Here is an 81,526-nt window from a genome sequence, read left to right as displayed (position 1 = left end):
TCATACCAAACAATATTTGTAGCTGGGCTAACGTCTATAGTGGCAAAAGTCGGTGCATTTACCAAACAGAATTCCTGAGCTGTATCTGTAATCACTGGTGTTCCAGGATCAGTTACGCTTATGGCAATGGCTAATCTAACATTACTCTCACAAGTAGTTGTCGGATCTTTGATTGCAGCATAATAAGTACCCGTTGTAAGCGCAGTTGTGGATGGAATCAAGTTTCCTCCTGTCAACGCATCATACCAAACTATATTCGCAGCAACGGCTGGACTTACGTCTATAGTGGCAAAAGTTGGTGCATTTACCAAACAGAATTCCTGGGCTGTATCTGTAATCACTGGTGTTCCAGGATCAGTTACACTAATGGCAATAGCTAATCTAACATTACTCTCGCAAGTAGTTGTCGGATCTTTGATTGCTGCATAATAAGTACCAGTGGTAAGAGCTGTTGTAGATGGAATCAAGTTTCCTCCTGTCATCGCATCATACCAAACGATATTGGCAGCAACGGCTGGACTTACGTCAATAGTGGCAAAAGTTGGCGCGTTAATCAAACAGAATTCCTGAGTTGTATCTGTAATCACTGGTGTTCCAGGATCAGTTACGCTTATGGCAATAGCTAATCTAACATTACTCTCACAAGTAGTTGTCGGATCTTTGATTGCAGCATAATAAGTACCTGTAGTAAGCGCTGTTGTGGATGGAATCAAGTTTCCACCAGTTAAGGCATCATACCAAACAATATTTGTAGCTGGGCTAACATCTATAGTGGCAAAAGTCGGTGCATTTACCAAACAGAATTCCTGCGCTGTATCTGTAATTACTGGTGTTCCAGGATCAGTCACACTGATAGTGATAGCTAATCTAACATTACTCTCACAAGTAGTTGTCGGATCTTTGATTGCAGCATAATAAGTACCAGTGGTAAGAGCTGTTGTAGATGGAATCAAGTTTCCTCCTGTCAAGGCATCATACCAAACAATATTCGCAGCAACAGCTGGACTAACGTCGATAGTGGCAAAAGTCGGTGCATTTACCAAACAGAATTCCTGAGTTGTATCTGTAATCACTGGTGTTCCAGGATCGGTTACACTGATAGTGATAGCTAATCTTACTGCGCTTTCACAATTGGTAACTGGATCTTTTATCGCAGCATAATAAGTACCTGTTGTAAGTGCTGTTGTGGATGGAATCAAGTTTCCTCCTGTCAACGCATCATACCAAACTATATTCACAGCAACGGCTGGACTTACGTCAATAGTTGCGAAAGTCGGAGCGTTAATCAAACAGAATTCCTGAGCAGTATCTGTAATTACTGGTGTTCCAGGATCGGTTATAATTACAGTAGCCGTTTGAAGTGTACCTGCAATATTTTCACAAGTTGTATCGCTTGATACTCCCACATAATATGAAATAGGACTCATAGCAAGTGTAATTCCAGTTGCTGTTAAAACACCTGAAGAACTAATCGCATAAGTTACTCCACCAATAGTTGATCCATTTGCAATAGGTTGTGTTTTATTGCTATCTAAGTACCAATAAAATATTGGATTTGTTAATAAACTTGCTGTTGGTGTTAATGTTACAGGCAAATCATGACAAATTGATACATCAGAAACTGAAAGATCATTTTGATCTGAAGGTCTTAATATTGTGAACGTAATTTGTTTTCTATCTGCTTCTGCAGTTTCACAATAATTATCTCCACTAACGCCTACAAAATAAGTATATGTTCCCGGGATCAAACCATTCACAATTAATTGATTGGTTGTTTCACCAGCAATTAATTGACTTGTTGTTCCATTAAAACTATACCAGTGATAAACCGGATTCGTTATAACGGGAGTTCCTGTTAAAACAGTTGCTAAAGTAACAGTTCCTGTTGGAGCACAAATTGTAGTTGCTGTACCTCCATTTAGAGTAATATTACCCAAAGCATTAACTGGGCTTGTCGCTCTTACTTCAATAGTTACTTCTCCTCTGGCAAAAGTTTCACAACCATAACGAACTGGCTGTACGTAGTACTTATAGATTCCTGCCGCTAATGTACTTGGAACTGTATAAGTAGCACCATTTGCTACAACTGAGCCTCCGGTTGGTGAATCATACCAGGTATATGTAGAACAGGCATCTGCCGGAATCTGAAGCGTGACAGGTGTTCCCGGACAAACTGTTACTTTATTATTAATATCACTGCCTATGATTTTAGTATTACCTACACGTTCAACAGTATGAACTCTAAGGAATTCTAAAACTCCGGCAACCCCTCCAAAACGAATTCTAACACGATCGTAAGGATCTGGTTGAGAAGATACAAGTACCATAGACATTGTATTTCCAGGTAGTAATCTTATGCTTAAAAATGTACTTGTATTTTGAATAGGAGCACCAACTGCAACATTACCTAAATAACGTTGAATAGTAAATCCTGTCAATAAATTTACATCTAATAAAACACCTGGTTTTGAAACCACTATTCTTAATGTATCACTTGCAATAGCTGGTGTTTTAAACGCAACTGTCAAATCGGCTGCTGCCAAAGCTCCAACTCCGCTATACATTGTTGCAAAAGTTGTAATATCATTATCAGCGACATTCCAGGCATTACTAACACCTACTGTGGCTGTTAATGCTCCTATCGGAAGGCCTAAATCTGTTGCACCATAATAAACATCCTGAATGTCTCCAGGTGTACAAGTAACTGTTGGTACTGATTTATTATAATAAGCATCAAATACTTTTGTACTTTGGGCGACACTTAAAAGGGAAGCTGACTGAATTCTTACTCCATTATAATCTTTTGGTCCCGTACCATCAGCCGGAACAAAAGTATACTCGAAACTATTATCGCCAGATAGTAAATTCAATAATGACCCCGAAACAGATTGTAAGGGTCCAATATCAACACCATTCATAGTTCCAACTACAGATAAGTTTTGTCCTACTGCAACTGCGCTATATTCAGATCCTAATTTAATAGTTACCGGAGTTCCTTTTACAATATTTGCTGGCCATGTCAAAGTTTGCCATGTAGTACCAACTCCTAGAAGCCCTAACCCTGTTACAATTGTTGAATAAGTTTGAGGATTTCCGTCAACAGCATTTGCTCCATTAATTACTCCTCCTGTTAGAATTGAACCCTGAGTTTGGGTATTAGCATAAACTCTTTCTGTTAATGATTGGCAGGTACTAGGATTTATAACATTTATAGAAACAGTTCCTGTTCTTGAACAATTCGCATTAGAAGCAACTACTGTATACGTGTAAATTCCGGGAGTATTTAAAACACCTGTTGTAAACGGTGGCCCTGTTAATGCATTTCCTTGTGGATCAAACCATGCCAATGTCCCATCTGATGTTGCATTTAATGCTACTGTAGACCCAACATTTACTGATATTGAAGGTGTTACAACCAAACTTGGCAACGGGTTAATAGTAACCGTTACTGGTAGTATAGCTGATGAACATGTTACTCCGTTACCCTGAGCCTGAATTGAATAAATACCACTTGTATTTATATTTGCTGCAGCATTTGCAGGTAAAATATTATTTGATGGATCGTAAAAAGTATATGTTGTGTTTCCTGTTGTATCAAAACCTGTAATTGCATTTGCTAAATTTACAGTTCCACAACCTACCAAAGGTGTAGCAATTACTACTAATGGTGTAACTGTTGGAAAATTAACCGTTACTTGTTTTAGAGTATTGATATCATTTTCGCAAGTAGCAGCATTAGTCACAGAAACATAATAATTATAAGGCGCTCCTGAAGCGATAAGACCACTTATAGTTAATGCTCCTGTTGTAGCATCTTTAGAGAATGTTACTCCCGGCTGTGCTACAACTGTAGATCCTGTAATAATTTCCTGTGTTTTATTTTGATTCGTGTAATATTTGAATTGTGCTCCCACTAAAGGTGAAGTTGGAGATAATACAATTCCTCCAGCACAAGAAGCTTCTTGCGGACTTGTTATTGTTACATCCGCAGCAGTTGCAAATGGAGCTACAGTAACCGTTACAGGCTGGCGAACACTATTGATACAAGTACCTCCACGTGTTGCTTCTAAATAATAAGTTGTAGTAGCTGTTAAATTTGGAGTAGTATAAGATGCTGTAGGCGAAAGTTGAATTCCTGCACTCGCAGCATCATACCAGCTAAATGTTTCCCCTGCCACAGTTGAACTTGCTGCTAAAGTAGCCGTTTGTCCATTACAAATTGGCGTTGTAGCACCTGTAACAGTAGCATTTTTAAATCTGTATGAAGCTCCGTAAATATCTAAACTTGTTGCTACAGTAGCTACACCACCTAATCTAACTTCAACGGCAGTAAAAGGTCCTGCTGCTACGAAGCTAGCTTTTAAACGTGTAGAAGATAATAATTGAATATCAATTAATGCTCCAATATTAGTCTGATCAGCATTTGGTGTTATTCCATTATAACTTCTTAAGCTAATGTAAGAAAGAGCTGTTACATTTATAATTCCAGCAGGAATTCCTAATTCAACATCTATAATGTCGCCGGCTTGTCCAGAAGTAGAAAATGTAAGCGTTTGTTGTATATAATCATTTACTAAACCAGCAATAACTGAAAGATTTGCCGCTGTTGCCGAATTAGCATCGATAGAATTTCCTTCATTAGCTGAAGTACATAATAAACATCCAGTCAGTCCTCCTTTTGTAGTTGTCTGAGCATTTACCTGTAAACAAGTACTTATAGTATTACTTATTATTACATTAATCGGTGTTCTTGCACTACTAATACAACCTGAAGTAATATTTCTGGCAGTAACATAATACGTTTGGTTTGCTGTTAAAACCGGCGTTGTATATGTAGCTGTAGCTGTTCCGGATGCTAACACTGTTCCTCCAGTTGGTACACTATACCAATCAAATGTAACATTAGAGTCAGGGCTTGATACTTGCAAAGCTGCAGTTTGTCCTGATTGAATAATTACATTCGACGAAGCTGCAATTGGTGCTGCAGGTAGCGGATTAACTGTTACGGTAACAGGAGTTCGAGTCGCACTTGAGCAACTTCCAATCCCTGCTTCAACATAATACGTTGTGTTGACAGTTAAATTTGGTGTTGCAAAAGAATTTCCTGTAAATAATAAATTTCCGGCTGAAGCTGCATCATACCAAGTATATACAGTACCAGCAGCGGGTGTATCTATATTTAATGTAGTTGTCTGACCACTACAAATTGTTGTACCTCCTGCAGCAATAACCGGAGCTATCGGATTATCAATTGAAATTAATACCGGAAAACGCTCGCTATTAACACAACCATTTCTTGCTATCTCTATATAATAAGTAGTTGATGTCGTTAAAACTGGTGTTGTATAAGAAGCAGTACTAGCAAGCGATATACCTCCAGTTGCGACATTATACCAATTAATAGTTTCACCAACTGCAGTATTTGCGACTAAAGTAGTAGTTTGTCCACTGCAAATAGTTGTATTTCCTGTTACCGTAGGTGCTTTATATCTGTAAGTTGCCTGATAAATATCTACACTGGTTAAAAGAGTTGCTAAACCACCTAATCGAATCTCAACCCGATCAAAATTAGCTCCTGCAACCACACTAGCTCTAAAGCGATTACCAGATAATAATTGTAAAGTTATTAGCGGATTACTAACTGCTATTCTATCATTATTATAAGTTGCTCCATTATAGGTTGCTAAAGTAACGGCTCCTAATAATTGAAGATCTGTAATTCCGCCTGGTAATTCTAATTCTACATCAACAATATCTCCTGCTTTACCAGGATTATTAAATTGTAAGGTTTGTTGAATCCATCCGTTTATTAAACCAACCGGAACTGTTAATCTTGCTGCTGTCGCAGGATTTCCGTCAACAGAATTATTTGGATTTGTGCTACTACATAGCAAACACAAACCGTTTTGAAGTGTTTGTTGACTACCCGCTTCCAGACAACCTCCTAATGCCGATGGTATAACTGTAACTGTTACAGGAACTCTTGTTGCACTTACACAGTTTCCTGCTGCACTTTGAGCTTCAACATAAAAAGTTTTTGTAGCCGTTAAAATCGGTGTTGTATAAGTTGTTGTATTTATAGCAAGAGCTGTTCCGCCCGATGCGACATCATACCAATTTAACGTAACGCCTGCCTGAGAAGTTTCTGCATTTAATGTTGCATTTTGCCCTGATTGAATCGTAACACTTTGTGTCAGAACCGTTGGAGCTGTCGGAACAGCATTCGAAATTACATCTACCTGAGTTCTTGCAGGACTTAAACAGCTTCCTATTACTGCCTCAACATAAAAACTTGTAGTACCTAAAGGAACAGTTGGAGAATAAGTATCACCAGATGCCAATACTGGTCCTCCTGTTGACCCACTATACCAATTATAAGTAGTTCCCGGTATTGGATTGATTACTGACAATGTGGTTTGCTGAGTTGAACCACTGGAACAAATTGCTGTTCCAGATGTACTAATCGCTGGTGCGACAGGATTTGATACATTAATAACAACTGGTACACGCTCATTTCCTTCACAACCCGCTGCTCTCGTAACACCTATATAATAAGTTGTATTTGCAGTTAAAACCGGAGTTGTATACGAATTTGTAGTAGCTAAAGCTGTAGTTGAAGTGGGTGAACTATACCAAGCCACAGTAGTTCCGGCTGCCGGAGTTGCAGTTAATGTAGTTGCATTTCCTGAACAAATTGTTTGATTTAAACCTCCGGTTACTGTAGGAGCAGCAAATTCTAAACGAACATCATAAATTCTTAAATCAGTCAGCACACTTACAAGTCCGCCTAACTGTATTTGAACCTGGTTCGTATCACCTGTTAGAGTATATCTTAATACTCCAATTGTATTTCCTGGTAATAATGCCAGATTAAGCAAAGGATTATTTATCGCTACTGCTGATCCGGAATTCGTACCATTAAGTTTAGGCTGAATTGTACCTGAAGATAATAAGGATAGATTAAGTAAACCAGCACCACTACCTACATACAAAACAATTTGATCGCCTGCCTTTGCCGTTTGGTTAAGAACCAACGTTTCCTGAGCAGAACATAATACGCCGACGACTGTACTCAGCGTTGCAAATGTCGTTAAGCCTGCATCATTATCGTAGGCTGCTGTGGGATTATTTACACTTGTACCAATGCAGATACCAGAAACACTGTTCGTATTTGATATTGGTCTACAAAAGGTTTGTGCAAAATTTTTATTGCACAAAAGCAATAAAAACACCAAACTCAATAATCTCTTTTTTAAAATGAGATCATAAAAAGTAAATTTTTTTTTCATAATTTGGAAGATTAGAAAATGGACAATAAAATACCTGTTGCGATAAGCACGTGTGCTTAGGCAATTTTAAAAAACGTTAATAATCAGCTACTTAAAATGAAATTTAAAATACTAGTCGACTGTTATTTTAAACTACATTTCATTAAAAAAATATTGCGTATACAGAAGTACACAAAGACCATCTCTTATTCCTATGGAATAAAAAATGCCTCAAAACTTTTGTGGAATACTGATACAGATCAGCGTTCCAAATAAATAGAATGATTTGCTAGAAGGTTTAGCTTTCGGAAAGAAAATTTATGTCTAAAGTAGAATTTGGGAATTCTATTAAATAAAGAGTATGCTTCAATTTCAATAAAATGTTGATTAGACAATTTATTTTTATTTAGAAAATTTATGCCTTTCTAAATCTGAAACACTATTTAATGAGAAAGTATTTATCACAAAAAAATACGACAATACTTTTTAAGAACAAAGCCACCAACTGGGGTTTGTAAATAAAAAGCTGACGTAATATTGGCTTTTTTGAAAAATGTGTATAATTAAATTAAAATTTGCTTTTTGTATAACCTTAATTTTATCCACAAGAATAAAAAATAAAGCTAAAATAATTTGAAGACCTAATGTAAACTTAATGAGGAGAGTAAATGTCAATTCCATAAGCAAATTAATTAAGTTATTTTAAAAGAAATTTTAAACTATAGTGCAATAAAAATTTTACTAAATTTTCTTCTTTAAGAAAGAACAAATTGGATCTAATAAAATGTGTTTTTTTCAAAACATTTTGTTTAACCTTTCTTTTATTAAAATTAGTTAAAATGAAAATATAAAACAAGAATAAAATTCTTATTTATTTCATTTTAAAAAAAGACAAAATGTTAATAAAATGCTAATTGCATCAGAAAAATCAATGCCTTAGAGTAAAAAACAAGTGTTATAATAATCACAAAAAAAATTAATTTATTTTGAGTAAATTCTAAAAAAGAAGGTTTAAACCTACAAAAACAACTAGGCAATCGATTAAAAAAGGCTTAAACAAACCTTTTTAATGATATAAACTAATGAATATGAGATAATAAGGCGATTTATTTCGTTATTCAAAAAAAATGCGTAGAAATACCTGGTAAAAAAAATATAAAAGTTTAAACAAAAGTTAAAAAATAAAAAAAAGGCGAACAATTTAACATTTATTGTTCGCCTTTATCGAAGTCTATTTATTTCTTAATTTATTTTATGATTCCAAAATAGTATTAATTTGTTTGAATAATTGTCCATCACTTAAAAAAGCACCCTGTTGAATCAATTCAAAAATAGAAGCATTTCTATCCTCTGTAAACACTTTTTTACCAACTTTCATTTCAATCGTTTCTGTAAACATATTATCACTTAACCATTGCAAACCTTCTTTCGTTAGAAAATCAGTTTCAGGAACCAATGATTTTAAAACTATTGATTGTACATATGTCTCAAAACACTGAAATAAGAAAATATGATTTTTAGAAAAATGCTCTAAAAATTCGGCTCTTGACAAAACACCTTCCCAAATCAAATCCGAAAAAACATCCAATTCCTGTTCAGCTACTTCTGGTTTATTTATTTTTAAAGAATCCCACTCCGCTTTATCAATAGCCTGTGTCGCTAAAAAGCTGGCAAATTCTGCATGCAATTCATCAAATTGCTCTTTTGTAAGTCTTGCGTATTTCATTTATTTTTCTTTGTTTAAACATCTTAAAAAGAGCTCAAATGTTTTTCATTTTTACATAAAAAAGCCCTCGCAAATGCGAGGGCAAATTTACAACTTTTTTTACTTTCCTAAAAAATGTATCTGATACCAAATTGCATTTGCCATCTTGACGTTAAACTGGCGTCATAACTAAACGTTTTAGTTGGGGTATTATTAAAAGTATAGGTTGGGGTATTCCCTGCAACAGTTACTCCAATTGGCTGGACACTGGTTGGAACCTGAACAACTCCCCAATCTGAATTTATCAAATTTCCAAAATTCAAAATATCGATACTAAATTGAATTGTATTCTTTTTTTCAGAAGCAGATGAAACTCTAAAATTATAATCCTGCAACAGTTTTAAATCACATCTTCCTCTCCATGGAGATATTGCGCCATAACGTTCCGCATATTGCCCTCTTCTGTCTTTCATATATTTATCCTGAGCTATAAATTTATCGAATGCCTCGGCCTGACCAGCTCCACTAAAAGTCATCTGACCAATTTCTGCAGTGGTAGGTATATATATTAAATCATTTACAGAGGAACCGTCTCCATTAATATCTCCTCCATACGTATAATTAAAACGTCCTCCCTGAGCATATTCCAGAAATGTCGAAACCGTTGTTGCCCATTTGTCATTTCCATATTTCCATTTTTTAGAAGCAACTCCAATAAAACGATGATTATCTCCGTATTTAGAATTTGATAATACATCATTATTTACATTTCCAAGTGCTGGATTAAAAGCAAAGGCATCTCCTGTAATTTCAGCTTCAATTGAGTTTACATCTTTTGATTTCAAATAATTGTAAGCAACACTTGCATACAAACCATTTTCAAAAGTTTTTTGCAATTTAACAGTTGCATTAAAAGCACTTCCTTTATCTGAATTAGTCATTACATAAGCATTATTAGCTCCGTGATCTGCCGCAACATAAATTGCTCTGTTATCTACACCTTCCAAAGTTCCTGTAGGATCCTTTAATCCCCAGTTCTGAACATGTACGGCATTGATATCTTTATTATAAGACAAATCTAATGTTACAATATAATTACTTTCAAATCGATGATCAAACCCTAAACTTGTTCTCCAAACCTGAGGCCATTTATAATCCGGATCCATGATTTGCAAGAAACTGTCATCAGCTCCACTTACCTGATTTCCTAACCATACAAAAGGAATTCTTCCTGTAAAAATTCCAGAACCTCCTCGAAGCTGAGAAGTTGCATCGCCTTTAACATCCCAGTTAAAACCAATTCTTGGCGACCATAAAATTCGATCACTTGGTAAATCTGTTGATATTAATTTAACTGCCTGACCCGTTTGAGGATCATAATAATCTATGCTGTTATCTCTTCCTGCACCTCCATTATCTGTGTCTATATATTTCTGAATCAAATCAGCCGTATTAAAATACAATGGTTTATCGATTCGTAAACCCAGAGCCAATTTAAAATCATCATTTAGACTTATATCATCTTGTGCATAAAATGCTAATTGACCTACGTTTAGCTCGGCGAGTTTCCAACCACCATCAGATCCAACTTCAAATTGACTTTTTGTATTAAATGTATCTTGTGCATATTGAAGATTTTGAGCAATAATACTTGTAGCATAGGGCTGCGCAGCATCGTTTAAGAAATCCTGAGTGGTAAAATAAGGAGTAAAGAAAGTTCCGGCATAACCATTAGGGTTACCAAAATTATCATAACCGGCTAAATTGAAAGAATTTTTAAACCCAAATTTTTCGAAAGAAGTTCCAAAAGTGAACACATGTTTTCCAACGGTATAAGTCAAATTATCCGTAATCTGAATCACTTTCTGGTCTAAAGTATTGTTGATTGAAAAAGGTTCATGACCTGCAATAATATAATTAGAACCTGCTCCATCCTGAATATTAATTACAGGAGCTGGGACTGAAAATGGAACACGATAATCATTAAAATGAGAATATCCAGCTTGCAGTTTGTTCGAAACTTTTTCACTGAATTTAGAATTCAACTCCGCTAAAAAAGAGCTTAAATTGTTATTGATTTGATATCCTGAATTTCTAAACTGTAATATTGAAGCATTTGGACCTCTAAAACCAAGAGCTGTTGGATGCGCCGGTTTATCTTTTGAAGCATCCAGAAAATTATAAATAACTGCTAATTTATGATTATCATTGATATTCCAGTCTACCTTTATAATTCCTTTATTAGAGTTAGATTCATGTATAAATCCCTGATAAGCACCAGTATCATATCCCAAGGCTGCTAATGCATTTGATACAGCAATTAAATCAGATTCCATAACTCTTGATTCATTAATTCCGGTTACGCCATCGTTATTATTAGCAACAAAATTTGATCCTAAATCACTTCGTTTGTCAATTTCAAAGTTTCCAAAAATGAATAATTTGTCTTTAACAATTGGTGCACCTAAACTAAATCCAGCCTGAGTTTGTTCCAGAGTTGGTACAAATATTTTTTCACCTTTAATTTTACTTCCAGTCAAATCCTGATTTCTATAAAATGCATAAGCTGTACCATGAAATTCATTCGTTCCAGATTTTGTAACGGCATTTACAGAAGCTCCCGTAAAACCTGATAATGTTACATCATAAGGTGCGGTCGCAACCTGAATTTGCTCAATTGCATCCAATGAAATTGGCTGAGCACCAGTTTGACCACCCGGAGTTGCAGCATCTAAACCAAATGGATTATTAAACACAGCACCATTTAAAGAGTAATTATTGTACTGATCATTTCTTCCTCCAAAAGAACCACCACTTGCTGTTGGTTCTAAACGGGTAAAATCTTCAGCTGATCTTGAAATTGTAGGCAAAGCCGTTAATTCCCTTCTACCGATGGTAGTTTCAGCGCCGGTTTTTCCGCTTTTAAAAACTTTATCTTTAGAAACAATTTTAACTTCTTCCAATGCCTGACTAGCATCTGCTAAGATTACATCAATATTAAAAGGTTTACCTAAATCAAGATAAATATCATCATATTCCTGATTTTGAAAACCTACAAAACTGACAACAATTTTGTACGGACCTCCAATTCTCATATTTAAAATACTAAACCTACCATCTTCATTGGAAACAGCTGAATATTTACCTCCTGTTGGAGTATGAACTGCTAAGATACTTGCGCCTGGCAATAGCTCATTAGTTGAACTTTTCACAATACCCTTAATACTCGAAGTCGTCGTTTGCCCTGTGGCCACGGTTAAGGCCAGCAAACCTAACAATAATGCAAAGATTTTTTTCATTTTCCTGATTTTGAGTGAGTTATTACTTTCAAAATTAGGCAAAAAAAAACCACTCCTAAGAGTGGTTTTCATATTTTATTAACAAGAAGTTAACAAAATGTTATTTTTCAGCGATAATCTCGTATGGTAAATCAACGATAACATCTCTGTGTAAACGGATGCTAGCAGAATATTTTCCAGTACGTTTTACGATACCACTAGTAATGAATTTTCTATCAATAGCGTTACCTGATTTCTCTAAAGCTTCAGCAATGTCGATGTTTGTGATAGAACCAAAAAGTTTCTCTCCACCAGCTTTTGCAGTAAGTTTAATTTCAAGAGCTTTTAAAGTTTCAGCTAATGCTTTAGCATCAGCAACAACTTTAGCTTCTTTATGTGCTCTTTGTTTTAGGTTTTCAGCTAAAACTTTTTTAGCAGAAGGAGTTGCCAATGCAGCAAAACCTTGAGGAATTAAAAAGTTACGACCGTAACCAGGTTTTACAGATACTACATCATCTTTAAATCCTAGGTTTTGTACGTCTTGTTTTAAAATAAGTTCCATGTTGTTGTCCTTATATTTTAGAAGTTAGGTTCTGCTTTAACAGAAACCAGCGACTAGAGTTTTTAATTATTTTAATAAATCGGCCACGTATGGCATTAAAGCTAAGTGACGAGCTCTTTTTACAGCTACAGAAACTTTTCTTTGGTATTTTAATGAAGTTCCAGTTAAACGACGAGGAAGAATTTTTCCTTGCTCATTAACGAATTTCAATAAGAAATCAGCATCTTTATAATCGATATATTTGATTCCTGATTTTTTGAAACGACAGTACTTTTTAGTTTTGTTAGTTTCAATGTTTAAAGGCGTTAAATATCTGATATCTCCGTCTTTTTTTCCTTTTGCAGATTGCTCTATTGTAGACATAATAATTAAGCTTTAGTAGATTTTAATTTGGCTCTTCTTCTTTCAGCCCATGAAATAGCATGTTTGTCTAAACTTACAGTTAAGAAACGCATAACTCTTTCGTCACGTCTAAATTCAGTTTCAAAAGCAATTAGAACTTCTCCAGCTACTTTGAATTCGAATAAATGGTAAAAACCACTTTTTTTGTTTTGGATTTCGTAAGCCATTTTTTTCAGACCCCAATCCTCTTTCGATACCATTTCAGCTCCTCTACTAGTAAGAAATTCTTCAAATTTCGTTACTGTTTCCTTCACCTGAACCTCAGATAAAACGGGATTTAAAATGAAAACAGTTTCATAATGATTCATAAATACAATATTTATTTGTTAAAATTGGGTGCAAAAGTAACCATTATTTTTAAATAACCAACACTTTTTTTGCTTTATTCGTTGTAACGTAAAAAATAAGGCTTAAGTTTAGTTTTTTTCCTAGAAAAATAATACATTTACTACTGCTATCCTGAATTTATTCTAAATTTAAATGTTATGAAACTAAACTGTGTTGTTGTAGATGATAGTTCTATACAGAGGACAATTATTGCAAAATTAGTTAATAATCACCCAGGTTTGCACTTAATCGGGGACTTTTCTAACGCAATAGAAGCAAAAAGCTGTATCTCTTTAAATAATATCGATCTAATATTTCTAGATATTGAAATGCCTGTTATTAATGGTTTTGACTTCCTGGACGGACTAAAATCGAAACCTCAAATTATATTTATAACCTCTAAGGCTGAATACGCATTAAAAGCTTTTGATTACGATGCTACTGATTATCTTCAAAAACCTATTGCCGTTGACCGTTTCAATGCTTCAGTAAAAAGAGCAATCGACATGCATCTGCTTAAAAAAGAGGTAAAAGAAGAAGAAGGCGAACATATATTTATTAAAAGTAATCTTAAAAAGCTTAAAATTTTCACGTCTAAAATTAAATGGATTGAAGCTTTTGGAGATTACGTAAGAGTAGTCACAGAAGACGACAGCAACTTAGTTCTTTCGACAATGAAATCTTTTGAAAATGATTTATCAAAAGACAAATTCATTCGCGTACACAAGTCCTATATTATTAATATAGATAAAGTAGAACGTTTCAATAGTAAATTTGCCGAAATTGGAATCACGAAAATTCCGTTAAGCCGAAACAAAAAAGAAGATTTAGTTAAAGCATTGTCAACTTCGTCGTAATTTAGTAAAAATCGACGTTAGCAATAACCTTTATAGCTCTGTACTGAGCAACAGCCTCAAAACTATTCAGCATTTTCTGAATAGTTTTTTTTGTGTTTGCTAAATGCAGGTTTTGCGGAATCTTAATTAAAATAGTTCTGATATATTCATTTCTGATTCTGCTGATTGCAGGCTCTTCCGGTCCTAAAACCGGCATTTGTAAATTCTGACTCAAAACCTGGTACAGCCACATCGATCCTTCTTTTAATTTATCGAAATCCCTGTGTTTTAAAGTCAGCTTTATAATTCTGAAATAAGGCGGGTATTTATAGATTTGTCGATCATATAATTGTTCCTTATACATACCTATATAATTATGTGTCGTAACCTGCTGGATTGTATTATGATTTGGATTATAGGTTTGAATCACTACTTTTCCTTGTTTTTCTGATCTTCCGGCTCTTCCGGCAACTTGTGTCATCATCTGAAAACTGCGTTCAAAAGCTCTAAAATCAGGATGATGCAACATATTATCAGCATTCATAATTCCGACCAGACTTACATTATCAAAATCTAAACCTTTGGCCAGCATTTGTGTACCAACTAAAATATCAATTTCTCTATTTTTAAAAGTGTCTATGATTTTCTCAAAACCAAATTTCCCACGCGTAGTATCCTGATCCATTCTTCCGGTTTTCGCTTTCGGAAAAAGAGAAATCAATTCCTGTTCAATTTGTTCTGTTCCGAAACCTTTCGTAGTCAAATCTATACTTGAACAACTATGACAATGCGTTGGTTTTGCAATCGAATATCCACAATAATGGCATCTCAATTGATTTTTATGTTTATGAAAAGTCAAACTTACATCGCATTGCTGACAATGCGGAACATGGCCACAAGTCATACATTCTATTATAGGAGAATATCCTCTTCTGTTTTGAAACAAAATAACCTGTTCGCCCAAAGACAAAGCCTCTGCAATTTCTTCAATTAAAAGATCACTAAAATGGCCCGTCATTCTTTTTCTGAAATGTTTATCTTTCAAATCAACCAAAACAACTTCCGGCATTCGAACATTATTATAACGTTCTGTAATCGTAACTAAACCAAATTTTTCAATTTGCGTGTTAAAATACGTTTCAATACTTGGTGTTGCAGATCCTAAAAGCACTTTGGCATTATGAAAACCTGCCAAAACAATTGCTGAATCTCTGGCATGATATCTAGGTGCCGGATCTGTTTGCTTGAAAGTCTGCTCGTGCTCTTCGTCAACAATCAACAATCCGAGATTATTAAACGGTAAAAACAAAGCCGACCTCGCTCCTATTACAATTTGAGCTTTATCTGAATTTTCCAGCGTTTGTCTCCAAACTTCTACTCTTTCGTTGTTGCTGTATTTAGAATGAAAAACAGCGACCTTATCTCCAAAATGAAGTCGCAAACGCGAAACCAACTGTGTTGTCAAAGCAATTTCAGGTAATAAATACAAAACTTGTTTTCCTGTTTCTAAATACTCCTCAATTAACTTTATATATATTTCAGTTTTTCCACTTGATGTAACACCGTGAAGCAAACAAACTTCTTTTTCTAATAAACTATTTTTAATTTCATTGAAAGCAATTTCCTGTGCATCGCTTAATTGCAATTGTTTTTCAGAAGCTTTTCCATCAAAAGAAACCCGATCATGTTGCAGATAATATTCTTCGAAAATTTCTTTCTCTATCAATGCTTTTACAACAGTTGAAGTCGAATTTGAAGCTTCAGTCAATTTCTTAACCGTAATAGGTTTCTTTTCCGAAGCGCTAATTTGAAAATAAGCCAGAACAATTTCTTTTTGTTTATTAGCGCTTTTCAGCACTTCTAACAATTCATTTAGACCACTATCTGATTCGTATTTAGTATATAGCTTTACATATCGAACCAATTTTGGCTTGTAATTTTCTTTGACCTCCTCTTCTAATACAATGATATCTTTTGCTAATAATTTTTGAAGAATCGGCAGAATATTCTTTTTATTTAAAATGGATGCAATTTCCTGAACTTTAAGTGAACTTTGATGTTGTAAAGCTTCATAAACCAAAAACTCTTCATCAGAAAGTTCAGAATCATTTACTACAACACCTGTTTTATACGAAATTATGGTTTCACTTTCTAACAATAACCCAGTTGGAAAAGCGCCACGATATACATCACCAATACCACACATATAATAGTTTGCTACCCAAAGCCAGTGTTTAATCTGAGTTTCTGTCGCAATTGGCCTTTCGTCTAATATTTGATGAATTTCTTTGGCATCATACAAACTTGGTTCATTCTGATGCATATCAATTACCAAAGCCGTATAAATTTTACTTTTACCAAAAGGTACCGCCACCCGCATTCCTTGTTTTATAAAATGGAATTCAGCCTCAGAAACACGATAAGTAAAGGTTTTAGCTAAGGAAAGTGGTAAAATAACTTCGACAAAAAACATGTGATTTTTTTATAAGATTGAGAGAATTACTTTTTATTTGAAATTTTTTCAGCATTATATTCCTGCACCAATTTCAAAGTATGTTTTAAAGATGTCAGATCTTTCCAATCATCGTGACCGGTTATAATATATTTTGGGCTTTTAAATTTAGATTGCGCTTTTTTAATTGATTTTTCCCATTCCTTAACATCTGCATCACCCAAATATCCTAAATCTTTTGCTTCTGCGCTCTTAATAAAACAACCTCCGTAAAGTACTTTTTCTTTATTAAACCAAACTACAATATTGTCCGGCGCATGTCCCTTTCCTGGATAATAAACCTGAAACGTATGTTGTCCAACTGTAAATGTAGTATCATTTGGAATTACAAATTCAGCTCTTTTTTCGTTTTTCTTCTTAAGGATTTGGTCCGTTGCTTTTATAGTGTACGTTTTAATTCCTTTTTGTCTGTAAAAACCCAATCCTCCCGCACGGTCATCGTGCGAGTGAGTTGCAAAACACATAATAACCTCTTTATTATGTTTTGCTTTTATGGTATCTAACAAAGGCTGAAATTGTGTTTGATCCCAAGGAGCATCAAACAAAACAACACCTTTATCTGTAACAAGATATAAGGCATTGGCAGAAATCAAAGTTCCTTTGTAATCATGAAATGTTTTATAAACATAAAAGTCACCCGTAAGATGACTTATTTGTAATGGCGAATTCTTAGATTGTCCAAAACTATTGGATAGTATTGCTAAGAATAAAATTATCGAAGCTAATTTTCGCATATTTCTTTTATTTCACTCGTGTCCAATATTGTGTTCTTCCCATGATAGAAATCCCAACATAACCGCGAAGTTTTAATTTATCAGCTGATTCTAATTCAATATAACATTTGTATTTTTTACCATTTGTAGGATCTAAAATAGTTCCTCCGTTATATTCAGAACCATCTTTTTTAAGTCCGTTAATGATAACCATACCTAAAATTGGTTTGTTTTTTTCTGCACCTTCACATTTAGCACACACATCTTTTTTATGATCGGCACGAAGTATTTCTACAACTTTACCGTATATTTTTCCTGATTTTTCGTAAACCTCTACTACTGATTTTGCTTCGCCAGTTTCATCATCAATTGTTTTCCACTTTCCAATAACACTTTGAGCCTGAGTACTCAAAGCAAAGAAAAAAACACCAATCGTTAACATCCAATTTTTCATATTATTTATTTTTTTTTTGTTTTAATTTTCTGATAGAAGCGTTCAATTCGAACCCTAAAAGCAGAATCATACAGTTAATCCAAATGTAGAACATTAGAATTAATAATGTCCCAATTGAACCATAAAGTTCGTTATATTTTGAGAATTTTATAACCCAAATCCCAAAAAAGAACGAAGATATAACAATTAAGACCGTTGTAAAAACAGATCCAATGCTAATAAAAGGCACTTTATTATACTGTTTTGTACCATAACGTAATAATATTGAAGATGTTATCAAAATCATTAAAATAACGAACAAATATCGCCCTAAAATAATAAGCGGAATACGATCACTCAGCACATCCTGAATGATTGTTTTTTGGATAAATACCTCAAAAACGACAATTGTGGCCACCGTCACGAATAAAATAATAGTCATAACAAGCGAAATAGCCAACGCTACCAAATATTGACTAAAAAAACCACGCTTATCAAAAACATGTTTTGAAGATTCAAAACCACTCAAAATTCCGTTAATACCATTTGCCATCAAAAAAATCGAAAGCAAAAATCCTGAAGAAAGTAATCCGGAATGACTATTATTTAAAATATCACTAATGATTTTGCTAATCGCATCATAGGTATTTGGTGGAACTCCCTGTTGCACAAACTGAAGAAAATCATCCTGAAATCCCTCAATTGGAATAAACGGAATTAAGTTCAAAATAAATAGTGCAAAAGGAAACAAAGCCATAAAAAAGCTAAAAGAAACTGCACTCGCATGATACGAAAAAGCCCCTTCAAGAATTCCAAGTACATACATTTCAAGCAAATCGTACAATGAGAACCCTTCAAGCCATGGAAATTTTATTCTCTTAAAAAGACGAGCAACAGAACGTACAACCGGCACTTTTTCAATCCGATCTTCAATTTCTTGAGACATATATTTTTAGATTTTTAGACTTCTTAGACTGTTAGACTTCTTAGATTTTTGGATTAACCGATTTGCTTTAAATTACAAACTCATAACTTATAACTCATAACTTCTTAAAAAGCTTTCAAGCTCAAATCCATATTATAAATCGAATGTGTCAATGCTCCCGACGAAATATAATTTACACCACAAAGACCGTATTCGCGAATCGTTTTTTCGTTGATATTTCCAGATGATTCTGTCTGGCATTTTTTACCAATTAAAGCCACTGCTTTTTTAGTATCTTCATAATTAAAATTGTCAATCAGGATTCTGTGAACGCCATCGCTTAACAAAATTTCACGAATTTCATCTAAATTTCTGGCTTCAACAATGATCTTTAAATCCAGATTATTGGCTTTCAGATAATCTTTTGTTTTTTTTATGGCAAGCGTAATTCCGCCCGCAAAATCAATATGATTGTCTTTCAGCATTATCATATCATACAAAGCATAACGATGATTTTCGCCGCCACCAATTTTTACAGCCCATTTTTCGGCCACTCTAAAATTAGGCGTTGTTTTGCGTGTATCTAATATTTTAGCGCCGGTTCCTTCTAAAAGTTGCATTAATTGACTAGTTTTTGTTGCGATCGCAGACATGCGTTGCATGGTATTCAAAACCACTCGTTCCGACTTTAGAATTGATTGTGAACTTCCTGAAACTTCAAAAACTATATCTCCATATTCTACATGTGTTCCGTCTTCTATAAAAGTTTTCACTTTTAATTTTGGATCAACAAACTCAAAAATCATTTTCGCCAATGCAACACCGGCAATAATTCCCTGATCTTTTACCAATAATTTAGCTTGTCCGTGCGCAGTGTCAGGAATACACGCCAATGAACTATAATCTCCCGGACCTACATCTTCTCGAATGGCATTGCTAATCAATAGTTGTAATTCGGTTTGAAATTGTGCTTCGCTAATCATTTTTTCTAAATTTTATAAGATGCTAAAGTAGGACTTATTTTGGGGATTTGAAAGTTCATTTAAAACGAAAAATCAATTAACGTCTTAATTATCTCTTTTTTTTACCATTAAGATATTAAGAAAATTTAAGCTTTTCACTTTAATAAAAGTTAAACTCTTAATGGATTAAATATTTTTATTTTTTGTTCGCAACTAATTAATAACATTAAATATCTTTGAAGTTCATTCAAATAAAATCATGGGATTAATTAAAGATATTTACTCTGTTTCTTTTTACGAAAAATTTAGTCAGGCTGTCGCCGAAGTGCATCCAACTTTCGACAAACAAAAATTTATTGAAGCCATTTATAAAGGAGATTTTGCTCAAAAAGAATGGAAAGAAAGAATGAAACACACTACAGTTGTATTTCATCAGTTTATGCCTCAAAATTTTGCTGAAGCAGTTACTTTAATTGATAAAATAATCGAAAATCTAAGGAAAAATAATTTTGCAGATAGCAATTTGGCTTTTATATTTTTTGCTGATTATATCGAAATGTACGGTTTAGATGATTTTAAAACTTCGGCGAAAGCCTTTGTTTCCATCACACAATTTATTAGTTGCGAATTTGCTGTTCGTCCTTTTATTTTAAAATATAAAGAACAAATGATCGGCGAAATGGTAAAATGGTCATTACACGAAAATCATCATGTTCGAAGATTAGCCAGCGAAGGAAGCCGACCAAGATTACCGTGGGCAATGGCGATTCCGTTTCTTAAAAAAGATCCAACTTCAATTCTTCCAATTTTAGAAAACCTAAAAAACGATCCTTCAGAATATGTCCGCCGAAGCGTTGCCAATAACTTAAATGATATTGTAAAAGACAATCCTGAAATTGTATTGGAAATTGCTAAAAAATGGCGTGGTCTAAGCAAAGAAACAGACGCCATTATTAAACACGGTTGTCGTACTTTATTAAAACAAGGACATCCAGAAATTCTGAGTCATTATGGATTGGAAAGCACTAATATTGAGCTTTCTAATTTTGAAATCAAAACACCAAAAGTAAAAATTGGAGATTATTTACAGTTTCAATTTCATTTAAATAATAAAAATGACGATGCAAAAACAATACGTTTAGAATATGCTGTTCATTATAAAAAAGCAAAAGGACATTTGGCGAAAAAAGTCTTTAAAATTAGTGAGAAAGTTTATTATCCAAATCAATTAATAAAAGTTGATAGAAATCAATCTTTCAAAATAATTACAACGAGAGTTTTTCATACGGGAATTCATCAATTGTCAATTATTATTAACGGAACAGAAAGTGAGGTTTTGGAATTTGAATTGATAAATTAAATGTAACGAATTCCCCTATTTTTTTGTCATTCCGAGGAACGAGGAATCTCACTCGGGATTCGACAAAGATTGGCGCTTTACATTGCAGAGTTTCTAGTGTGATTCCTCGTTCCTCGGAATGACAAACAGGACTGCTTAAAAAGAAGCATTTGAATTATTCGACATTTTCCTTACTTTTATAGATAATACAAAAAACAACTTTTCTTAATCTAAATTAAGTTACAGACTCCTATCACAACTGTAATTTTGTTTTCAAATCAAATCAAAATAACCATGTCAAATATCAGTTTAATTATCGAAGAACGTGCTGCCAATATTGGCAATTTTATGGTGGGCCGTTTATTGCCTTTCCGTGAAAAAAGAGCCGTTGGACCCTTTGTATTTATAGATCATATGGGACCTGCTCATTTAAGTGATCATGAAAATATGGATGTTCCTCCGCATCCGCATATCGGACTTTCAACTTTGACTTTTTTGTTTGAAGGAAGCATTATGCATCGTGATAGTTTAGGAACCGAATTAGAAATAAAACCGGGCGCAGTAAACTGGATGACGGCCGGAAAAGGAATTGTACATTCTGAAAGAACGCCGGAATATTTAAGACATTCTGATAAAATGCTTCATGGTTTGCAAATTTGGGTTGCCTTACCAAAAGAATTAGAACAAATGGATCCGAATTTTGCGCATGTTGAAGCAGATGACATTCCACAATGGGAAACAGATGGTATTTCGTATAAACTAATTGCAGGAGAAGCTTTTGGTAAAAAATCTCCAGTTCCAGTTTATAGTCCATTATATTTTATTGAAATTAAAAGTACTGAGGCAAAAAAAATCAACATTGGCAAAGATTTATTCGGCGAAAGCGGATTATATATTTTAGAAGGAAGTATTAAAAGTGGCGAACATATTTACGATCCAAAACAAATTCTGATTACCAATGACAGCACTTTATGTGAGTTTGAAATAGCAGAAAACAGTACCGTTTATATTTTTGGCGGACAGCCGTTTCCTGAAGAACATTTTATCTTTTGGAATTTTGTTTCTTCGGATAAAAATCTACTTGAAAAAGCCAAAAAAGACTGGACAGAACAAACTTTCCCGAAAGTTCCCGGCGAAACCGAATTTGTGCCTTTACCTGAACCAAGAATCAAATAAAAATATGGATACGATCTCAGCAAAAATAGATACACGTTTGTATCGAACGGAAATAAAATCAGCAAGCGACAATGTTTTAATTTCTGACGAACCGCAGGAATTGGGCGGGAAAAATTTAGGATTAAATCCGACGGAACTTCTGGCCGCATCGTTAGCTTCGTGTACTGTAATTACTTTGCGAATGTATATCAATCGAAAACAATGGAACGTATCAGAAATAAATGTCAAAATTGATTTTGAACGAGATTCTGAACGAAGTGTTTCCGTATTCACAAGAAAAATCGAAGTAATTGGAGAAGTTGATGAAACACAAAGACAACGTTTAGAAACCATTGCCAACAGCTGTCCCATTCATAAAACGCTTACACATTCAATAGAAATTAAAACCACACTAATATAACAACTTATCATGGAAATAAATCAAATCAACGATACAAGAAAAGGCTATTTTGAAGCTGTAGAAGACGGAAAAGAAGCTGGAAAAATGACATACACCTGGGCTGGAGATTCAAAATTCATTATTGATCACACAGAAGTTAACGAAGAATTCAACGGAAAAGGTGTTGGTAAAAAACTGGTAATGAAAGCCGTAGAATATGCCAAAAATAATAACCTGAAAATTATTCCACTTTGTCCTTTTGCAAAAAGTGTTTTTGATAAAACGGAGGATATTCGTGATGTACTTTTTTCTTGAGGTTCAAAGTTGCAAAGAAACAAAGGTTCAGAGGGTTTCTCTTTAAACTTAATAATTTTTAATACTGAGACGCACTTTTGTGCGTCTTTTTTATTTTTTATAATTCTCATTTCTTTAAAACTTTGTCCCTTTGCCTCTCTGAACCTTTGCCCATTTAAAAACAAAGTTTTTAAATCTCCTCGAAAAGCCTTACATTTGCATGTAATTTAAACTTAGAGTATGACAAGGATAATTACGCTTTTCTGTATTTTTATAGCACAAATCGGCTTTTCTCAAACTGCTGAAAGTTATTTAGAAAAAATCAGAAACAATGAAGCTCTCTTAACAGCTTTTTTTCAACAAATGCCAAAAGGAGGCGATTTACACCACCATTTTTCAGGATCAATTTACGCAGAACCGCTTTTGGAAAGAGCCATTTCCGAAAACTTTTATTTGAATTTAGAAACCATGGCGGTTTCGAAAACCAAACCTGAAAAAGGAAATTGGGAAAGCTTCTCCTCTCTTAAAGAAAAAGGAAAATTAGATTATTTCCAACAACAAATTATGCAGACCTGGTCAGCTAAAGATTATAACGGTTCTGTTCCTTCTGATGATTTATTTTTTGATTCTTTTATGAAATTCGAACCAACTATTGCAGGTCATTTTGCAGAAGGAATGCTCGAATTAAAAAAACGCGCTATTGCTGAAAATGTAAGTTATATTGAAACACAATTATCTACGATTCCGTGTGATATGAATGTTTCAGATTTATCTGATTTCAATTCAAAATTGCGTCAGGTTTCAGTTCAAAAAGATGAAAAAGCAGTCTTAAAACTTTTAGACGAATTGTATAAATCTATTCAGAAAAAAGATGCTGAAAAATATGCTGAAGATTTCAATACTAATTTCTTAGCAAAACTTCACAAAGATCTAAAAATGGATGATGAGCGTTTTACCATGCGCTATCAGAATTTTGTATTGCGTTTTATGGAGCCTGTTGATTTATTCAAAAATCTGGTTATTGCTTTTATTTCTTCTAACGAAAGCAAACTTACTGCGGGCGTAAACATTGTTTCTCCGGAACATGGAGAAAATTCTATGAAAGATTACTGGCTTCATATGGTAATGTTTAAATACTGTCACTCAAAATTTCCTGACGTAAAATACACGCTTCACGCTGGCGAATTGACTTTAGGTTTGGTTCAGCCGGAAGATTTAACGTGGCATATTAACGATGCTATTTATGTTGCGGGTGCTAATAGAATTGGTCACGGAGTTGATATTGCTTACGAAGCAAGTTCATATGATTTATTGAAATATATGTCTAAAAATAACATTCCGATCGAAATCAATTTAGTGAGTAACGAATTCATTTTGAAAGTAAAAGAAAACAGACATCCGTTTACGCTTTATAAAGAATTTAATGTGCCGATTGTAATCAGTACTGATGATGCGGGAATTTTAAGAAGCAATATGACAGAACAATATGTTTTATTAGCCAAAAGATATCAGGATGTTTCGTACGCGACAATAAAACAATATGTTTACAACAGTATTAATTACAGTTTTATCCAGGACGAATCGGTTAAAAAACAATTGATTAAAGATTTAGATAATCGTTTTAAAACTTTTGAAACGAAGTTTTCTAAAAACTAATCTGTGCGAAAATTGCACGCAGATTTAAGCTGATTAACGCAGATTTTTTATTCTAAAACATTAAAATAAATCTGTTTAAATCTGCATGAAAAAAATATTTTTATTATGACTTTAGAAGCAGTATATCTTTTTATAAAACCAGAATTAGTATCAAAATTTGAAGCTGATTTTGCGAAAGCAAGTCAATATATTTCGTCAATTGATGGTTATTTAGGACATCGTTTAGAGAAATGTCTTGAAGTCGAAAATAAATATCTTTTGTTGGTTGATTGGAATACATTAGAAGATCACACAATAGGTTTTAGAACTTCTGAAGCGTATTTAGAATGGAAAAAGATTTTGCATCATTATTACGAACCGTTTCCTGTTGTGGAACATTTTGAAACGGTTTTTGAAAATAAAAAATAAACATGAACATCAAACTCATCGCCATTGGCAAGACCGATAATAAATCGCTTCAGACTTTGATTGACGATTATACTAAACGTTTGTCGTTTTATATCAAATTTGATTTGGAGATTATTCCCGATATCAAAAACGTAAAAAACTTGTCTGAAAGTCAGCAGAAGGAAAAAGAAGGCGAATTGATTCTGTCAAAACTTTCTCCAACCGATCAATTGATCTTATTGGATGAAAACGGAAAAAACTTCTCCAGCGTTGGTTTCTCTGAAGAATTACAAAAGAAAATGAATTCCGGAATCAAAACGCTGGTTTTCGTAATTGGCGGTCCTTATGGATTCTCTGATACAGTTTACAGCAAAGCGCAGGGGAAAATTTCGCTTTCGCTGATGACATTTTCGCATCAAATGGTTCGTTTGTTTTTTATAGAACAATTGTATCGCGGGTTTACGATTTTAAGGAATGAACCTTATCATCATCAATAAAAGTTTAATCGTTTATTTGTTGAATTGTTTAATCGTAGATTCTAGAAAACAAACTCTTCGTCTTCGTTTATAAAAACAAACGGAATCTTTTTATCAATAATTGTCTGCACATTAGTTTTACATTCAATATAATCTCCGTAGCTCATATTTTTATCATATGAAAACGTAATTTGAGTTTTTGGATTTATAATCAAACTATCTAAAAATGGCTTTAAATTATTTTTAGGAAAATCATACTTTTTTCTTCCGCTGTATTGTATCATTCCGTTCTTTTTAAAATACAACTGACTTCTATTGTTTGCAATTTCCATTTTATAATACACTTTCGTGAAAGGCAAAAAGGCTAAATTCTTCCCGACTGAATCTGCGTACGAATAATAATTTTCAGCTTTTTCATTTTTATGAGCGCTGTCTGCTCGCTTTTTATCCTGCAATTTCATTACTTCCGGAATTACCAATTTTAAAGGCAAACGTTTATCAATATTGAAAATCCAATTGGTTGAGATAATGCTGTTTTTTCGGTTCACTTCTGCAATGGTGTCTTTTCCTTCTGTTTTGAAAAAGATATAAATTGGCGAATGATCCTGAATATCTTTTACAATTGTTACGTTTGATTTTGGGAGTAAAACATCTTTTTTTTCTCCACAAGAGAAAAGAAAGAGGGCAATAATTAGAGCAAAGTATTTCATTTTTATTTGTTTTTAAAACACAAAGTATGTCATTTCGACGAAGGAGAAATCACACTAGTAATTCTCCAAAGAGAATCGCCAATCTTTGTCGAGCTTCGAGTGTGATTTCTCCTTCGTCGAAATGACAAAATCAAGCGAATATTTCTATTATAAACTCAATTTATTATATAAAGCCACACATTCCACCGCTTCTTTCACATCATGAATACGCAAAATTTTAGCGCCTTTAGTCAAAGCAACTGTATTTAGAAACGTTGTTCCATTTAAAGCTTCTTGCGGTGTAATATCAAGTGTTTTATAAATCATAGATTTTCTCGAAATCCCTGCTAAAACTGGTAATTCCAAAAGATTAAAAAGTTCCATTTTTTGCATGATTTCATAATTCTGATCAGTAGTTTTGGCAAAACCGAAACCTGGATCTAAAATCAAATCGTTGATTCCTAAACTTCTTGCCTTTTTTACTTTTTCAGAAAAATAGAAAAGCATTTCTTTTATAATATCATCATAATCTGTCAAACTTTGCATGGTTTGCGGATTACCGCGCATGTGCATCATAATGTATGGAACGTTATATTTTGCAATAACATCAAACATTTTATCGTCAAGTTCTCCAGCCGAAATATCGTTTATAATCGCTGCACCGCTTTCTATACTTGCTTTTGCAACTTCGGCTCTAAAGGTGTCAATTGATAATAAAGTTTCTGGAAAATGTTTTAAAATCAATTCTATTGCAGGAACCATTCGGTCAATTTCTTCTTGTTCCGAAACAAATTCGGCACTTGGTTTGCTCGAATACGCACCAATATCTATAAATGTTGCACCTTCAGAAAGCATTTTATCGACTTGTGAAATAATTTCGCCTTCGTTTTTATATTTACCTCCGTCAAAGAAAGAATTTGGCGTAACATTCAAAATCCCCATTACTTTAGGAATCGATAAATCTATAAGTTCGCCTTTGCAGTTAATCAACATTTTGTTTCAAGTTTTATTTGTTTCAGGTTTCAAGTTATCTGCCATTAACACTTTGTTTAGAAAAAACTTGAAACAAAGAAAACCTTAAACTTGAAACTCTTTAATTTAATCCTTATTTTTGGAAAAATTTAAGCAAATATACAGCAATAAATGAAGAATACTTCCCTTGAATTTGATAATGTAATTACGGTTTGCCGCACCTTATTTATCAATAAAATGAAAGATTACGGCAGTGCGTGGAGAATTTTAAGACTTCCGTCATTGACCGACCAAATTTTCATAAAAGCACAACGAATCAGAAGTTTACAGGAAAATGATGTCCGTAAAGTTGATGAAGATGAAAAAGGAGAATTTATCGGAATCATCAATTATTCTATCATGGCTTTAATTCAGTTAGAATTGGGCGTTGTGGATCAGCCTGATCTTGACGTAGAAAAAGCAACGGAACTATATGATGCTAAAGTTAAACTCACAAAAGACTTAATGGAAGCCAAAAATCATGATTATGGAGAAGCTTGGCGTGATATGCGTGTGAGTTCTTTGACAGATTTGATTCTACAAAAACTGCTTCGCGTTAAGCAAATTGAAGATAACAAAGGCGCAACTTTAGTTTCCGAAGGAATCGATGCAAATTATCAGGATATGATTAATTACGCAGTTTTTGCTCTGATTTTAAACCCAATTACTAAATAAAATTGCAAATCTTAAATTCCAATACTAAGCTTGGAATTTGGAATTTCAATATTTAAATATTTGTTATGAAAAACATCATTACTCAATTTTCCCGATTATTTGTCGGTGTTTTATTTATCATTTCCGGATTAATCAAACTGAATGATCCTGTTGGTTTCTCTTATAAATTGGCCGAATATTTTAGCGAGCCGGTTTTCAATATGCCTTTTTTAGAGCCATTAGCTTTAGGATTAGCTATCTTTTTAGTGATTTTAGAAGTCGTTTTAGGAGTAATGCTATTGGTTGGTTATAAAACAAAAACCACGATTTTGGCTTTATTGCTTTTAATCGTTTTCTTTACCTTCCTTACCTTCTATTCGGCTTATTTTGATGTGGTAAAAGATTGTGGCTGTTTTGGTGATGCTTTACATTTAACACCTTGGCAATCGTTCACAAAAGATGTAGTATTACTTTTCTTTATCCTGATTTTATTCTTCAATCAGAAATTAATAAAACCATTATTTTCAACTCCGCAAACCAATTTTGCTGTTTACGTAAGTGTTGTTTTGTGTGCTTTTATGGCTGTTTGGGTTTTGAATCACAATCCGATAAAAGATTTCCGTCCTTACAAAGTAGGAACTAATATTGAGAAAGGAATGGAAATTCCGGAAGGCGCACCGAAATCTGTCGTTGAAATGACTTTTATCTATAAAGTAAATGGTGTTGAGAAAGAATTTGGTGAGAAAGATTTAGCAAATATTCCGGCCGGTGCTACTTTCGTAGACAGAAAAGACAAAGTGATTACGGAAGGTTATGTTCCGCCAATTCACGATTTCACCATGACAAAAGACGATTCTGACTATAAAGAAGAACTTTTAAAAGAACCTAAATTATTGATTTTTGTCACCTACGATTTGGCTTTATCTGAGCCGGCGGGAATGAAAAAATTAGAAGCTTTAAATAAAGAAGCACAGGCGAAAGGTTACAAAGTTATCGCTATGACAGCTTCAGGAGCTGAAGAAATTGCAAAAGCTAAAAAAGAATACGGCTTAAATGTTGATTTTTATTTCTGTGATGCTACAGCTTTAAAAACAATTGAAAGAGCAAATCCAAGCATTGTTGTTTTACATAAAGGTACAATTGTTCAAAAAGTACATTATAATGATATTGATGATTTGAAATTATCAGATGTTGCATATGGTATATAATAAATACTATTATTTTCTTCGAAAAAGCTACAATTAAAAATTGTAGCTTTTTTTGTTGAGATCTGACGTTTTTTTTTGCCTCCAAATGCTCAAACAATAAAAAAAACGTTAAAATTTTTACTTCATTAAAAAATGAATCCCATTTTTTTTCATTTTTCAGACGAACTATTACGTTTTCAAAAGCGTTTTTATAACCCAAATTTCAAGTTTTGTTACAAAATAAACGACTCTTCAAATTTTGTTAATCTCCATTTGGCATTCAATTTGTTTGTTTAACTTTGTTGAGAACCTTAATTTATGAAATTGCTCTGATTTGAATTTGCAGATTCAGTTCAGAAAAGACAATTCATAATATTTTTAAACCCAATTATAATATGAAACAAATAGCGCTAGTTGTTATTGCATTGATTACATTTTCATGTTCTCAGGCACAAAAAACAAGTTTTTCTAAAGAAGCTTTGTCTGAAAAATTATTAACCGTTGATGGAGGTCAGACTTCTTTCAAAAACATTTTAAAAAAATACAAAGGTAAAACTTTGGTAATCGAAGTTTGGGCTTCATGGTGTGGCGATTGTGTAAAAGCAATGCCAAAAGTAAAAGAATTACAAGCCAACAATCCTGACGTTTCTTATTTATTCCTTTCTGCTGATAAAACGGCTGAAAAATGGAAAATCGGAATTGAAAAACACGAATTAAAAGGTGATCATTTTATGATGAATGATGGTATGAAAGGTGTTTTTGGAAAAGCTATTGATTTAGACTGGATTCCGAGATACATCATCATCGACAAAACAGGAAAAATCGTTTTATACCGTGCTATTGAAACTGATTTTGATAAAATCAACGAAACCCTGAAAAGTTTAAAACAAGTATAAATAGCTTTCACAAATTACCACAAAACAAAAAAAAGAATAATAAAAACTACCAAAATGAGAAAAAAGATTGTTGCAGGAAACTGGAAAATGCATAAAAACGCAGGACAAACTGAAGAATTATTAAGCGAATTAATCACAAAAATACCAGCACAAACTACTGCTCAGGTAATTGTTGCCCCAACGTTTGTAAACTTACAGGCTGCAGTTGCAAAAGTAAAAAACACAACTATTGGAGTTTCTGCTCAAAACGTTCACCAGGCTGAAGGTGGTGCTTTTACAGGAGAAATTTCTGCAGATATGTTAACTAGTATTGGCGTAAATACTGTAATTCTTGGTCACTCTGAGCGTAGAGCTATTTTTCATGAAACAGACGCATTAATCGCAAGCAAAGTTGATACAGCTTTGAAACATGATATGACAGTAATTTTCTGTTTTGGAGAAGAATTGAAAGATCGTCAATCGGGAAATCATTTCAATATTGTAGAAAATCAATTGCGTGACGGATTATTTCATATTGCAAAAGAATCTTGGGCAAATGTTGTTTTAGCTTATGAGCCAGTTTGGGCAATTGGAACTGGAGAAACTGCTTCACCAGAACAAGCTCAGGAAATGCACGAATTCATTAGAGAAGTAGTACGTAAAGCATTTGGAGCTGACATCGCTGACGAAGTTTCTATTTTATACGGTGGTTCTGTAAAGCCAGACAACGCAAAAGAAATTTTCTCAAAACCAGACGTAGACGGTGGTTTAATTGGTGGAGCTGCTTTAAAGGCAGATGATTTCTTAGCAATTGTAACTGCAATCTAAATTTAGATTTTAGATTTTGAAATCTCACTTATATAAAAAGCGTTCGCTGGTGCGAACGCTTTTTTTGTGCCTTATTTATTTTTAAATTAACAATGTTCTCCCAGATTTATAAGCAACTTCTGCTTTCTATTGTTACCTTTGCAAAAAAATTATTTATGTCAAATATATATTTAGGATATCATTTTAAAATTGAGCCGAAAGAACCAGGATCAGAAATTTTAATTGCTGAATTAGGCGAAAAAGCGTTTGAAACTTTTACAGAAACAGATAACGGAATTTCAGCTTATGTGAAGAAAGATTTATGGGATGAAAACATTCTGGATGATATTTATATTTTACAATCAGAAGAATTTAAAATTGAATATACCATTGAAGAAATCGATCAGGTAAACTGGAACGAAGAATGGGAAAAGAATTTTGAAGCGATCGACGTTGATGGAAAATGTCATGTTCGTGCTCCTTTTCATCCAAAAACGGATGCCGAATTTGATATCGTAATTGAACCAAAAATGAGTTTCGGAACGGGCCATCACGAAACAACACACATGATGATTCAGCATTTATTAGAAATGGATGTTAAAGGCCTTAAAACATTAGACATGGGTTGCGGAACTGCAATTTTAGCCATTTTAGCTGAAATGAAAGGTGCTCAGCCAATTGATGCTATTGATATTGATAATTGGTGTTATTTGAATTCAATCGAAAATGCAGAACGCAATAATTGCAAACATATTACCGTTTATGAAGGCGATGCAGCTTTATTGAAAGGTAAAAAATACGATTTTATTATCGCCAACATCAACCGAAATATCTTATTGAATGATATGCAAAGTTATGTTGATTGTTTAAACCCAAAAGGAATTATCTTATTTAGCGGTTTTTATGAAGAAGACATTCCGTTTATCGATGCTTCATGCACGGAAAAAGGATTGACATATGTTAAAAAATTTCAAAGAAACAACTGGGTTTCATTAAAATACGTAAATTAGTTTTAGTAATTACAACAGTACAAAAACCTAAAAACATGAGTACTAAAGAAAAAGTAAGAGAAAGAGTTCGTGAAAAAGAAGCAGTTGGTTTCAATAACGAAATCATTGTTTATAATGACGATGTAAACACTTTTGACCACGTAATTGACACTTTAATGCGTGTTTGCAGTCACACGGCAGAACAAGCAGAACAATGTTCCTTAATTGTACATTACAACGGAAAATGCACCGTAAAAACCGGGCCAATAGACAAGTTAAAACCGCAATGTACACAACTTTTGGAAGCAGGGCTTAGCGCCGAAATTGTTTAATTCCGAATAATTTAAAAAATGTTATAAAATATTCTATATTTGAATATTTTATAACATTTTTTTATGGAAGAATACGGAAAGATATTAATTATTGCTACGCCTATTTTTTTGGTTTTAATTATAATTGAAAAAATCTACGGTCTCTATAAAAAAGAAGACACCGCGCCTTTAATAGATAGTGTATCGAGCATCAGTTCTGGAATTACTAATTCTGTGAAGGATGTTTTGGGTTTAAGTCTGACTTTTATATCATACGAATGGCTTGTTTCTAATATAGCTATTTATCATCTTCAAGCTAATGTTCTCTCTTACTGCATTGCTTTTTTTGTCATCGATTTTTATGGTTATTGGAGTCATCGACTGGCACATCAGATTAATTTCTTTTGGAACAAACATGCCATTCATCACAGCAGCGAGGAGTTTAATTTGGCCTGTGCCTTACGCCAGCCTATTGCTAGTTTGGCTAATTTATTTACCTTTTTATTGATTCCGGCCGCATTGTTAGGTGTTCCGGCTTCTGTAATTGCTATTACCTTGCCACTTCATTTATTTTTGCAATTTTGGTACCACACAAAGCACATCAAAAAAATGGGCTTTCTTGAAAATATTTTGGTAACTCCTTCGCATCATCGCGTACATCACGCTATAAACCCGGAATATCTAGATAAAAACCATTCGCAGATTTTTATTTTTTGGGATAAACTTTTTGGTACTTTTCAAGCCGAAATGGATGATGTTCCGCCTGTTTTCGGAATCACAAGACCAGCACATACGTGGAATCCAATCAAGATTAATTTTCAACATCTTACCTTATTAATTCAGGACGCCTGGCGTGCAGAAAATTGGAAAGACAAATTTACAATTTGGTTTAAACCAACAGGATGGCGTCCGGAAAATTTTGAAGAAAAATATCCCGTACACAAAATTGAGAATGTTTATGATTTCGAAAAATATGGAACACAAAACTCTCAAAAACTAATTTACTGGTCCGTAGCGCAAGTCTTAATTACGCTTTTGTTAGTAACCTATCTGTTTGATAATATTGCTAAAATTGGTTTACCAAATATCTTTATTTATGGTTTTTTTATTCTGGTGACCATTTACAGTTATAGCGAATTAATGGATAAAAGCAAATATGCCATCTATTGGGAGGCATTACGTTTTTTGGTTGCTATTGCGATTATATCCTATTACGGAGATTGGTTTGGCTTAAACCAGGTTTTCCCTGCCTCAAATTATATTATTTTAAGTTATTTAAGCTTATCTTTTTTAGCTTCTGTCTATTTTATTACCAAAGACTTTAAAACCGCACCAAATCAATTACTAAATTCATAACCCCATTATGAGAAACGCTACCATCTTTAAAATCTACGTCGCATTTAGCCTACTCTATCTGCTTATTTTACTTTTAGGATATGAAAGTCTGGATTTATTTTTAAAACCCGCACTAATTCCAATTTTAGGCTTTGGAGTATATTTATATCGAAAGTTCCCCACTAAAAATGCACTTTTATTAGCTTTACTATTTACATGGATTGGAGATGTTATTTTACTTTTTGCGGATATTGCCGAAATATACTTTATTCTTGGCCTTGTTTCTTTCTTAACCGCACATATTATTTATTGTGTTCTTTTCAATAATCAAATAAAAACAAAAGCTTCAAAAAACAGGATTATTTTCGGAATTGGAAGTTTTATAATTGCGCTCTATTTAATCGGAATGCTTTCTGTTTTATTACCTTCTTTGGGCGATTTAAAAATACCCGTTATTGTATATGCGAGTGTTATTTCGATTATGCTTTTATTTGCTTTTAACGGGTTTTTAGTTTGGAAGAATCCCGGGAATAAATTCATTTTTGTTGGTGCAATTGTGTTTGTTATTTCAGATAGCATTTTAGCTGTCAATAAATTTTATACACCAATCGAGAAAAGCTCTTTTTTTATTATGTTAACGTATCTTGTGGCACAATATCTGATTGTAATTGGTATATTGAAACTAAATCCTAAGAAAGTAGAATAGCACACTGATTTTACTGATGAAACAGATTTATAGTGATTGTTTTTAATCTTTAAATTAGTATTTTTATCTGTGACAAGACATTTTTACTTTTGCATACCAATATCATTAAACCATGAAAAAAATAACTTTTTTTATCATTTTACTCCTTACAGTAACTTCTTGCGTGAGCACAAAATCGACTTTGAAAAATGTAGATGACAATGCTCCCGACCTGATTTTGAAAAAAGATAATACATTCACAATTACACTTTTCAGTAAAGACAAAAAATATGGTTACGATCCTGATTATCCTGTAAATATTTTTTATCAGTCTACCCGAAATGAAACTTTAAACGAAACTCGTTTTTTAAATGCATTAGCAGGACCAAACGGAGAAAAAATAACGTATAAGCGTGTAGAAACCTGTTGCCCTTTTCCGACCAAAAGAAGTGATATGGGTGCCGGATTCCTAAATGTATACGAATTAAGCTGGCAAGGACAAAAGAAACCTGTTACGCTTTATTTGAATGTCTACGAAAAAGGAATTTTGATGGTTCCGATGGGATTGAGTTTGAAGAAGGAGTAATTTTTAAAATTAATAAATGGAAAAACTTGTTTACGATATAAAAATACTACCAGATGATATTTCTGATGCTAAAGACCTTACTAAGAAAACTAATAAAGTTTCATTAAAATATGAATTGTCATTTTTAGCTCTTTTAGGAATCTCTTCCGTCATTTTTGGCTTTAAATTATACTATCTTCTTTTTATTTTATCTTTAAGTATATTAATTCCAATAGCACTTAAAATCTATAATAAATGGGCGTTTAAAAAAAATAAAAGCTATGATAAAAAGCTTTCTGCACTCGCTTACCAAGATGATTATTTTCAAATAAATTTAGACCATGAAAAAATCACATATGGAAAAGCAATAATTTATTATAAAGACATTCTGAGTATTATTGAGAATCAAAATATTTATTTATTCCTTTCTCCCGATTCAAAATTTATTGACAGACGAGTTTTTTTAATAATTCCTAAAAGAGATATAACTAATCCAGAATTTGAAAATTTTATTTCAAAAATGCAATTAGATCAACTTCGTTCAAAATCAAAAACTAGATAATAAATCACAAAAAGATAAGTATTAATTGATTTAATTTGAATGTAAATATGTTACCGAAATTATAAGACAACTAAGTTGTTGTGTGGTAAACGTATTGAAGTCACTTACTTTGAAAATCCTCCAAAAATAAGTTAAATTCTTCTTCTACTTATTTAAAAGCTTTAATTTTGGTTACATGGAAGTACTTTCCAAAAATTAAAAAAATTAAAATGGAACAATCAAAAAATCAATATAAAATTGAAGCACCAAGTTTCAATTTACAGCAATATTTAGACAGAATCAAATTTTCAGATGAAATTGAATTAAATATTGAAGGCATTACAAAATTAATGCGCAGCCAATTATTCAGTGTTCCTTTTGAAAACATTGACGTTCAAGCCGGTAAGGTTATATCTTTAAACGGTGATGATATTGTAAATCAAATTGTGAAATTAAATCGAGGTGGTTATTGCTACCAGATTAATGGTTTATTTTCATTGGTTTTGCAGGAAATCGGGCTTCCGCATTATTATGTTGCAGCGCGCCCTTTGGTAAATCCCGGACAAAATGCTAAAACACATTTGGGTATTATTGCAACAATTGAAAATGAAGAATATCTAATTGATTTAGGTTTTGGAGGAAACAGCATTAGAAAACCTTTAAAACTGAGTGAAATTGGTACTGATATTCTGCATGATTCTGATACTTTTACTTTGATTAAAACGGAAGATGATGACTATTTACTGCAAATACTGATCGGACAAGAATGGACTAATTTATATTCGTTTGATTTGACTCCACAAAGATGGATCGATTTTAAACCTGCTAATTATTATAATTACTCGCATCCGGATTCGGTTTTTACGCAAAAATTAATTGTGGTGCTACAAAATCCGTTGGGCAAAAAAATATTATCTAAAAATTCCTTAAAATCAGTGACAAACGGGATTAGCGAAATTATTTCTTTTGAAGATGATGAATTAGAAAATATTTTGGAATCAGAATTCAGTTTGAAAGTACAATCTTAGAACTTTACAATTCAAAACTTCTTATAAACTCATAATTCCAATAAAGCTCTAGCCTTGATAGAAGTGGAAATCCTTTTTTGAGAAAGCCTATTTTTTATGGTTTTTGCAGAGCGACCAACGGAAGCTCCTGCAAAGACCAATAAAAAAAGGATTTGGAGAAAAAGATTGCAGCGGATAGCAGGATCAGCTTCTTAAAAAAAACTTAAATCTTCATGTGCTATTCATAAATCATAACTACCTTTGCACTGTCAAAAAATCATATTATGAACATACAACATATTCCACAAATTAAGCATACTGATAGTGGGAATTTCTTTTTATTGGCGGGGCCTTGCGCTATCGAAGGAGAAGAAATGGCACTAAGAATTGCTGAAAAATTAGTTGGTATTACCGACAAACTTCAGATTCCTTATGTATTTAAAGGATCTTTCAAAAAAGCCAATCGTTCCAGAATTGATAGTTTTTCGGGAATTGGTGACGAAAAAGCATTAAAAATTTTAAGAAAGGTATCAGAGACTTTTCACGTTCCAACTGTAACAGATATTCACACTAATGAAGATGCTGATATGGCTGCGCAATATGTTGATGTATTGCAAATTCCGGCTTTTCTGGTGCGCCAAACTGATCTTGTTGTTGCTGCGGCTAACACAGGAAAAGTAGTAAACCTGAAAAAAGGACAATTTATGAGTCCGGAAAGCATGAAACATGCTGTTCAAAAAGTATTAGACTGTCATAACGAGAATGTTATGGTTACAGATCGTGGTACTATGTTTGGTTACCAGGATATGATTGTTGATTTTAGAGGAATTCCTACTATGCAACAATATGCAAGTACTGTTTTGGATGTTACGCATTCATTACAACAGCCAAACCAAACTGCCGGCGTTACGGGCGGAAGACCTGATATGATTGAAACTGTTGCCAAAGCGGGTATTGCTGTGGGTGTTGACGGTATTTTTATCGAAACTCATTTTGACCCTGCTAATGCAAAAAGCGATGGTGCTAATATGCTTCATTTAGACTATTTCGAAGGTTTAATGACCAAATTGGTTGCTATCAGAAAAACAGTTAACTCATTCTAAATTTTAATACACGCTCATTGAAAACAAATATTTTATTTTTCTTTCTGATGTGTTTTTCATTAAACACTTTTGCTCAGCAAGAAATCACAGTAGAAAAATACACAGCACATAATAAAGGTAAATTCTTCGTTTCATGGGGAGGAAACAGAGACAGTTACACTAAATCTGATGTGAATTTCAGAGGAAAAGATTACAATTTTACGATTGCTGATATGAAGGCTCATGATAAACCAAAAGGATATCATATTGATTATCTGAATCCGGCAAACATGACGATTCCGCAAACTAATTTTAGAATGGGATATTTCTTTAACGATCATTACAGCGTTTCTATTGGCTGGGATCACATGAAATATGTAATGACTCAGAATCAGACTGCAAACGTTACTGGTTCTATTAATTTACCTGCTGATCAAGCTGGATCTATTTACAACGGAGTTTATAATAATACACCTGTAGATATGTCTCAAGGTGGTGCTCAGGAAGGTGGTTATGGGAAAAATGGTGATCCGCAAAATGGTACTGCTTTTTTAATGTACGAACATACAGATGGGTTAAACTATGTTAATACTGAGGTTTCCAGACATGACGATATTTCGAAATGGTTTGGTTTGCCAAATACAGATAAAGTTCAGATTAACTTAACTGAAGGTTTAGGAGCTGGAGTTTTGTACCCAAAAACAAATACAACTTTATTAGGAAAAGAACGTCATGATGATTTTCATATTTCTGGATTTGGTGTATCTGCAAAAGCGGGAATCAACTTTACTTTCTTCAAGTATTTTTACTTGCAAGGAGAGTTAAAAGGTGGTTATATCGATATGAAAGATATTAGAACAACAATCAGCAATGAAGATAAAGCAACGCAACATTTCATGTTTTTAGAGAGAATTATTGCGGTTGGAGGAATTTTCAGAGTTTAAAAAGAGTTTTTTCTAAAGTATAAAAATAGTTATCATTATTGGTAACTATTTTTTTTTGACCTTTATTTGTTGTTGCAAATTTAGATAAGAATGAAAAAATCAAAATATTTATTTCCCATAGTTACTTTTTTAATCAGTTTTGGATGTGCTTTGTTTGTAGCAATGAAAGTTTTTCCGAACAATCCTTTTTCTAAATCCAAAACAGAAAATATTGATCCTAATAAAATTCATGATGGAGACATTATTTTTCAAACATCAGAATCAAAACAATGTGAAGCAGTAAGAATTGCAACAAACTCTAAATTTTCTCATTGTGGAATTATTTTATTTGTTAATGGCGGAGAATTTGTTTTAGAAGCTGTACAGCCTGTAAAAATAACGCCTCTCGAAGAATGGATCGCTCATGGAAAAGATCATAAATATGTTGTTAAGAGGCTAAAAAATGCTGATAAAATCCTTAATGAGGAAACTCTTGATAAAATGAAGGCTTATGGCAAACAATTTCTAGGAAAGGAATATGATGCTTATTTTGAATGGACGGATAACCGAATTTACTGTTCTGAATTAATCTGGAAGATTTATAAAAATGGAGCCGGCATTGAATTATCAAAACTGAAGCAATTGAAAGATTTTAATTTAACTGATGAAAGAGTTCAGAAAATAATAAAGGAAAGATATGGAAATGATATTCCGCTCGACGAGAAAGTCGTTGCACCTTCTGATCTTGTTGATTCTGAATTATTAAAAACTGTAATTGATACTTATTAAATTTTACAAAATCAGATCTAATAAAAAAGCTGCAAGTAAAAACACTTGCAGCTTTTTTATATTATAGAATTATATATTAGTTTGCTGTTGGAAGAACAATTCCGCTTTGATCAATTAAATAAATTAATGACGTCATGGTAGCTGCTCCAAGTTCTAACTCTCTTTTGTTGATTGCATCAAATTTATCATTTGCTGCGTGATGATAATCAAAATAACGTTGTGAATCTGGTTGTAATCCTGCTTTAACTATTGTTTTAGAAGTTAAATGCTCAATATCTGATCCTGCATGTCCTTTTATAAAACTGTGAATGTAATATGGCTCAAAAAGAGGTGCAAATCCTTGAATTTTCTTAAGATTTGCATCATCAGCTTCAATAGAAAATCCTCTTGGTGTAAATCCGCCTGAATCACTTTCTAAAGCAAAAATATGATTCTCGTTCTTTTGTTTAGCAACTTCTTCATATTTAGCGCCACCTTTTCCACCGTTCTCTTCATTCATAAATAATACGACACGAATTGTATTTTTCGGTTTGTAATTTAAATTTTTAAGAATACGAACTACTTCCATACTTTGCACTACTCCTGCTCCATCATCGTGAGAACCATCAGCTAAATCCCAAGAATCTAAGTGACCACCAACTACCATAATATTTTCGGGAGTTACAGTACCTGTTAATTCTCCAATTACATTATGAGATAATACATCTGGCAATGTCTCACAAGATTGTTTGAAATAGAACTTAAGCGCTGGATTGTTTTTTAATAATTTACTCAACAATTCTGCTCCATTTGTACTGATTGCAGCAGCAGGAATGTATTGCGCTTTTGGCAAATCGCCATAACTTTGCGCTCCAGCATGAGGAAAATCATCTAAACGTAAATTCAAAGAACGAACGATTGTTCCAACTGCTCCTAATTTAGCCGCTTCTTGTGCTCCGCTGCGTCTTTGGTCTCCTGCACCTGAATAAGCTTCAAAAGTGCCGATGTTTTCAGGATTCATTGGTCTGTTGAAAAACACAATTTTGCCTTTTACCTTATCTCCCAGCGCTTTTAATTCATTGATACCTTGTACTTCAATAACCTCAGCAGTAATTCCGGTTTTTGGAGTTGCAACTGATCCGCCTAAAGCACAAATTGGTACTACGGTTTTCGTTTTATTATCTAAAATAAAAGCAGTTTCTTTTTCGCCACGAACCCAATGAGGTACCATAACTTCCTGAAGATATACTTTATCAAGCCCTAAAGTTTCTAACTGAGATTTTGTGTATTGTATTGCTGCTGCTGCACTTGGAGAACCTGATAAACGGCTTCCAATATCATTAGATAAATACTCTAGCCAAGTGTAACATTTTGCCTCGGTTAAAGCTTTTTTATAGAATAATTTGATGTTTTTTTCATCATTTGACTGTGCAAAAGACGTCAATCCGTTTATAACTAAAACAGTTAAAAGAATCGTTTTTTTCATAGGTTATATTGCGTTTTTGGGTTGTTGCACAAAGGAACAAAATTCTTTAGACCTGCCACAGATTTCATTACAACTTTTATCAAATTATTTTACCTCGATTAACTTGTTTTGTATCCCAATTCCATTTTCATTAAAAGCTTCAATAGTAAAATAATATTTTGTGCTTTTATCTAAACCTCTAAAATCATATGAATCTTCATTATACATCATAATACTGTTGTATAATTTATCCGGACTTATTCCGTAATAAATGTTATAACCTACTGCATCTGGTTGTTTTTTCCAGGTAATTATTGCATTTCGGGAATCTTTTGCATTTCTGGCAACTTTAAAACCAGAAACTGTTTTTGGTTTTGCTGTTAATCCATTTCCAAAAACTCTAAAATCTGAAACTGCAAACAATCCTGAAGCATTATGAATGTTTACCATTTTGATGTAACGTGCCTTAATTGATTTTGATAGCTCAACATAATCATGCGGAACGTCTTTTGCATTTTGAGATTTATCTACTACTAATGACCAGTTTTGGGCATCATCAGACATGAAGATTTTATATTGATAATAAATATCCATTGCCTTGTTGTACTGCGTGGCTTTATGATCAGCATAATTGATTTGTAATGCATTTATCTCCATTGATCTCCCTAAGTCGAGTTGCAGCCATTCGCCAGGTGCATCTGTTTTTGCTGACCAATAGGTTTGAATGTTTTCATCCGTTAAATTTTCAGCACCATAACAGAATTTCTCGTAAACTTTTTTACCGCCGTTATCCATTCTGTGCGTCTCTACTTCCATACATTCTTCAGAAGAAGAAACTGTCACTGGTTTTTTGTAAGAAAGCAACATCCATCCGGAAGACGCTCCTTTTTCCTGATTTCTCTGACTAGTTGGTAATACGATCGGAAAATCACCATAAGCCGTAATCGAATACATAACATCATCTTTATCGAATCCTGCCGGAAACATGTCTATACGACGCTCAAAACGATCTTTAATAGATATTTTGCAAGTTCCGGTGTTCCAGTAATTCCCGTAGTTATCAGCAAAAGTATTTCCGTGACCAGCTCCAATTACAAATCCACCAGGTTTATAAGACATTGGATTGTGTTTTTGATAGGTAAAAGGTCCCAGCGGATTATCTCCCACATGAACACCATTGGCATAACCTTTAAATTCTGTAGCTGGCGCACCATATTGCATGTAATATTTACCGTTATGTTTGGTCATCCATGCACCTTCAATAAAATTTCCCCATGGTGCAGGTTCCATATCATTATTCGGTCCGAATCGCTCCCAGCCGTGAGCTGAAGGATCTAAAATAGCAACTTCTTTAATTTGTCCATACGGACGCTGAATGTCCTCTACTTCAGTTGCTTTGTATAATTTTTCATAATCGGCTTGATTTCCTTTTGGAAGCCAGGTATTATAGTCAACTTCTGTACCAACAAGAGGCAGTTTTCCGCTTGAACCATAATACATATATACTTTTTTATCATCATCCTGAAAAATGGCAGGATCCCATGTTGGCAACATTGCTTTATCAACATGTCTTAGCCATTGTCCTGATTTTGGGTCAGCTGTTTTCCAGATTGGATGATCTCTTTTCCATGTTGAACCTACATAAAATAAAGTATCATTTACAACCCATGCTGCTGGTGCGCATTGATCGTCATCTCCGGGTTTTCTTTGAAAACTTCCGTAAACAAATTTCCAATCTGACATGTCTTTACTCCAAAAGAATCCAGCCTGATTTGTAGCGAATAAATAATATTCATTTTTATAGGTAATAATTACCGGATCTGCACTGGAACGACGGGATTCTGGAATTCCATTGTGATTTTGAGTTGTATAATTATAGCCAATATTAATTGGATTACAATAAGTCGTTGCCGGTTTATTCGGATCAAACCATTCTGTTTTTTGCGCAAAAAGATTGCCATTGAAAATCATCAAAAACAATAGAATCGGCAAAGTAAATTGAGATACTTTTTTCATAGTTTCATTTTATTTGGAAAGCTTAAAGATTATTTTTTCTTCTTTACTCTTTCTTTTAATAGTTCAGGTTCATTTGTAGTTATATAATTGAATTTATGATCAATAATCCAATCCATATCAGAAGCTTCATTAACTGTCCAGGCATTTAGAATAATATGATTTTCTTTTGCTTCTTTAATCCATTCCGGATGTTTTTTAAAGACAGAGAAATGATAATCAACACCCGAAATCTTATCTAATTTTACTTCTTTTGGAGATTTATTCCCTTCCAGATATTGTAAAACTGTTTTCTGATCAATTTGCCTAATTTGTTTTAAAATTTCGTAATCAAAACTAATGTAACAGGTAATTTTATCTGCTTTCAGTTTCTTGATCGTTTTAACCGTTTTCAAAGCAGTTTCTTTTCCTCTTTCTTTACTTATCTCTGAAGGTTTAACTTCACAAACCAAAAGAGTGTGTTTATTATTTTTTTTGCCTTCTGTAATGTACTCGTGTAATGTTGGTAACTTCTCTCCGTTTGAAAGTTTGAACTTTATTAAATCTTCATAATTTGTCTCTTCGATAAGCAATTTGTTGTAATGTGCATCGTGATTGATTATAAGTGAGTCATCGGCTGTTCTCCAAACATCAAATTCAGAACCAGGGAGTTTTAAATCAATTGCATGCCTCAAAGAAGCGATAGAATTTTCAGGAAGATTATTCTTTTTCCATGCGCCTCGATGTGCGACAATAGCATTTTTTTCTACTCCACAAGAATGAAAAATAATAGCCATTATCAATAAAAGTAATGCTCGAAATATGTTAGAAATTTTCATTATTTTAAAAATTTTGTCATTGTTAAAAAAAGTTCTTTTATGAAAAAGCCCTTCGTTAACCAGACGAAGGGCTAATTACTAATTTAACAAACCAACTATTTAGTTAACTCAAAACTAACTTTCTTGTCGGCAGCCGAGTTTCCTCCAACGAAAACATCAAACTGTCCAGGTTCTGCTACGAATTGTAAATCAGAATTATAAAATTTTAAATCTTCAACCGTGATATCAAATGTCACAGTTTGTTTTTCACCTTTTTTAAGTGTTATTTTTTGGAAATTTTTCAATTCTCTAACTGGTCTTGTTACTGAACCTACTAAATCTCTGATATACAATTGAACGGTTTCTTTTCCGTCATAATTTCCTGTATTGGTAACATCAACAGTAACTTTTAATTTTCCTCCAGCATTCATCTTATCAGATGAAATCTTTAGGTTTGAATAATCAAAGTTGGTATAACTCAATCCGAAACCAAATGGAAATAAAGGCTCATTTCTTTCATCTAAATAATTAGATCTGAATTTTTCGAATTTACCTTCCGTATTTGCAAGTGGTCTTCCTGTATTTTTGTGTGCGTAATAAATCGGCACTTGCCCAACGCTTCTTGGAAAAGTCGTAGTTAATTTTCCAGAAGGATTCACATCACCAAATAAAACATCTGCAATTGCATAACCCGCTTCGGTACCTACAAACCAAGCATTCAATATAGCAGGAACAGTTTCATTTTCTTCTTTTAATACTAACGGACGACCGTCAAACAAAACTAAAACCACTGGTTTTCCTGTTTTTAATAAGGCATTCAATAAGTCTTTTTGTGCCTGTGGAATTTCTAAATTGGTACGGCTGCTAGATTCTCCGCTCATTTCTGCAGATTCTCCAAGTGCTGCAACAATTACATCTGATTGGTTTGCTACTTTTAAAGCTTCTGCTAATAATTCTTCTTTAGAACGACCATCGCGATGTAAGGTTTTACCAAACATTGTTGCGTTAGTTTCAAAAGTTTCATCGTAATCTAAATTGCTCCCTTTTGCATAAAGTACTTTTGTAGAAGGTCCGGCTACTTCTTTGATTCCAGCCAATAATGAAATCGCATTTTCCATTCTGGTAGCCACACTCCAGGTTCCCGGCATGTTTTCTTTAGCATCAGCCAATGGTCCGATTAATGCAATTGTTCCTGATTTTTTAAGAGGCAACACCTGATTTTGATTTTTTAACAAAACCAGCGACTGCGCTGCAATCTGACGGGCTTCTTTTCTACTTGCAGAAGTAAAAATTTCTGTTTTAGCTCTTTTTTCATCGCAATATTTATATGGATCGTGGAATAATCCTAAATCATATTTTGCTTCTAAAATAAGTTTAACAGCATTATCAATTTGCTCGATAGTTACTTTTTTCTCGTCTAATGATTTTTTCAATGTAGTTAAGAAACCTTCACCAACCATATCCATTTCAACACCTGCATTTAAAGATAAAGCCGAAACGGCTTGTAAATCTCCCATTCCGTGCTCAATCATTTCGTTAATTCCTGTAAAATCAGTTACTACGAAACCTTTAAATCCCCATTGTTTTCTTAAAACATCTGTCATTAACCATTTATTTCCTGTTGCAGGAATTCCATCCACTTCATTAAAAGATGCCATTACAGAACCTACGCCTGCATCAACAGCTGCTTTGTAAGGAGGGAAATAATCGTTGAACATTTTAATATGACTCATATCCACAGTATTGTAATCACGTCCTGCTTCTGGTGCTCCATATAAAGCGAAGTGTTTTACACAAGCCATAATCGAATTATTTTTCGAAAGATCATGTTGCTGATACCCGTTTACCATTGCTTTTGCAATTTGGCTTCCTAAGTATGGATCTTCACCAGAACCTTCAGAAATTCTTCCCCAACGTGGATCACGAGAAATATCTACCATTGGAGAAAATGTCCAGTTGATGCCATCAGCACTTGCTTCCTGAGCAGCAATCTGTGCACTTCTTTCTATCAAATTCATATCCCAGGTACAAGATAATCCTAACGGAATTGGGAATGTTGTTTCGTAACCGTGAATAACATCCATACCAAAAATCAATGGAATTTTTAAACGGCTTTTTTCAACAGCTATTTTTTGTACTTCTTTAATTTTTTGAACAGATTTAATATTGAATAAACCACCTACTTTACCTTCAGCAATTTTTTTAGCCACATCAGAACTGTTTGCTTGTCCTGTCGTAATATCTCCAGAAGTTGGTAAATTAAGCTGACCTAATTTTTCGTCTAAAGTCATTTTTGACAAAAGCTCAGCTACAAACTCTGATTTTGGTTTAATTGTTACTGTGTTTTTAGTGTTCTTTTTTTGAGCATAACCCAAAACAGTACATCCTAAAAAAAGTAAGACTAATTTGTTTTTCATTCTATTCTATTTATTTGTTCGTATTGTTTTAATATTCCAGTATTTAGCTTAATACTAAATCCCGTACTTTCCAGACTTAAATCCAAGTTTTACCAAACCTTGTTTTACTTCAGGAGCATTCATAAATAATTTCCATAATAATCCTGAGCGATAATTTTCGATCATAACCACTTCCGGTCCCTGATCAATTGCCAAATATCTTTTTGCCGTCCAATTGTTTTGTAAACTTACTGCATCATAAAATCCGGCTTTGCCCCAGGTTTCCTTTTTATGATTCTCATATAAATTTCGAATAACAGCCATAGATTCTTTTGGTGTATATACAATTGAACTAATTGCTGCTGTTGGCGAAATAACACCTTTATCATTACTTGGCATATGTGCATCATACCCTACTGAACCATCAGGATTTCTAGAATAGGAAGCTGTTAATCCCCAATAATCAGCTCCGTAACCATTAAACTTCTTTGGATTTTCGACACAATATTGATAGTCAATTTTTACCTGATTTGAATTTAGATCCCAATAATTCGCATATTTATCGCTTAATTGATTCGGATCTAAGCCTAAATAAGAATAATGTGCCCAAAATAAAGGTCCGCCGAATTCCTCGGCTCCATTGTGTTTTAAAATTAGAGGCAAATTATATTTGGTTTTAGAAGAAGCAATTCCACCACCTCTGGCCCAACCTTCATGATATACTTTTGCTTCAATTGTATGCGTTGGCGAAGATGCAGCCATAACATAAGTAATCAAACATTCATTGTAACCCTGCAAAGGAAAATTCATTTGCCAGTCGTAAGTTGGCGACCAATGCCAATACAATACATTTTTATTATTGGTAAACCAATTCCAGTCTACACCTTTCCAAAGTTCATCGTATTTTTTAGCTACTGCTTTTTCTTTTTCAGAACCTATTTTTAAATATTCGCGAACTGTAATCATTCCTGCCACTAAAAAAGAAGTTTCAACTAAATCTCCTCCATTATCTTTCATTCCGAATGGTTTTACTTTTCCTGTGTTTCCATCCATCCAATGTGGCCAAGCACCATGAAAACGATCAGCTTTTGCAAGAAAATCAGCAATTTTATTTAGTCTTTCAACACCTTCCTCTTTGGTCACATAACCGCGTGACATACCTGAAACAAGAGCCATTAATCCAAAACCAGAGCCTCCTGTTGTAACAATATGAGCATCATTTTCAGGATAATTCCCATCAGGATGAAAACGTTCTCTCGCTAGGCCAGAATTTGGTTCAGCATAATCCCAGAAATAAGCAAAAGTTTGTTTTTCTACAGTATTCAAAAGTTGATCATCTGTCAATTGCTTCTCAGAAGTGTTTTCGACAGCAACCTCTTTTGATTTATTTTCTTGTTTACCACAACCAAAAAGAGTGATAATACTAAGTAAGATTGATAATCTAATCATTGCAAAATTTTAAAAAATTAAATTTTAAAAATCACTCCCTTCAAAAGAAGAGAGTGATTTTGAAGTTTTAAATTAATAACCTCCAGGGTTTTGTTGGGAAAGTGTTCCCGCTTCTCTTAAAAATGAAGTTGGAATAGGCCATAATTCATGTTTTCCAACGACAAAAGTTTTTCCATCTGCTGCCATAGCTGCTGCAGCTTGTCCAGTTCTAACAAGGTCAAACCATCTGTCATGCTCAAAAGCTAGTTCTAATCTTCTTTCTTTCCAGATTGCTTTTCTAATATCAGCTTGAGAAGTAAAAGGAGTATTACCTAAATTTGCTCTTTTACGAATTTGATTTACTAAAGGAATAGCAGCTGACGTTTGCCCTAATTCATTCAAAGCTTCCGCTTTCATTAATAAAACTTCTGCATATCTTAAATATCTAAGATTTGTATCCGTAAATTCCTGATTATAAAAAGATGATGAATAAGCTTTATAATTGTATCTTGGATTCGCTACAGTTGATGGTATTTCTCTACCATCGTATAAAACTGAACCACTGAAAATAATGGTTGCAGCTCTTCTTACATCGCCTGCTTCATAAGCATTAGCTAAACCTTCAGTTGGTGTATTGAAACCCCATCCCCATCCTCCGGCACCACGTGGCGCTTGAGAAACTGAATAATTTCCTATTCCAAATCCAGGGCTTGAAGTTCCTCCAATTCCATCAATCTCAAAAATAGATTCCGGTCCAAATTCTCCTTCTTTTTTAAATTGTGCAGCATAATCTGCTACTAAACTGTATCCTGTTACTTTATCACAATTGTCAATAACATTTTGCCATTTTTTCTGATATAGATTTACTTTTGCTAACAAAGCATAAGCAGAACCTTTAGAAACACGTGTTTTATCTTTTGCCCCATAAGTTGATCTGTCAGGTAAATTTGCTATAGCATCGTTTAAATCTTTTTCTATAAAGGCGTAAACTTCTGCTGGTGTTTTACGAGTTAACTGCATGATTCTGTCTTCTTCTGAAACCGGAAGAGGCACATGATCTACAATAGGAACTCCGCCGTATCCTTTTACCAATGTAAAATACATAAAGGCTCTTAAAAATTTAGCCTCACCTTCTAATCTTACTTTTAAGGCAGGTGTTACCTTATCCAACTTAGGGAAAATATCCAAAGCCTGATTACAACGATTTATTCCTGCATAATTAGCATTCCACGTAGATTGAAATGATGGAGTTGAAGCATTATAAGTTAAGGCATCAATAAGATCTTTATCACCACCCGCATCTCCTGGATCTGAACCTTTATCAGCATCGTCTGAAATAATACTTGAAACTGCATTCCAACCGAAAGAAGACATATCCCAACCTAAAAACTGATTGTAAATTGCTGTTACAAAACCGTTAGCTCCTTCGTCATTATTTACCAACTCTACATCAGCGGGAATGGATTCTGTAGGGTTTACATTTAAGAAATCATCTGAACAACCGGAAAGAAATAATCCAGAAAGCACAAATATTGATATATATAATCTTTTCATAATATTAAAATTTTAAATTAGCGCCTATAACAAATGACCTCAATGCCGGGTAAGCATCTAACTCAACCCCCTGAGTGCCTTCAACAAGTTTACCATCACTTGTAACATCTGGTGAGAATCCTGAGAATTTTTGAGAAATAAACGGATTAATTGCGTTTACATAAATTCGGCAAAAGCTAATAAACTGATCGTCTTTAAGAGGAAGTTTATATCCTAAAGTAATGTTATTGATTCTAAAGAAATCTGCAGACTCCAAATAATAAGTTGAAGCGAAAGGAGTTAAATTAGAAGGTGCAGGATTCGAAGCTGTTGTATTAGTTGGTGTCCAGAAATCACGAGCAGCTGAAGCTTCTATGTTTTCACCTCCAAAGCGTTGTGCTTTTTTACCATTGTACACTTTTGCTCCTCCTGTTCCGTAACCATCAACAGAAAAATCAATGTTTTTGTAATTCAATCCTAAAGAAACTCCATAATTAGAAGTTGGTAAAAGAGAGCCTACGTATTTTTTGTCATTAAGTTCATCTAACCCTGATTGAGCAACTTTAGAACCGTCTGCTTTATAATACAACATTTGTCCATTTGCCGGGTCAACACCTGCGTATTCATACATATAAAAACTACCTAAAGGCTGCCCTATTGAAGTATTGTCCAGAATTTTGGTGTTTTGACCATTTCCTAAACTTCCTCCAATAACTGGATTTAACTGAACATTTTTAAGGCTGGTAAGTTCATTTTTATTATGAGAAAAGTTTCCTCCAACCCAATAACTTAAATTATCATTTATTTTATCATCCCAACGCAATGCAATTTCATATCCTTTATTAGATACTTCCCCAACATGGGCAGGTGTTTGTAATGTAATTCCTGAAGATGAATATGGTTTAACATTCAAAATTGTATTGGTTGTCTTTTTGTCATACAAATCAAAAGATCCTTTTAATCTGTTGTTCAATACTTCAAAATCAAAACCTCCTGAAAGCTCCTCAACAATTTCCCAAGATAAATTAGGATCTACCTGAGAATTAATTGTTGTACCTGAACCAAGACTCGGATAATCTAAGCCAGAAGTAAATACCTGAGTATTAAGTGGTACATTTTGATTTCCTAATCTACCCCATGATCCTCTAATCTTTAATAAATTAATTGGCTCTACATTACTTAAAAAACTTTCTTTAGATATAATCCATCCTAAACCAACAGATGGAAATGTCCCCCAACGTTTGTCTTCAGCAAATTGTGATGATCCGTCGCGTCTTACAGTACCCGTAACCAAATATCTATCTAATAATTTGTATTGAAAACGTGCAAAATAAGAGGCTAATCTTCTTTGATTCAAAGCCTCATCTTTATAACCTGTAACTCCACTTGCAACATTAATATCTTTTAAAGACCAATAGCTAGAATTTGGATTGACATTTTTTCTATCGATAGTTAATTTCTCTCTGGTACCTTGTACATTAGCCTCAATACCTGCTGTAACTTCAACATCATGAATTTCTGCAAAAACTTTATTATAAGTTAAATAGTTAGATAAATTCCAATTGAAATATTCGTCTCTACCTCTTGTCAAAGTATTTACATTCAAATCTGCAGGGTACTTTGATTCTACACGAGTAGGGTCTGCTGATAACCAAAGTCCACGATTATCAACATAATTATACTGATTGTAAGTAAAATATTCTCCGTTAAACTGTGAGGTAAACTTTAAAGATTTAATAATATCCCAATCTAATTTTAAACCTCCTTGCAAAATAACACTTTCTTGCTGCTCATTTGTATAATCTAACTGAGCTACAGGATTACCAACATTATTAAAAGATGCTCCTGTTTCGGCCACAACTCCATTTGAAACAAATGGTACACCATATTTTCCATCAGCATAACGTACAGGAACTAGTGGAGATTGTCTGTAAGCATTAGTGAATGCACTCAAAGGCATTGGTGTATTCTTTATAGTACTTACACTAAAATTTTGGCTTATTCTAACTTTTTCAGAAAGCTTAAACTCGTTGTTGTTTCTGATAGTAGTTCTTCCATAATCAGATCCGTTCAGAATTCCTTTTTCTTCATAATTTCCAACACTAAAAAAGTATTTTACATTTTCTGAAGATCCCGAAATCGCAATATTGTTTTGAGTATAAGATCCTGTTCTTGTGATCTCATCAAGCCAGTCAGTGTTATAAGGCTGATTAGCAGAAAACCTTCCTTGTGGAAAAGCATTGCTGAAAGCAGCGTTGCTATAGCGAACATACTCGTCACTATTTGCCATTTTTACTTTTTTCAAAGGAGTTCTCACACCTGCAAAACTTTCAACATCTACAGTAAGTTTTCCTTTCCCGCTTTTGGTTGTAATCATAATTACACCATTTGCACCTCTGGTTCCGTAAATAGCTAATGAAGAAGCATCTTTTAAAATCTCGTAAGATGTAATATCATTAGTATTTATGTTATTGATATTCTCAGTTGGCATACCGTCTACAACATATAAAGGATTTCTTCCTCCTAATGCAGTACCGGCTCCCCTGATCACCACTGAAGGTGTACTTCCTGGCGCATCTGAAGTAGATACCTGGACTCCCGCAGCTTTACCTTGTATAGCTTGAGAAGCATTTAACACTTTCATCTTTGTGATTTCTTCAGATTTAATTGAACTTACAGCTGAAGTATTATCAATTTTCTTTCTTGTACCATATCCGATAACCACTACTTCTTTTAATGCAGTATCACCTGATTCTTTTAAGGTTATTGTCATCGGAGCCGCAGTAGCTGGCACGGAAACAGCTTCAAAACCCAGCATCGAAACTTTTATAGTTTCGCCTTCTTTGGCATTGATTGTAAAATTTCCATCGAAATCAGCATCAGCGGTTGCTCTGGAATTTACGGCACTAATTACTGCGCCCGGAACTCCCATTCCACTACTGTCTACTACTTTTCCTTTAATTGCCTGCCCAGACATGTAAGCTGGCAGCAATAAGAGTGCTAAAAAGCTAAAAATAAAATTTTTCATACAGTTCGTAATCGTTTAAGTTAGTAGAGCCAAATTAAACAATTACAACGTTGTAGTACATCAAACAGCACTACTACACAGCTACATCATTATGTTAAAATATAATTTTATACTACTGAAAATCAATAACATAAAAGTTAAATAAATTCCTTTAACACAACGTTATGATGTAGTAATGATGTATTAGAATTATATAAAAAAAGAGGTAGAAAAATATAAAATCTTTAAAATTCAAATACAAATCTTACACACTTAATAAAAACTTAGACAGGTTTTCTTCTTGTGAGAGATTTAATTTCTTTCTTAAGCGATATCTGTGCAATTCTACACCTCTAAATGATATATTCATCATAGGCGCTATTTCTTTTGAAGAAAGGTTCATTTTCAGGTAAACGCAGAGTTTTATATCTTTTGGAGTAAGGTTTGGATATTTCTTTGAAAGATTAATTATGAACTCATTATGAATCTGATTCAAATTAGTTTCAAAAATCTCCCACTCGTGTTTATTAACTTCATTAATCTTAATTGCTTTTTTGATTTCGCTTTTAAGCTTGTTAAAGTCTTTTTCAGAATCCAGAATGTTCTGAATATTTTCAATCATTTCACTTTGTTTAGCAATAGATAATGATTTCCCTGCAACTTCAGATGATTTAGTTTGCAATTCAAGTTCTAAAATATGTTTCTGGTATTCCTGCATATTCAACTCGTTCTCAGCTTTTAATTCCATTTCGAGAATTTCCCGCTGATGTTTTAATTCTTCTGCCTGCAATCTTAGTTTTTGCATATATCGAAGCTTATTCCATTTGTAATAGAAAAACAGTACTGCTCCTATTATTACGAAGTACAATAAAATCATCCAAAATGAAAAATACCAAGGCTTTGCGACATTAAAATCAAAACCTGCGACATTATCATAGTTCGCACCATCATGTTTATAAACATTTACAGAATGACTTCCACTGCTTAAATTATTTAAAACAATTAATCCATTTGAAACTGGAATAAATTCTTTTTCACTATCAAGTTTATAAAATAAATTAGGTTTACTGGCTCCATAAATTCCAGAGATAACATTTATTTGCAATTCAGTATTATATTTAATTTTTGAATCGTTTGGTATTAAATTTTCTTCGTTAAAAGATTCAATATTAACAGTTGAATTTTGCTTGTTTTCATATTTCAATTGTAGCGAAATAAAGCCATCATCGAGATTTAGCAAATAGTGATTAGCATGCTTAAATATTCTTAAATTATCGTTGATTAGTTTTCCTTTATAATATTTTGCCTGAATAATATTCCATGCAAATTTATTTCCATTAGCTTTGATATGATATAAAATTCCATCTTGTAATACCATAAAATGATCTTCATCAATGCTTATTATATCAGAAACATTCTTGAAGTTCTGATTAAACAATTCGTTTTCTTCGAGTTTATTGGTTATTGAATTATAAGTATACCACGAATTATTGATAAGAAATAAAATTTCATTTCTAAACTCAAATATCTTAACCCCAAAATCGTTTTTAATCTTGCTTTGCTGCGTGATATTTTCAACTTTTTTAGTTTTAAAATTATCATCATATAAAACACGATACAAACCACGATAATTATCGGCCGCCCAAATTTCATTCTTCTTGTTTTGTGCTACATATTTTATAGGTTTAGAAAGATCATTAATCACTTTCTTTTGAGTTAAATCTGAAAGATTATCATAAACAATAACACCACTGTAAGTAGACTGAAAATAAGTATTGTTGATACTGCTTTTAGATAAATTCCAACCACCACTTATATTATTTATTTTTAAAAGCGATCCATTCTCATAAGAAAACGTACCGTCGTTATGACCAATAATATATTTGTTATTAATTTCTGTAATATTCCATGCCTGCCCCTGTGTATTGGGCATCATTTTGAATTTACCCGAATCAAATTCAAAAACACCGTGATTTGTTGCTATTAAATAACCTTTGTTAGTTGTAGCAACCGAATAAACTGAACCTAAAATACCCGAATTATCATAAAAGATTGAAATAGGAGAATTAATTTCAACATGAGCAATTCCATTATCTAAACCAAGCCATAAATCATTTTCTTTGTCAAAACCAATACTCAAAATCGAGTTATTCATTAAGACATTTTTTCTGTCAATATTTTTATAGGTGTCAGAATTGAAATCATAAACAAAAACGCCTCTGTTTCCAGTACCTACAATAAGTTTATTGTTTTTAGTAAACTTACCTACATTAATTGTAGAGGTTTTTAAAATTTCATTTAATGGATTATTCCAAGATCTTAAACCTTCTTTTTCCACTGTAAAAATTCCTTTTTTCTGTGTAAAAATATAAGTCTTATTTTGATGTTTTTCGATAGCATGAACAACACAGTTCTTAAGAACATTCCAACCCTTTGAATTTGCAATTCTTGATCCGTTCATTTTAAAAGTACCTTTCGCTACAGAGGCAACATAAAGATTTTGATCAACAACAAAGCAATAGGAGATTAAAAACGGAAATTTAATTTTCTGAATATGTTTTCCGTTATAAATAAAAACATCATTGAACGACTGAAAATATAAAGATTCATTAAACCTGAAAATTTTCCAGATTTCTTCATTGTCTTTTTCATCAAACAAACGCAGGTTTTTGGTAATCGAAACATAATGCATTTTACCATCTTTTCTATACCAGTAACCAAATTCTTTATAAGAACCTGAATAAATTCGATCTCCTTCAATCAAAATCGAACGAATAATTGTTTTATTGGGTAATGAATATTTTTCCCATTTTACGCCATCATATCGTAATAAATAATGGTTATTAGCAAAGTACATCGCATTATCTTTTCCCTGAACAACATTCCAGATTTGGTTGTCACCCTGATAATTTGATTTATTATAATTTTCAACGAAAGGAAGTAATTCTTGAGCTTGAATTTGAGAAGCGATGAAAAAGAAGAAAAGTGATTTTAGAAGTATCGATTTCAAAATATATCGGATTTATATTCAAAGATACTGACAAATATTTAATAAGTAAAAATGCTCCTCAATTGAGGAGCATTTTTATATAAATCCTAATTTAAATTAATTTTGAAGTAACTGATAAACCTGATTTGCAATTTCATATTCTTCATCTGTTGGCACTACCAAAACTTTAGCTTTTGAATTTACTTTATTAATCTCTCTAATAGATTTAGAACGTATTTGATTCTTTTCTTCATCTAATTCTATTCCGAAATAATCCATGTCCGTACAAACTAGTTTACGCATGTGAGAAGAATTTTCTCCAATTCCAGCTGTAAAAACAATAGCATCCAAACCATTTAAAGCAGCTGTATAAGAACCAATAAACTTTTTGATACGATAGGCATTCATTAATAAAGCCAACTGACATTCTTTGTTTCCTTTTTCAGCTTCGGCTTCAATATCACGTAAATCGCTGTAACCTGTGAGTCCTAGCATACCGCTTTGTTTTAACAAAATTGAATTTACCTGATCTGGTGCATAACCAAGATTTTTAATCATATAAAAAACAACTGACTGATCAATATCGCCAGAACGTGTTCCCATAATTAAACCGTTAGATGGCGAAAACCCCATTGTTGTATCAATACATTTCCCGTCTTTAATAGCTGCCATGCTACAGCCGTTTCCTAAGTGGATTGTAATTATTTTAGAATTGTTTTCTAAAAACGCAATCGCTTTTTCAGAAACATATTTATGGCTTGTTCCATGAAAGCCATAAACACGTACTTTATTTTCTGTTAAAAGATAATTTGGAATTGCATATTTGTAGGCTTCAACAGGAATCGACTGATGAAAAGCAGTATCAAAAACAGCAACTTGTTTCGCTTCTGCAAAAATTTCTTCCGCTACGTTTATCCCAACTAAATGTGCCGGATTATGCAATGGAGCTAATTCAGAAAGTTCTTTTATTTTTTCTTTAACTTCATTATTGATAATAGTCGTATCTGAAAAATAACTACCACCGTGCACCACGCGATGCCCTACAGCAGCAATTTCTGAAGTTGATTTAATAACTCCTTTTTCTGGTTCCAAAAGCATTTCAGCTACTTTTTGCAAACCAATCTTATGAGTAGGAATTGGAAGTATTTCTTCTATAACATTAGATGAAGTTTTAAACGTGATATTTGAAGTTTCCAAACCAATTCTATCAATCATACCAGAACAAATTACTTCGTTTGTTGGCATAACCATTAATTGATATTTTATTGATGAGCTTCCTGAATTTATAATTAATATTTTCATTTTTTTTAAGATGCTAAGTTTCTAAGGTGCTGAGTTTTCTAAAAATACTCAAAAATTTTTTTGTTTCTATTTTTAAATTTGCTTTTACATTACAAAGCATAATTTATAATTCACAATTATTAAAGTCCCTGTGCCTGAATCGCTGTAATTACAACCGTATTTATAATATCGTCTACGGTACAACCACGGCTTAAATCGTTTACTGGTTTATTTAAACCTTGCAACATTGGTCCAATTGCTAGCGCTCCGGTTTCTCTCTGAACAGCCTTATAAGTATTGTTTCCTGTATTTAGATCGGGGAAAATTAATACACTCGCCTGTCCTGCTACTTCAGAGTCCGGCATTTTACTTTTTCCTACGGCGCGATCCACTGCTGCGTCATATTGAATTGGTCCTTCGATTTTTAAATCCGGGCGTTTTTGTTTTACTATTTCTGTTGCCGTTCTCACTTTCTCTACCTCATCACCTTTTCCTGAAGTACCGGAAGAATACGAAAGCATAGCAATTTTAGGTTCAATTCCGAAAGCCGAACTTGAATCTGCTGATGAAATAGCAATTTCGGCCAATTGCTCTGCTGTTGGATTTGGATTAATGGCGCAATCTCCAAAAACGGAAACCCTGTCTTCTAAACACATAAAAAATACAGAGGAAACTACAGATGAATTTGGTTTTGTTTTTATGAATTGTAATGCCGGTAAAATAGTATGTTGCGTTGTATGCGCAGCTCCTGAAACCATTCCGTCAGCGTGGCCTTTATAAACCATCATAGTACCAAAATAGGAAACATCTTCCATTAAATCTCTTGCCATTGTAATGCTTACATTCTTGGCTTTTCGAAGCTCATAATAGGTATTGGCATAATCTTCATAAAACTCAGACTCAGCTGGATTAATGATTTTTATTTTTGAAAAATCAAAAGTAATTCCGAGTTCGGCAACTTTACTTTCAATTTGTTTTTTATCACCAATAATTGAAATGTCAACCACATCCATATCTAATAATCTTGACGCAGCGGTAATGATTCTATCGTCATTTCCTTCTGGTAAAACAATATGTTTACGGTGTTGTTTGGCTCTTTTAACCATATTGTACTGAAACATTTTTGGCGTCATTCCTTCAGGCACAAAAGTGATTACTCTTTCAGATAAAGCTTCAATAGCTACATATTTTTCAAAAGTCGTAATTGAGGTTTCAATTTTATGTGTGTTATTGGCATAAATTTCAGATTTTATTGAACCTATTTTATTTGTTATGTTATAAGTACCTCCATCGACGGCAATAATTGGAACAATTGCCGAAAGTCCTTCAATAAGTTTTAAAATGCTTTCTTCCGGAATAATATTTCCCGTTAAAATGATTCCGGAAATGGTTGGATAATTAGCCGATTCATTGGCCTGCAAAGCTCCAAGAATTATATCAGAACGGTCACCAGGTGTAATCACTAGCGCATTGTCATGTAAGTGAACTAAATAATTGTGCAACTGCATAGCACCAACACTAAAATGTCCAATTTCATTGTTTAGATAATTTTCTCCAAACATTACTTTTGCATCAAGTTCGTTGACAATTTCCTGCATCGTCGGGTTATTTAAACTAGAAATCAATGGAATAGTATTTACCAAAACATTCTCAGGCAAACTTTTTTGAAGGCCTTTGGTAACTAATTCAATATTTTCAGGCTGGACTTTGTTGGCAAAAACCGATAACACTTCAACCTCTTTTATTTTAAATGAATCGTAAACTAAATAAAGGCTGTCTACTAATTCTTCTAAAGTTTTTCCGACTCCTGAACCAATAATCATGGTTGGAATTCCGAGATTTTTGGCAATTAAAACATTCAAATCTAATTCTATTGAAGTTCCTTCTCCAGTAAAACTGGTCCCTTCAACTAAAACAAAATCAAAACGTTCTTCCAGTTTTTTATATTTCTCAATAATCAAATCAAGGACCTCTCCTATTTTTCCTTTATTCTTTTTCTTGATCAATTTGCTTTTGGTAATGGCATAAGCTTCTTCAAACTTAATATCAAGGTTAAAATAAGACAGAACTGTTTCGATATGATTATCCTGTTCTCCATCAACAAAATCTTCTATTATAGGCCTGAAATATCCAACCTTAGCTGTTTTACCAATTAAAATGCTCATCAAACCTAAGGTAATAATAGATTTTCCGCTATTATGGTCACTGGTAGCTATATATACTGCTTTGCTCATAATTTAAATTTTGAAACTAATAATTAATAAACGTTAAAACCAACGTCTTTTTTTGAAATAGATAATCAGGGCTATTACCAATAAAAACATGCCTCCCATAACAATAAAATACCCATTTCTTTCTTGAAGTTCCGGCATATATTCGAAATTCATTCCGTATACTCCAACAATAAAAGTAAGCGGAATAAAAATGGCAGAAATAATGGTCAGCGTTTTCATAATTTCGTTCATTTTTCGGCTTTGTTCCGAAAAATAAAAGTTAGAAGCACTTTCTAATGAACTCATATCCGAATCAATTTGTTCTAAAAGCTCTAAACTTTTTTGGTGCAATCTGATGAAGAAATTAAACGTTTCTTTTTGAATTAAACTGTTTGCATCATCATCTTTTATTGTTTTCAAATAATATAACGAATCACGAAGCGGTATAATAGAGCGCTTTAAGAAATTAAAGTTATCGCGGTGGTTTTCGATCTTTTCCAAAATAATAGGATCTGCTCCTTTTTTAGTCAAATCAATTAATTCTTCAATATTATCTTCTTCATCTTCAATTGTAATATAAAAATTCTCCATTACCGCATCTAATAATAAATAAAGGAGATAATCTACTTTTTTCGTTCTTACAATTCCTGCATGAGTACGTAAACGTTCGCGTATATGAGTGAAGAAATCGCTTCGTTTTTCCTGAAATGAAATCAGAATTCCGTCTTTTAGAATAAAGCTTAATTGCTCTACTTTAAGACCATCTGAGGATTCTGATGGCAAAAGTGATTTTATATTAAAAAATAAAACATTTTGTTGTTCTTCTAACTTTGTCCTTTTCGTGGTATTTAAAATATCTGCTAATAAAAAATCGTCTAACTTAAAATGTGCGCCAATAGTTTTAATTAAGTCGATATCATTTAATCCGTGAATATTTAACCAGTTATTTTTAGTATAATCGATACAGGTATTAAGTGCCAAAACCATAAATTTTTCATATTCGATGACCGTTTCGTCATTATATACAAAAAGTTGCATTTCTGTTTTTAGATCTTTATGAGAACCAGTATACTCTAAACTAGTATGTTGCAGCTTACGTCCTTTTTTGTATTTTATCTTTCTCATTCAAAATGATTTATATAGTAATATTACAAAAAAGAATCCGAATGAGAAATGACAATTGTCATTTTGTGAAGATATATAAATAGCGAAAGCTTACCATTACTAGCTTCTTGAAGATGTCGAAAATTTAAATATAAAAAAACCGGACTATTTCTAGTCCGGTTTTTCATTATTGTTAAAGAAGAATTATTTTACTTCTTCGAATTCAACGTCTTCAACATTGTCTCCAGATTGCTCTTGTTGTGGAGCAGCTTGTTGACCTTGTTCTCCACCTTGAGCGTACATTGCTTCTGTAGCTGTTTTCCAAGCTGCATTTACATTGTCTAATCCTTTTTGGATTGCTTCAAGATCTTGAGATTGGTGAGCAAATCTTAATTCAGTTAAAGCAAATTCGATAGCTGTTTTTTGATCGTCTGTTAATTTACTTCCCAATTCTTTTAATTGACTTTCAGTTTGGAAAATAGTACTATCAGCTTCGTTCAATTTCTCAGCTCTTTCTTTAGCTATTTTGTCAGCGTCAGCGTTAGCTTCAGCATCTTTTTTCATTTTTTCGATTTCTTCAGCTGTTAATCCAGAAGAAGCTTCGATACGAATATCATGAGATTTTCCTGTTCCTTTATCAGTTGCAGAAACTTTGATGATACCATTTGCATCAATATCAAAAGTAACCTCAATTTGAGGAACTCCTCTTGGTGCTGGTGGAATACCATCTAAGTGGAAACGACCGATAGTTTTGTTATCAGCAGCCATAGCTCTTTCTCCTTGTAATACGTGGATTTCAACAGATGGTTGAGAATCAGCAGCAGTAGAGAATACTTGAGATTTTTTAGTTGGAATAGTTGTGTTAGACTCGATTAATTTAGTCAATACACCACCCATAGTTTCGATACCTAAAGAAAGAGGTGTTACGTCAAGTAACAATACATCTTTTACATCTCCAGATAAAACTCCACCTTGAATAGCAGCTCCAATAGCAACAACCTCATCAGGGTTAACACCTTTAGATGCTTTTTTACCGAAGAATTTTTCAACTTCGTCAGCGATTCTTGGCATACGAGTAGAACCTCCTACAAGAATAACTTCGTCGATATCAGATGTAGATAAACCTGCATCTTTTAATGCTTTAGCAACTGGCTCCATAGAACGTTTTACTAAAGTATCAGATAATTGCTCAAATTTAGCTCTAGATAATTTTTTTACTAAGTGTTTTGGTCCAGAAGCAGTAGCTGTTACGTATGGTAAGTTGATTTCAGTTTCAGCAGAAGATGATAATTCAATCTTAGCTTTCTCTGCAGCTTCTTTCAAACGTTGTAATGACATTGGATCTAAACGTAAATCAATACCTTCTTCAGATTTGAATTCGTCAGCTAACCAGTCAATAATAACCTGGTCAAAATCATCTCCACCTAAGTGAGTATCACCATTTGTAGACAATACTTCAAATACACCGTCTCCTAATTCAAGAACAGAGATATCAAAAGTACCTCCACCTAAATCGTAAACAGCAATTTTTTGATCAGTTCCTTTTTTATCTAATCCGTAAGCAAGTGCAGCAGCAGTTGGCTCGTTGATGATACGCATAACTTTAAGACCAGCAATTTCTCCAGCTTCTTTTGTAGCTTGACGTTGTGCATCGTTAAAGTAAGCAGGAACAGTAATAACCGCTTCAGTTACAGTTTGACCTAAATAGTCTTCAGCAGTTTTTTTCATTTTTTGAAGTGTCATAGCAGACAACTCCTGAGCAGTGTATAAACGACCGTCAATATCCACACGTGGCGTATTGTTGTCACCTTTTACAACACTGTAAGGAACTCTTTTTGCCTCTTCCTGAGTTTCAGCAAAAGTGTGTCCCATAAAACGTTTAATAGAAGCAATCGTTTTTGTAGGATTCGTTACTGCTTGTCTTTTTGCAGGATCACCCACTTTAATTTCGCCACCTTCAACAAAAGCGATGATAGATGGAGTTGTTCTTTTTCCTTCTGCGTTAGGGATAACAACTGCTTCGTTACCTTCCATTACAGAAACACAAGAGTTCGTCGTACCTAAGTCAATTCCGATTATTTTACCCATTTTTTATATATTTAATTTTGATATACATTTTATAACTCAGGTGGCATAAGTCAATCTCTGTGCCAATATAAAAAACCAAAGTAAATTGTCAGTTTTCATGTCGACACATTAAAAATCATCTGACAACATGACATTTTTAAAACCTGACAGACGTGGCATATCAGTACGTTACATGTCATTATTAAGAGCTGTTGTTATTATTTTAAGGAGCTGTTTCCCGCTTTCGGCTATATCTTTTTTAAGGCGAAGAAAAATCGCCTCAAAAAAGGATACCGCCTCTATCGGGGCTAAGGCACTCTCTTTCAAAAGAAAATTTATTCTCATTAAAATCAAAATCTTTTTTAATTAAATTAGCTATTCCTAAAAATTCGCTAAATCTATTTAATGGAAAATTATACTATTATCATTTTTATTCTAACCATTGTAATTGGCCTTTCTGCATTTGCTGACAAATCAAAAATTCCCTATCCTATTCTTTTGGTTATTGTTGGAGTTGCTATTGGTTTTATTCCAACAATAGCAGAAATAGAAATAAATCCGGAGATTATATTCCTGATATTTCTCCCTCCTTTATTATATGATGCTTCTTTTAATATTTCTCCAAAACATTTCAAAACTAATCTTAGTACAATAAGTACACTGGCAATACCATTAGTTTTTCTAACAACTTTTTGGATTGCCGTAGTTTCGCATTATATGATTCCCGGTATGACCTGGCCATTATCATTTGTACTCGGAGCTATACTTTCTGCTACTGATGCTGTTGCTGCCGTAAACGTAACAAAAGGCCTCGGAATACCCGAAAAAACAATTACAATACTCGAAGGCGAAAGTTTAATTAATGACGCTTCAGCATTGGTTGCTTATCGTTTTGCCGTGGCGACTGCAATGGGTTCTGCTTTTATCATCTGGAAAGCAACATTTCAATTTATGCTTTTATTAGCAGGCGGATTTTTAGTTGGTTTTGTAATGGCTAAAATTCTGGCGTTCATTCTTACCAAAGTCCGAAAAAATATAAATGTTACGGTAAGTTTTATGCTTTTAATGCCTTTTGTCACCTATCTGGTCGCAGAACATTTACATGTTTCGGGAGTAATTGCAGTGGTCTGTTTAGGTTTGTCGATATCACGTTTTAGTAAAAAAATCTTTCCCGAGAGTTTAAAAAACAATTCGAAAAATTTTTGGGACGTTATTATTTTTATTCTAAACGGATTAATTTTCATTCTCATTGGCCTTAATTTTCGATACATCGTAAAAGACATTGATGATAACATGATTTTGCCTTATATCAGTTATGCTGCTATTATAACTATTGTCGCATTATTGACCAGAATGGTAAGGGTGTTTTTTCAAAAAATAAATCTCCAAAAGGCTTTTCTAAAGAATGATAAAAAGAAACGAAAAATTAGTGAACATGCCCTGCTCGACTCTAAAAACAGTTTTATTATTAGTTGGTCCGGAATGCGCGGTATTGTTTCGCTTGCCATTGCTTTAGGTTTACCAAAACATCTCCCGGACGGAACCCCATTTCCGGAACGAAATGCAATATTATTTATTTCTGTAGCGGTTGTACTTTTAACCATTGTTGGACAAGGGCTTTCACTTCCGTGGATTGTCAAAAAACTAAATATTAAAGAGGAAGAAAAATAATTTTAAAAAAAATAAAATAATTTGTCCAATTCTGAAAGTTCGATTGTTATTCCATTATAACAACATTTATAAATATAAAATTTAAACAAAATGGAAAATCGAATTAACATTCACGAAAAAGGACAAAACGCATTAAAAACACTTTATCCAATTGGCGGATATTTGAAAAAATCTCCTGTTGAATTAGCACTTTTAGAACTGGTTTTTTTCAGGGTTTCTCAAATCAATCAATGTGCTTATTGTCTTGATATGCATTACAAAGATGCACGTGACAAAGGCGAAACAGAACAAAGATTATACGGATTAAGTGCCTGGAGAGAAACTTCTTATTACACCAACCGTGAAAGAGCTGCATTTGCATGGGCAGAAGCATTAACAAAATGTGATGTAACAGATTCAGTTTACAACGAAGCGGCAAAAGAATTTTCAGAACAGGAATTAATTGATTTAACTTTAGCTATCACAAACATTAACACCTGGAACCGTATTAATCTTGCATTTCCTAATGAGCCTGGAACTTACAAAGTGGGACAATTTGGTTAATTAAATCATTTTACACACAGATTTCCAAATTACTATTAATCTGGAAAATCTGTGTGTAAAAACATCAAAACAAAAGTTATAACATCAAAAAACAATATCATGAATGAATTTTTATTAATATTCCGCAGAGATTTTAGTACAAAGGAAACACAACCTTCACCACAGGAATTACAGGAATCATTAAAATTATGGCAAGACTGGCTGGGTGGCATCGCAGCGCAGGATAAACTAGCCAGACCTTTACAACGCTGGGATGGCGAAGGAAAAGTAGTCAAAACCAATAAAAGTGTAATTAACGGACCGTATGCTGAGATCAAAGAAGCAATTGGTGGATTAATTATCATAAAAGCAGCTGATTATGATGAAGCTGTTGCCATTGCAAACGGATGCCCAATACTTGGATTGGGTGGAAATGTTGAAATACGTATGGCTATTTCTGCACAATAAAACAATTATAATCGCTTTATTCTTTAAAAAGCATTGTATCAAAATATGGAAAAAAGTCAGCTTTTACCCAATTTATTCCGAACAGAGTATCGAAAAATAGTTTCGGTACTCTGTTATTTGTTTGGAATCGAAAATATTGAAATTGCCGAAGACATTACAAGCGATACTTTTCTGGCCGCAACCGAAATGTGGAGCATAAAAGGAATTCCTGAAAACCCAACGGCCTGGCTTTATACAGTAGCTAAAAACAAAACCAAAAATTACCTGAAAAGAAATGCTGTTTTCGAACAAAAGCTTTCTGTTGAAATAAAACATACGGCAAATAAATCAGAAGAAATCGAGATTGACTTATCTAACAAAAACATTAACGACAGTCAATTGGCCATGATATTTACCGTTTGTAATCCGGTAAATTCTGCTGAGGCACAAATTGCATTGGCATTAAATTTATTGTGCGGATTTGGAATTCAGGAAATATCAGATGCTTTTTTAACTAATAAAGAAGTCATTTACAAAAGAATTAATCGGGCAAAAGAAAAGCTCAAAGAAGCCAATATTAAAATTGAACAACCTACCATTTCTGAAATCAATAATCGCTTAGAAATTGTTTTAACAACCTTGTATTTATTGTTTTCGGAAGGTTATTATTCAACTTCACAAAATACAATTCTCCGAAAAGATCTTTGTGCGGAAGCTATGCGATTGACTTTTTTACTAATCGAAAATCCAACAACCAATCTTCCGTCCGTAAACGCTTTACTTTCCTTAATGTGTTTTCATAGTTCTAGATTTGATGCCAGAACAAACGAAAATGGTGAAACAATCTTGTATCAGGATCAAGACGAAACACTGTGGAATCAGGAATTAATTGAAAAAGGCCAATATTATCTCGTTCAGGCTTCAACGGGAAATAAACTTTCAAAATACCATCTTGAAGCAAGTATTGCCTATTGGCATACGCAGAAAGAAGATACTTCTGAAAAATGGCAAAATATCCTGCAACTTTATAATCACCTTCTTATTTTAGAATATTCGCCCATTGCGGCTTTGAACAGAACTTTTGCCCTGGCTAAGACAAATGGTAAACAGGAAGCCATTATTGAAGCTGAAAAACTAAATCTTATTGAAAACCCTTTTTATTACTCCTTATTAGGCAATCTTTATACCAATATCGACAACAAAAAAGCAATACAAAATTTCGAAAAAGCATTGCAGATTACTAGTTCTCCTGCAGATAAAGCAATTATAATTAAAAATATTAATTTGATTAAATAATTCTATTTTTTGGAAATCAATTTTAATATGCGTGCATAATATTTATGTTTTTACAACCACTTTTATATTTTTATTCGTAATTTCGATTTTCTAAAATGGGCTGCTTTTTAAGGCAAAATCTTTGAAAAGCACTCTCAATAAAAATTAAAATACAATAAAAAATGGCTTCATTTATAAAAGAGATTTCTTTTCGTTGGTCTGATCTTGACCCTAATTTCCATGTTCGTCACAGTGCTTATTACGATTTTGGTGCACAACATCGTATTGAAATTCTTGAAGAACTTGGTTTGACCTTAAGAGTAATGCAAACGCAGGGTTTTGGTCCGGTTTTATTTAGAGAAGAATGTGTTTTTAGAAAAGAATTAAAACTTTCAGACAAAATATTCATCCATACCAAAACATCAAAAATGAAAGCCGATGCTTCGCGTTGGTCTATTATTCACGAATTTAGAAGAGAAGATGATACACTTTGCGCAACGATTACTGTTGATGGTGCCTGGATGGATACTAAACTTCGTAAATTAGCTTCTCCAACTCCGGAAATTGCTATTGAAGCTTTGAGTATTTTTCCAAAAAGTGATGATTTTGTCGGTTTATAAAAACAAACATCCTTTTTCATAACTTTATCAAATCCAAAAAACAGTATTTAAAATATGTTTTTTGGATTTTTTTCTTAAATCAAAAAATTATGATTGATTACATAAAAGACTTTAGAATAGGAATTTTCATTGCCATTATAGCAATTACAACTATTGTTTTAGGTGCGATTACAGATAAAGTATTGCGTTATTTTTTGTATCAAAAACTCAGTCATAAAGATTATGATGCAACTGGTTTTAAGTTTTTAAAACATTTAATCATAACTGTGATTTATATTTTAGGTTTTGCCTTTGCGCTTATCCAAATTCCTGAATTTAAAATCATAGGCCATTCCTTTTTAGCTGGTGCCGGAATGATTTCTCTAGTTGCTGGTTTGGCTTCTCAACAGGCTTTGAGTAATATTGTCAGTGGTATTTTTCTAGTCATTTTTAAGCCTTTTAGAATCAATGATAAAATTACCATCAACAATTTTATCGGTACGGTTGAGGATATCAATTTACGACAAGTTGTTTTGAAAGATGCCGAAAACAATCGAATCATTATTCCAAATTCAGTTATCAGCAATCAGATTATTGTGAACACCAATATGCACGATAATAAATGTTGCAAAATAATCGAAATTGGAATTGGTTATAAATCTGATCTTGAAAAAGCCCTGGAAATCATGAAAGATGAAATTGCCAAACATCCCCTTTTTATCGATACCCGCACAGCAGAAAATAAAAAACAAAAAACACCTTTGGTTGTGGCACGAGTTGTAGCATTGGCAGATTCAAGTGTAACCTTAAAAGCGTGGGCGTGGGCTAAAAATTCAACCGATGGTTTTGTGATGTATTGCGATTTATTACAAAGTATTAAAAAACGTTTTGACGAAACGAATATTGATATTCCATATCCTCAAAGAGTTGTGACTTTAAAAAAAGAAAAAACAGATATCGAAGAATCCACAAAATAGGTTACCGAAATAATTCACCTCTGGGTAAATTCTGTCGGGTAATGCCTCATTGAAACTTCAAACCAAAATTTACTTTATCAAAAGTCGTGCTGCAGGAAATGGCAAATCGGCCTAAATTAACGGTTCCAAAAATACCTCCTACTCCATGTCCGGAATAAAATCCGCCGGCTGAAAAACGACGAACCTGATATTTTAGAGCAATATCATTTACCCGACTGCTTAATTGCCCGAAAACAATAACATTGGGAATAACTTCATAACTTCCAAAAACCTTAGGAACTAGTTTTTTATAGTAATCAAAACTCTCATCAGTTTCATAATCTATACTTGTCGAATGCAGGTTTTCAAGATTTCCGCCAATATAAGTGTTTTCAGAGAAATGCCAGGAAACACTAAAACCGGTAAAGGTTCCATCATAACCGCTTCTCGATTCGAGATAACCAATACCAATAGTAGCCCTAAACTTACCGCATATTTTACCGATGTAACCAATATAAGTTCGGTCAATTTCCGACTTATCAATTCCGGCACCAAAAATAATGTCATCATCACACATATTAAATGCATACTGAAAATAAGCCGAATATTGATTTTCATTGGCCGCGACAACGCTCCGCCCTTTATCGAGGTCGATATTTGCAGATATTAATGTAGAGTTTATAACAGCGAAATCAAATGTGTTGATTTCCTGGGCAAATGTGGGGACTGTGAGCAAGAGTAATAGTATCGTTTTTTTCATAATACCAAGTTTAGCTAACAACATTCTTACTCTAATTTACATCTATTTTTCTTGTTAATAATCGAAGTTCTTTAAAACTACCACATTACTCGATTAAGTGTAATATTTTAGCAATCAACTTCTTACATGTGATTAAAATTCAAAATAGATCTCCATATTGACCGATATATTTTTGTTTTATTTTTCTGATAACTTTAAGACTTTAATTTTTGTTTTTCAAAATGGTTAGCGGTAATTTTATAGTTCTTAATCCTAAATCTGCCTGAAAATGAAAATTATAAAACTGATTTTACTGCTTTTTCCATTTTTTTGCTTTTCTCAAGAAGGAAATATTAAGCCTTTAGATATCAATTTAACCAATTATGAATATCCTTTTCCAGTAAAATTTATAGAACTGAGCAACCAACGCCAATCTTTAAAAATGGCTTATATGGATATAATTCCTGAAAATTACAACAAGAAAAATATTGTATTACTTCATGGGAAAAACTTTAACGGAGCTTATTGGGAAACAACGATTAAAGCTTTGACAAAAGAAGGTTTTCGTGTCATCGTTCCGGATCAGATTGGTTTTGGAAAATCTTCAAAACCAGATAATTTTCAATATACTTTTCAGCAATTGGCTGAGAACACCAAAAAACTTTTAGATCATTTGGGAATCGACAAAACAACTATTCTTGGGCATTCTATGGGCGGAATGCTCGCTACAAGATTTGCTTTAATGTATCCTGAAACTACAGCAAAATTAGTTCTGGAAAACCCAATTGGTTTAGAAGACTGGAAGTTGGTTGTTCCTTACAAACCTGTCGATTGGTGGTACGAATCTGAATTAAAACAAAATTATCAAGCCATCAAAAAATACCAAATGGAAAATTATTATGATGGAAAATGGAATGACAATTTTCAGAAATGGGCTGAATTAGGTGCCGGTTGGACTTCAGCTCCTAATTATGATCGCGTAGCATGGAATTCAGCGCTTTTATATGATATGATTTTTACGTAGCCTGTTGTATACGAATTCAAAAACATCAAAAGTCCAACACTTTTAATCATCGGTACAAGAGACAAAACGGCTTTAGGAAAAAATCTAGTCTCTGAAGAAGTCAGAAAAAAAATGGGAAACTATGCCGAATTAGGTAAAAAAACACAAAAAGCAATTCCGAATTCAAAATTAATAGAAGTTCTAAACACGGGGCATTTACCACATATTGAGTCTTTCGACCAATTTATAAAACCATTAATTGTATTTTTGAAAGAATAATTTTTTCATCACTAATTTCACAAATTAACACGAATTCCTATTTTAACTTTTGTCGTGTACTAAGAAAAATTAGCGAAATTCGTGGCAACCTTTTTAATAATCTAAAACTAAAAATATATGTTTACAATAGAACAAATCAAAGAAGCGCATGCTAAAGTAAAAAGTGGAGCAGATTTTCCAAATTACATTCAGGACCTAATCATTTTGGGCGTAAAAGGTTATGATACGTTTGTAAATGACGGACATACCGAATATTATGGTGTAAACAATTACACAGTTGCTTCTGATGAAAAATATAATGCAATAGGAATATCTTCAACTGTAAATAAAGAGTTGTTTATTGAATTATTAGTAAAACACCAACATGGCGAAACCGATTATATGACTTTTTGCAATCATTGCGGGCAATGCGGAATAGCAAAGTGGAGAGTTGATATTATCGAAATGACTTGTATTTATTTTGATCTGGCTGGTAATGAAATACTAATCGAAAAAATCCCTGGTTAATCCCTAAAAAAAGATTTTATGTCTAAAAAATATATTCTGATTGTTCTTTTATCAATTTGCTTTTTAGGGTTTTCGCAGTCTAAAAAAACAAACCCAAAATTTAAAGTCATTGCTTTTTATACCGCAAAAAATGATCAGGCGCATATCAGCTTTGTTCATGAAGCCAATAAATGGTTTCCAAAAATGGCTGAACAAAATCATTTCGAATATGATTCAACCAGCAATTGGGATAATCTGAATGCTAAATTTTTAGCACAATATAAAGTAGTTCTGTTTTTAGATACAAGACCTGAAACACCAAGTCAGCGAGAAGCTTTTCAGAAATATATGGAGAACGGCGGCGCTTTTATCGGATTTCATTTTTCGGCTTTTGCCTTAAACGATTCTTCTTATCCTCAAAACTGGGATTGGTATCATAATACTTTCTTAGGTTCTGGCGAATACGGAAGCAATACCTGGCGACCAACATCGGCAGTTTTAAGAGTTGAAAATCAAGATCCGATAACGAAAGGGCTTCCTAAAACTTTTTCATCACAACCCAACGAATGGTACCGATGGAGCAATGATCTAACGAAAAATTCAAATATTAAAATTCTACTGGCAATTGACGAAAGCAGTTTTCCTTTAGGAACCGGACCAAAAGCGCATGAAATTTGGCATAGTGGATATTATCCCGTCGTTTGGACGAATAAAAAATATAAAATGCTCTACGTAAATATGGGGCACAATGATATTGACTACGAACACGGAACGAACAAAACGCTCTCGTATACTTTTGAAAATGAAACGCAAAGTAAATTAATTCTCAACGCATTAAATTACTTCGGAAATTCAAAAAAATAAATGATTTTAAAATGTCACAAAAACTTTCTCCCATAATAAATCCTGAAAAATTAATACAATTAAAGGATTCATCAGAAATTGTTTTAATTGATGCCAGAGCCGGAATCAATGCCGAAGAAAACTATAAAAACGAACATTTAAAAGGTGCGCGTTATGTCGATTTAAATCGGGATTTAGCAGCTGTAGATAATCCTGCAAATGGCGGCAGACATCCATTGCCTTCCTTAGAAAAGTTTTCGGAAGTACTTTCTAAACTTGGAATTTCTCCAAAAAGTCATGTCATTATTTATGATGACAAAAACGGATCAAACGCCGCAGCAAGATTTTGGTGGATGTTGAGAGCAATTGGTCATGAAAAAGTTCAGGTTTTAAATGGCGGTATACAGGCAGCTATAAAAACTGGTTTTTCAACAAGTTCAGAAATCGAACATTTTGATTCAACTGAATATAAAGTTTCGGAATGGAAATTGGCTGTCGCCGATATCGAAGAAGTAGAAAAAGCCCGAAATAGCAATCAGAATATTGTAATTGATGTACGAGATAAAAATCGTTTTGATGGCTTAACAGAACCGCTGGATTTAATTGCAGGCCATATTCCCGGAGCAATTAATGTTCCGTTTAGCGAAAATCTAAATGAAGATGGTTTCTATAAATCAGCTTCAGATTTGAATCAAAAATATACTTCCATTTTAGGCAACACAAAATCAGAAGACGTAATCGTTCATTGTGGTTCGGGAGTAACAGCCTGTCACACTTTATTAGCAATGGATTATGCCGGAATTGAAATTCCGAAACTTTACGTGGGATCCTGGAGCGAATGGTCCAGAAACGATCGCGAAATGTTTACAAAAGAAACAGAATAATTATTTTAAAATACAGAAATGCAGCATTGGGATATCCTTTTATCAAACTTAGTAAATAAAAAAGCCTTTATAGACATATTGCTTTCCGGCAGCGCCAAAGGAGAATTAGCCGTTTTTAATAATCAAAAAGGAATTCTGTTTTCAGACATTGCAATTGAGAAATTCATCGAAAAAGAATACCAATATGATTCTGTAGAAGCTTCTCCGGAATCACACAGACAATTGAGAACTTTTTCATCGGGAGAACGCAAAAAAGAATTTTTAAAATACTGCATTAACCAAAAACCGGATTTTATCATTTTTGATAATCCATTCGATCATTTAGATCAGGCTTCAAGAGTAATTTTAGCTGAATCTTTAAAAGATTTAGCGAACATAATTTCTATTATTCAAATAGTAAATCGTGTTGTTGATGTGCTTCATTTTGTTCCGAACAAAGCTCAGATTAAGGACAATTCATTTGAATTACATCCAATTTCAAAAGTGGAAGATCATCATTTTAAAACTTTAAATACAACTGCAATTCCCAAAGCGATAGAACCACATTCTTTTCACGAAAGTGTATTAATAAAAATGGAAAATGTCTCGGTAAGTTATGATGACAGAAAAATTGTAGACAACATTTCATGGACTATAAAACAAGGCGAATTCTGGCAATTAATTGGCCCGAATGGTTCCGGAAAAAGTACTATTTTATCTTTGATTACCGGAGATAATCCAAAAGGATTTGGTCAAAATTTATATCTATTTGGAAGAAAAAAAGGAACCGGAGAAAGTGTTTGGGACATTAAAAAACAAATCGGAATCTTCACAACCTCAATGACCGATTTATTTCAAAAAGGTCACACTCTTGAAGAAATGATTCTTTCAGGTTTTTTCGACTCTATCGGACTTTATATCGAGCCAACTACGCATCAAAAACAAATTGTTTTGCAATGGCTTGAAGTAATCGAGATGACACATTTAAGAAAAAAACGTTTTATTGATCTTTCTATCGGTCAACAAAGAGTGGGATTAATTGTTCGCGCCGTTTTAAAACATCCGCCACTATTAATTTTAGATGAACCTGTAGAAGGTTTAGACGATGAAAATGTAGATATGGTTATTCAGCTTATCAATACCATAAAACAAGAAACAAATGTGAGTATTCTATACGTTTCACATCGCATAGAACAAGGTCTTGCTCCTACTTCTGTTTTTGAATTGCTTCCAAATCCAACCGGTTCAATTGGAAAAATAAAATACCACTCGGAGTTAAACTAAAAAATATAAGAACCATTAAGATATTAAGTTAATTAAGCTTAATGTTACTTAAAGAAAATTAAGTTCAAAGCAAACTTAATTGACTTAATATCTTAATGGTAAAAACAAAAAAAGCTCCAAACAGGAGCTTTTTTATTATAAGAAATTATCTAATTTTCTAATTGACAAATTATCTAATTTAATTCTCTTCGTCTTCAATACTATGCGTCTTTCCATAATTACGCCATTTCTCAATACAATCCTGAAAATCCTGAGGCAGTTCCGTATCAAAACGCATCATTTCGCCTGTATTTGGATGCACAAACCCAAGTGTTTTGGCATGCAAAGCCTGACGTGGCAATGCTTTAAAACAATTCTCAATAAATTGTTTGTATTTGGTAAACGTAGTTCCTTTCAAAATCAAATGACCTCCATAACGTTCGTCATTAAACAACGGATGTCCAATATGCTTCATATGCGCACGAATTTGGTGTGTTCTTCCTGTTTCTAATTTACAAGAAATCAAAGTCACATAACCAAAACGCTCCAAAACTTTATAATGTGTAATCGCTGGTTTCCCTATTTCAGGATCAGCAAAAACTGCCATTTGCATACGGTCTTTTAAATGTCTGGCAAGATTTCCTTCAATTGTTCCTTCTTCTTCGGCAACATTTCCCCAAACAAGGGCAATATATTCACGTTCAGATGTTTTAGCTTCAAATTGTTTCGCCAAATGCGTCATCGCTGCTTCCGTTTTGGCAACAACCAAAAGTCCTGAAGTATCTTTATCAATTCGGTGTACCAATCCCGGACGCTCACTGCTGTTCATTGGCAAATTATCAAAATGATGTGCCAAAGCATTTACCAAAGTTCCGGTATAATTACCGTGCCCCGGATGCACCACCATCCCCGGCTCTTTATTTATTAATAAAAGCGCGTCATCTTCATAAACAATATTCAGCGGAAGATCTTCCGGAAGAATATGGTTTTCAAACGGCGGATGCGATAACATAACTGTTACAACATCAAATGGTTTAACTTTATAATTTGATTTTACCGGAATATCATTTACAAAAATATTACCTTCAGTTGCGGCGTTCTGAATCTTATTTCGCGTCGCATTCTGAATCAAATTCATTAAATATTTGTCAATACGCAAAAGCGCCTGACCTTTAGGTACTTCAAATCTGAAATGTTCAAATAATTCGTCTTCCAGATCTAAATTTTCAATAGTATTATTCATCTTTTGGGGTTTCTGTCTCCGGCACAGCCAAACTGTCTGTTACCTGACTATCATCTACATACGTTGCTTTTCCGTCACCTAAAACCAAGTCGATTTTAGAAGCTTTCAGCACACGATCTCCTACTTTTAAATTTCTTCCTTTATAACGCATCTCCAAAACCATATCTTTTCCAAGGTTTGGAATATAGGTAATCGTTCCCGCTTCAAGACCTAAAGCCTTCAAAGTTGGAACCGCTTCACGATACGTTTTCTCGATTAAATCAGGGATTTTCACCGATGAAAATCCTGAAGCATTAATTTTGATATATATTTTCCTTCCCACTTTTACTTTCGTTCCCGGCAACGGATCTTGCTCAACAACACTGTATTTTGGGAATTCACTTCTGTAATCAACACTATCCAAAAGCACGTAATCTAAGTCTAATTCGTCCAATTTCTCTTCGACTTGTTCTTCAGTCAATTTAGATAAATTAGGAACCGCAATTTCATGTCCGTGATCAGTGGTAAAAGTCAACCAATGCATAAACAAATAACCTAAAAGAGCAATAATAGCAAACGCTATTAAAATTTGCACGAAAAAAACTCGGCTTGTTAAATACTGACGTAAACTCATAAATTTATTTTTATTAGTGGCAAAGATAAAGCTATTTCGTTTCAAAAAAAATGATAATTTTGTTTTAGGCAAGAAAGCTTTTAATACTCGTTAGTATCAGGAGCTGTTTCCTGCTGTCCGCTGTATCTTTTGCGCCGAACCCCGGCACAAAAGGATGCCGCTCCCATCAGGGCTAGGACACTCATTTTCAAAAGAACATTTCGATTAAACAAAATAAACGATTAAACAAATAAACAGTAAAACATGAAAAATATTGCCATTATCATGGGCGGGTATTCAAGCGAATATAAAATCTCTCTTATCAGCGGAAATGTCGTTCACCAATATCTTGACAAAACAAAATACAACGGATTCCGCATTCATATTTTTAAAGAAAAATGGGTTTATGTAGACGAAAAAGATGCCGAATATGCTATTGATAAAAATGATTTTTCAGTAACTGTAAACGATCAAAAAATCACTTTTGACTGTGTTTTCAACGCGATCCACGGAACTCCCGGTGAAGACGGATTAATGCAGGCGTATTTTGAATTATTAGGAATTCCACAATCTTCTTGTGATTATTACCAATCAGCATTGACTTTCAATAAACGTGATTTATTATCTGTTTTAAAACCATACGGAATCAAAACGGCTATTTCTTATTACCTAAATAAAGGCGACGTTATCAATACGACAGAAATCGTTAAAAAAGTTGGTTTGCCATGTTTTGTAAAACCAAATAAAGCAGGTTCTAGTTTCGGAATTTCAAAAGTAAAAACAGAAGCTGAATTACCAATTGCCATTGAAGTTGCGTACAAAGAAGACAATGAAATCATCATCGAAAGTTTCCTTGACGGAACTGAAGTTTCTGTTGGTGTAATCAATTATAAAGGAGAAATTAAAGTTTTACCAATTACTGAAATAGTTTCAGATAATGATTTCTTCGATTACGAAGCCAAATACGAAGGAAAATCACAAGAAATTACACCAGCCAGAATCTCAGATGAACTGACTCAAAAAGTTGGAGAAACGGCCAAACGTGCTTATGAAGTCTTAAAAATGAAAGGTTTCTCAAGAAGCGAATTTATCATCGTAGACAACGAACCATACATGCTTGAAATGAATACTATTCCAGGTCTAACAACCGAAAGTTTAATTCCGCAACAAGCCAAAGCAGCCGGAATATCTCTTGAAGATTTATTTACCAATGCGATTGAGTTAGCTTTGGCGTAGCCAAGATAGTAAGGTTCTGAGATGATAAAATCTCAGAACCTTTTTTAAATAAAAACAATTTATCTGGTTTCTAAAAAACCTTTGAACCTTTGCCACTCTGAACCTTTGAACCTCAAAAAAAATGAAAGAAATCTTCGAATGGAATAGATTATTTTACAATGACTTACCGGCAAATTTTGCCTTAGAAGTGGTATTTCGTTCTACTGTAATGTTCATCATTTTATTGCTAACGTTAAAGTTAGCAGGAAAACGAGGTGTCAAACAATTATCAATTTTTGAAACCGTAATTATAATTGCATTAGGTTCTGCAGCTGGAGATCCAATGTTTTATGAAGATGTCGGGATTATTCCTGCTGCAATAGTTTTTACTGTCATTATCATTTTATATCGTTCGGTAACCTGGCTGACAGGAAAAAGCAAAAAATTTGAAGAGTTTATAGAAGGCAAAACTGAATGCCTTATTCAGGATGGTAAATTTTCTGTTTCAACTTTTAAAAAAGAAAGTCTGGCGCAAGACGAATTTTTCTCAGAATTACGTATAAAATCTATCGAACATTTGGGTCAGATAAAACATGCGTTTATAGAAACTAGTGGAGAAATTAGTGTGTTCTTTTATGAAGATAAAGATGTAAAGTACGGTTTACCTATTTTACCCGGCTTATTTAACGACAAAAGTAAACAAATAGTAAACAACGGCATCCATGCCTGCACTTTTTGCGGTCATACAGAAGAACAAAAACCAGGAACTGCAAAATGTAAAGTATGCCAAAAAGACGAATGGGTTCCGGCTATTAAAACGTTGAGGATAACATAAATTAAAATCTTAGAAACTTAGCAACTCAGAACCTTAAAACCTAAAAAAAGCCTTTGCGCCTTTGTGCCTTTGCAGCTTTGAACCTTAAAAAGAAAAAAATGCGAAAAGCCATATTTCCAGGATCATTTGACCCTATTACACTTGGTCACGAAGATATCATCAAAAGAGGAATTTCTCTATTTGACGAAATTGTAATTGCCATTGGCGTCAACGCCGAAAAAAAATACATGTTTTCATTAGAAGAAAGAAAACGTTTTATTGAAGAAACTTTCAAAGACGAACCAAAAATATCCGTTATTACATATGAGGGTTTGACAATAGATTTGGCACATAAAGAAAAAGCACATTTCATATTAAGAGGTTTGCGTAACCCAGCCGATTTTGAATTCGAAAAAGCTATTGCGCACACCAACAGACGTCTTTCTAAAATCGAAACTGTGTTTTTATTGACCGCTGCAAGAACTTCTTATATAAGTTCAAGCATTGTTCGTGATGTATTGCGAAATGGAGGTGAATATGAATTACTCGTTCCGGATGCGGTTAGGGTTAAAAAATAAAAACCAGCAACAATCCGTTTCAACCTGTAAAATCCGTGAGCCAAAAAACACACGAAACATAAACTTGCAAGCGAAAGCAATTATAAGTAATTTCGCATTTTTAAACAAACAGAAATAATGAGCATCGAAAGAGAATTGAACAAACGAAGCGGATCTAAATGTGAACTTTGTGGCGCCGAAGAAAATTTAAAAGTATATCAGGTATTGCCAACCAAAAAAGGCGGACTTGACGAAAGTATATTAGCTTGCAGTACTTGTATTGACCAAATTGAAAATCCGGATAACGTTGATTTAAATCACTGGAGATGTCTTAACGATAGCATGTGGAATGAGAATGTTGCCGTGCAGGTTGTAGCCTGGAGAATGTTAAGCCGTATGCGCGCCGCTGGATGGCCTCAGGAATTATTAGATATGATGTATTTAGACGAAGATACTCTGGCATGGGCGCAAGCAACCGGAGAAGGCGAAGACGATGAAAACAAATTGGTTCACCGTGACAGCAACGGAGTTATATTAGAACATGGAGATTCTGTAGTTTTAATTAAAGACTTAAAAGTAAAAGGTTCAAGCATGGTTGCCAAACAAGGAACTGCTGTACGAAACATTCGTTTAGATCATGAAAATGCTGAATATATTGAAGGAAAAGTAGATGGTCAGCAGATTGTGATTATTACACAGTACGTGAAGAAAATTTAAGTTTGAGGCGCTAAGGTTCTAAGATACTAAGATTCTAAGTTTTTTTTACCGCAAAGTACGCAAAGATTTATGCTAAGTTCGCCAGGTTTTATTTAAAAAGCTTTGCGAACTTTGTGCTTTTACAAAACCTTATATTAAAAAAAACTTTGCGTACTTTGTGGTAAATCAACATAAAGTAAGCAACCTGAAACAAAAAAAGGCTATTCAGTTTTGAATAGCCTTTTTAGTATTATTTACAGTTTCATGACAAAGGTTTAACTTGAAACAAGTAAAACCTGATCCCGAAGCTTCGGGAGAAACTAAAAATTATTTTTGGAATAATTTATTAATCTGATCTTTTACGAATGGCTCAGAAACACTGCTAGTTGCAGAAGAAGCCTCTTTGCTTGAAACCATAAACTGAACTGTAGCTTTCTCAGGAATAACACTTCCTGTGTAATGTAACCAAATATAATTGTTTGGCAATTCTAATTTGATATCATATAACGGACTTGCACCAAAACCATTCATGATAATACTGTAAAGACTTGCGTAATCGTTATTAACGTTTTTAAACGTAAATTTTCTCAAAGCTGAACCATCTTCATCATCGTTTTGAATACTTGTGTAGTATACAGTATATTCATCTCCGATTTTCTGAATGTAGTTGTTATTTACTTTTCCTAACTTCTCAACTGGAACAGTTTCAAGAACTTTAATTTGTGCAAAAGAGACAACGCTAATCAACAAAACGGCAATCGTAATAATTCTTTTCATAATTAATTTGGGGTTTATTATTTACTAGTACAATAAACGCAGAAATTATGATAAAATAAAGTCTTATTGGTTAATTTATTAACAAAAGATTAAGATTGTTGTTTAAAATTGATTCTATTCAGACACAATAACAAATTAAACCACTGAAAATCAATTAATTATTTAGTAAAAATCCGGCTAAAAGAGTAATAAAAACACTTTAAAATATCGATTTTAGAAGCTTAAAAATGCTCTAAAAAAGAAAAAATTTTACTACAAAAATCACTAAAAATCTCTGCTTAGGTTTTAAATTTTATCTCAATTTTACCTCAAAAAAAGCTAAAATGAGATAGCCGAAACAAAAAACCTTACCTTTCCTCTTCTTTCTTCACCACTTTTCTGGCAACTTCAATTTTAAATTTCTTGCCTTTCATTTTTTCATCTTTGATGTTTTTTAGCAAATCTTTTACTTTATTGTATCTTACTGCTGCAAACGAAATGAAATCTTTTACCTCAATTAAACCTAAATCGCCTTTTTCTAATTTTCCTTTTTGAGAAAAGAATCCAACAATATCAATTTTATTCAGTTTTGTTTTCTTTCCACCACTAATATAGATAGTTTGATATTCTGGTGGTTTTGGCAATGTTGTAGTATTTTCAACTTTTAGAACTTCCATTCCGTAGTCGATGTAATCTAATTTTTTTTCACTTTCGTGGATAATAATGTACGCGGTTCCTGAAGCCTGCATACGTGCGGTACGACCGTTACGATGTGTAAACTCATCTTCTTTTAAAGGCAAATGATAATGAATTACGTGTTTCATTTCGGGAATATCTAATCCACGTGCCGCTAAATCTGTTGTGATTAAATAACTCATACTTCCATTTCTAAACTGAATCAAAGCGCGTTCACGCTCGTCCTGATCCATTCCACCATGATAATAGGTAGCGTAGATTCCTTTTTCGTTTAAAGTATCACTAATACGTTCAGCCGCATCTCTGTGATTACAAAATATAATAGCCGATTGTGATTTCAACGAGCAAATTAAATTGAACAAACTTTCCAATTTATCTTTTGCTGGCGAAACCACCATTTTCATCAAAAGATTCGCTTTTTCTTCTTCTTCCGGAATAAAATCTAAAACCGTAGGATTCACAACTCTTGTATATCTCGGAATTTCAATATCTGAAGTTGCTGAAACCAAAACACGTTTGTTCAGTTTCGTTAATTTTCCAATAATATAAGACATTTGCTCGTGGAAGCCCAATTGCAAAGATTTGTCAAATTCATCTAAAATCAATGTCTGGATTTTATCAGTACGGAAAGTATCTCGGTCAATATGATCCGCAATTCTTCCAGGAGTTCCAATTAAAACCGCTGGTGGATTGCTTAAATTCTTAATTTCAGTATCTATAGAATGTCCACCATAACAAATGTTTACTTTATATTTCGTTCCCATTTTCTTCCAAACCTGCTCAATTTGCAAACCTAATTCACGTGAAGGCACCAAAATCAAACATTGAACCGAAAGAATCTCAGGCTGTAATAATTCTAAAATTGGAAGCAAAAAGGCCAATGTTTTTCCTGATCCTGTTGGAGAAAGCAGTAAAACATTGTTGTCATTTAAAATTGCGTCTTGAGCAACTTCTTGCATTTCGTTTAGGCTTTCAATTCCTAAATTCGAAAGTATGTTGTTGGAATGGTGTTTTTTATTCATTTTGCAAAAGTAGGTAAAAAAAGTTGTTTCAGGTTTTTCTTGTTTCAGGTTTCACGTTGATATACTTTGTCTACAATTTAACTTCTACAATTTAACCACAGAGTGCACAAAGGTTTTATACTAGTTTATGTTTAGAATCTGTTGAAAAACACAAAGTTCGCAAAGCTTAGTGATCTTTGTGTTTTTTTATAAACCTTGAGATGCAAAAAACCTTTGTGCACTCTGTGGTTAAATTATAGGCAAAGTATATCAAACCTGAAACAAGAAAAACCTGAAACTAATTTTTTATATTTGATTTCTATTAAAAACCCGAATTCATGAAACTTTTTACCATTTTCATTTCACTTTTTACACTTACCATTTTCGCTCAAAACAATAAAAAATACGATACTTTTTTTGAGAAAGGAAACGGAAATCAATCTGCTTCTTATCAGGAAACTATTGCTTATTTTAAGCTTTTAGCCAATGATTTTCCAACGATTCAAATTAAAGAAATGGGATTAACAGATTCTGGAGAACCTTTGCATATGGTGACTTTTAATCCAGACAAGGAGTTTGATTTTAATAAAATTCAGAAAACAAAAGCGGTTCTTTTTGTCAATAACGGAATCCATGCCGGCGAACCGGATGGAATCGACGCAACAATGCAATTTTATAGAGATTTAGCCATTGGAAAACTAAAAGCACCAAAAAATACTGTTTTGGTTTGTATTCCGATTTATAATATCGGCGGAGCTTTAAATCGAAATTCAACGACAAGAGCCAATCAGGACGGACCGGAAGTTTATGGTTTTAGAGGAAATGCCAGAAATTATGATTTAAATCGTGATTTAATGAAATCTGATACGCGAAATACGAAGAGTTTTGTCGAGATTTTCCAGAAAATTAATGCCGATGTTTTTATTGATAATCATGTAAGCAACGGTTCTGATTATCAATACAAATTAACTTATATTATGACACAGCATAATAAATTAGGAACTGTTTTGGGAGATTACATGAATGATGTAATGATGCCTGCTTTAGTAAAAGATTTACAGCAAAAGAAAATCGAAACAACACCTTACGTAGATTCTTTTAAAGATACGCCTGATAAAGGTTTTGGTCAGTTTGTGGATAGTCCGAGATATACGACGGGTTATACTTCTTTATTCAATACAATTGGATTTGTAGTTGAAACACATATGCTGAAAAAATATGCAGAGCGTGTAAAAATGACTTACGAATACATGAAATCGACTATGGATTTTACGGATGCCAATTATCAAAAAATCAAAGAATTGCGAATTAAGAATCTTGAACAATATCAACCAAAAAAGCCATACACTTTAAAATGGGAACTGGATAGTACAAAAGCTACGACTTTTTCGTTTTTAGGATTTGAAGCCGGTTACAAAAAAAGTGATGCTACAACTGGAAATCGTTTGTACTACGATCGAAGTAAACCGTATAAAAAAGATGTTCCGTATATAAAAGAATTCAAATCACTAAAAGACGTTGTTGTTCCATCTGCTTATATCATTCCGCGTGGCTATTGGAATATTATTGATCTCTTGAAGAACAATAATATTTCGTTTACACAGCTTAAAAACGATACGATTATTGAAGTGGAAAGTTATAAAATTGCTGATTTCAAA

General features: G+C 33.4%; 67 protein-coding genes and 1 pseudogene (1 of these 68 cut by a window edge). 38 read left to right on the top strand and 30 right to left on the bottom strand.

Annotated features, from left to right (window positions below):
* From AC1RRN_RS02620 to rpsF, 6 genes are all read right to left on the bottom strand, one after another.
* Nucleotides 1-7,289: Ig-like domain-containing protein (locus AC1RRN_RS02620; RefSeq protein WP_492965801.1), on the bottom strand; the 7,289-nt coding region annotated here is incomplete at its 3' end.
* Nucleotides 7,290-8,520: 1,231 nt separating this feature from the next.
* On the bottom strand, nucleotides 8,521-8,994 hold the full coding sequence (locus AC1RRN_RS02615; RefSeq protein ID WP_492965800.1) for a DUF6495 family protein: 474 nt from the start codon (nucleotides 8,992-8,994) through the stop codon (nucleotides 8,521-8,523).
* A gap of 107 nt (nucleotides 8,995-9,101) precedes the next feature.
* Complete coding sequence (locus AC1RRN_RS02610; RefSeq protein WP_492965799.1) at nucleotides 9,102-12,272, bottom strand: outer membrane beta-barrel protein; 3,171 nt, start codon at nucleotides 12,270-12,272, stop codon at nucleotides 9,102-9,104.
* A gap of 100 nt (nucleotides 12,273-12,372) precedes the next feature.
* Complete coding sequence (gene rplI / locus AC1RRN_RS02605; protein ID WP_007810573.1) at nucleotides 12,373-12,813, bottom strand: 50S ribosomal protein L9; 441 nt, start codon at nucleotides 12,811-12,813, stop codon at nucleotides 12,373-12,375.
* A gap of 66 nt (nucleotides 12,814-12,879) precedes the next feature.
* Nucleotides 12,880-13,176 (bottom strand): 30S ribosomal protein S18, encoded by a 297-nt coding sequence (rpsR, locus tag AC1RRN_RS02600; RefSeq protein ID WP_002987043.1) that lies wholly within the window; start codon nucleotides 13,174-13,176, stop codon nucleotides 12,880-12,882.
* A gap of 5 nt (nucleotides 13,177-13,181) precedes the next feature.
* The gene (gene rpsF / locus AC1RRN_RS02595; RefSeq protein ID WP_007810575.1) at nucleotides 13,182-13,523 is read right to left on the bottom strand and encodes a 30S ribosomal protein S6; all 342 of its coding nucleotides are present in this window, start codon (nucleotides 13,521-13,523) and stop codon (nucleotides 13,182-13,184) included.
* Between the two features lie 177 nt (nucleotides 13,524-13,700).
* Between rpsF and AC1RRN_RS02590 the strand changes: the two genes are divergently transcribed.
* A complete protein-coding gene (locus AC1RRN_RS02590; RefSeq protein ID WP_072971141.1) occupies nucleotides 13,701-14,399 on the top strand; it encodes a LytR/AlgR family response regulator transcription factor in 699 nt (232 codons plus the stop codon).
* A 1-nt stretch (nucleotide 14,400) separates the two neighbouring features.
* Here AC1RRN_RS02590 and priA read toward each other — a convergent pair whose 3' ends face one another.
* The 5 genes from priA to nadC form a co-directional block, all read right to left on the bottom strand.
* Nucleotides 14,401-16,851 (bottom strand): replication restart helicase PriA, encoded by a 2,451-nt coding sequence (priA, locus tag AC1RRN_RS02585; protein WP_492965798.1) that lies wholly within the window; start codon nucleotides 16,849-16,851, stop codon nucleotides 14,401-14,403.
* A gap of 26 nt (nucleotides 16,852-16,877) precedes the next feature.
* Nucleotides 16,878-17,624, bottom strand: coding sequence for a subclass B1 metallo-beta-lactamase (gene bla-B1-FLAV / locus AC1RRN_RS02580; RefSeq protein WP_492965797.1), 747 nt, complete (start codon nucleotides 17,622-17,624; stop codon nucleotides 16,878-16,880).
* Between the two features lie 7 nt (nucleotides 17,625-17,631).
* On the bottom strand, nucleotides 17,632-18,057 hold the full coding sequence (locus tag AC1RRN_RS02575; RefSeq protein ID WP_492965796.1) for a DUF2147 domain-containing protein: 426 nt from the start codon (nucleotides 18,055-18,057) through the stop codon (nucleotides 17,632-17,634).
* A 1-nt stretch (nucleotide 18,058) separates the two neighbouring features.
* Nucleotides 18,059-18,982 (bottom strand): YihY/virulence factor BrkB family protein, encoded by a 924-nt coding sequence (locus tag AC1RRN_RS02570; RefSeq protein ID WP_492965795.1) that lies wholly within the window; start codon nucleotides 18,980-18,982, stop codon nucleotides 18,059-18,061.
* A gap of 104 nt (nucleotides 18,983-19,086) precedes the next feature.
* Nucleotides 19,087-19,944, bottom strand: coding sequence for a carboxylating nicotinate-nucleotide diphosphorylase (gene nadC, locus AC1RRN_RS02565; RefSeq protein WP_492965794.1), 858 nt, complete (start codon nucleotides 19,942-19,944; stop codon nucleotides 19,087-19,089).
* A 238-nt stretch (nucleotides 19,945-20,182) separates the two neighbouring features.
* On the opposite strand from nadC, the gene AC1RRN_RS02560 reads away from it, so the two are divergent.
* From AC1RRN_RS02560 to rlmH, 7 genes are all read left to right on the top strand, one after another.
* Nucleotides 20,183-21,283 carry a DNA alkylation repair protein gene (locus AC1RRN_RS02560; RefSeq protein WP_492965793.1) on the top strand — a complete coding sequence of 367 codons (1,101 nt, stop codon included), beginning with the start codon at nucleotides 20,183-20,185 and terminating at the stop codon, nucleotides 21,281-21,283.
* Nucleotides 21,284-21,556: 273 nt separating this feature from the next.
* Entirely contained in the window at nucleotides 21,557-22,438 is an 882-nt protein-coding gene (locus AC1RRN_RS02555; RefSeq protein WP_492965792.1) for a pirin family protein, read from the top strand.
* 4 nt (nucleotides 22,439-22,442) lie between these two features.
* Nucleotides 22,443-22,838, top strand: coding sequence for an OsmC family protein (locus AC1RRN_RS02550; RefSeq protein ID WP_492965791.1), 396 nt, complete (start codon nucleotides 22,443-22,445; stop codon nucleotides 22,836-22,838).
* Between the two features lie 9 nt (nucleotides 22,839-22,847).
* Nucleotides 22,848-23,132: a GNAT family N-acetyltransferase gene (locus AC1RRN_RS02545; protein WP_492965789.1), complete on the top strand. Its 285-nt coding sequence runs from the start codon at nucleotides 22,848-22,850 to the stop codon at nucleotides 23,130-23,132.
* A 219-nt stretch (nucleotides 23,133-23,351) separates the two neighbouring features.
* Nucleotides 23,352-24,767, top strand: coding sequence for an amidohydrolase family protein (locus AC1RRN_RS02540; protein ID WP_492965788.1), 1,416 nt, complete (start codon nucleotides 23,352-23,354; stop codon nucleotides 24,765-24,767).
* A gap of 105 nt (nucleotides 24,768-24,872) precedes the next feature.
* Nucleotides 24,873-25,175, top strand: a complete 303-nt coding sequence (locus tag AC1RRN_RS02535) for an antibiotic biosynthesis monooxygenase family protein (RefSeq protein WP_492965787.1) — start codon at nucleotides 24,873-24,875, stop codon at nucleotides 25,173-25,175.
* A gap of 2 nt (nucleotides 25,176-25,177) precedes the next feature.
* Nucleotides 25,178-25,651: a 23S rRNA (pseudouridine(1915)-N(3))-methyltransferase RlmH gene (rlmH, locus tag AC1RRN_RS02530; RefSeq protein ID WP_026982293.1), complete on the top strand. Its 474-nt coding sequence runs from the start codon at nucleotides 25,178-25,180 to the stop codon at nucleotides 25,649-25,651.
* Between the two features lie 41 nt (nucleotides 25,652-25,692).
* Here rlmH and AC1RRN_RS02525 read toward each other — a convergent pair whose 3' ends face one another.
* The gene (locus AC1RRN_RS02525; RefSeq protein WP_492965786.1) at nucleotides 25,693-26,340 is read right to left on the bottom strand and encodes a hypothetical protein; all 648 of its coding nucleotides are present in this window, start codon (nucleotides 26,338-26,340) and stop codon (nucleotides 25,693-25,695) included.
* Nucleotides 26,341-26,487: 147 nt separating this feature from the next.
* On the bottom strand, nucleotides 26,488-27,312 hold the full coding sequence (folP, locus tag AC1RRN_RS02520) for a dihydropteroate synthase (RefSeq protein ID WP_492965785.1): 825 nt from the start codon (nucleotides 27,310-27,312) through the stop codon (nucleotides 26,488-26,490).
* Between the two features lie 150 nt (nucleotides 27,313-27,462).
* Between folP and AC1RRN_RS02515 the strand changes: the two genes are divergently transcribed.
* The 14 genes from AC1RRN_RS02515 (at nucleotide 27,463) to AC1RRN_RS02450 (ending at nucleotide 39,080) form a co-directional block, all read left to right on the top strand.
* The gene (locus tag AC1RRN_RS02515) at nucleotides 27,463-28,005 is read left to right on the top strand and encodes a DUF1599 domain-containing protein (RefSeq protein ID WP_155100924.1); all 543 of its coding nucleotides are present in this window, start codon (nucleotides 27,463-27,465) and stop codon (nucleotides 28,003-28,005) included.
* Between the two features lie 65 nt (nucleotides 28,006-28,070).
* Nucleotides 28,071-29,192: a BT_3928 family protein gene (locus AC1RRN_RS02510; RefSeq protein ID WP_492965784.1), complete on the top strand. Its 1,122-nt coding sequence runs from the start codon at nucleotides 28,071-28,073 to the stop codon at nucleotides 29,190-29,192.
* 374 nt (nucleotides 29,193-29,566) lie between these two features.
* On the top strand, nucleotides 29,567-30,067 hold the full coding sequence (locus AC1RRN_RS02505) for a TlpA family protein disulfide reductase (protein ID WP_492965782.1): 501 nt from the start codon (nucleotides 29,567-29,569) through the stop codon (nucleotides 30,065-30,067).
* A gap of 54 nt (nucleotides 30,068-30,121) precedes the next feature.
* A complete protein-coding gene (gene tpiA, locus AC1RRN_RS02500; protein WP_492965781.1) occupies nucleotides 30,122-30,874 on the top strand; it encodes a triose-phosphate isomerase in 753 nt (250 codons plus the stop codon).
* 155 nt (nucleotides 30,875-31,029) lie between these two features.
* Complete coding sequence (prmA, locus tag AC1RRN_RS02495; protein ID WP_492965780.1) at nucleotides 31,030-31,863, top strand: 50S ribosomal protein L11 methyltransferase; 834 nt, start codon at nucleotides 31,030-31,032, stop codon at nucleotides 31,861-31,863.
* A 35-nt stretch (nucleotides 31,864-31,898) separates the two neighbouring features.
* The gene (locus AC1RRN_RS02490; RefSeq protein ID WP_294780715.1) at nucleotides 31,899-32,174 is read left to right on the top strand and encodes an ATP-dependent Clp protease adaptor ClpS; all 276 of its coding nucleotides are present in this window, start codon (nucleotides 31,899-31,901) and stop codon (nucleotides 32,172-32,174) included.
* Between the two features lie 63 nt (nucleotides 32,175-32,237).
* Nucleotides 32,238-33,509 (top strand): sterol desaturase family protein, encoded by a 1,272-nt coding sequence (locus AC1RRN_RS02485; RefSeq protein ID WP_492965779.1) that lies wholly within the window; start codon nucleotides 32,238-32,240, stop codon nucleotides 33,507-33,509.
* A gap of 7 nt (nucleotides 33,510-33,516) precedes the next feature.
* Nucleotides 33,517-34,194, top strand: coding sequence for a lysoplasmalogenase (locus tag AC1RRN_RS02480; RefSeq protein WP_492965778.1), 678 nt, complete (start codon nucleotides 33,517-33,519; stop codon nucleotides 34,192-34,194).
* A 112-nt stretch (nucleotides 34,195-34,306) separates the two neighbouring features.
* Nucleotides 34,307-34,759: a 2-dehydro-3-deoxyphosphooctonate aldolase gene (locus tag AC1RRN_RS02475; RefSeq protein WP_492965777.1), complete on the top strand. Its 453-nt coding sequence runs from the start codon at nucleotides 34,307-34,309 to the stop codon at nucleotides 34,757-34,759.
* 16 nt (nucleotides 34,760-34,775) lie between these two features.
* Entirely contained in the window at nucleotides 34,776-35,300 is a 525-nt protein-coding gene (locus AC1RRN_RS02470; RefSeq protein WP_492965776.1) for a hypothetical protein, read from the top strand.
* 209 nt (nucleotides 35,301-35,509) lie between these two features.
* A complete protein-coding gene (locus AC1RRN_RS02465; protein ID WP_492965775.1) occupies nucleotides 35,510-36,307 on the top strand; it encodes an arylamine N-acetyltransferase family protein in 798 nt (265 codons plus the stop codon).
* A 263-nt stretch (nucleotides 36,308-36,570) separates the two neighbouring features.
* Nucleotides 36,571-37,389, top strand: coding sequence for a 3-deoxy-8-phosphooctulonate synthase (gene kdsA / locus AC1RRN_RS02460; protein WP_072971167.1), 819 nt, complete (start codon nucleotides 36,571-36,573; stop codon nucleotides 37,387-37,389).
* Nucleotides 37,390-37,406: 17 nt separating this feature from the next.
* Nucleotides 37,407-38,312 carry a hypothetical protein gene (locus AC1RRN_RS02455; protein ID WP_492965774.1) on the top strand — a complete coding sequence of 302 codons (906 nt, stop codon included), beginning with the start codon at nucleotides 37,407-37,409 and terminating at the stop codon, nucleotides 38,310-38,312.
* Between the two features lie 90 nt (nucleotides 38,313-38,402).
* A complete protein-coding gene (locus AC1RRN_RS02450; RefSeq protein ID WP_492965773.1) occupies nucleotides 38,403-39,080 on the top strand; it encodes a YiiX family permuted papain-like enzyme in 678 nt (225 codons plus the stop codon).
* 76 nt (nucleotides 39,081-39,156) lie between these two features.
* Here AC1RRN_RS02450 and AC1RRN_RS02445 read toward each other — a convergent pair whose 3' ends face one another.
* The 12 genes from AC1RRN_RS02445 to dnaK form a co-directional block, all read right to left on the bottom strand.
* A complete protein-coding gene (locus tag AC1RRN_RS02445) occupies nucleotides 39,157-40,545 on the bottom strand; it encodes a M20/M25/M40 family metallo-hydrolase (protein WP_492965772.1) in 1,389 nt (462 codons plus the stop codon).
* An 84-nt stretch (nucleotides 40,546-40,629) separates the two neighbouring features.
* Entirely contained in the window at nucleotides 40,630-42,540 is a 1,911-nt protein-coding gene (locus AC1RRN_RS02440; RefSeq protein ID WP_492965771.1) for a discoidin domain-containing protein, read from the bottom strand.
* Nucleotides 42,541-42,569: 29 nt separating this feature from the next.
* A complete protein-coding gene (locus tag AC1RRN_RS02435; protein ID WP_492965770.1) occupies nucleotides 42,570-43,355 on the bottom strand; it encodes a glycerophosphodiester phosphodiesterase family protein in 786 nt (261 codons plus the stop codon).
* A gap of 95 nt (nucleotides 43,356-43,450) precedes the next feature.
* Entirely contained in the window at nucleotides 43,451-45,751 is a 2,301-nt protein-coding gene (gene bglX, locus AC1RRN_RS02430; RefSeq protein WP_492965769.1) for a beta-glucosidase BglX, read from the bottom strand.
* A 54-nt stretch (nucleotides 45,752-45,805) separates the two neighbouring features.
* Nucleotides 45,806-47,179, bottom strand: a complete 1,374-nt coding sequence (locus AC1RRN_RS02425) for a glucoamylase family protein (RefSeq protein WP_492965768.1) — start codon at nucleotides 47,177-47,179, stop codon at nucleotides 45,806-45,808.
* A gap of 72 nt (nucleotides 47,180-47,251) precedes the next feature.
* Nucleotides 47,252-48,712, bottom strand: coding sequence for a RagB/SusD family nutrient uptake outer membrane protein (locus tag AC1RRN_RS02420; protein WP_492965767.1), 1,461 nt, complete (start codon nucleotides 48,710-48,712; stop codon nucleotides 47,252-47,254).
* Between the two features lie 4 nt (nucleotides 48,713-48,716).
* Complete coding sequence (locus AC1RRN_RS02415; RefSeq protein WP_492965766.1) at nucleotides 48,717-51,719, bottom strand: SusC/RagA family TonB-linked outer membrane protein; 3,003 nt, start codon at nucleotides 51,717-51,719, stop codon at nucleotides 48,717-48,719.
* Between the two features lie 244 nt (nucleotides 51,720-51,963).
* Nucleotides 51,964-54,708 (bottom strand): helix-turn-helix and ligand-binding sensor domain-containing protein, encoded by a 2,745-nt coding sequence (locus AC1RRN_RS02410; protein WP_492965765.1) that lies wholly within the window; start codon nucleotides 54,706-54,708, stop codon nucleotides 51,964-51,966.
* 96 nt (nucleotides 54,709-54,804) lie between these two features.
* The gene (locus AC1RRN_RS02405) at nucleotides 54,805-55,989 is read right to left on the bottom strand and encodes an acetate/propionate family kinase (RefSeq protein ID WP_492965764.1); all 1,185 of its coding nucleotides are present in this window, start codon (nucleotides 55,987-55,989) and stop codon (nucleotides 54,805-54,807) included.
* 119 nt (nucleotides 55,990-56,108) lie between these two features.
* Nucleotides 56,109-58,202: a phosphate acetyltransferase gene (pta, locus tag AC1RRN_RS02400; RefSeq protein ID WP_492965763.1), complete on the bottom strand. Its 2,094-nt coding sequence runs from the start codon at nucleotides 58,200-58,202 to the stop codon at nucleotides 56,109-56,111.
* A gap of 33 nt (nucleotides 58,203-58,235) precedes the next feature.
* Nucleotides 58,236-59,306: a magnesium/cobalt transporter CorA gene (gene corA, locus AC1RRN_RS02395; RefSeq protein ID WP_492965762.1), complete on the bottom strand. Its 1,071-nt coding sequence runs from the start codon at nucleotides 59,304-59,306 to the stop codon at nucleotides 58,236-58,238.
* 183 nt (nucleotides 59,307-59,489) lie between these two features.
* Nucleotides 59,490-61,373, bottom strand: a complete 1,884-nt coding sequence (gene dnaK, locus AC1RRN_RS02390; RefSeq protein ID WP_116751113.1) for a molecular chaperone DnaK — start codon at nucleotides 61,371-61,373, stop codon at nucleotides 59,490-59,492.
* Between the two features lie 384 nt (nucleotides 61,374-61,757).
* Between dnaK and AC1RRN_RS02385 the strand changes: the two genes are divergently transcribed.
* The 6 genes from AC1RRN_RS02385 to AC1RRN_RS02360 all read left to right on the top strand — a co-directional run bounded on the left by AC1RRN_RS02385 (nucleotide 61,758) and on the right by AC1RRN_RS02360 (nucleotide 66,843).
* Complete coding sequence (locus AC1RRN_RS02385) at nucleotides 61,758-63,023, top strand: Na+/H+ antiporter (RefSeq protein ID WP_492965761.1); 1,266 nt, start codon at nucleotides 61,758-61,760, stop codon at nucleotides 63,021-63,023.
* A gap of 90 nt (nucleotides 63,024-63,113) precedes the next feature.
* Nucleotides 63,114-63,566 carry a carboxymuconolactone decarboxylase family protein gene (locus AC1RRN_RS02380; RefSeq protein ID WP_492965760.1) on the top strand — a complete coding sequence of 151 codons (453 nt, stop codon included), beginning with the start codon at nucleotides 63,114-63,116 and terminating at the stop codon, nucleotides 63,564-63,566.
* A 99-nt stretch (nucleotides 63,567-63,665) separates the two neighbouring features.
* Nucleotides 63,666-64,013 carry a YciI family protein gene (locus AC1RRN_RS02375; RefSeq protein ID WP_492965759.1) on the top strand — a complete coding sequence of 116 codons (348 nt, stop codon included), beginning with the start codon at nucleotides 63,666-63,668 and terminating at the stop codon, nucleotides 64,011-64,013.
* 45 nt (nucleotides 64,014-64,058) lie between these two features.
* Nucleotides 64,059-65,288 (top strand): RNA polymerase sigma factor, encoded by a 1,230-nt coding sequence (locus AC1RRN_RS02370; RefSeq protein ID WP_492965758.1) that lies wholly within the window; start codon nucleotides 64,059-64,061, stop codon nucleotides 65,286-65,288.
* A 161-nt stretch (nucleotides 65,289-65,449) separates the two neighbouring features.
* Entirely contained in the window at nucleotides 65,450-65,887 is a 438-nt protein-coding gene (locus AC1RRN_RS02365) for an acyl-CoA thioesterase (RefSeq protein WP_026982233.1), read from the top strand.
* An 89-nt stretch (nucleotides 65,888-65,976) separates the two neighbouring features.
* A complete protein-coding gene (locus tag AC1RRN_RS02360) occupies nucleotides 65,977-66,843 on the top strand; it encodes a mechanosensitive ion channel family protein (RefSeq protein WP_492965757.1) in 867 nt (288 codons plus the stop codon).
* A gap of 46 nt (nucleotides 66,844-66,889) precedes the next feature.
* Here the strand turns inward: AC1RRN_RS02360 and AC1RRN_RS02355 are convergent, their stop codons facing one another.
* Nucleotides 66,890-67,582 (bottom strand): hypothetical protein, encoded by a 693-nt coding sequence (locus AC1RRN_RS02355; protein ID WP_492965755.1) that lies wholly within the window; start codon nucleotides 67,580-67,582, stop codon nucleotides 66,890-66,892.
* 268 nt (nucleotides 67,583-67,850) lie between these two features.
* Here AC1RRN_RS02355 and AC1RRN_RS02350 point away from each other — a divergent pair.
* The 5 genes and pseudogenes from AC1RRN_RS02350 (at nucleotide 67,851) to AC1RRN_RS02330 (ending at nucleotide 72,319) form a co-directional block, all read left to right on the top strand.
* Nucleotides 67,851-68,843, top strand: a pseudogene (locus AC1RRN_RS02350) (alpha/beta fold hydrolase).
* A gap of 117 nt (nucleotides 68,844-68,960) precedes the next feature.
* Nucleotides 68,961-69,350 carry a DUF1398 domain-containing protein gene (locus AC1RRN_RS02345; protein ID WP_492965754.1) on the top strand — a complete coding sequence of 130 codons (390 nt, stop codon included), beginning with the start codon at nucleotides 68,961-68,963 and terminating at the stop codon, nucleotides 69,348-69,350.
* Between the two features lie 18 nt (nucleotides 69,351-69,368).
* Nucleotides 69,369-70,193: a ThuA domain-containing protein gene (locus AC1RRN_RS02340; RefSeq protein ID WP_492965753.1), complete on the top strand. Its 825-nt coding sequence runs from the start codon at nucleotides 69,369-69,371 to the stop codon at nucleotides 70,191-70,193.
* Nucleotides 70,194-70,204: 11 nt separating this feature from the next.
* Complete coding sequence (locus tag AC1RRN_RS02335; RefSeq protein WP_492965752.1) at nucleotides 70,205-71,056, top strand: sulfurtransferase; 852 nt, start codon at nucleotides 70,205-70,207, stop codon at nucleotides 71,054-71,056.
* 18 nt (nucleotides 71,057-71,074) lie between these two features.
* Nucleotides 71,075-72,319, top strand: coding sequence for an ABC transporter ATP-binding protein (locus AC1RRN_RS02330; RefSeq protein WP_492965751.1), 1,245 nt, complete (start codon nucleotides 71,075-71,077; stop codon nucleotides 72,317-72,319).
* Between the two features lie 178 nt (nucleotides 72,320-72,497).
* Here the strand turns inward: AC1RRN_RS02330 and AC1RRN_RS02325 are convergent, their stop codons facing one another.
* Nucleotides 72,498-73,541, bottom strand: a complete 1,044-nt coding sequence (locus tag AC1RRN_RS02325) for an RluA family pseudouridine synthase (RefSeq protein ID WP_492965750.1) — start codon at nucleotides 73,539-73,541, stop codon at nucleotides 72,498-72,500.
* Complete coding sequence (locus tag AC1RRN_RS02320; protein WP_492965749.1) at nucleotides 73,534-74,154, bottom strand: PASTA domain-containing protein; 621 nt, start codon at nucleotides 74,152-74,154, stop codon at nucleotides 73,534-73,536. The genes AC1RRN_RS02325 and AC1RRN_RS02320 overlap by 8 nt, the downstream gene beginning before the upstream one ends.
* 243 nt (nucleotides 74,155-74,397) lie before the next feature.
* Here AC1RRN_RS02320 and AC1RRN_RS02315 point away from each other — a divergent pair, with 243 nt between their 5' ends.
* From AC1RRN_RS02315 to AC1RRN_RS02300, 4 genes are all read left to right on the top strand, one after another.
* Nucleotides 74,398-75,369: a D-alanine--D-alanine ligase gene (locus AC1RRN_RS02315; protein WP_492965748.1), complete on the top strand. Its 972-nt coding sequence runs from the start codon at nucleotides 74,398-74,400 to the stop codon at nucleotides 75,367-75,369.
* Nucleotides 75,370-75,490: 121 nt separating this feature from the next.
* A complete protein-coding gene (locus tag AC1RRN_RS02310) occupies nucleotides 75,491-76,183 on the top strand; it encodes a DUF421 domain-containing protein (protein WP_492965747.1) in 693 nt (230 codons plus the stop codon).
* Nucleotides 76,184-76,281: 98 nt separating this feature from the next.
* The gene (coaD, locus tag AC1RRN_RS02305) at nucleotides 76,282-76,740 is read left to right on the top strand and encodes a pantetheine-phosphate adenylyltransferase (protein ID WP_492965746.1); all 459 of its coding nucleotides are present in this window, start codon (nucleotides 76,282-76,284) and stop codon (nucleotides 76,738-76,740) included.
* Nucleotides 76,741-76,857: 117 nt separating this feature from the next.
* Nucleotides 76,858-77,436 (top strand): PhnA domain-containing protein, encoded by a 579-nt coding sequence (locus tag AC1RRN_RS02300; protein WP_310295860.1) that lies wholly within the window; start codon nucleotides 76,858-76,860, stop codon nucleotides 77,434-77,436.
* 306 nt (nucleotides 77,437-77,742) lie between these two features.
* Here AC1RRN_RS02300 and AC1RRN_RS02295 read toward each other — a convergent pair whose 3' ends face one another.
* Together AC1RRN_RS02295 and AC1RRN_RS02290 are read right to left on the bottom strand one after the other, a co-directional pair.
* Nucleotides 77,743-78,192, bottom strand: coding sequence for a hypothetical protein (locus AC1RRN_RS02295; protein WP_492965745.1), 450 nt, complete (start codon nucleotides 78,190-78,192; stop codon nucleotides 77,743-77,745).
* Nucleotides 78,193-78,539: 347 nt separating this feature from the next.
* Nucleotides 78,540-79,889, bottom strand: a complete 1,350-nt coding sequence (locus tag AC1RRN_RS02290) for a DEAD/DEAH box helicase (protein WP_492965744.1) — start codon at nucleotides 79,887-79,889, stop codon at nucleotides 78,540-78,542.
* 317 nt (nucleotides 79,890-80,206) lie between these two features.
* Here AC1RRN_RS02290 and AC1RRN_RS02285 point away from each other — a divergent pair, with 317 nt between their 5' ends.
* Nucleotides 80,207-81,526, top strand: the 5' portion of a protein-coding gene (locus AC1RRN_RS02285; RefSeq protein ID WP_492965743.1) for a M14 family metallopeptidase. Its footprint extends 408 nt past the window's final position; the window shows 1,320 of its 1,728 coding nt (coding positions 1-1,320); it begins with the start codon at nucleotides 80,207-80,209; its stop codon lies off the right edge, out of view.

This window comes from Flavobacterium sp. GW821-FHT11G01 (assembly GCF_058808175.1).
The sequence above is the reverse complement of the archived record's forward strand: the minus strand, read 5'-3'. Positions and strand labels throughout refer to the sequence as shown.

Excerpts from the sequence above, each read along its gene's own strand:
- AC1RRN_RS02445 (WP_492965772.1), bottom strand. The coding sequence starts at position 40,545 with ATGAAAAAAACGATTCTTTTAACTGTTTTAGTTATAAACGGATTGACG.
- rpsF (WP_007810575.1), bottom strand. The coding sequence starts at position 13,523 with ATGAATCATTATGAAACTGTTTTCATTTTAAATCCCGTTTTATCTGAG.
- AC1RRN_RS02505 (WP_492965782.1), top strand. The coding sequence starts at position 29,567 with ATGAAACAAATAGCGCTAGTTGTTATTGCATTGATTACATTTTCATGT.
- nadC (WP_492965794.1), bottom strand. The coding sequence starts at position 19,944 with ATGATTAGCGAAGCACAATTTCAAACCGAATTACAACTATTGATTAGC.
- AC1RRN_RS02425 (WP_492965768.1), bottom strand. The coding sequence starts at position 47,179 with ATGATTAGATTATCAATCTTACTTAGTATTATCACTCTTTTTGGTTGT.
- AC1RRN_RS02310 (WP_492965747.1), top strand. The coding sequence starts at position 75,491 with ATGAAAGAAATCTTCGAATGGAATAGATTATTTTACAATGACTTACCG.
- AC1RRN_RS02575 (WP_492965796.1), bottom strand. The coding sequence starts at position 18,057 with ATGAAAAATTGGATGTTAACGATTGGTGTTTTTTTCTTTGCTTTGAGT.
- AC1RRN_RS02370 (WP_492965758.1), top strand. The coding sequence starts at position 64,059 with ATGGAAAAAAGTCAGCTTTTACCCAATTTATTCCGAACAGAGTATCGA.
- AC1RRN_RS02335 (WP_492965752.1), top strand. The coding sequence starts at position 70,205 with ATGTCACAAAAACTTTCTCCCATAATAAATCCTGAAAAATTAATACAA.
- AC1RRN_RS02515 (WP_155100924.1), top strand. The coding sequence starts at position 27,463 with ATGAAGAATACTTCCCTTGAATTTGATAATGTAATTACGGTTTGCCGC.
- bla-B1-FLAV (WP_492965797.1), bottom strand. The coding sequence starts at position 17,624 with ATGCGAAAATTAGCTTCGATAATTTTATTCTTAGCAATACTATCCAAT.
- AC1RRN_RS02490 (WP_294780715.1), top strand. The coding sequence starts at position 31,899 with ATGAGTACTAAAGAAAAAGTAAGAGAAAGAGTTCGTGAAAAAGAAGCA.
- prmA (WP_492965780.1), top strand. The coding sequence starts at position 31,030 with ATGTCAAATATATATTTAGGATATCATTTTAAAATTGAGCCGAAAGAA.
- AC1RRN_RS02545 (WP_492965789.1), top strand. The coding sequence starts at position 22,848 with ATGGAAATAAATCAAATCAACGATACAAGAAAAGGCTATTTTGAAGCT.
- coaD (WP_492965746.1), top strand. The coding sequence starts at position 76,282 with ATGCGAAAAGCCATATTTCCAGGATCATTTGACCCTATTACACTTGGT.
- AC1RRN_RS02590 (WP_072971141.1), top strand. The coding sequence starts at position 13,701 with ATGAAACTAAACTGTGTTGTTGTAGATGATAGTTCTATACAGAGGACA.
- AC1RRN_RS02435 (WP_492965770.1), bottom strand. The coding sequence starts at position 43,355 with ATGAAAATTTCTAACATATTTCGAGCATTACTTTTATTGATAATGGCT.
- AC1RRN_RS02560 (WP_492965793.1), top strand. The coding sequence starts at position 20,183 with ATGGGATTAATTAAAGATATTTACTCTGTTTCTTTTTACGAAAAATTT.
- AC1RRN_RS02360 (WP_492965757.1), top strand. The coding sequence starts at position 65,977 with ATGATTGATTACATAAAAGACTTTAGAATAGGAATTTTCATTGCCATT.
- AC1RRN_RS02570 (WP_492965795.1), bottom strand. The coding sequence starts at position 18,982 with ATGTCTCAAGAAATTGAAGATCGGATTGAAAAAGTGCCGGTTGTACGT.
- AC1RRN_RS02485 (WP_492965779.1), top strand. The coding sequence starts at position 32,238 with ATGGAAGAATACGGAAAGATATTAATTATTGCTACGCCTATTTTTTTG.
- kdsA (WP_072971167.1), top strand. The coding sequence starts at position 36,571 with ATGAACATACAACATATTCCACAAATTAAGCATACTGATAGTGGGAAT.
- AC1RRN_RS02420 (WP_492965767.1), bottom strand. The coding sequence starts at position 48,712 with ATGAAAAGATTATATATATCAATATTTGTGCTTTCTGGATTATTTCTT.
- AC1RRN_RS02540 (WP_492965788.1), top strand. The coding sequence starts at position 23,352 with ATGACAAGGATAATTACGCTTTTCTGTATTTTTATAGCACAAATCGGC.
- AC1RRN_RS02380 (WP_492965760.1), top strand. The coding sequence starts at position 63,114 with ATGGAAAATCGAATTAACATTCACGAAAAAGGACAAAACGCATTAAAA.
- dnaK (WP_116751113.1), bottom strand. The coding sequence starts at position 61,373 with ATGGGTAAAATAATCGGAATTGACTTAGGTACGACGAACTCTTGTGTT.
- AC1RRN_RS02290 (WP_492965744.1), bottom strand. The coding sequence starts at position 79,889 with ATGAATAAAAAACACCATTCCAACAACATACTTTCGAATTTAGGAATT.
- AC1RRN_RS02555 (WP_492965792.1), top strand. The coding sequence starts at position 21,557 with ATGTCAAATATCAGTTTAATTATCGAAGAACGTGCTGCCAATATTGGC.
- AC1RRN_RS02355 (WP_492965755.1), bottom strand. The coding sequence starts at position 67,582 with ATGAAAAAAACGATACTATTACTCTTGCTCACAGTCCCCACATTTGCC.
- AC1RRN_RS02295 (WP_492965745.1), bottom strand. The coding sequence starts at position 78,192 with ATGAAAAGAATTATTACGATTGCCGTTTTGTTGATTAGCGTTGTCTCT.
- AC1RRN_RS02510 (WP_492965784.1), top strand. The coding sequence starts at position 28,071 with ATGAAAAACATCATTACTCAATTTTCCCGATTATTTGTCGGTGTTTTA.
- AC1RRN_RS02385 (WP_492965761.1), top strand. The coding sequence starts at position 61,758 with ATGGAAAATTATACTATTATCATTTTTATTCTAACCATTGTAATTGGC.
- tpiA (WP_492965781.1), top strand. The coding sequence starts at position 30,122 with ATGAGAAAAAAGATTGTTGCAGGAAACTGGAAAATGCATAAAAACGCA.
- AC1RRN_RS02320 (WP_492965749.1), bottom strand. The coding sequence starts at position 74,154 with ATGAGTTTACGTCAGTATTTAACAAGCCGAGTTTTTTTCGTGCAAATT.
- AC1RRN_RS02470 (WP_492965776.1), top strand. The coding sequence starts at position 34,776 with ATGGAAAAACTTGTTTACGATATAAAAATACTACCAGATGATATTTCT.
- priA (WP_492965798.1), bottom strand. The coding sequence starts at position 16,851 with ATGTTTTTTGTCGAAGTTATTTTACCACTTTCCTTAGCTAAAACCTTT.
- rlmH (WP_026982293.1), top strand. The coding sequence starts at position 25,178 with ATGAACATCAAACTCATCGCCATTGGCAAGACCGATAATAAATCGCTT.
- AC1RRN_RS02615 (WP_492965800.1), bottom strand. The coding sequence starts at position 8,994 with ATGAAATACGCAAGACTTACAAAAGAGCAATTTGATGAATTGCATGCA.
- AC1RRN_RS02465 (WP_492965775.1), top strand. The coding sequence starts at position 35,510 with ATGGAACAATCAAAAAATCAATATAAAATTGAAGCACCAAGTTTCAAT.
- bglX (WP_492965769.1), bottom strand. The coding sequence starts at position 45,751 with ATGAAAAACAAATTAGTCTTACTTTTTTTAGGATGTACTGTTTTGGGT.
- AC1RRN_RS02325 (WP_492965750.1), bottom strand. The coding sequence starts at position 73,541 with ATGAATAATACTATTGAAAATTTAGATCTGGAAGACGAATTATTTGAA.
- AC1RRN_RS02450 (WP_492965773.1), top strand. The coding sequence starts at position 38,403 with ATGAAAAAATCAAAATATTTATTTCCCATAGTTACTTTTTTAATCAGT.
- AC1RRN_RS02330 (WP_492965751.1), top strand. The coding sequence starts at position 71,075 with ATGCAGCATTGGGATATCCTTTTATCAAACTTAGTAAATAAAAAAGCC.
- AC1RRN_RS02480 (WP_492965778.1), top strand. The coding sequence starts at position 33,517 with ATGAGAAACGCTACCATCTTTAAAATCTACGTCGCATTTAGCCTACTC.
- AC1RRN_RS02345 (WP_492965754.1), top strand. The coding sequence starts at position 68,961 with ATGTTTACAATAGAACAAATCAAAGAAGCGCATGCTAAAGTAAAAAGT.
- rpsR (WP_002987043.1), bottom strand. The coding sequence starts at position 13,176 with ATGTCTACAATAGAGCAATCTGCAAAAGGAAAAAAAGACGGAGATATC.
- AC1RRN_RS02365 (WP_026982233.1), top strand. The coding sequence starts at position 65,450 with ATGGCTTCATTTATAAAAGAGATTTCTTTTCGTTGGTCTGATCTTGAC.
- AC1RRN_RS02375 (WP_492965759.1), top strand. The coding sequence starts at position 63,666 with ATGAATGAATTTTTATTAATATTCCGCAGAGATTTTAGTACAAAGGAA.
- AC1RRN_RS02340 (WP_492965753.1), top strand. The coding sequence starts at position 69,369 with ATGTCTAAAAAATATATTCTGATTGTTCTTTTATCAATTTGCTTTTTA.
- AC1RRN_RS02475 (WP_492965777.1), top strand. The coding sequence starts at position 34,307 with ATGAAAAAAATAACTTTTTTTATCATTTTACTCCTTACAGTAACTTCT.
- AC1RRN_RS02535 (WP_492965787.1), top strand. The coding sequence starts at position 24,873 with ATGACTTTAGAAGCAGTATATCTTTTTATAAAACCAGAATTAGTATCA.
- pta (WP_492965763.1), bottom strand. The coding sequence starts at position 58,202 with ATGAGCAAAGCAGTATATATAGCTACCAGTGACCATAATAGCGGAAAA.
- AC1RRN_RS02415 (WP_492965766.1), bottom strand. The coding sequence starts at position 51,719 with ATGAAAAATTTTATTTTTAGCTTTTTAGCACTCTTATTGCTGCCAGCT.
- AC1RRN_RS02550 (WP_492965791.1), top strand. The coding sequence starts at position 22,443 with ATGGATACGATCTCAGCAAAAATAGATACACGTTTGTATCGAACGGAA.
- AC1RRN_RS02315 (WP_492965748.1), top strand. The coding sequence starts at position 74,398 with ATGAAAAATATTGCCATTATCATGGGCGGGTATTCAAGCGAATATAAA.
- AC1RRN_RS02405 (WP_492965764.1), bottom strand. The coding sequence starts at position 55,989 with ATGAAAATATTAATTATAAATTCAGGAAGCTCATCAATAAAATATCAA.
- AC1RRN_RS02300 (WP_310295860.1), top strand. The coding sequence starts at position 76,858 with ATGAGCATCGAAAGAGAATTGAACAAACGAAGCGGATCTAAATGTGAA.
- folP (WP_492965785.1), bottom strand. The coding sequence starts at position 27,312 with ATGTTGATTAACTGCAAAGGCGAACTTATAGATTTATCGATTCCTAAA.
- rplI (WP_007810573.1), bottom strand. The coding sequence starts at position 12,813 with ATGGAACTTATTTTAAAACAAGACGTACAAAACCTAGGATTTAAAGAT.
- corA (WP_492965762.1), bottom strand. The coding sequence starts at position 59,306 with ATGAGAAAGATAAAATACAAAAAAGGACGTAAGCTGCAACATACTAGT.
- AC1RRN_RS02610 (WP_492965799.1), bottom strand. The coding sequence starts at position 12,272 with ATGAAAAAAATCTTTGCATTATTGTTAGGTTTGCTGGCCTTAACCGTG.
- AC1RRN_RS02525 (WP_492965786.1), bottom strand. The coding sequence starts at position 26,340 with ATGAAATACTTTGCTCTAATTATTGCCCTCTTTCTTTTCTCTTGTGGA.
- AC1RRN_RS02440 (WP_492965771.1), bottom strand. The coding sequence starts at position 42,540 with ATGAAAAAAGTATCTCAATTTACTTTGCCGATTCTATTGTTTTTGATG.